This is a genomic window from Curvibacter gracilis ATCC BAA-807 (assembly GCF_000518645.1).
Taxonomy (GTDB): Bacteria; Pseudomonadota; Gammaproteobacteria; order Burkholderiales; family Burkholderiaceae_C; genus Curvibacter; species Curvibacter gracilis.
Genome location: NZ_JADZ01000006.1, coordinates 228424 through 340563 on the forward strand (window position 1 = coordinate 228424; position 112140 = coordinate 340563).

102 protein-coding genes (2 of these 102 cut by a window edge) are annotated in these 112140 nt (G+C 68.3%); 57 read left to right on the forward strand and 45 right to left on the reverse strand.

The genetic code is table 11. The annotated features are described in order from the left end of the window. Both L880_RS0105690 and L880_RS0105695 read left to right on the forward strand, forming a co-directional pair. Window positions 1–710: the 3' portion of a hypothetical protein gene (locus L880_RS0105690; RefSeq protein ID WP_043328613.1), read on the forward strand. The gene continues 148 nt to the left of window position 1, outside the view; only the last 710 of its 858 coding nucleotides appear in the window; its start codon lies off the left edge, out of view; its stop codon occupies window positions 708–710. Next, window positions 707–3064, forward strand: coding sequence for an ATP-dependent DNA helicase (locus L880_RS0105695; protein ID WP_157462627.1), 2358 nt, complete (start codon window positions 707–709; stop codon window positions 3062–3064). The genes L880_RS0105690 and L880_RS0105695 overlap by 4 nt, the downstream gene beginning before the upstream one ends. Window positions 3065–3122: 58 nt before the next feature. Here the strand turns inward: L880_RS0105695 and L880_RS0105700 are convergent, their stop codons facing one another. Both L880_RS0105700 and L880_RS0105705 read right to left on the reverse strand, forming a co-directional pair. After that, entirely contained in the window at window positions 3123–3554 is a 432-nt protein-coding gene (locus L880_RS0105700; protein WP_027474857.1) for a type II toxin-antitoxin system VapC family toxin, read from the reverse strand. Beyond that, window positions 3551–3838 (reverse strand): type II toxin-antitoxin system Phd/YefM family antitoxin, encoded by a 288-nt coding sequence (locus L880_RS0105705; protein ID WP_027474858.1) that lies wholly within the window; start codon window positions 3836–3838, stop codon window positions 3551–3553. The genes L880_RS0105700 and L880_RS0105705 overlap by 4 nt, the downstream gene beginning before the upstream one ends. 116 nt (window positions 3839–3954) lie before the next feature. Here L880_RS0105705 and L880_RS0105710 point away from each other — a divergent pair, with 116 nt between their 5' ends. Beyond that, the gene (locus tag L880_RS0105710) at window positions 3955–5532 is read left to right on the forward strand and encodes a bifunctional aminoglycoside phosphotransferase/ATP-binding protein (protein WP_027474859.1); all 1578 of its coding nucleotides are present in this window, start codon (window positions 3955–3957) and stop codon (window positions 5530–5532) included. 30 nt (window positions 5533–5562) lie between these two features. After that, a complete protein-coding gene (locus L880_RS0105715) occupies window positions 5563–5955 on the forward strand; it encodes a hypothetical protein (protein ID WP_051443090.1) in 393 nt (130 codons plus the stop codon). Between the two features lie 30 nt (window positions 5956–5985). Here L880_RS0105715 and L880_RS0105720 read toward each other — a convergent pair whose 3' ends face one another. Continuing rightward, a complete protein-coding gene (locus tag L880_RS0105720) occupies window positions 5986–7284 on the reverse strand; it encodes an MATE family efflux transporter (RefSeq protein WP_043328717.1) in 1299 nt (432 codons plus the stop codon). 313 nt (window positions 7285–7597) lie between these two features. On the opposite strand from L880_RS0105720, the gene L880_RS0105725 reads away from it, so the two are divergent. From L880_RS0105725 to L880_RS0105745, 5 genes are all read left to right on the forward strand, one after another. Then, the gene (locus L880_RS0105725; RefSeq protein ID WP_027474862.1) at window positions 7598–9148 is read left to right on the forward strand and encodes an RNB domain-containing ribonuclease; all 1551 of its coding nucleotides are present in this window, start codon (window positions 7598–7600) and stop codon (window positions 9146–9148) included. Between the two features lie 52 nt (window positions 9149–9200). Continuing rightward, window positions 9201–9557: a zinc ribbon domain-containing protein YjdM gene (locus tag L880_RS0105730; protein WP_019573733.1), complete on the forward strand. Its 357-nt coding sequence runs from the start codon at window positions 9201–9203 to the stop codon at window positions 9555–9557. Between the two features lie 26 nt (window positions 9558–9583). Then, the gene (locus L880_RS0105735; protein ID WP_027474863.1) at window positions 9584–10696 is read left to right on the forward strand and encodes a 3-deoxy-7-phosphoheptulonate synthase; all 1113 of its coding nucleotides are present in this window, start codon (window positions 9584–9586) and stop codon (window positions 10694–10696) included. A 135-nt stretch (window positions 10697–10831) separates the two neighbouring features. Next, window positions 10832–12307 carry a sensor domain-containing diguanylate cyclase gene (locus L880_RS0105740; RefSeq protein ID WP_027474864.1) on the forward strand — a complete coding sequence of 492 codons (1476 nt, stop codon included), beginning with the start codon at window positions 10832–10834 and terminating at the stop codon, window positions 12305–12307. 110 nt (window positions 12308–12417) lie between these two features. Continuing rightward, window positions 12418–13038: a 3'-5' exonuclease gene (locus L880_RS0105745; protein WP_019573730.1), complete on the forward strand. Its 621-nt coding sequence runs from the start codon at window positions 12418–12420 to the stop codon at window positions 13036–13038. Between the two features lie 24 nt (window positions 13039–13062). On the opposite strand, the gene L880_RS0105750 is transcribed toward L880_RS0105745, so the two are convergent. The 3 genes from L880_RS0105750 to L880_RS0105760 form a co-directional block, all read right to left on the reverse strand. Then, a complete protein-coding gene (locus tag L880_RS0105750; protein ID WP_027474865.1) occupies window positions 13063–14043 on the reverse strand; it encodes a Bug family tripartite tricarboxylate transporter substrate binding protein in 981 nt (326 codons plus the stop codon). Window positions 14044–14143: 100 nt separating this feature from the next. Beyond that, window positions 14144–14881 carry an SDR family NAD(P)-dependent oxidoreductase gene (locus tag L880_RS0105755; protein ID WP_027474866.1) on the reverse strand — a complete coding sequence of 246 codons (738 nt, stop codon included), beginning with the start codon at window positions 14879–14881 and terminating at the stop codon, window positions 14144–14146. A gap of 13 nt (window positions 14882–14894) precedes the next feature. Further along, window positions 14895–15740, reverse strand: a complete 846-nt coding sequence (locus tag L880_RS0105760; protein ID WP_027474867.1) for an ureidoglycolate lyase — start codon at window positions 15738–15740, stop codon at window positions 14895–14897. 92 nt (window positions 15741–15832) lie between these two features. Here L880_RS0105760 and L880_RS0105765 point away from each other — a divergent pair, with 92 nt between their 5' ends. The 3 genes from L880_RS0105765 to L880_RS0105775 all read left to right on the forward strand — a co-directional run bounded on the left by L880_RS0105765 (window position 15833) and on the right by L880_RS0105775 (window position 18648). Beyond that, complete coding sequence (locus L880_RS0105765) at window positions 15833–16792, forward strand: LysR family transcriptional regulator (protein WP_027474868.1); 960 nt, start codon at window positions 15833–15835, stop codon at window positions 16790–16792. A 66-nt stretch (window positions 16793–16858) separates the two neighbouring features. Beyond that, window positions 16859–17440: an NnrU family protein gene (locus tag L880_RS0105770; protein ID WP_027474869.1), complete on the forward strand. Its 582-nt coding sequence runs from the start codon at window positions 16859–16861 to the stop codon at window positions 17438–17440. An 11-nt stretch (window positions 17441–17451) separates the two neighbouring features. After that, a complete protein-coding gene (locus L880_RS0105775; protein WP_027474870.1) occupies window positions 17452–18648 on the forward strand; it encodes an MFS transporter in 1197 nt (398 codons plus the stop codon). Window positions 18649–18682: 34 nt separating this feature from the next. On the opposite strand, the gene L880_RS31715 is transcribed toward L880_RS0105775, so the two are convergent. Further along, on the reverse strand, window positions 18683–19237 hold the full coding sequence (locus L880_RS31715; RefSeq protein ID WP_157462629.1) for a hypothetical protein: 555 nt from the start codon (window positions 19235–19237) through the stop codon (window positions 18683–18685). Window positions 19238–19736: 499 nt separating this feature from the next. Here L880_RS31715 and leuA point away from each other — a divergent pair, with 499 nt between their 5' ends. The 4 genes from leuA (at window position 19737) to L880_RS31725 (ending at window position 24465) form a co-directional block, all read left to right on the forward strand. Beyond that, window positions 19737–21434, forward strand: a complete 1698-nt coding sequence (gene leuA / locus L880_RS0105785) for a 2-isopropylmalate synthase (RefSeq protein WP_043328616.1) — start codon at window positions 19737–19739, stop codon at window positions 21432–21434. Continuing rightward, window positions 21431–21931: a GNAT family N-acetyltransferase gene (locus tag L880_RS34245; protein ID WP_051443093.1), complete on the forward strand. Its 501-nt coding sequence runs from the start codon at window positions 21431–21433 to the stop codon at window positions 21929–21931. The genes leuA and L880_RS34245 overlap by 4 nt, the downstream gene beginning before the upstream one ends. Before the next feature lie 112 nt (window positions 21932–22043). Beyond that, entirely contained in the window at window positions 22044–22928 is an 885-nt protein-coding gene (locus L880_RS0105795) for an HDOD domain-containing protein (RefSeq protein ID WP_027474872.1), read from the forward strand. Between the two features lie 193 nt (window positions 22929–23121). Next, window positions 23122–24465 carry an MATE family efflux transporter gene (locus L880_RS31725; protein WP_043328619.1) on the forward strand — a complete coding sequence of 448 codons (1344 nt, stop codon included), beginning with the start codon at window positions 23122–23124 and terminating at the stop codon, window positions 24463–24465. 21 nt (window positions 24466–24486) lie between these two features. On the opposite strand, the gene L880_RS0105805 is transcribed toward L880_RS31725, so the two are convergent. Beyond that, window positions 24487–25164, reverse strand: coding sequence for a GntR family transcriptional regulator (locus tag L880_RS0105805; protein ID WP_027474873.1), 678 nt, complete (start codon window positions 25162–25164; stop codon window positions 24487–24489). Window positions 25165–25281: 117 nt separating this feature from the next. Between L880_RS0105805 and L880_RS0105810 the strand changes: the two genes are divergently transcribed. From L880_RS0105810 to L880_RS0105820, 3 genes are read left to right on the forward strand one after another with little or no spacing between them, the layout of a single operon-like run. Beyond that, complete coding sequence (locus L880_RS0105810) at window positions 25282–26979, forward strand: thiamine pyrophosphate-binding protein (RefSeq protein ID WP_027474874.1); 1698 nt, start codon at window positions 25282–25284, stop codon at window positions 26977–26979. Window positions 26980–27017: 38 nt separating this feature from the next. Then, window positions 27018–27998: a tripartite tricarboxylate transporter substrate binding protein gene (locus L880_RS0105815; protein WP_027474875.1), complete on the forward strand. Its 981-nt coding sequence runs from the start codon at window positions 27018–27020 to the stop codon at window positions 27996–27998. A 14-nt stretch (window positions 27999–28012) separates the two neighbouring features. Continuing rightward, window positions 28013–28837 (forward strand): VOC family protein, encoded by an 825-nt coding sequence (locus tag L880_RS0105820; protein WP_027474876.1) that lies wholly within the window; start codon window positions 28013–28015, stop codon window positions 28835–28837. A 112-nt stretch (window positions 28838–28949) separates the two neighbouring features. Here the strand turns inward: L880_RS0105820 and infA are convergent, their stop codons facing one another. Together infA and L880_RS0105830 are read right to left on the reverse strand one after the other, a co-directional pair. Next, a complete protein-coding gene (infA, locus tag L880_RS0105825; RefSeq protein WP_019573714.1) occupies window positions 28950–29204 on the reverse strand; it encodes a translation initiation factor IF-1 in 255 nt (84 codons plus the stop codon). 15 nt (window positions 29205–29219) lie between these two features. Further along, window positions 29220–29483 carry a DUF6566 family protein gene (locus tag L880_RS0105830; RefSeq protein ID WP_245614971.1) on the reverse strand — a complete coding sequence of 88 codons (264 nt, stop codon included), beginning with the start codon at window positions 29481–29483 and terminating at the stop codon, window positions 29220–29222. Between the two features lie 547 nt (window positions 29484–30030). Between L880_RS0105830 and L880_RS31730 the strand changes: the two genes are divergently transcribed. Beyond that, window positions 30031–34476, forward strand: a complete 4446-nt coding sequence (locus tag L880_RS31730) for an EAL domain-containing protein (RefSeq protein WP_051443094.1) — start codon at window positions 30031–30033, stop codon at window positions 34474–34476. Between the two features lie 47 nt (window positions 34477–34523). Here the strand turns inward: L880_RS31730 and L880_RS34250 are convergent, their stop codons facing one another. Continuing rightward, window positions 34524–37169 (reverse strand): sensor domain-containing phosphodiesterase, encoded by a 2646-nt coding sequence (locus L880_RS34250; RefSeq protein ID WP_169737725.1) that lies wholly within the window; start codon window positions 37167–37169, stop codon window positions 34524–34526. 1282 nt (window positions 37170–38451) lie between these two features. Further along, window positions 38452–38973: a Spy/CpxP family protein refolding chaperone gene (locus tag L880_RS31740; protein ID WP_051443096.1), complete on the reverse strand. Its 522-nt coding sequence runs from the start codon at window positions 38971–38973 to the stop codon at window positions 38452–38454. A 195-nt stretch (window positions 38974–39168) separates the two neighbouring features. Between L880_RS31740 and L880_RS0105850 the strand changes: the two genes are divergently transcribed. After that, the gene (locus L880_RS0105850) at window positions 39169–40149 is read left to right on the forward strand and encodes a recombination-associated protein RdgC (protein ID WP_027474878.1); all 981 of its coding nucleotides are present in this window, start codon (window positions 39169–39171) and stop codon (window positions 40147–40149) included. 25 nt (window positions 40150–40174) lie between these two features. After that, the gene (locus L880_RS0105855) at window positions 40175–41425 is read left to right on the forward strand and encodes a nucleoside recognition domain-containing protein (protein WP_019573708.1); all 1251 of its coding nucleotides are present in this window, start codon (window positions 40175–40177) and stop codon (window positions 41423–41425) included. A 27-nt stretch (window positions 41426–41452) separates the two neighbouring features. On the opposite strand, the gene L880_RS0105860 is transcribed toward L880_RS0105855, so the two are convergent. The 3 genes from L880_RS0105860 to L880_RS0105870 all read right to left on the reverse strand — a co-directional run bounded on the left by L880_RS0105860 (window position 41453) and on the right by L880_RS0105870 (window position 42363). Beyond that, on the reverse strand, window positions 41453–41647 hold the full coding sequence (locus L880_RS0105860) for a YgaP family membrane protein (RefSeq protein ID WP_019573707.1): 195 nt from the start codon (window positions 41645–41647) through the stop codon (window positions 41453–41455). A gap of 69 nt (window positions 41648–41716) precedes the next feature. Then, window positions 41717–42169: a Cu(I)-responsive transcriptional regulator gene (cueR, locus tag L880_RS31745; RefSeq protein WP_051443097.1), complete on the reverse strand. Its 453-nt coding sequence runs from the start codon at window positions 42167–42169 to the stop codon at window positions 41717–41719. Then, a complete protein-coding gene (locus L880_RS0105870) occupies window positions 42166–42363 on the reverse strand; it encodes a heavy-metal-associated domain-containing protein (RefSeq protein WP_027474879.1) in 198 nt (65 codons plus the stop codon). Before L880_RS0105870 ends, cueR begins: the two co-directional genes overlap by 4 nt. Window positions 42364–42508: 145 nt before the next feature. Between L880_RS0105870 and L880_RS0105875 the strand changes: the two genes are divergently transcribed. Together L880_RS0105875 and L880_RS0105880 are read left to right on the forward strand one after the other, a co-directional pair. Beyond that, window positions 42509–44743: a heavy metal translocating P-type ATPase gene (locus tag L880_RS0105875; RefSeq protein WP_027474880.1), complete on the forward strand. Its 2235-nt coding sequence runs from the start codon at window positions 42509–42511 to the stop codon at window positions 44741–44743. A 133-nt stretch (window positions 44744–44876) separates the two neighbouring features. Then, window positions 44877–46532, forward strand: a complete 1656-nt coding sequence (locus tag L880_RS0105880) for a methyl-accepting chemotaxis protein (RefSeq protein ID WP_027474881.1) — start codon at window positions 44877–44879, stop codon at window positions 46530–46532. Window positions 46533–46572: 40 nt separating this feature from the next. Here the strand turns inward: L880_RS0105880 and L880_RS0105885 are convergent, their stop codons facing one another. The 6 genes from L880_RS0105885 to L880_RS0105910 are packed head-to-tail and all read right to left on the reverse strand — an operon-like array spanning window position 46573 to window position 54566. Continuing rightward, complete coding sequence (locus L880_RS0105885) at window positions 46573–47811, reverse strand: beta-ketoacyl-[acyl-carrier-protein] synthase family protein (protein WP_027474882.1); 1239 nt, start codon at window positions 47809–47811, stop codon at window positions 46573–46575. Beyond that, complete coding sequence (locus tag L880_RS0105890) at window positions 47808–48077, reverse strand: acyl carrier protein (RefSeq protein ID WP_027474883.1); 270 nt, start codon at window positions 48075–48077, stop codon at window positions 47808–47810. The genes L880_RS0105885 and L880_RS0105890 overlap by 4 nt, the downstream gene beginning before the upstream one ends. Before the next feature lie 24 nt (window positions 48078–48101). Beyond that, window positions 48102–48920 carry an alpha/beta hydrolase gene (locus L880_RS0105895; protein WP_027474884.1) on the reverse strand — a complete coding sequence of 273 codons (819 nt, stop codon included), beginning with the start codon at window positions 48918–48920 and terminating at the stop codon, window positions 48102–48104. A 5-nt stretch (window positions 48921–48925) separates the two neighbouring features. Further along, entirely contained in the window at window positions 48926–52009 is a 3084-nt protein-coding gene (locus L880_RS0105900) for an efflux RND transporter permease subunit (RefSeq protein WP_027474885.1), read from the reverse strand. Then, window positions 52006–53238 (reverse strand): efflux RND transporter periplasmic adaptor subunit, encoded by a 1233-nt coding sequence (locus L880_RS0105905; RefSeq protein ID WP_027474886.1) that lies wholly within the window; start codon window positions 53236–53238, stop codon window positions 52006–52008. The genes L880_RS0105900 and L880_RS0105905 overlap by 4 nt, the downstream gene beginning before the upstream one ends. A 47-nt stretch (window positions 53239–53285) precedes the next feature. Then, window positions 53286–54566 (reverse strand): TolC family protein, encoded by a 1281-nt coding sequence (locus L880_RS0105910; RefSeq protein WP_019573697.1) that lies wholly within the window; start codon window positions 54564–54566, stop codon window positions 53286–53288. Between the two features lie 207 nt (window positions 54567–54773). On the opposite strand from L880_RS0105910, the gene L880_RS0105915 reads away from it, so the two are divergent. The 3 genes from L880_RS0105915 to L880_RS0105925 all read left to right on the forward strand — a co-directional run bounded on the left by L880_RS0105915 (window position 54774) and on the right by L880_RS0105925 (window position 57556). Continuing rightward, entirely contained in the window at window positions 54774–55478 is a 705-nt protein-coding gene (locus tag L880_RS0105915; RefSeq protein ID WP_027474888.1) for a response regulator transcription factor, read from the forward strand. Next, the gene (locus L880_RS0105920; RefSeq protein WP_027474889.1) at window positions 55475–56905 is read left to right on the forward strand and encodes a sensor histidine kinase; all 1431 of its coding nucleotides are present in this window, start codon (window positions 55475–55477) and stop codon (window positions 56903–56905) included. The genes L880_RS0105915 and L880_RS0105920 overlap by 4 nt, the downstream gene beginning before the upstream one ends. A gap of 72 nt (window positions 56906–56977) precedes the next feature. Further along, window positions 56978–57556 carry a hemerythrin domain-containing protein gene (locus tag L880_RS0105925; protein WP_027474890.1) on the forward strand — a complete coding sequence of 193 codons (579 nt, stop codon included), beginning with the start codon at window positions 56978–56980 and terminating at the stop codon, window positions 57554–57556. A 25-nt stretch (window positions 57557–57581) separates the two neighbouring features. Here L880_RS0105925 and L880_RS0105930 read toward each other — a convergent pair whose 3' ends face one another. The 7 genes from L880_RS0105930 to L880_RS0105960 are packed head-to-tail and all read right to left on the reverse strand — an operon-like array spanning window position 57582 to window position 66910. Further along, window positions 57582–58922: a TolC family protein gene (locus tag L880_RS0105930; protein WP_027474891.1), complete on the reverse strand. Its 1341-nt coding sequence runs from the start codon at window positions 58920–58922 to the stop codon at window positions 57582–57584. Continuing rightward, the gene (locus L880_RS0105935; protein ID WP_019573692.1) at window positions 58919–59224 is read right to left on the reverse strand and encodes a DUF3240 family protein; all 306 of its coding nucleotides are present in this window, start codon (window positions 59222–59224) and stop codon (window positions 58919–58921) included. The genes L880_RS0105930 and L880_RS0105935 overlap by 4 nt, the downstream gene beginning before the upstream one ends. Window positions 59225–59268: 44 nt before the next feature. Continuing rightward, complete coding sequence (locus L880_RS0105940) at window positions 59269–62364, reverse strand: efflux RND transporter permease subunit (RefSeq protein ID WP_027474893.1); 3096 nt, start codon at window positions 62362–62364, stop codon at window positions 59269–59271. Beyond that, window positions 62364–63563, reverse strand: coding sequence for an efflux RND transporter periplasmic adaptor subunit (locus tag L880_RS0105945; protein ID WP_245614973.1), 1200 nt, complete (start codon window positions 63561–63563; stop codon window positions 62364–62366). Before L880_RS0105945 ends, L880_RS0105940 begins: the two co-directional genes overlap by 1 nt. 50 nt (window positions 63564–63613) lie before the next feature. Then, on the reverse strand, window positions 63614–65068 hold the full coding sequence (locus L880_RS31750) for a sensor histidine kinase (protein ID WP_051443099.1): 1455 nt from the start codon (window positions 65066–65068) through the stop codon (window positions 63614–63616). Between the two features lie 13 nt (window positions 65069–65081). After that, window positions 65082–65756 carry a response regulator gene (locus L880_RS0105955; RefSeq protein ID WP_027474895.1) on the reverse strand — a complete coding sequence of 225 codons (675 nt, stop codon included), beginning with the start codon at window positions 65754–65756 and terminating at the stop codon, window positions 65082–65084. 56 nt (window positions 65757–65812) lie between these two features. After that, a complete protein-coding gene (locus L880_RS0105960; RefSeq protein WP_027474896.1) occupies window positions 65813–66910 on the reverse strand; it encodes an alkene reductase in 1098 nt (365 codons plus the stop codon). Window positions 66911–67126: 216 nt separating this feature from the next. On the opposite strand from L880_RS0105960, the gene L880_RS0105965 reads away from it, so the two are divergent. The 3 genes from L880_RS0105965 (at window position 67127) to L880_RS34255 (ending at window position 73376) form a co-directional block, all read left to right on the forward strand. Further along, entirely contained in the window at window positions 67127–68338 is a 1212-nt protein-coding gene (locus L880_RS0105965) for a YbfB/YjiJ family MFS transporter (protein ID WP_043328626.1), read from the forward strand. A 142-nt stretch (window positions 68339–68480) separates the two neighbouring features. Next, window positions 68481–69650 carry a response regulator gene (locus L880_RS0105970; RefSeq protein ID WP_027474898.1) on the forward strand — a complete coding sequence of 390 codons (1170 nt, stop codon included), beginning with the start codon at window positions 68481–68483 and terminating at the stop codon, window positions 69648–69650. Between the two features lie 3 nt (window positions 69651–69653). Next, window positions 69654–73376, forward strand: a complete 3723-nt coding sequence (locus tag L880_RS34255) for a PAS domain-containing hybrid sensor histidine kinase/response regulator (RefSeq protein WP_051443100.1) — start codon at window positions 69654–69656, stop codon at window positions 73374–73376. 19 nt (window positions 73377–73395) lie between these two features. Here L880_RS34255 and L880_RS34845 read toward each other — a convergent pair whose 3' ends face one another. Further along, a complete protein-coding gene (locus L880_RS34845; protein WP_245614975.1) occupies window positions 73396–73680 on the reverse strand; it encodes a YkgJ family cysteine cluster protein in 285 nt (94 codons plus the stop codon). A 217-nt stretch (window positions 73681–73897) separates the two neighbouring features. Between L880_RS34845 and mnmG the strand changes: the two genes are divergently transcribed. From mnmG to L880_RS0106035, 11 genes are all read left to right on the forward strand, one after another. After that, the gene (gene mnmG, locus L880_RS0105985; protein ID WP_027474900.1) at window positions 73898–75895 is read left to right on the forward strand and encodes a tRNA uridine-5-carboxymethylaminomethyl(34) synthesis enzyme MnmG; all 1998 of its coding nucleotides are present in this window, start codon (window positions 73898–73900) and stop codon (window positions 75893–75895) included. Continuing rightward, window positions 75892–76548 carry a 16S rRNA (guanine(527)-N(7))-methyltransferase RsmG gene (gene rsmG / locus L880_RS0105990; RefSeq protein WP_027474901.1) on the forward strand — a complete coding sequence of 219 codons (657 nt, stop codon included), beginning with the start codon at window positions 75892–75894 and terminating at the stop codon, window positions 76546–76548. The genes mnmG and rsmG overlap by 4 nt, the downstream gene beginning before the upstream one ends. Window positions 76549–76632: 84 nt before the next feature. Further along, window positions 76633–77247 (forward strand): LysE family transporter, encoded by a 615-nt coding sequence (locus L880_RS0105995; RefSeq protein ID WP_027474902.1) that lies wholly within the window; start codon window positions 76633–76635, stop codon window positions 77245–77247. 27 nt (window positions 77248–77274) lie between these two features. Further along, window positions 77275–78045, forward strand: coding sequence for a ParA family protein (locus L880_RS0106000; RefSeq protein ID WP_027474903.1), 771 nt, complete (start codon window positions 77275–77277; stop codon window positions 78043–78045). 17 nt (window positions 78046–78062) lie between these two features. Further along, window positions 78063–78614, forward strand: coding sequence for an RBBP9/YdeN family alpha/beta hydrolase (locus L880_RS0106005; protein ID WP_027474904.1), 552 nt, complete (start codon window positions 78063–78065; stop codon window positions 78612–78614). Window positions 78615–78654: 40 nt separating this feature from the next. Then, complete coding sequence (locus L880_RS0106010; RefSeq protein WP_027474905.1) at window positions 78655–79596, forward strand: ParB/RepB/Spo0J family partition protein; 942 nt, start codon at window positions 78655–78657, stop codon at window positions 79594–79596. Between the two features lie 4 nt (window positions 79597–79600). Next, window positions 79601–80356 carry a class I SAM-dependent methyltransferase gene (locus tag L880_RS0106015; RefSeq protein WP_051443101.1) on the forward strand — a complete coding sequence of 252 codons (756 nt, stop codon included), beginning with the start codon at window positions 79601–79603 and terminating at the stop codon, window positions 80354–80356. Between the two features lie 92 nt (window positions 80357–80448). Further along, window positions 80449–81537 carry an alginate lyase family protein gene (locus L880_RS34260; protein WP_051443102.1) on the forward strand — a complete coding sequence of 363 codons (1089 nt, stop codon included), beginning with the start codon at window positions 80449–80451 and terminating at the stop codon, window positions 81535–81537. Between the two features lie 242 nt (window positions 81538–81779). Continuing rightward, entirely contained in the window at window positions 81780–82076 is a 297-nt protein-coding gene (locus L880_RS0106025; RefSeq protein WP_027474907.1) for a hypothetical protein, read from the forward strand. A 186-nt stretch (window positions 82077–82262) separates the two neighbouring features. Next, window positions 82263–82643 carry a type II toxin-antitoxin system RelE/ParE family toxin gene (locus L880_RS0106030; protein ID WP_273421040.1) on the forward strand — a complete coding sequence of 127 codons (381 nt, stop codon included), beginning with the start codon at window positions 82263–82265 and terminating at the stop codon, window positions 82641–82643. After that, window positions 82624–82953: a helix-turn-helix domain-containing transcriptional regulator gene (locus L880_RS0106035; RefSeq protein WP_027474909.1), complete on the forward strand. Its 330-nt coding sequence runs from the start codon at window positions 82624–82626 to the stop codon at window positions 82951–82953. The genes L880_RS0106030 and L880_RS0106035 overlap by 20 nt, the downstream gene beginning before the upstream one ends. Before the next feature lie 16 nt (window positions 82954–82969). Here the strand turns inward: L880_RS0106035 and L880_RS0106040 are convergent, their stop codons facing one another. Next, the gene (locus L880_RS0106040; RefSeq protein WP_027474910.1) at window positions 82970–84394 is read right to left on the reverse strand and encodes an FAD-binding oxidoreductase; all 1425 of its coding nucleotides are present in this window, start codon (window positions 84392–84394) and stop codon (window positions 82970–82972) included. Between the two features lie 205 nt (window positions 84395–84599). On the opposite strand from L880_RS0106040, the gene L880_RS0106045 reads away from it, so the two are divergent. Together L880_RS0106045 and L880_RS0106050 are read left to right on the forward strand one after the other, a co-directional pair. Beyond that, complete coding sequence (locus tag L880_RS0106045) at window positions 84600–85160, forward strand: cob(I)yrinic acid a,c-diamide adenosyltransferase (protein ID WP_027474911.1); 561 nt, start codon at window positions 84600–84602, stop codon at window positions 85158–85160. 14 nt (window positions 85161–85174) lie between these two features. Then, window positions 85175–86074 (forward strand): LysR substrate-binding domain-containing protein, encoded by a 900-nt coding sequence (locus L880_RS0106050; RefSeq protein ID WP_027474912.1) that lies wholly within the window; start codon window positions 85175–85177, stop codon window positions 86072–86074. 20 nt (window positions 86075–86094) lie between these two features. Here L880_RS0106050 and L880_RS0106055 read toward each other — a convergent pair whose 3' ends face one another. Next, window positions 86095–86505, reverse strand: coding sequence for an META domain-containing protein (locus L880_RS0106055; protein WP_084461058.1), 411 nt, complete (start codon window positions 86503–86505; stop codon window positions 86095–86097). Window positions 86506–86573: 68 nt separating this feature from the next. Next, a complete protein-coding gene (locus L880_RS0106060; protein ID WP_027474914.1) occupies window positions 86574–87791 on the reverse strand; it encodes a D-amino acid dehydrogenase in 1218 nt (405 codons plus the stop codon). 278 nt (window positions 87792–88069) lie between these two features. On the opposite strand from L880_RS0106060, the gene L880_RS0106065 reads away from it, so the two are divergent. Together L880_RS0106065 and L880_RS31765 are read left to right on the forward strand one after the other, a co-directional pair. After that, window positions 88070–88948, forward strand: coding sequence for an amino acid ABC transporter substrate-binding protein (locus L880_RS0106065; protein WP_043328631.1), 879 nt, complete (start codon window positions 88070–88072; stop codon window positions 88946–88948). A gap of 2 nt (window positions 88949–88950) precedes the next feature. Beyond that, window positions 88951–89760 carry an aspartate/glutamate racemase family protein gene (locus L880_RS31765; protein ID WP_051443104.1) on the forward strand — a complete coding sequence of 270 codons (810 nt, stop codon included), beginning with the start codon at window positions 88951–88953 and terminating at the stop codon, window positions 89758–89760. Here L880_RS31765 and L880_RS0106075 read toward each other — a convergent pair. Then, on the reverse strand, window positions 89748–90695 hold the full coding sequence (locus L880_RS0106075; protein WP_027474916.1) for a CysB family HTH-type transcriptional regulator: 948 nt from the start codon (window positions 90693–90695) through the stop codon (window positions 89748–89750). The genes L880_RS31765 and L880_RS0106075 overlap by 13 nt on opposite strands. Before the next feature lie 209 nt (window positions 90696–90904). Here L880_RS0106075 and L880_RS0106080 point away from each other — a divergent pair, with 209 nt between their 5' ends. Then, entirely contained in the window at window positions 90905–92059 is a 1155-nt protein-coding gene (locus tag L880_RS0106080; protein ID WP_027474917.1) for an ABC transporter substrate-binding protein, read from the forward strand. Window positions 92060–92094: 35 nt separating this feature from the next. Here L880_RS0106080 and L880_RS0106085 read toward each other — a convergent pair whose 3' ends face one another. Both L880_RS0106085 and L880_RS0106090 read right to left on the reverse strand, forming a co-directional pair. Next, window positions 92095–92655 carry a superoxide dismutase family protein gene (locus L880_RS0106085; RefSeq protein ID WP_051443105.1) on the reverse strand — a complete coding sequence of 187 codons (561 nt, stop codon included), beginning with the start codon at window positions 92653–92655 and terminating at the stop codon, window positions 92095–92097. Window positions 92656–92770: 115 nt separating this feature from the next. Further along, window positions 92771–94060 carry a solute carrier family 23 protein gene (locus L880_RS0106090; protein ID WP_027474919.1) on the reverse strand — a complete coding sequence of 430 codons (1290 nt, stop codon included), beginning with the start codon at window positions 94058–94060 and terminating at the stop codon, window positions 92771–92773. A gap of 210 nt (window positions 94061–94270) precedes the next feature. Here L880_RS0106090 and L880_RS0106095 point away from each other — a divergent pair, with 210 nt between their 5' ends. Continuing rightward, a complete protein-coding gene (locus tag L880_RS0106095) occupies window positions 94271–95137 on the forward strand; it encodes an HDOD domain-containing protein (RefSeq protein WP_019573661.1) in 867 nt (288 codons plus the stop codon). Window positions 95138–95140: 3 nt separating this feature from the next. On the opposite strand, the gene L880_RS0106100 is transcribed toward L880_RS0106095, so the two are convergent. After that, complete coding sequence (locus L880_RS0106100; RefSeq protein ID WP_051443106.1) at window positions 95141–96205, reverse strand: Rpn family recombination-promoting nuclease/putative transposase; 1065 nt, start codon at window positions 96203–96205, stop codon at window positions 95141–95143. 138 nt (window positions 96206–96343) lie between these two features. Between L880_RS0106100 and L880_RS0106105 the strand changes: the two genes are divergently transcribed. Further along, a complete protein-coding gene (locus tag L880_RS0106105) occupies window positions 96344–98473 on the forward strand; it encodes an acetoacetate--CoA ligase (protein WP_027474922.1) in 2130 nt (709 codons plus the stop codon). A 23-nt stretch (window positions 98474–98496) separates the two neighbouring features. Here the strand turns inward: L880_RS0106105 and L880_RS0106110 are convergent, their stop codons facing one another. After that, window positions 98497–99387, reverse strand: coding sequence for a DMT family transporter (locus L880_RS0106110; protein WP_027474923.1), 891 nt, complete (start codon window positions 99385–99387; stop codon window positions 98497–98499). A gap of 130 nt (window positions 99388–99517) precedes the next feature. Here L880_RS0106110 and minC point away from each other — a divergent pair, with 130 nt between their 5' ends. From minC to minE, 3 genes are read left to right on the forward strand one after another with little or no spacing between them, the layout of a single operon-like run. Further along, a complete protein-coding gene (gene minC / locus L880_RS0106115; RefSeq protein ID WP_027474924.1) occupies window positions 99518–100261 on the forward strand; it encodes a septum site-determining protein MinC in 744 nt (247 codons plus the stop codon). A 49-nt stretch (window positions 100262–100310) separates the two neighbouring features. Beyond that, window positions 100311–101126 carry a septum site-determining protein MinD gene (minD, locus tag L880_RS0106120; protein ID WP_019573656.1) on the forward strand — a complete coding sequence of 272 codons (816 nt, stop codon included), beginning with the start codon at window positions 100311–100313 and terminating at the stop codon, window positions 101124–101126. Window positions 101127–101129: 3 nt separating this feature from the next. Beyond that, complete coding sequence (gene minE / locus L880_RS0106125) at window positions 101130–101390, forward strand: cell division topological specificity factor MinE (protein ID WP_019573655.1); 261 nt, start codon at window positions 101130–101132, stop codon at window positions 101388–101390. Window positions 101391–101394: 4 nt separating this feature from the next. Here minE and L880_RS0106130 read toward each other — a convergent pair whose 3' ends face one another. After that, window positions 101395–101916 carry a flavin reductase family protein gene (locus tag L880_RS0106130; protein ID WP_027474925.1) on the reverse strand — a complete coding sequence of 174 codons (522 nt, stop codon included), beginning with the start codon at window positions 101914–101916 and terminating at the stop codon, window positions 101395–101397. A 137-nt stretch (window positions 101917–102053) separates the two neighbouring features. On the opposite strand from L880_RS0106130, the gene L880_RS0106135 reads away from it, so the two are divergent. Together L880_RS0106135 and L880_RS0106140 are read left to right on the forward strand one after the other, a co-directional pair. Then, complete coding sequence (locus L880_RS0106135; RefSeq protein WP_027474926.1) at window positions 102054–102830, forward strand: alpha/beta fold hydrolase; 777 nt, start codon at window positions 102054–102056, stop codon at window positions 102828–102830. 9 nt (window positions 102831–102839) lie between these two features. Next, window positions 102840–103874, forward strand: coding sequence for a M14 family zinc carboxypeptidase (locus L880_RS0106140; protein WP_245614977.1), 1035 nt, complete (start codon window positions 102840–102842; stop codon window positions 103872–103874). 9 nt (window positions 103875–103883) lie between these two features. On the opposite strand, the gene L880_RS0106145 is transcribed toward L880_RS0106140, so the two are convergent. Further along, window positions 103884–104678, reverse strand: a complete 795-nt coding sequence (locus tag L880_RS0106145) for a phosphatase PAP2 family protein (RefSeq protein ID WP_027474928.1) — start codon at window positions 104676–104678, stop codon at window positions 103884–103886. Window positions 104679–104773: 95 nt separating this feature from the next. Between L880_RS0106145 and L880_RS0106150 the strand changes: the two genes are divergently transcribed. Then, entirely contained in the window at window positions 104774–105523 is a 750-nt protein-coding gene (locus tag L880_RS0106150) for a YdcF family protein (protein WP_043328754.1), read from the forward strand. A gap of 8 nt (window positions 105524–105531) precedes the next feature. Here L880_RS0106150 and L880_RS0106155 read toward each other — a convergent pair whose 3' ends face one another. Together L880_RS0106155 and L880_RS0106160 are read right to left on the reverse strand one after the other, a co-directional pair. Next, window positions 105532–106089, reverse strand: a complete 558-nt coding sequence (locus tag L880_RS0106155) for a flavodoxin family protein (protein WP_027474930.1) — start codon at window positions 106087–106089, stop codon at window positions 105532–105534. 59 nt (window positions 106090–106148) lie between these two features. After that, the gene (locus L880_RS0106160) at window positions 106149–107504 is read right to left on the reverse strand and encodes a D-amino acid dehydrogenase (protein WP_027474931.1); all 1356 of its coding nucleotides are present in this window, start codon (window positions 107502–107504) and stop codon (window positions 106149–106151) included. Window positions 107505–107618: 114 nt separating this feature from the next. Between L880_RS0106160 and L880_RS0106165 the strand changes: the two genes are divergently transcribed. Both L880_RS0106165 and L880_RS0106170 read left to right on the forward strand, forming a co-directional pair. Next, the gene (locus tag L880_RS0106165) at window positions 107619–108527 is read left to right on the forward strand and encodes a LysR family transcriptional regulator ArgP (RefSeq protein WP_027474932.1); all 909 of its coding nucleotides are present in this window, start codon (window positions 107619–107621) and stop codon (window positions 108525–108527) included. 132 nt (window positions 108528–108659) lie between these two features. Next, window positions 108660–109295 carry a TetR/AcrR family transcriptional regulator gene (locus L880_RS0106170; protein WP_027474933.1) on the forward strand — a complete coding sequence of 212 codons (636 nt, stop codon included), beginning with the start codon at window positions 108660–108662 and terminating at the stop codon, window positions 109293–109295. 47 nt (window positions 109296–109342) lie between these two features. Here the strand turns inward: L880_RS0106170 and L880_RS0106175 are convergent, their stop codons facing one another. Both L880_RS0106175 and L880_RS0106180 read right to left on the reverse strand, forming a co-directional pair. Beyond that, window positions 109343–109765, reverse strand: coding sequence for a universal stress protein (locus tag L880_RS0106175; protein WP_027474934.1), 423 nt, complete (start codon window positions 109763–109765; stop codon window positions 109343–109345). 63 nt (window positions 109766–109828) lie between these two features. Beyond that, window positions 109829–110671, reverse strand: coding sequence for a metallophosphoesterase (locus L880_RS0106180; RefSeq protein WP_027474935.1), 843 nt, complete (start codon window positions 110669–110671; stop codon window positions 109829–109831). A 144-nt stretch (window positions 110672–110815) separates the two neighbouring features. Between L880_RS0106180 and L880_RS31770 the strand changes: the two genes are divergently transcribed. Beyond that, complete coding sequence (locus L880_RS31770) at window positions 110816–111022, forward strand: hypothetical protein (RefSeq protein ID WP_043328635.1); 207 nt, start codon at window positions 110816–110818, stop codon at window positions 111020–111022. A 32-nt stretch (window positions 111023–111054) separates the two neighbouring features. Here the strand turns inward: L880_RS31770 and L880_RS0106190 are convergent, their stop codons facing one another. Next, window positions 111055–112059, reverse strand: coding sequence for a Bug family tripartite tricarboxylate transporter substrate binding protein (locus L880_RS0106190; RefSeq protein WP_425389170.1), 1005 nt, complete (start codon window positions 112057–112059; stop codon window positions 111055–111057). Between the two features lie 69 nt (window positions 112060–112128). Further along, a protein-coding gene (locus tag L880_RS0106195) for a LysR family transcriptional regulator (protein WP_027474937.1) crosses the window boundary here: on the reverse strand, window positions 112129–112140 show its final stretch. Its footprint extends 948 nt past the window's final position; 12 of the gene's 960 nt are visible here — the last part of the coding sequence; the start codon falls outside the window, past its right edge — the gene reads right to left on this strand; it ends in the stop codon at window positions 112129–112131.

Here is a 112140-nt window from a genome sequence, read left to right on the forward strand (position 1 = left end):
GCCTGCGCCTGACCGAGGCCGGCATCCAGACCCTGGCGCAGGCACGCCAGCGCAGCCTGCGGGCCTTGAGCGCACACGACCGCCTGGCACAGCGCTTTGCCGAGCACCTGATGGCCACCGGCCGCATCGTGTGGCGCGAGCTCTCGCTGCGCGCCGCCATCGACCCGCCCGGCCAGCCCCCGGACCCGGAGCAGCCACAGGCCCAACCCGACACGGAACCCGCCCCTGCGGCGGCCACCACCGCCCTGCCATCGCTCTGGCCTGACGAGGCCCCGCCCGCACCGGCCCCGGTGCCGCATGTGTGGCGCATGGCCCGGCCTGACCTGTTTTCGGTGCGCAACACCTCGGTCGAGGCCTACCTGCAGCCCATGGTGCATGAGATCAAGTTCAGCCGTGCCGACCTGCTGTCCGACCTGCGCCACAGCGCCAAACGCCAGGCCTACCAATGGCTGAGCGAAGCCTGCTACTACGTGTTTCCGGCCGGGGTGGCACGGCCCAATGAGATCCCCGAGCACCTGGGCATCTGGGTGCTGCACGGCAACCTGGCCGACGGCCAGTTCGAGATGCTGCGCGCGGCCCGCCACACGCGCTGCACGCTGCCCTTTCCGGTGTGGCTGGCGCTGTCCAAGGCCACCCCGCTGCGCCGCGAGGGCGACGAATTGCAGACCCGCCTGGGCGAAGACCCGAGCCAGAGCCAGGAACTGGTGTGAACGCCGACACGGCCCCGGTGCAGCCCCAGGCAAAGGCACAAGCCGAGGCAGAAACGCCCGTGGTCTACACCGTGGCCGTGCGCGAGCTGTGCGAGTTCACCGCCAAGCAAGGCGACCTCGACCTGCGCTTCACCCCCGCCCCCAGCGCGCTGGAAGGCATGGCCGGCCACGCCCTGGTGGCGCGCCGGCGTGGCCCGGACTACCAGGCCGAACTCAGCCTCAGCGGCGTGTACCAGGGGCAGCTGCGGGTGCGCGGCCGCGCCGATGGTTTTGCTGCCGACGCAGGCCGGCTCGACGAGGTCAAGACCCACAAGGGCTCGCTGGAGCGGCAAAACCCCGCCCAGCGCGCCTTGCACTGGGCGCAAGCCCTGGTCTACGGCTGGCTGCTGTGCCAGCAGCAGGGCCGGGACCAGCTCGAACTGGCCCTGGTCTACCTGGACGTGGGCACCGAGCAGGAGACCGTGTTCACCCGGCACTGCAGCGCGGCTGAGTTGCAGGCCCATTTCGAGACCCAGTGCGCCCGCTTTCTGGCCTGGGCCCAGGCGCAACAGGCCCATCGCCGGGCCCGCGACGCGGCCCTGCTGGCCCTGGTCTTTCCGCACCCTGACTTCCGCACCGGCCAGCGCCCCCTGGCCGAGGCAGTGTACAAGGCCGCGCGCAGCGGGCGCTGCCTGCTGGCGCAGGCGCCCACCGGCATCGGCAAGACGGTGGGCACGCTGTTCCCGCTGCTCAAGGCCGCGCCCGGCCAGCAGCTCGACAAGCTGTTCTTCCTGAGCGCCAAGACCTCGGGCCGGCCACTGGCCCTGGCGGCGCTGCGGCGCCTGGGCGGCCCCTCGGGCTGGCCGCTGCGGGTGCTCGAGCTGGTGGCCCGCGACAAGGCCTGCGAACACCCCGACCGCGCCTGCCATGGCGAGTCATGCCCACTGGCCCAGGGCTTCTACGACCGCCTGCCCGCGGCGCGCAGCGCCGCTCTGAGCGGCAGCACCGACCCCGACGGCAGCGCCCCACTCGACCAGGCCCGGCTTCGGGCCGTGGCCCTGCAGCACCAGGTCTGCCCCTACTACCTGGGCCAGGAACTGGCGCGCTGGGCCGATGTGGTGGTGGGCGACTACCACCACTACTTCGATGGCGGGGGGCTGCTGCACGGACTGACCCAGGCCAACGACTGGCGCGTGGCCCTGCTGGTGGACGAGGCCCACAACCTGCTGGAGCGCGCCCGCAGCATGTACAGCGTGGCGCTGCGCCCCGAGCACCTGGCCCGGGCGCGCCAGAGCCCCACCGCCCAGCAGTCGCAGCCCGTGCGCCAGGCCCTGGCCCGGGTGGGCCGCGCCTGGGTGGCCCACGACAAGGCCCAGGGCCCGCACTACCAGGTGCACGAGCACTTTCCGCCCAAGCTGCTGGCCGCCCTGCAGCAAGCCCTCAGCACCCTGGCCGAGCACCAGGCCGAACACCCCACCGACAACGACCCGGCCCTGCTCGACTTCCAGTTCGAAACCCTGCAACTGGGCCGCCTGCTGGAGCAGTTCGGCCCGCATTCGATGGTGGATGTGAGCCCTGGCCCGGCCACCGCCCCGGTCCCCGGGCAATCGCTGCTGTGCCTGCGCAACCTGGTGCCCGCGCACTTTCTGCGCGCCCGTTTCGCCAGCGCCCACAGCTGCACCCTGTTCTCGGCCACGCTGCAGCCCATGCACTACCACGCCGACCTGCTGGGCCTGCCCGACGACACGGCCTGCATCGAGGTCGAGTCGCCCTTCCAGGCGGCCCAGTTGCAGGTGCACACCGCGCACGACCTGTCCACCCGTTTCCAGCACCGCGCCCAATCGCTGGACCCGCTGGTGGACCGGATGGCCGCGCAGTACCAGGCCCGGCCTGGCAACTACCTGGCCTTTTTCAGCAGCCATGACTACCTGCAGCAGGCCGCGGCGCGCCTGGCCCAACGCCACCCCGAGCTGCCTTGCTGGAGCCAGTCGCGCGGCATGAGCGAAGCCGAGCAACAGGGCTTTCTGGCGCGCTTCCGGGACGAGGGCCAGGGCATCGGTTTCGCGGTGCTGGGCGGGGCCTTTGCCGAGGGCATCGACCTGCCGGGCCGGCGCCTGATCGGCGCCTTTGTGGCCACCCTGGGCCTGCCCCAGCTCAACCCGGTCAACGAAGAGATCCGCCGCCGGCTGCAGGCCCAGTTCGGCGCCGGCTACGACTACACCTACCTCTACCCCGGCCTGCAGAAAGTGGTGCAGGCCGCCGGGCGGGTGATCCGCGGCCCCGGCGACGAGGGCGTGATCCACCTGCTGGACGACCGCTTTGCCCGGCCCGAGGTGCGCCGCCTGCTGCCGGCCTGGTGGGGACTCAAGGACTGAGGCCGCCGGGGCCGCATTGGGCCGCAAGGAGGTACGGCCCAGCGAAACAATCCAGGGGCTAGAGTTCTCCCTCCCAGGGATTCAGAAAGGGCACCTTGGCATGCCGGAACTCGGAGACATCTCGGGTGACGACCGTGAGCCCGTGTTGGGCTGCAGTGGCTGCAATGATGAGATCGGGCTGAGAGAAGGTGTGCCCAGCTTTACGACCTGCTTCCACAAAAAGCCGCCAGGTGAGCATCACCTCTTCTGACACAGGCAACACACGGCGCTCGAACATGGGTCGCACCTTGTGCGTCAGCCAGTTCATCAGTTCTGCGCGGCGACCGGCCTCTGCGAGCAGCTCAATGCCAAAGCGGATTTCCGCCAGCGTCACGGTGCTGATGTAAAGCGACTCCAAGGGCTGGGCGGCCACGAAAGCCAGAACACGCGCATCAGGACGCGGCCTGCGCAGCTCGGAGATGACGTTGGTGTCCAGCAGGTAGTCCGTCACAGCAGCACATCCCTGACCGGCATGGCCTCACGCGGGACATCGAGGTCCATGTCACGGTAGGGTGAGGACTGGATGGCCTCGATCAAGTGGCTCCCCGTCAGTTGCCCACTCAGACGACGAAAATCTGCGGCGGTGATGACCACCACCTCGTCCCGGCCATGCACGGTGACGTGCTGTGGTCCCTCGCTGTGCACGCGGCGCACCAGCTCACTGAAACGGGCCTTCGCGTCCTGCAGCATCCAACGGCCAGGCGGCGCAGCGTTTTCTGATGTTGTCTTGCTCATAGGCACCTCGACTTTTGGTCAGCCTGACCAGAATAGCAGCCAGTGCTGGATGGATCAATGGGATGCCCATGCCCGCCTGAGGCGGCTCAACGCTCGGTGCGGCACACTCGGGCCCCATGAACTCCAGCCCCCACAGCCACTCCAGCCCCCCCGGCGCGGACGCCGTGCTGATCCATGCCCTGCAAGCCCTGTTGCAAGCCCCATCACAGGCCAGCACGGGCCAGCCCGTGCGCCTGATCGAGACCCACATCTCCTGGGTGCTGCTGGCCGGCGAGCAGGCCTACAAACTCAAGAAGCCGGTGCGGCTGCCCTTTGTGGACTTCAGCACGCTGGCGCTGCGCCGGCATTTCTGCGACGAAGAACAGCGCCTGAACCAGCGCCTGGCGCCGCAGCTGTACCGGGGCGTGCAGGCCATCACCGGCACCCCCGAAGCCCCGCTGCTGGGAGGCCAGGGCCCCGCCATCGAGTACGCGGTGTGCATGCGCCGCTTCGCCCCGGGGGCCCTGCTCAGCGAGCGGCTGGCCGCCGGGGTGCTGGGTGCCGAAGAGCTGCAGGGGCTGGCGCAGCGTGTGGGCCAGTTCCATCAGCAGGCGGCCGTGGCCCAGCCCGGGCAGGGCTGGGGCCAGCCACAGCAGATCGAGCAGGCCGCCCTGAAGGTGCTGGCGCAACTGCAGGCCGCCCTGGGCGAGGCCCCCGTGGCAGCGCTGCGGCGATGGATGCAGGCACAAGTGCTGGTGCTGGCGCCGGTCTGGCAGACCCGGCTGGAACAGGGCTGGGTGCGCGAAGGCCATGGCGACCTGCACCTGAACAACTGCGTGCTGACCGAGGAGGGCGCCACCGGCTTCGACTGCATCGAGTTCGATCCGGCCCTGCGCTGGATCGATGTGATGAGCGACCTGGGCTTTCTGACCATGGACCTGCACGCCCATGGCCGCCCCGACCTGGCGGCGGGCGTGCTGGACCATTACCTGCAACAGACCGGCGACTGTGGCGGCCTGGCCGTGCTGCGCTTCTACGAGGTCTACCGCGCCCTGGTGCGCGCCCTGGTGGCCACGCTGAGCCCGCCCCAGCCGGGCGCCACCGACTACCTGGCCTGCGCACACGCCCTGAGCCTGGGCCCACCCGGCGGGCCGCGCCTGCTGATCACGCTGGGCCTGTCGGGCTCGGGCAAATCCACGGTGGCCGCCCAGTTGCTGCAAGCCACCGGGGCGGTGCGCCTGCGCTCGGATGTGGAGCGCAAGCGCCTGTTCGGCCTGCAGGCGCTGCAGCGCTCCGAGGCCCTGGGCCTGTCGCTGTACACGCCCGAGGCCACGCGCCGCACCTTTGACCGCCTGCATGAGCAGGCCGCCACGGCCCTGCGGGCGGGTTGGCCGGTGGTGGTGGATGCCGCCTTTTTGCGGCGCGGCGAGCGCGACCGCTTCCAGGCCCTGGCCCGGTCGCTGGGCCTGCCTTTCGGCGTGCTGCACTGCCACTGCGACCCGGCCTTGATGCGCTCGCGCATCGAGGCCCGCCAGGCCCGCGGCGACGATGCCTCGGAGGCCACGCCCGAGGTGCTGCAAAGCCAGCTCAAAGGCCCCGGTGGGCCCGAAGCCGACGAACTGCCCTGGGTGCTGTCGGTGGACACCACCGAGCCCCTGGGCCCGGCCGACATCGCCGCCCTGGCGCGCCGCTGGCTGGAGCAGCACGGCCCCTGACACCCCAGCCTCCCAGGCGAGAATGCCGCCATGGAATTCCTGTTCGAGTTGCTGTTTGAACTGTTCGGCGAGGTCTTGCTGCAGGTGCTGGGCGAGCTGCTGGCCGAATGGGGCCTGCACCTGACACGCCCCGCCGAGCGACGCCGCCCGCCGCACCCCCTGTTCACCCTGCTGGGCTATGCCTTGCTGGGCCTGGCGGTCGGCGCCCTGAGCCTGCTGTGGCTGCCGCACTCACTGTTGCCGGGCAAGGGCCTGCGCCTGGCCAACCTGGTGCTGTCGCCCTTGCTGTCGGGCGCGGTGCTGGCCTGGATCGGCCACTGGCGTGCCCAACACGGCTCGCCGGTGCCGGTGCGCAACCGCTTCATGCAGGGGCTGGTGTTCGCCTTTGCCATGGCGGCGGTGCGCTATGGGGCCACGCTGTGAGGCTTTGACGTCTGCGAGGCCCAGGGGCTGTCACACCAGCTTGCGGATCGGACGGCGCCGCCATACCAGCCGGTAGTACAGGCTTTGCAGCAGCAGCATGGCGATGAAGGCCACCGGGTAGGCCACCCACACGCCTTCGACACCGATGTGGCGGCTCATCAGCACGGCCACCGGCACCTCGACCCCCAGGATGCAGAAGATCGAGATGGCCGTGGGCACCAGCACCGACCCGCTGGCCCGCATCACGCCGGACAGCACGCTGGCCATGCCGAAGATCACGCTGCTCCACAGCATGATGTGCAACAGGTTCTGGGCCAGCTCCAGCACCGGGGCGCTGGTGATGAAGAACCCGATCACGGCACGCGAGAACAGGTAGGCCACGGTGACCAGGGCCCCGGTGAGCACCAGATTCATCAGGAGCCCGGTGCGCGCGATGTCGCCCAGGCGCTCGCTGCGCCCGGCGCCAATCGCCTGGGCACCCAGGATGGAGGCGGTGATGGCGATCGAGATGGCCGGGAACTGCACATAGGCCACGATCTGGTTCACCGCACCGTAGGCCGCCGTGGCGTCGGAGCCAAAGCCATTGACCAGGGACAGCAGGGCCAGCTCGGCCAGCGAGATGACGATCATCTGCAGCCCTGTGGGCACGCCGATGCGCAGCACCGTGGCCAGCAGCCGGGGCTCGATGCGCAGGTGGCGCAGCAAGGCGGCATCGGGCGCCAGCGGGTGCAGGCGCCGGCGCAGGTGCCAGCCCAGCCACAGCAGCGCACAGGCGGTGGACAGCACCGAGGCCAGGGCGCCACTGGCCACGCCCATGCGCGGCAGGCCCGCCCAGCCCAGGATGAAGGCCGGCGTGAACACCAGGCCCAGCACGGTGGACAGCACCAGGGCCTTGAGGGGCGTGACGGTGTCGCTGACACCGCGCAGCATGGCGGTGGACAGCAGGAACAGGAACATCAAGGGCATGTTGAGCAGCACGATGCGCGCATAGGCCGTGGCCTCGTCCAGGATGTTGGCCGGCGTGCCCAGGGCCCGCATCAGCGCCGGGGTGAAGCTGCCCCCCAGCAGCGCCACGGCCAGGCCCAGCAACAAGGCCACGCACAGTGCCGTGCCGGCCACGGCCTTGACCCGCCCCGTGTCGCGGGCGCCCCAGGCCTGCCCGATCAGCACCGACGAGCCCGCACCCAGACCGATGATGAAGGACACACAGAAAAAGGCCACCGGAAAGAAGCCCGACACCGCCGCCATGGCCTGCACGCCCAGGATCTGGCCGATGTAGATGTTGTTGATGGTGCCCGACAGCGCCTGCAGGATGTTGCTCAGCAACATGGGCCCGAGAAAGCCCAGGAACACCTGCCAAAGGGGTTTGGCGGGGCCCGGTGCCGGCGCGCCAGGGTGGCGCGGCGTCGCGGCATGGGGGGAGGGGGCGGAGGCGCTGCGGTGTACGGTCATGTGCGGTCAGTTCAGGGACGGCAGCCGGGATGGGCACCGCTTGAAGCGCAAAACTCTAACAGCCCGGGGCTGTGCGGCCCTGTCGCCCCTCGCACAGCCTGGCCACGACCCAGGACATCCGCCCGGCATGGCTTGCTGCAAAATGAGCCTTCTCCCTTTTTGCCCGGGCCTGCCCCGGCCACCGTGCCCCATGTCTGCTCCCTCCGCCCACCGGCCCGGCCGTTACGCCGACCTGCAACGCATCGCCACCGCCAGCATGACCGAACGGGGCCTGCAGCCCGAGTTCTCAGCCGCCGTGCAGCGCCAGGTCGAGGCGATCCGGCAGACCCCGGCGGTGCCCGAGGAGGCCCTGCCCGATCTGCGCGCCTTGCTGTGGTGTTCGATCGACAACGACGATTCGCGTGACCTGGACCAGCTCACCGTGGCCGAGGCCCTGCCCGACGGCGCCACCCGCGTGTGGGTGGCGATTGCCGATGTCGACAGCCTGGTGCCCAAGGGCTCGGCCATCGACGAGCACGCCTGCTTCAACACCACCTCGGTCTACACCTCGGCGCGGGTTTTCACGATGCTGCCCGAGGCGCTGAGCTATGACCTGACCTCGCTGAACCCCGCAGTGGACCGCCTGGCCGTGGTGACCGAGATGGTGATCCATGCCGACGCCAGCCTGCACAGCGTGCGCCTGTACCGTGCCCGGGTGCACAACCAGGCCCAACTGGCCTACGACGCGGTGGCCGCCTGGCTGGAGGGGCAGGGCCCGCTGCCCGAAGCCGCAGCCCGGGTGAGCGGCATGGAGCAGCAACTGCGCCTGCAGGACCAGGTGGCCCAGACCCTGCGCCGCGCCCGCCATGCCCAGGGCTCGCTGGCGCTGGAGACCTTCCAGCCCCGGGCCGTGTTCGACGCGGGGCAACTGGTGGGCATCGAACAACAGGTGCAGAACCGGGCCCGCCAGTTGATCGAAGAGCTGATGATCGCCACCAACACCTGCACGGCCCACTTTCTGGCGCGCCACAGCGGGCGCTCGCTGCGCCGGGTGGTGCGTTCGCCCGAACGCTGGATGCGCATCATGGAAGTGGCAGCCCAGTACGGCGAGACCTTGCCGGGCAGCCCCGACTCGCGCGCGCTCGAGGCCTTTCTGGCGCGGCGCCACACGGCCGACCCGCTGCGCTTCCCGGACCTGTCGCTGGTCATCGTGAAGCTGATGGGCTCGGGCGAGTATGTGGTGGAGCAGGCGGGCCAGCGCCCGCTGGGCCACTTCGGGCTGGCGCTGCGCGACTACACCCACTCCACCGCGCCGAACCGCCGCTTTCCGGACCTGATCACCCAGCGCATGGTGAAAGCCGCCCTGGCCCATCAACCCATGCCCTACAGCGACGCCGAACTGCAGGACCTGGCCCAGCACTGCACGCGGCAGGAAGACGCCTCGCGCAAGGTGGAGCGCAAGCTGCGCAAGTGCGAGGCCGCGCTGTACCTGGAGCGCTTTGTGGGCCAGTCGTTCGACGCGCTGGTGACCGGCACCGAGGCCTCGGCCACCTGGGTTCGGCTGCTGTCGCCGCCGGTGGAGGGGCGCCTGATCGGGCGGCTGCCCCCGCTGCGCGTGGGCCAGCTGCTGCGGGTGGAGCTCAAACACACCGATGTGGAGCGCGGTTTCATCGACTTTGCGCTGCAGGAACCCGAGCATGGCGCCACGGCCGATGCCCGGCCCCAAGCCAGGCCTCACGCCAGGCCCCGCCCCGCGCATTGAGGCCGGGGGCCTAAACTATCGGGCTTTCATTGCTTCCCCGGACTGCCCCACCATGAGTACCACCCCGCCCGCCTGCCCCCAATGCGGGCTTGAAAACACCTACGCCGACGGCGACCAGTTCATCTGCCCCGATTGCGCCTTCGAGTGGCCGGCCCAGGCCGAAGCCAGCGACGAAGACCAGCCTGCGGGCGACGGCGTGATCCGTGACGCCAACGGCCAGCCCCTGGCCGACGGCGACGCCGTGCTGCTGATCAAGGACCTGAAGGTCAAGGGCAGCTCCACCGTGCTGAAGAAGGGCACCAAGGTCAAGAGCATCCGCCTGGTGCACGACAACGGCGACCACGATGTGGACTGCAAGACCGACCAGGGCCAGTTCATGCTGAAGTCGGTCTTCCTCAAGAAGGCCTGAGCCCCCAACCCCAAACTGCCTCCACCATGACTGCCCACGTTCGCGCCTCGGCCGCCTCGCCCGACCACACCCACGACACCACCCGCATCGACGACACCCGCATCCGCGCGGTGCGTCCGCTGATCACGCCCGCCCTGCTGCAGGAGTGGCTGCCCACGCCGGCCTCAGCCCAGGCCCTGGTGGAGCACAGCCGCAGCGCCATCTCGCGCGTGCTGCACGGTGCGGACGATCGCCTGGTGGTGGTGGTGGGCCCGTGCTCCATCCACGACCATGCGCAGGCCATGGAATACGCACGCCAGCTCAAGCAGCAGGCCGATGCGCTGGCCGCCGAGCTGCTGATCGTGATGCGGGTGTACTTCGAGAAGCCCCGCACCACCGTGGGCTGGAAGGGCTACATCAACGACCCGCACCTGGACGGCAGCTTCGCCATCAACGAAGGGCTGGAGCTGGCGCGCCAGCTGCTGCTCGACGTGCTGGCACTGGGCCTGCCGGTGGGCACCGAGTTCCTCGACCTGCTGAGCCCGCAGTTCATCAGCGACCTGGTGAGCTGGGGCGCGATCGGGGCGCGCACCACCGAGAGCCAGAGCCACCGCCAGTTGGCCAGCGGCCTGAGCTGCCCGGTGGGCTTCAAGAACGGCACCGATGGCGGGCTGAAGGTGGCGGCCGATGCCATCCAGGCCGCCCAGGCCTCGCACGCCTTCATGGGCATGACCAAGATGGGCCAGTCGGCCATCTTCGAGACCCGCGGCAACCAGGACTGCCATGTGATCCTGCGTGGCGGCAAGCAGCCCAACTACAGCGCCGCCGATGTGGACGCGGCCTGCGCCCTGCTCAAGGCGGCCGGCCTGCGCGAGCAGGTGATGATCGATGTGTCGCACGCCAACAGCAGCAAGCAGCACCGCCGCCAGATCGAGGTGGCCGCCGACGTGGCGCGCCAGATCGCCGCCGGTGACGCACGCATCACCGGCCTGATGATCGAAAGCCACCTGGAAGAAGGCCGCCAGGACATCGTGCCCGGCCAGCCGCTGCAGCACGGTGTGTCGGTGACCGACGCCTGCATCAGCATGGCCCAGACCCTGCCGGTGCTGCAAGGCCTGGCCGAGGCCGTTCGAGCACGCCGCGCCCGCGCCACCCAGTGAGCCCATGGCGGGGGCAGGGGAAGGGCTCGGGGAGGGGCATGAGGCAACGGCCCCTGCCCCCCTTCTTCACAAGGCTCCGCTAAACTGCCAGCACCCCATTTTCCGAGGGCGCCACCCGCGTCCGACCCCACTGAGATGAGCCAGCCGACCCCCACCGCCGCCGCGACCGATTTCGAGAGCATCTTCGAGCTGGCCCCGGTCTCCCTGTGGCTGGAGGATTTCAGCGAGCTCAAGCGCTTCTTCGAGCGCCTGCGCAGCCAGGGCGTGCAGGACCTGGCGGCGCACCTGGCCCAACACCCCGAGCAGGTGGCCGAAGGTGCGGCCAGCATCCGGGTGCTGCGGGTGAACGCCAAGACTCTGAGCCTGTTCGGCGCCAGCGATGCGGGCCACCTGCTGGCCAACCTGGGCCAGGTGTTCCGCGACGACATGTTCCCGCAGGTGGTGGCCGAGTGGTCGCAGCTGTGGAACGGCCAGCATGAGTTCGTCAACCAGACCGTCAACTACACGCTCGACGGGCGCCGCCTCGACGTGCTGGTGCGGGCCCGCATCCTGCAGGGGCACGAGGCCGATTGGGACCGCGTGATGGTGTCGCTGGAAGACGTGACCGACACCACCCGCAACCTGCAGCGCCTGGCCAACAGCGAGCAGTACGCACGCGATCTGTTCGAGCACTCGCCGGTGTCGCTGTGGGTGGAAGACTTCAGCGCCGTCAAACAGCTGCTGGACGAGGCGCGGCGCCAAGGCATCACCGACTTCCCCACCTTCATCCGGGTGCACCCCGAGTTCGTGACCCGCTGCATGCAGGAGATCCGGGTGGTGGATGTGAACCAGCTCACGCTGGGCATGTTCGGGGCCCAAACGAAGGGCGAACTGCTGAGCCGGCTGGACCAGCTGTTCCGCGGCGAGATGGTGGATTCCTTCTCCGACCAGCTGATCGACCTGTGGCAGAACAAGCTGGTGCAGCACCGTGAGGTGACCAACTACACGCTCAACGGCGACAAGCTGCACATCCACATGCAGTTCTCGGTGCTGGAAGGCCATGAGAAAGACTGGAGCCTGGTGCTGGTGTCACTGGTGGACATCACCGCCCGCAAGAAGGCCGAGGCCTACCTGGAGTACCTGGGCAAGCACGATGTGCTGACCCGGCTGCGCAACCGCGCCTTCTATGCCGACGAGCTCAATCGCCTGGCCCGCCGCGGGCCCTGGCCGGTCAGCGTGCTGATCGTCGACCTCAACGGGCTCAAGCGCGTCAACGACGAGGAGGGCCACGCCGCGGGCGACGCCATGCTGCGCCGCGCCGGCGAGGTGCTGGGCAAGGCGGTGGATTCACCGGCCTGTGCGGCGCGCATCGGTGGCGACGAATTTGCCCTGCTGCTGCCGGCCTCCGACGCGCGCGCCGCTGTGGCCGTGCAGGAGCGCATCCAGTCGCTGCTCGAGATGAACAACCAGTTCTACCCGGGCCAGCCGCTGACCCTGTCGATGGGCAGCGCCACCTGCCAGGACGGCGAGTCGCTCGATGCCGCCGTGTCGCGGGCCGACCAGGCCATGTACGCGGCCAAGGCCCGCTACTACCAAAGCCAGGACTTGAATAGAAGAACAGGCCCGACCTGAACCACTTTCGGAGGCCCGCATGCCGCCAAGGCCCGCAGACACCAGGTCGATGGCTGCTGGCTCAACAGCCCGCCCTTGCGGCAGCTTCCCAACCCCTTGTCTCACGCCCCATGTCCACCATTGCCGTCATCGACTTCGAAACCACGGGCGTCTCGCCGGAACAGGGCGCGCGTGCCACCGAGGTGGCCATCGTGCTGCTGGAGCAGGGGCGGGTGGTGGACCGTTTTCAGAGCCTGATGAATGCGGGGGTGCGCATCCCGTCCTTCATCACCCAGCTCACCGGCATCACCAACGCCATGGTGGCCGCGGCACCGCCGGCCGAGCAGGTGATGGGCGAGGCCAGCCGCTTTGTGGGCGAGGCGCCCATGGTGGCGCACAACGCGGCCTTTGACCGCAAGTTCTGGGTGGCCGAACTGGACCGCGCCGGCCTGAGCGCACCGCAGCCCTATGCCTGCACGGTGCTGCTGTCGCGCCGCCTGATCCCGCAGGCGCCCAGCCACAAGCTGGGCTCGCTGATCTCCTTCCTGGGCCTGCCGCCGGCCGGCCGGGCCCACCGGGCGCTGGCCGATGCCGAGATGGCCGCCTCGCTGCTGGCCCACCTGCAGCAGCAACTGCAAGAGCGCTGGCAACTGCAGGCCGACCACGCCTTGCTGAGCAGCCTGCAGCGCTGCAGCAAGGCCGCCGTGCCGGGCTGGCTGGCCCAGCAGCGCGAGCGCCACGCCGCCGTTTGAGGCTCTCAGATCGGGTCCAGGCCCTCAGGCCTTGGGAATGTTGAGCTTGGGCACCAGGTCTTTGTAGAAGGCCCGGTCCTTGTCGATGGCCGCCTGGAAGCTGGGCCCGTCGGCATAGGCCCAGCCCAGGTTGGCCTTGAGCAGGGCGTCGCGGAACACGGCGTCGTCGGCGGCCTTGCGGGCCACCTCGGCCCAGAGATCGGCCAGTTCCTGGGGCAGGGCCTTGGGCGCCCCCAGGCCGCGCCAGACCTGCACCGACAGATCCACCCCGCGCTCCTTGAGGGTGGGCACTTTCTCGAACAGGGCCGAGCCCACGCGCTGCTCGGCCATCACGGCCAGGGTGCGCATCTTGCCGGCCAGCACATGCTGGGCCACCTCACCCGGGCTGACGGTGAGCGCATCCACATGCCCGCCCAGCAAGGCCACGGCGGCCGGGGCCGCACCCAGAAAGGGCACGTGGTTGAAGCTGATGCCGGTCTTGTCGCCGAGCGCGGCCGCCGCCATGTGCCAGATCGAACCCACACCGGCGTTGCCGATGGCGATCGGGTCCTTGCGCCGGCGCGCGTCGGCCAGGAACTCGTCCACCGTCTGCCAGGGCGCATCGGCGCGCACGGTGATGGCCGAGGGGTCGGCGTTCAGGCGGGCGATGGGGCGCAGGTCGGAGGCGGTGTGCTTGGTGATGCCGAGGTTGGGGATGATGGTGAGCTCGCAGATGATGATGCCCAGCTTGTAGCCGTCGGGCTTGGCATTGATGAGCTCGGCCGTGCCGATGGCCCCGCTGGCCCCGGGCTTGTTGGTCACCACCATGGGCTGTTGCGGCAGGTACTTCTTGACCGCTTCGGCAAAGGCACGGCCCACCAGATCGGTGCCGCCACCGGCCGCCACGGGCACGATCAGCTCGATGGGGTGCGAGGGGTAGTCGCTGGCAGCGCGGGCCGGCGAGAAGGGCGCGGCAATGCCCAAGGCACAGGTGGCGGCCAGAAAGCGGCGGCGGGGGATGGTCATGGTGTTGTCTCCTGTTGTCATGGCTGGAATCAGCGGGTGCACGTGAGCCGGGGCAGGGGGTGCTGCCCCTGGCGGGATCGGGCCCAGGCCCGGTCCCGACTCAGTAGGTGGCGCGGCCGCCCGACAGATCGAACACCGCGCCGGTGGTGAACGAGTTCTCGGCGGTCAGCAGCCAGGCCACCATGGCGGCGATCTCGTCCACCTCGACGAAGCGGCCGCGCGGGATCTTGGACAGCATGTAGTCGATGTGCTGCTGCGACATCTGCTCGAAGATGCGGGTGCGCGCCGCCGCCGGGGTGATGGCATTGACCGCGATGTTGAACTGTGCGGTCTCCTTGCCCAGGCTCTTGGTGAGGGCGATCACGCCGGCCTTGGAGGCACTGTAGGCCGCCGCATTGGGGTTGCCCTCCTTGCCCGCGATCGAGGCGATGTTGACGATGCGCCCGTAGTTGCGCCGGATCATGCCCGCCACCACCGCCCGGTTGACATGGAAAGCGCCATTGAGGTTGACGTCGAGCACGCGCAGCCACTCGGCCGTGGGGTAGTCGACCACCGGGGCATTGGCCCCGGCGATGCCGGCGCTGTGCACAAGCAGGGCCACGGGGCCGCAGTGGGCCTCGGTGTCGTGCAGGGCGGCCTCGACCTGGGCCGGGTCGGTGATGTCGGCCTGCACCCGGTGCACGGGCACAGAGGCCTGCGCGGCCAGCGCCGCCGCATCGGCATCCCACAGGCTGACGCGCGCGCCGCCAGCCAGCAGGCGCTGGGCCACGGCCAGGCCGATGCCCTGGGCCCCGCCGGTGATGACGGCGGTGCGGCCTTCAAAGTCGTATTGGGTCATGGTGTCAGGTCCTTCAGGCGGCGACGGTGCGTTGTTGCTGTTCACCCAAGCCTTCGATGCCCAGGCGCAGGGTCTGGCCGGGGCGCAGGTAGACGGGCTCGGGCTTGCAGCCCATGCCCACGCCGGGCGGGGTGCCGGTCGAGATCACATCGCCGGGGTGCAGGGTCATGAAGCGGCTCAGGTAGGCCACCAGCTGGGGCACCTTGAAGACCATGGTGCGGGTGTTGCCGTCCTGGTAGCGCTTACCGTCCACTTCCAGCCAGAGATGCAGGGCATGCGGGTCTGGCACCTCGTCGGCCGTGACCAGCCAAGGGCCGGTGGGGCCGAAGGTGTCGCAGCCCTTGCCCTTGTCCCAGGTGCCGCCGCGCTCCAGCTGGTAGCTGCGCTCGGACACATCGTTGACCACGCAGTAGCCGGCCACGTGATCCATGGCTTCGGCCTCTTCGACGTAGCTGGCCACGCGCCCGATGACCACACCCAGCTCGACCTCCCAATCGGTCTTCAGCGATCCGCGCGGGATGCGCACATCGTCGTTCGGGCCCACCACGGCCGAGGTCCACTTGTTGAACACCACGGGTTCGCTGGGCACGGCCATGCCCGATTCGGCGGCGTGGTCGGCGTAGTTCAGCCCGATGCAGATGAACTTGCCGATGCGCCCCACGCAAGGGCCCAGGCGGGGCGTGCCGGCCACCATGGGCAGGCTGGCGGAGTCGATGGCGCGCAGGCGGTCGAGGGTGTGCGGGTCGAGGGTGCTGCCCTCGATGTCGGCCACATGGGCCGACAGATCCCTGAGTTGGCCGGCCGCATCCAGCAGGCCAGGTTTCTCCTGGCCCGGGGGGCCGTAGCGAAGCAGTTTCATGCCTTGTCTCCTTGTGCTGCGGGATTCTGGGAGGCCACCGCCATGCTGCATAGTGAGAGCTTTTGATCTGGCAATAACCTTTTGGAATCCCCATGGTCCCCAGCCTCACCTCGATCACCTCGCGCCTGCGCTTTCGCCAACTGACCCTGCTGGTGGCGCTGGACGAAGCGGGCTCGCTGCACCGCGCGGCCGACCGTCTGGGCATGACGCAGCCGGGCCTGACCAAGGCCTTGCGCGAGATCGAATCGACCTTCGGCATGGCCTTGTTCGAGCGCTCGCCCAAGGGGGTGCTGGCCAATGAACTGGGGCGCTGCATCATCCGTTACGCCCGGGTGATCGCCTCCGACCTGGGCCACCTGCGCGAAGAGATCGACGGGGTGCTGCGGGGCAGCGGCGGGCGGGTGGCCGTGGGCACCATCACCGGGGCGCTGCACTCGGTGCTGATCGGCGCCCTGGCCCAGTTGCGCGAGACGCAGCCGGCCTTGTCGATCGAGGTGCGCGAGGGCATCAGCAGCGAACTGCTGAACCAGCTCAACGAAGGCCGGTTGGACCTGGCCATCTGCCGCACCACGGTGGCCAAGCAGGCCGATCAATTCGACTACGAGGCCTTGCAGGATGAGAGCGTGGCGGTGGCCGTGGGGCCGGGCCACGCCCTGGCCAAGGCCCGGCGCGTGACGCTGGCGCAGCTGGCCTCGTGCCGCTGGATTCTCTACCCCGGCAACATGCCCTTGCGCACCCTGCTGGAGCGCGAGTTCCGCGAGGCAGGCCTGGACCTGCCGCCCTACCCGATCGAGACGGCGTCGTCGCTGGCCACCATGCTGATGCTCAAGCAGGACCCGACCCTGGTGGCCCTGATGGCCGAGGGCACCATGGCCTTCTGCGAGGAGCACCGGATCGCGCGGCGCCTGCCGCTGGCGATCCGCTCGCGCCATGAGGCCTACGGCATCGTCACCCGCCGCGGGGCCCGACTGTCACCGGCCGCCAGCCTGCTGGTGCAGTGCCTGCGGGACGCGGCCAACCCGGGCGGGGGCCTCGGTCTTGTGCACACCTGACATGCAAGGCGGCCACAAGGCACCCATAATCAAGCCGGCGCCTGGGTGGCGTGAGGAGGTGAATCCATGACATGGCTGTTGCTGGGCTTGATCTTGTTCCTGGGCGTGCATTCGGTGCGCATCGTGGCCGAAGGCTGGCGCACCCACACCCGCGAGCGCCTGGGTGAGGGCGCCTGGAAAGGCCTGTACTCGCTGCTGTCGCTGCTGGGTTTTGCCCTGATCGTGTGGGGCTATGGCCAGGCGCGGCAGAACCCCGTGGTGCTGTGGGTGCCACCGGTGGCCACGCGCCATGTGGCGGCCTTGCTGATGCTGATCTCCTTCGTGCTGCTGGCCGCGGCCTATGTACCGCACAACGGCTTCAAGTCGCGGCTGCACCACCCCATGGTGCTGTCCGTGAAGGTGTGGGCGCTGGCGCATCTGCTGGCCAATGGCAACCTGGCCGACCTGCTGCTGTTCGGCGGCTTTCTGGCCTGGGCGGTGCTGGATTTCCGCAGCGCCCGGCAACGCGATCGGGCCCAGGGCACGGTCTACCCGGCGGCGCACAGCGGCAGCACGGCCATGACGGTGCTGGCCGGCCTGCTGGCCTGGGCCGCCTTTGCCTTCTGGGGCCACCAGTGGCTGATCGGCGTGTCGCCACTGGGCATCTGACGCGGCAGACCATGAGCGCGACACCGACATCGTCAGACACTGGCCTGCGCCACATCCCGGCCGGCATCTGGACCCTGGGCTTCGTGAGCCTGTTGATGGACATTTCGTCGGAGATGATTCACAGCCTGCTGCCCATGTTCATGGTGGGCACACTGGGCATGGGCATGGCCACGGTGGGGCTGATCGAGGGGCTGGCCGAGGCCACGGCACTGATCGTGAAAGTGTTCTCGGGCGTGCTCAGCGACTACTGGGGCCGGCGCAAATCGCTGGCCGTGCTGGGCTACAGCCTGGGCGCCTTGAGCAAGCCGCTGTTCGCCCTCACCGGCGGCGCCAGCCTGATCGTGACGGCCCGCCTGCTGGACCGCGTGGGCAAGGGCATCCGCGGGGCTCCGCGCGATGCGCTGGTGGCCGACATTGCACCACCCCACCTGCGCGGCGCCGCCTTCGGCCTGCGCCAGTCGCTCGACACCGTGGGGGCCTTTGCCGGACCGCTGATCGCAGCCGGCCTGATGTTGCTGTGGGCGAATGATTTCCGCGCCGTGTTCTGGGTAGCCACGGTGCCGGCCTGGCTGGCCGTGGCCTTGCTGGTGCTGGGCCTGAAGGAGCCTGCGCGGCCCGCGGGCGCCCCGCGTGAGAACCCGATCCAGCGCGCCAAGCTGCGCCGGCTGCCCACAGCCTACTGGTGGGTAGTTTCTTTGGGCGCGCTGTTCACGCTGGCCCGTTTCAGCGAGGCATTTCTGGTGCTGCGGGCCCAGCAAAGCGGCATCGCGATGGCCCTGGTGCCGCTGGTGATGGTGGCCATGAATGCGGTCTATTCGCTGCTGGCCTACCCCTTCGGCAAGCTGTCCGACCGCGTCGGGCACCGCGGCCTGCTGGCCGCCGGGGTGCTGGTTTTGCTGCTGGCCGATGTGTTGCTGGCCACCGAGACCGGGCCCGCCGGCCTGTTGGCCGGCGTGGCGCTGTGGGGCGTGCACATGGCCCTGACGCAGGGCCTGCTGGCCGCCATGGTGGCCGACACCGCACCAGCAGACCTGCGGGGCACGGCCTTCGGCTTCTTCAACCTGGTCAGTGGCCTGGCCATGCTGCTGGCCAGCACCGTGGCCGGCCTGCTGTGGGACAGCCAGGGCCCGGCGACCACTTTTGTGGCGGGCGCCGTGTTCTGCGGCCTGTCACTGCTGGCCTTGATGCTGCCGCAAGGCCGGCGCTGAAAAGGGCGTCGAACCGGCCAATCAGCCCCAACACTCAGCCCCAGCACTCGGGCAGCGCCTGCAGGCGCTGCCAGCACAGGGCGCGCCAGGCCGGGCTGCCGTAGGCCTGCACCAGGTCAGGGCCCACGCCCGAAGACAGGTGCTGCAGACTCAGGCCGAGCTCGCGCAGGTAGGGCTCTTCGACCACCACGAACTGGCGCCGGTAGGGCAGCAACACGCGCTGCGGCCCGGGCTGGCGCAGCAATTCACGGGCACGGCCGAGGTCGGCAAACCAGTGGTTGAGCAAGCGGTCACAGGCCTTGGCATGCCAGAAGGCACCCAGGTCGTCACCCGGCTGGGCATGGCCTCCCAGCACACGGCGCGCCTGATCCCAATCGGTGAAGCCCAGGCTGCGCGCCACCAGGGTGAGGCAGTGGCCGAGGCGCCATTCGGCCGGGTCATTCTGCCGGTGCCCGCCCAGGCGGGCACGCTCCAGCAATCGGGTGTCACCCGCGCGCAATGCCTTGAGGCCGAGGCGGGCACGCACCTTGAGTTCGGCCACCAGGGCCTGAGGGGGGGTAGGGGTGAAAGGAACAGAATTTGGATTCATGAGCAGCTCTTGTTTCGTGTGTTCAACCCTCCCGCTGGGGTCAGACGAAATCAAAAAAAGCTGTCCAGAGACTGAGCTTGCCGGGCGCCGGCCGGGTGTGGAAAACCGGGCCGGGCTCGCAGGGGTGAGAGCCTCTTTTGCGGGCGGGCGCCCCCTGGCACCCTAGCGAAAAGTATAGCGCGACCTGGTCACCCCTATCGCGGCGATAGGCGCGGGTCACAGACTGGCCGAAAAAAGCTGTGATAGCATTTCGCCCATGCAACGCCAGCAAACCACCACCCTGAAGCTAAGCCTAGTGCTCGGCCGGGGTCTGCTCGCGTTCGTGTCCTGAGCTTCGCGCTCTTCCAAGACTTCCCCCTGACCCCGGCCCACGAACCAGCCTTTGCCTTGCGCAAAGGGCTGCAGGGGATGTCGTCGATTTTTCTTTTCTCTTTTTGTTTTCGACCCCTGCGGCCCTGCCCGGAAACCCCGGCGCCGCAAGCTGTTCGTGGAGCCCGACATGATTGCCAACCCGTCTGCCAAATACGCCCCCTTCGCCCCGATCGCGCTCGCTGATCGCCAGTGGCCCTCGCGCACCATCACCCAGGCCCCCTTGTGGTTGTCCACCGACTTGCGCGATGGCAACCAGGCCTTGTTCGAGCCGATGAATGCCGAGCGCAAGATGAGTCTGTTCAAGGAACTCGTGCGCATCGGCTTCAAGCAGATCGAGGTGGGTTTCCCGGCGGCCTCGCAGACCGACTTCGACTTTGTGCGCAAACTCATCGAAGAAAGGCTGATCCCCGATGACGTGACCATCATGGTCATGACCCAATCGCGTGAAGAATTGATTGCCCGCACGGTGGAGGCCGTGAAGGGCGCCCCGCGCGCCATCGTGCACCTGTACAACGCCACCGCACCGGCCTGGCGCCGCATCGTGTTCGGCATGAGCGTGCAGCAGGTGATGGGCTTGATCGCCCACCATGTGGGCTACCTCAAGCAGCTCACCGATGCCCAGCCCGACACCCGCTGGACCTTGCAGTACTCGCCCGAAACTTTCAGCGCCACCGAGCTCGAGGTGTCGCTTGAAGCCTGCCACACCGCCATCAACACCTGGGGTGCCGGCCCGGGCCGCGAAGTGATCATCAACCTGCCCACCACGGTGGAGAACGCCACGGCCAACGTGTTTGCCGACCAGATCGAATGGATGCACCGCCACCTGGTGCCGCGTGAACACATCGTGTTGTCGGTGCACCCGCACAACGACCGCGGCACGGGTGTGGCAGCCGCCGAGTTCGCGATGATGGCAGGTGCCGATCGCGTGGAAGGCTGCCTGTTCGGCAATGGCGAGCGCTGCGGCAATGTGGACATCGTGACCCTGGCGCTCAACCTCTACACGCAGGGCGTGCACCCCCAGCTCGATTTTTCGGACATCAACGCCGTGGCCCGCGTGGCCGAAGAGTGCACCTCGATCCCGGTGCACCCGCGCCACCCCTATGCCGGGGACCTGGTCTTCACCGCGTTCTCGGGCTCGCACCAGGACGCGATCAAGAAGGGCTTTGCCGCCCAGGACCCGAACGGCTTGTGGGAAGTGCCCTACCTGCCGATCGACCCGGCCGACCTCGGCCGCACCTATGACAGCGTGATCCGGGTGAACAGCCAGTCGGGCAAAGGGGGCATCGCCTTCTTGCTGGAGCGTGAGCGCGGCGTGGTGATGCCGCGCCGCATGCAGGTTGAGTTCAGTGCCGTGGTGCAACGCCAGACCGATGCCAGCGAGACCGAAATCAATGGCGAAGACATCTGGGCCTTGTTCCGTCAAACCTACCTGCGCGGCAGCAGCACCGGCAGCGATGCCATCCAGTACCACGGCCACACCCTGGACGGCAGCGGACAGGGCATCGAACTGGACTTGAGCATCCAGGGCGTGCGTCAGCGCCTGTCGGGCCAGGGCAATGGGCCGATCGCCGCCACCGTGGACGCCTTGGGCCTGCCGATGCGGGTGGACAGCTATGAAGAACGCGCCACCGGCAGCGGCGCCGATGCCCAGGCCCTGGCGATTGTGGAAGCCGCCCTCGAAGGCGTGGCCGGCAGCGGCTTTGGCGTGGGCATGAGCCACAACATCGTCACCGCCTCGATCCAGGCCGTGATCAGCGTGGCCAACCGCTTGCAGGAACGTCGCCCGGCGCGTGAAGGCGAAGGCTGTGCCGAGGTGCAGGCATGAGCGCGCGTGAACCGCAGCACACCCTGGCCTGGCCGATCCGGCCGGCCGGCCCGGGTGACACCGATGCCATCCAGGCCCTGATGGTGGCGGCCACCATCCGTTCGATCTGGCCCACCCTGGACGCGGAAGCACGTGACCCGGTGCTGGCCAGCTACGCCCGCGCCGGCCTGCGCCAGCGCCTGGGCGATGGGCAGCATCATTTCTGGGTGGCGCTGGACGCCGAAGGTGGCGACCCCTGCGGCGTGATCGCCCTGCACGGGCCGCGCAAGCTGCAGTACCTGTTCGTGCGCCCACGCTGGCAGCGCAGCGGCGTGGGCCGCGCCCTGTGGCAGGTGGCGCGCGAGCACGCGCTCAAGCTGCAGGCCGACCCGGCGCCCTTCACGGTGAACGCCTCGCTCAACGCGGTGCCGGCCTATGAAAAGCTGGGCTTTGTGGCCGATGGGGCCGCGCAAGAAGAGGGCGGCTGGCGCTGGCAGCCCATGCTGGCGCAGGGCTGAGGGCATGAGCAAGCTCCGGGCACGGGGTGCCAGGGAAAGCACGGTCCCACGAAGACCTTGACCAGAGGCAGTCACAAAATGACACTAGCTGACCTTCCCTCCCGATGCCCCGATGGACACCTCCGACCCCCATGCCAGTGATGCTGCAGCCACCCCTGTGTTCCTGAAGTGGCCCCTGCGCGACTTGCGAACCTGGGTGCGGCATTTCATGCGCGCCGAGATCCCGGTGCTGGCCAGCACGGCACAGGCCCTGGAGGAACTGCGGGCCCGCGAGGACGACATCGGCCCCGGCGACCTGGGGCCGGTGCTTCGCGCCGACCCGCTGATGACGGTGAAGTTCATGGCCCATGTGGCCACGCTGCGCCGCGATGAAGACGACACCGAGACCGAAAGCATCACCAGCGCACTGGTGATGACGGGCATCACACCGTTCTTCAACCGATTCGGCCCGCAGCCCACGGTGGAGGATCGCCTGCGCGAACAGCCCGAGGCTCTCGAGGCCTTGTACGAGGTGCTGCAACGCAGCGAGCGCGCCGCCCATTTCGCCATGGCCTTTGCGGTGCACCGCAGTGACACCGACATCGACATGATCCACGAGGCTGCCTTTTTGCACGACTTTGCCGAGCTGCTGATGTGGTGCCATGCCCCCGACCTGATGCTGCAGGTGCGCCAGGCCCAGCAACGCGACCCAGGCCTGCGCAGTGTGCTGGCGCAGCGCAGCCTGCTCAATGTCGAGCTTGACGACCTGCGCCAGGCGCTGCTGCGCCTGTGGCACCTGCCCCGGTTGCTGATCCGCATCAGCGACGGCAAGCACGCCGACCACCCCAGTGTGCAGAACGTGGTGCTGGCCTCGCGGCTGGCCCGCCACACCATGAAGGGTTGGGACAACCCGGCCCTGGGCAGCGATGTGGAGGAGCTGTCCAAGCTGCTCAACGCGAGCCCGCGCGTGACGCTGGCCTTTTTGCACAAGGTCGACTCGGCCAGCGCGCCGGGCTGATTCTCACGTCTCCTGATGCCCTCGGATCCGGCCCGATCGGGCCGGTGTCTTGCCTGCGCCAGCAGGAAATGGACAACTCACCCATAATAGATGCATATACATCTATCAAGGCCAACCTGGGTTGGCTCACCGAGACACCATGCACCCCCCACACGCCACGGCCCAAGCGCCAGCGCCAGCAGCCTCCCCTGCCATGGACCCCCGCACCCGTCTGCTGCTGGAAGGGCCGATCGCGCCGACCTTGCTGCGCCTGGCCGCCCCCAATGTGATCGTGATGGTGGCCCAGGCCGCCGCCGGCCTGATCGAGACCTGGTTTGTGGGTCGATTGGGCACCGACGCGCTGGCCGGCATGGCCCTGGTGTTTCCGGTGGTGATGCTGATGCAGATGATGTCGGCCGGCGCCATGGGCGGCGGCATTGCCTCGGCCATTGCGCGGGCGCTGGGCGCCCACCGGCGCCACGATGCCCACGCGCTGGTGTTCCATGCGCTGGTGCTGTCGGGCCTGTTCGGGCTGGCTTTCACGGCAGCGGCGCTGCTGGGCGGTGAGCACCTGTACGCGGCCATGGGCGGGCGGGGCGGCTCGCTGCAGGCCGCTCTGGTGTATTCGAACTGGGTGTTTGCCGGGGCGGTGCTGGTGTGGCTGTTCAACTCGCTGGCCTCGGTGATCCGGGGCACGGGCAACATGGCCTTGCCGGCGCAGGTGATCAGCGTGGGCACCCTGCTGCTGCTGCCGGTTTCACCGCTGCTGATCTTCGGCTGGGGCCCGGTGCCGGCCATGGGCATTGCCGGTGGGGCCCTGGCCCTGCTGCTGTATTACGCCGGCGGTTCAGTGGCACTGGGCCTGTGGTTGCTGTCGCCACGCAGCCTGCTGCGCCCCACCTGGGCCGATGCCGGGCTGCGCTGGCCGCTGTTTCGCGATATCCTGCGCGTGGGCCTGGCCGGTGCGGTGTCCACGGTGGCCACCAATGTGGCGATTGCCATCGCCACCGGGCTGGCCGGGCGCTTCGGGCCCGAGGCCATTGCCGGCTATGGCACGGCCTCGCGGCTCGAGTACCTGCTGGTGCCGCTGGTGTTTGGCTTCGGGGGCCCGTTGGTGGCCATGGTGGGCACCGCGGTCGGGGCGGGCCGGCGTGAACGGGCCTTGCGCGCCACCTGGATCGGGGCGGCCATGGCGGTGCTGCTGTGCGAACTGATCGGGCTGGCGGCAGCGGCTTTTCCCCACGCCTGGCTGTCGCTGTTCGACAGCGATGCCGGCATGCAGGCGGTGGGCGCGCAATACCTGCGCATCGTGGGCCCGGTGTACGGTTTGTTCGGCCTGGGGCTGATCCTGTACTTTGCCTCGCAGGGGGCAGGGCGCCTGCTGTGGCCGGTGCTGGGCAACATCGCGCGGCTGGTGATTGCCGCGCTGGGGGGCTGGCTGGCCTGGCGGGCGGGCTGGGGTCTGGCCGGGGTGTTTGCAGCCCAGGCCTTGGCGCTGGCAGCCTATGGCGGCATCAACGCCGCAGCCATCGCCAAAGGGGTGTGGTTCAGCGATTGAGCCCCTGGCACCGACCTGGCGTCAGGCGGCTTCGAGCCGGGCCAGCGTCAGGCGGATGGCCTCGGCGATCTGGTCGCGGCGCAGCACGATGTGATCGCTCAAGTGCTGCTCGGCGGCGCTGGCATCGCGTCGCCGCAGGGCCTCCAGAATGGCCTGATGCTCTTGCTGTGTCGAATCACGGCCCACGTGTTCCATGTCGATCCAACGCAGAAAGCGAATGCGGTCGTTCAGGCTGGCCAACATGCGCTGCAATTCTGCATTGCCGGACATGGCCGCCAAACGCCGGTGAAAGGCCTCATCCAGGGCCACCAGTTCGGCCATCGGCGTGTCGACAGACACCGCGCGGCTGTGGTTCAGAAAAGTCTGAGCCTCATCGAGTTGCTCAGGTGTGCCGCGCAGCAAGGCCAGGCGCAGGCATTCGCGCTCCACCGCCACCCGGGCCTCGTACAGGTCCAGCGTCTCCTGCACATCGAGTGGGCGCCGCATGAAACCCCGGGAGCAGGGCTGCAGAAAGCCCTCGGTCACCAAGCGGTTGAGGGCCTCGCGCACGGGGGTGCGGCTGACGCCCAGGCGGGCGGCCAGTTCGATCTCGCTCAGGCGCTCGCCCGGCTTGAGCTGGCAGCTGATGGCCATCTCACGCAAGGTGTTGAACACGCCGCTGCCGCGTTCACGCCGGATCGAGGAAATGGGGGCTTTCATGGGTCTGGATTGTGCCTCTGGACGCTGCACCCGATTTAAGTATACTTAAATTGCGACTCGCCTTTCGAGGCCGACCCGCTGCTGGCAGCAGCCCCACTTTCACGCAATGGATGGTTCATGAGCTCTTCTTTCAACGGTGCCGACGGCCTGGTGCGCATGCTGCAACTCAATGGTGTGAAGCACATCTTCGGCCTATGCGGCGACACCAGCCTGCCTTTCTACGATGCGTTGGCCCGGCTGGACCATGGCATCGACCACATCCTGACGCGCGATGAACGCAGCGCCGGCTACATGGCCGATGGCTATGCCCGGGTGACCGGCAAGGTGGGGGTGTGCGAAGGCCCGAGCGGTGGCGGTGCCACCTACCTGTTGCCGGGCCTGGTGGAGGCCAATGAATCCTCGGTGCCGGTGCTGGGCATCACCTCCGATGTGTCGGTGGGCGCGCGCGGCAAGTTTCCGCTGACCGAGCTGGACCAGCAGGCGCTGTACAAGCCGCTGACCAAATGGAACACCACCATCGACCGGGTGGACCAGATCCCCGGCGCGGTGCGCAGCGCCTTCCGGGCCATGACCACGGGCCGCCCCGGGGCGGCCCACATCGCCTTGCCCTACGACGTGCAAAAACACGCCCTGGACCCGGCCGAGGTGTGGGCCCAGCCCGGGCACGACCGCGTGCCGGCCTACCGCAGTGCGCCCGATCCGGCGGCGGTCGAGCAGGCGGCCGAGCGCCTGGTGGCCGCCCGCTCGCCCGTGATCATCTGCGGCGGCGGGGTGGTGATTGCCGGCGCCAGCGAGGCCCTGGCCGAGTTGGCCACCGCCCTCAACGCTCCGGTGTGCACCACCGTCAGCGGCCAGGGCAGCCTGGCCGACACCCACCCCTTGAATGCCGGGGTGGTGGGCACCAACGGGGGCGTGGCTGCCACCCGCGCGGTGGTGGCGCAGGCCGACCTGGTGCTGTTCGTGGCCTGCCGCGCCGGCTCGACCACCACCGAGCACTGGCAGATGCCGCCGCGCAGCGTCACCATCGTGCACCTGGATGTGGACCCCATGACCATCGCCACCAACTACCGCACCGACGTGGCCCTGGTAGGCGATGCCTTGCTGGGCCTGCAGGCCTTGGCGGCGGCCGTGGCGCAGCGGGCTGACCAGAGGCCGGCCGACGCGGCCGATGGCCGAGCCCTGGCAGCACGCGCGCGGGCCGAGAAGCAGGCCTTCTTCGCCCCGCTGGCCGCCTCGCTCGACCGCCCGATCAAGCCTGAGCGCGTGGTCGATCTGCTGAACCGCCTGCTGCCGGCCCGCGCCATCGTGGTAGCCGATCCGGGCACGCCTTGTCCTTACTTCTCGGCCTACTTCAATGCCCCCCAGGCGGGGCGACATTTCATCACCAACCGGGCGCACGGCGCGCTGGGTTTTTCGATGTCGGCCGGTGTCGGTGCGGCCTTCGGCCAGCCCGATTCGGTGGTGGTGTCGGTGATGGGCGACGGCAGCTTCGGCTTCACCTGTGGAGAACTGGAAACCATCGTGCGCCGCAACGTGCCACTGAAGATGATCGTGTTTTCGAACTCGGTGTACGGCTGGATCAAGGCCAGCCAGAAGACCGGCTACGAGCAGCGCTATTTTTCGGTCGACTTCAACCGCACCCAGCACGCCCGCGTGGCCGAAGCCTTCGGTGTGAAAGCCTGGCGGGTGGAAGACCCCTCGGAGCTCGAAGCCGCGCTCAAGGCCGCCCTGATGCACGATGGGCCCGCGCTGGTCGACGTGATCTCGCAGGAATTGCAGGACACTGCCGTACCCGTCAGCCAGTGGATGGGTTGACCCCCCACCCACCTCAGCCCCAACCCAGGAGTCTGCCCATGTCCGATCTCCCCCTGCACCGCCGCCACGCCCTGAGCCTGCTGGGCGCAGCCGCCTTGGGGCTGCCCTCGGTGGCCCGCGCCGACAGCGACACCCCGCTCAAGCTGGTGATCACCTTTCCACCCGGGGGCAGCACCGACATCGCGGCGCGCATTCTGCAGCCGCGCCTGTCTGAAAAGCTCGGCCGCCCCGTGGTGATCGAAAACCGCCCCGGTGCCGCCAGCCAGGTGGCCACACAGTACGTGGCCAAGTCCGCCCCCGATGGCAACACCTTGCTGGTGAGCTTCGACACCCACGCCATCAACCCGATCGCCAAACCCCGCCTGCCCTACGACACCTTCAAGGATTTCACCGGGGTCTCGCTGGCGCTGCGTTTTCCGCTGGTGATTGCGGCCGCGGCCTCGGTGCCGGCACGTGATCTGCGCGGTTTCATCGAGGCGGCGCGCAAGGCGCCCGGGAAGTTCAGCTATGCCTCCACCGGCCTGGGCTCGATGAACCACCTGGTGATGGAAGACCTCAAGCGGCGCGCCGGCATCTTCGTCTTGCATGTGCCCTTCGGCGGGGGTGGCCCGGCCGTGCAGGCCGTGCTCGGTGATGTGACCAGCCTGACCCTGCTGAGCTATGCCGCACTGCGCAGCCAGATTGCGGCGGGCAAACTCAAGGCGCTGGCCGTGACCGGCGCGCGCCGCCTGCCGGAGTTGCCCGAGGTGCCCACCGTGGCCGAATCGGGCTACCCCGGCTTCGAGGCCTATTCGTGGATCGGCATTTTTGCACCCTCAGGCACGGCCGCGGCCACGGTGCGCCAGCTGACCGAGGCTTTTCAGGCCACACTCAACAGCCCGGACATCCACCAGAAACTCAGCCAGGCGGGCTTTGAGGTGATGGCCACCGACGGCCCCGCACTGGAGCGCCACCTGAAAGACGAATACGAGCGCTGGGGCCTGTTCGTGCGCCAGACCCACCTCAAACTGGACGATTAGAAAGAGATGCTTTCGTGACCCTGCCACTCGACCACATCGTCATTGCCGTGCAGCAGCTCGACCGGGCCATTGCCGACTACCGGGCACTGGGCTTTCAGGTTTTGATCGGCGGCCGGCACAATGGACGCACCTCGCACAACGCGCTGGTGGTGTTCCAGGACGGCAGCTACCTCGAACTGATCGCCTGGGAGGGCCCGGCGCCGCAGGAGCGCTGGTACACCACCCTGCAAAGTGCCGGCGAGGGCCTGGTCGACTTCGCCCTTCTGCCCGGTGACACCACCGAGGTGCTGAACGCAGCGCGCTCGCGCGGACTGCTCAGCCTGGAGGGCCCTTTCGATGGCGCCCGCCTGCGCCCCGACGGCGCCCAACTGCGCTGGCAGACGGCCCGCCATGCCAGCCCCGACCTGCCCTTCTTGTGCGGTGACATCAGCCCGCGGGCGCTGCGGGTGTCCGAGTCACCCGCCGATCGCCTGCACCCCAATGGCGCCTTGGGCGTGGCCAGGCTGGACATTGCCGTGCTGGATCTGCCCACGTCACTGGCGCGCTACCAGGCCCTGCTGGGCCCCGATCTGGCAGCCGGCCCGGTGCTGCTGCGCGAAGGCGTGCAGCAAATCAGCCTGACTTTGGGCAGCACCGAACTGCGCCTGCTGAGCCCAGCCTCGGAGCAGGCCGACGGTGCACAGGCCCAGGCGCTGAAACACCGCCTGGCCACCCGCGGCGAAGGCCCCTGCGCTCTGGTGTTGCGCAGTGATCTGACGACGGCCCGCCATGCCGAAGGCCCGGATGAGTTCAGCCACGGCGTGGCCCTGAGCTGGGCATCCCACGACGCACAGCCCTGAAAACACGAAACCCCACGCCAGGTGGGGTTTGCAGCCAGGCCCGCACACAAGGCGGGCTGGCAGTTCAATCGCTGAACAAGCCGGGCTGAATCAACTCAGCCGGGGGCAAGGATCAACGCGGACGGCGCGGCACCATCGGGCCACGGCCTTCGATGTGGCGGAACTTGATGCGGCCCTTGCTCAGGTCATAGGGCGACAGTTCCAGCGACACCTTGTCGCCAGCCAGGATGCGGATGTGGTTCTTGCGCATCTTGCCGGCCGAATAGGCAATCAGTTCGTGACCGTTGTCCAGCGTGACACGGAAACGCGTGTCAGGCAGCACTTCGTTCACAACACCCATCATTTCAATCAGCTCTTCCTTGGCCATGGTGCTTTCCTTTAATTACGGTGTCAGGAGTTGAGGGCGCGCAAGGTCGCGTACCCATTGGATGCCCTGTTCGATGGCATAGCCCGAAGCAGCGGCACGTGTCGAAAACTGGGGGGTGAAACGCATCACCCGGTCGGTACTGGCGCTGCCACGGCCACTGGCAATGGAGACCTGGGAGGCAAAAGCGCCGTCTTCCAGTTCGCGGGCGCAGGCAGCAATTCGGTATTTGCCCATCTGGATGGGGTCTGAAGCAGTTGTTGGATTCGAGTTGAAAATCATCAAGGGGTTGAAAAGACCTGGGTCAGGAGGCGACCACACGGTCCCGGACAAAAAATACTGGCAGCCCCAAATGCCTAGGGAGCCCGTCCTGAACAACCAGAGAACCCGGCCACAACTGGCGCGAACCCGGCAACGCGCCAGCAGTGGCTGCGTCAACAGAAGGGGAAAGCCGCTGGCACTGTGAATGTGCTGACGGACACGCCACAAGCAGGGCTGGACCAACAACCCCCTCTGCCGGGGGTGGGCACACCACTCAACCAGTGAGCAGGCGCAGTCGGTCGCCAAGGGCGATCCCGCAATGTAACACACTCGCCCCAAAAACGCTGCTGCTGGATTCCGTTGCAAAAATGTCAGTGCTGTGTCGAGCCCCAATTGACGGCCCCGCCGCCATCTGAAACCATTCGACACAATTTCCTTGCTTCACTTTTTCGCAAGGGCTGTGAGTTGTCCGTTTGAGCGCCTTCATTGATTTCTCCCTTTCGCCTGGGCAGCCGGCCCCGCCGACCGGTCTCCAGTGCCATCTTCGATGTGCCGTTCGGGCACTGTCATGAGCGCGGACACCCGCCCGAGCACCGCGCCGTCGAATCTTCCCCTGCCTGACCTGGCCGCTGGTCCCCACTTTGATCGTCTGGTTCGCCTGGCTGCCACCTTGTGCGGCACCCGTCAGGCCTGGGTGACGGTGTGGCATGGCGCAGGCCCGGTGGTGGTGGCCGGCATCGGGGTGGCCTTGGGGCCCATGCCCTGGACCCTGGCCTTGGACACGGCGTGGGAAAACGCTGTAGCCACCACCATCCCCCCGTTCAACCCCCAACAAGATCCGGCCTGGGCCGATCATCCCTGGGTTCAGGGGCCGCCGGGGCTGTGCTTTCTGGCCGGGATGGTGCTGCGCAGCCGCGACGGCGAACGCCTGGGCATGCTGTGTGTCGGTGATCCGCAGCCCCACGAGCTGGATGCCGAACAATGCGAAGCCCTGGACGCCCTGGCCTCGCAAGCCCTGCTGCTGCTGGAGTTCGGGCGCCAGCAATCGCGCTGGAACGATGCCGAAACCCAGAACCGCCAGGCCCGCCAATGGCACCAGCTTCAGATCCAGGCCCAGCGCATTGCCGGGCAGGTGGCCGAAGTGGGAGGCTGGATCCTGACGCTGCCGGATCGGCAGTTCGTCTGGTCACCCGAAGTGGCCCACATCCATGGCATGAGCCCCGAAACCACCGTCACCGCAGAGCAGGCTTTCGGCTTCTACCTGCCCGACGATCAGTTGCGACTGGATGCGGCCTTCCGGGCCTGTGTGCGCGATGGCACCCGCTTCGAACTGGAGCTGATGCTGCGCCGCATCGACGGCCAGCCCATCTGGGTGCGCCTGATCGGCGAAGCGGTGCGCAATGAGCAGGGTGTGACCGAGGCAGTGCAGGGGGCATTGGAGAACATCGACGCGCGCAAACGCGAGGTCGAAACCCGCCTGGCCATCGTGCGCATGCAGCAGGAAATCGCCAACGCCGAGCTCGACCTGGACGGTGTGCTCGAGTTGATGGCCCTGCGTGCCGCCGAGCTGACCGGCGCGGAAGGCAGCTCGGTCGAGCTGGTGGAAGCCCAGGATTGCATCTGCCGGGCCTGTGCCGGCACCCTGAGTGCCTATGTGGGACGACGCATCGGGCTGCACGACACGCTGGCAGGCCAGGTGCTGCAACACAACACCACCGTGCGCTGCCAGGACACCGAGCAAGACCCGCGCATCCAGGTCGCCCTGGCCCGGGCGCTGGGGGTGCGCTCCTTGATCGTGGCGCCGCTCAAGGCGGGCGATCAGATGCTGGGCGTGATCCGGGTGGTGTCGGGCCGACCCGGGGCCTTCAGCCTGCGCGATGAAACCCATCTGCAGATCCTGGTGCTGACCCTGGGCGGTGTCATCCAGCGCCAACGTCTGGGCGCCAAATTGCAGGCCTCGGAGGCCCAGTACCGATTGCTGTTCGACCTGAACCCGCAACCCATGTGGGTGCACAGCATCGGTGACATGCGCATGCTGGCCGCCAACAAGGCCATGGTGGCGCACTATGGCTACAGCCATGAAGAACTGCGCCACATGAAGGCGCCCGAATTCTGGGTGGACGACAACGAGACCACACGCCTGGAGCGGCTGGCCTCGATCCAGCGCGGGGACGTGCAGATCAACACGCCGCGCTGCCACCGCCGGCGCGACGGCTCGCTGATGGATGTGGAGGTGACGGCCAACACCATCACCTTCGATGGCGAAGCCGCCCGGCTGGTGATTGCCACCGACGTGACCGAAAGACAACGTGCTGCGCGCGACCAGCAACGCCTGAGCCGGGCCCAGCTGACCCTGAGTGCCTGCAACGAAGCCCTGGTGCGCGCCAGCACCGAGCTGGGTCTGCTGGAAGACGTGACCCGCACCCTGGTCGAGGTCGGCGGCTACCGCCTGGCCTGGGTGGCTTACATCGGTCTGGATGAGACCCAGCCGGACATCCGGGCCGTGTCCCGCTACGGGCAGGGCAGCGATTTCCTGGACGGGCTGAACCAGGCCGATGCCCCGCAGAGCCCCATGGCCCTGACTTTGCAGGATGGCCGTCTGCGCATCGTGGAAGACTTTCAGCAAAGCCCCGACTGGCCAGCCTGGGGGCCCGCGGCCAGGCACCACGGCCTGCGCGGTCTGCTCTGCCTGCCGCTGCGCGTCGGCGCTCGCCGCCTGGGGCTGCTGACACTGCACTCGGACGAGCCTTGCCGAATCAGCCATGGCGAAGAGCAATTGCTCCAGTCCCTGTCCAACGATCTGGCCTTTGGCATTAGCAATCTGCGGGCCCAGGAAGAACAGAACCGGTTGCAACACGCCGTGCTGAAGCTGGCCACGGCGGTATCGGCCAGCACGGGCACCGAGTTCTTCGGCCAACTGGCCCGCAACATGGCCGAAGCGCTGGATGCCCAGGCCGGCTTCGTGGCCCGATTGCTGCCGGCCACGCCGGGTGCCCCGGCGCGCATGCGCCTGATCGCGGCCCAGGTGGCAGGCCAGGCGATTGCCCAGGCCGACTACCTGCTGGCTGGCACACCCTGTGAACAAGTGCTGAAAGACGGCATGGGCCTGGTGCGCAAGGACCTGGCCTGTGTCTATCCCGGGATGGCGGGGCAGGCCCCGGCGGTGGCCTACGTGGGCCGGCGCCTGGACAATGCGGTCGGTGAAGCGGTGGGCCTGGTGTTCGCCCTGTTCGAGCGGCCCCTGGCCCAGACCGGCTTTCTGGTCTCGGCCCTGCACATCTTTGCGGCACGGGCCGGGGCCGAACTGGCCCGGCTGGCCGCCGACAGCCAGATCCGCGATCAGGCCTCGCTGCTGGACAAGGCCCAGGATGCCATCATCGTGCGCCGCATCGGTGGCGGGCTGAGCTATTGGAACAAGGGCGCCGAGCGCCTGTACGGCTTCACCGCCGCCCAGGCGCTGGACCCGGCGATCGGCCTGCGCATCGAGCGCGAGCACCTGCACTTCGATCTCGATCCCGCGCAGGTGTTGCAAGACGGCGAATGGAGCGGCGAGATCGACCAGCAGCGCCAGGATGGCACGCTGCTCACCGTGGAAAGCCGCTGGACCCTGGTGCACGATGCCTTTGGCACGCCCGAAGCCATCCTGTCGATCAACACCGACGTGACGGCCCGCAAGCTGGCCGAACAGCAGATCCAGCGCCTGGCCTTCTTCGACGCCCTGACCGAGCTGCCCAACCGGCAGCTGCTGATGGACCGGCTGCAGCACGCCCTGGCCAGCAGCACGCGCACGGGTGCCGGGGGCGCCTTGCTGTTCATCGACCTGGACAACTTCAAGACCCTCAACGACACGCTGGGCCACGATCAGGGTGACGAGTTGCTGCGCCAGGTGGCGCGACGCCTGAGCGCCTGCGTGCGCGAATCGGACACGGTGGCCCGTCTGGGCGGCGACGAGTTCGTGGTGATGCTGGAAAACCTCGGGCGCGGCCACGCCGAAGTGATCGAACACGCCAGCCGCATCGGAGGCAAGGTGCTGGCCACCATGGCAGCGCCCTTCCTGCTGGCGGGCCAGCAGCATGAAAGCAGTTGCAGCATCGGCGTGGCCCCGTTCATGGATGGCAACAGCGGCATCAGCGAGCTGCTCAAGCAGGCCGACCTGGCCATGTACCAGGCCAAGACGGCGGGGCGCAATACCCTGCGCTTCTTCGACCCGGCGATGCAGGCCGAAGTCAGTGCCCGCGCCGCGCTGGAAGCCGCGCTGCGCCAGGCGCTGGCCCGCGGCGAGCTGATGCTGCACTACCAGCCACAGACCGAACAGGGCCGCCACGTCAGCGGGGTGGAGGCCCTGGTGCGCTGGCGCCACCCGGTGCGCGGCATGGTGTCGCCGGCCGAGTTCATTCCGCTGGCCGAAGACACCGGGCTGATCATCCCGATCGGGCGCTGGGTGCTGGACACCGCCTGCAGCCTGCTGGCCCGTTGGGCCGGGCAGGCCGAGACCGAGGCCCTGAGCGTGGCCGTGAACGTCAGCTCACGCCAGTTCAAGCACCCTGATTTCGTGCAGCATGTGATCAGTGCGCTGCAAGCCCATGGTGCCCGACCGGATCGGCTCAAGCTGGAGTTGACCGAAAGCCTGCTGGTGGACGACATGGACGCCATCATCGAACGCATGGGTCAGTTGAAAAACCTGGGGGTGGGCTTCTCGCTGGACGACTTCGGCACCGGTTATTCCAGCCTCAGCTACCTCAAGCGCCTGCCGCTGGACCAGCTGAAAATCGACCAGTCCTTTGTGCGTGATGTGCTCACCGACCCCAACGACGCGGCCATCGTGCGCACCATCATCAACCTGGGCCGCAGCCTGGGGCTGGCGGTGATCGCAGAAGGCGTGGAGTCGCGTGATCAGCAGGATTTTCTGGCCCGCCACGATTGCCATGCCTTCCAGGGCTATGCCTTCGGCAAGCCCATGGCCGATCAGGAACTGAGCCTGTTCCTGAGCCAGACCCCGCGCCAGATGCACTGATGCACTGATGCACTGAAATCTTCGGCCCTGGCGGGCAGAGCCCCAGCTCAGGCCTGGGTTTGGCCGCGCGTGCAGCTGGCCAGCCAGGGCAACAAGGGGGTGGGGCGCGCAAAGTGATAGCCCTGCAGGCCCTCGCAACCGTGGGCAAACAGGAAGGCCACCTGGCGCTCGTTCTCCACCCCTTCGGCAATCACCTGCAGGCGGAACTGGCGCGCCATCAGCAACACCGAGCGCACGATGGCGATGTCACCTTCGTCATCCGGGATGCCGTCGATGAAGCTGCGATCGATCTTGATCTCATGGATGGGCAGGCGCTTGAGGTAGCCCAGGCTGGAAAACCCGGTGCCGAAATCATCGATCGAGAAGCGGATGCCCAACGCAATCAGCTCATCCATCTGGGACTGCACGCTGTCCGAACGCTCCAGCAACAGGCCCTCGGTGATCTCGAAGATCAGGCGATGGGCCGGCGCACCGCTGCGTTGCAGCAAAGCGCGCACGCGCTCCACGAAGTCGGGCTGACGGAACTGGCGTGGGCTCACATTCACCGACAGCGGAAACTCCAGTCCGGCAGCCTGCAGTTGCAGCAAGGCCTGTGCAGCCTGCTCCAGCACCCATTCGCCCAAAGGCACGATCAGGCCTGAGGTCTCGGCTACCGGGATGAACTCCACCGGTGACACGGCCCCCCGCACCGGATGCTGCCAGCGGATCAGCAACTCGGCGCCGATCACCACCTGCCCGGTGCTGAACTGGGGTTGTACATGCAGCGACAGTTGCTGGCCCTGCAGAGCGTGTTTGAGGTCTTCCTCGATCAGAAACCGCTTTTCGATCTCGGTCTGCATGCCGGGCTCGAACAAGGCCACGCGGTTGGCCCCTGTGGCCTTGGCGTGGTTCATCGCGGCATCGGCCTGGCGCAGCACGTCTTCGGCGTCTGGATAGACCCCCTGGTCCAGCTGGGGGCACACCGTGACACCCAGGCTGGCCGTCACGCTGAAACTCTGATCTCCCAGCGGCAAGGGCTGCAACAGGGCCACACGCAGCTGCTCGGCCACGGCCTGGGCCTGCTGCCAGGGCGCCAGCTCGGCCGAACGGGGCAGTTGTGGCAGCAGCACCACGAATTCATCGGCCCCCAGGCGGGCCAGGATGGCGTCCGGGCCGACGGATTCGGTCAACCGGCGCGCCACGCTGCGCAGCAACACATCCCCCTGACCATGGCCGCGGGCATGGTTGAGGCGCTTGAAGCCGTCCAGATCGACATGGATGACGGCGCCAGAGCCTTCGGGCGGGCAGGTTTGCAGCCACTCGAACAGCTTGGCCACCATCAAGGCCCGGTTGGGCAGGCTGGTCAGCGGGTCGTAGTAGGCGCGCCGGAAGTTGTCCTCATCGGTCAGCTTGCGTTCGGTGATGTCGGTGTGGGTGCCGATCATGCGCAGCGGCCGGCCGTGGGCATCTCGCGCCACCACCAGACCGCGGCTGAGGATCCATTTCCATTGCCCATCGTGGCACCGCGCCCGGTGCTCGCTGCGAAACAAAGGGGCCACGCCATCGAAATGCTGCTGACGGGCCTCCTGATGGGCCGGCAAGTCCTCCGGGTGCACCCAGGCATCGGGATCGGCCCCTGGCAACTCTTGCGTCTCGCCGTAGCCATACAAAGCCCGGTACTGAGACGAGAAATAGTGTTCGTTGCTTTCGATGTTCCAGTCCCAGACCCCGGCGGCCGAGCCCTCGAGCGCGAATTTCCAGCGCGCCTCGGCCTCGCGCAGTTCCTGCTCGGCGCGACGGCGGTCTGAGATGCGGATGAACAAGCCGTGCCAGAGCACCGAACCGTCAGGCTCCATGGTCGGTCGGGATTGGCCCTGGAACCACTCCAGCCGGCCGTCAGGCAGGTGGCTGCGGAACTCCATGGACCAGGGGCTGAGGGACTGCTCGCAGGCCCGCACCGATTGCCTCATCGCTTCGCGGTCATCGGCATGCAGCTGCTCAAAAAACGGGGCCGCGCTGGCATTCAAGGCCTCGGGCGACAAGCCGAACAGGTCCTGGAACGCCTGGCTGGCAAAAGGAAACGAGCCCACACCGGGTGAAGACAGGCGAAATTGGTAAATGGCCGTCGGCATCCAACGCGCCAGCTGGTTCAACTGTTGTTCACAGGCCGCCCATTGGCGCTCCTTGTTGTCCAGTCGCAGCTTTGTGGCGGCCAATTCGATCTGGTGGCGACGCAGTTCCAGGCGGGCCATCACCAGATCGGCCAACAGACGCAGCTGGACCCGGTCGGATTCCTGCCAGCGGCGCGGCGACGCGTCCAAGGCACACAGGCTGCCCAGCAGATGCCCCTCGTCGTTGATCAGCGGGACACCGGCGTAGGCCCGGATCTGCGGCCCGTCCAGCACCAGAGGATGCTGGGCAAAACGGGGATCGATGCTGGCGTCGTCCACCGTCAGCATCTGGCCTGTGGACAACATGTGGCCGCAAAACGATTGTTCCAGCGGCAGCTGGTCCAGCGAAAAGCCCACCCGCGACTTGAACCACCAACGCGGTGCATCCATGAAGCCCACCAGGGCGATGGACACGCCCAGCAAACGGGTGGCGAGCTGGGTCAGTTCGTCAAACGGCGCCTCGGCTGCGGTGTCCAGCACTTGGTAGCGCTGCAGGCTCAGCCTGCGGGCCTGTTCCTGCCCAGGTGTTCCCATCCCGTTCATGCTGGAGCGCAGTCGGTCCACCGGGCTCGGCTGGAATCGCGCCTCGTGGGTGTCGAGGTGTGAAACCGCAGCCCGTCCAGGCGGCATCCATCGAACCCATCAGCGTGTGGAACAGAAAAAAGCATCAAAAAAGGTCAGGACAAACAGGTTTTGCCAGGGCACAGACCCGACAGCGAACCGTGATTCTGGCGACAAAAACGCGTTCAAAGCGTCAAAACGGGCAATTTTTACATTCCAGTCCGAACAAATCTGCCTGAAATCACTTGTGATTCGCATTTCAATCATTTTTCACGACGACAAGTTGTTCCTGACTTCTTCTTTGTATTCAATATATTGAAATAGTAGTAGTAGTAAGGAGCGACCCTGTCTGTGGATAAGTTGCTTTTTTCTATTATTTCCAAAGACTTGGACATGCTTGAAGGATGTGCGCAGCCCTGCGTTCGAGTTGTTCCACTTTCATCAACAACTTGGCGCTGACGCGCCAGCCTGTGGACAAGCACAGGCTTGTTCCGGATTTATCCCCAAACTTGTCCCAGGCGGATGCTCCTTGGAGTGCATCGGCGGGCTTGATCAATAAAACAACAGTCTTTGGCGAACGTGACGCGCCACAGGGCTTTTTGAGGGGCTGCAGTGGCTTGCCCCCTGTCAAAAACGATTTTGGAGCACCGACTTTGCGTGAACGGTGACCCGCAGTCGACCCGACGGCCCGGTCAGGTCGGCGCAAAACGAGTTGGGAGCACGGTGTTTGCCACGCCTGTTCGGCCGGAACCGGTCTGATCCACAGGGGTGGACACCGATCAGCCTGGAATTCACGGTTCATCACGCCGCTTGAAGACTTTCAAGCGGCTGTTTTCGGCCATGCGTTCACCCTGTCCCAGACACACCCGATCCAGGACAAGGCGCTCAGTCCTGTCCCGAAGAGATGTTCCTGACTTCTTCTTTGTATTTAATATATTTGAATAGTAGTAGTAGTAAGCAAGACCACTTTCTGTGGACAAGTCACTTTTCACTATTCAAATCAATCACTTGGACAGCTCAAAACGCTGTGGGGCGGGGCCCTTGAAGTCCGGGCTCGGCCGGGGACAACTGGGATCGTCAAGCGCGCCCTGTGGATAAACCCCGAGTTGTTCCTGCGCTATCCCCAGAGTTTTCCGAGGCGTTTTCAGGGGGGTGCTTTTCATAATGCAAAAAAACAAACCCCCCAGGACCTTTCGGTGCTGGGGGGTAGGGCGTGATCAATCTTGGGAGGTTCTGGAGTTCTGCGTCTGGCGGCCTTCCTTTCTCAGGCGGGGTGATGCGGGTGGTGCATGCCGTGCTCGGGTCCGGCGCGGTGATCCATCAGGCGCTGGGTTTCGGCATCGAACACTTTTTGCTGCTCGGCATCGAGTGCTGCATAAAACGCCTTGGTGGCCTGGTGGCGCTGGCTCATGTTTTGGGCGTGCTGCTGCTGCAGCGTCTCCAGTCGGTCCAGGCGCTCGGGGGTGCTGAGCCGGGCCAGTTCGGCCCGGTCCGGTCGGCTGGGTGGGGTGGCCGGCGGTTTGACGGCGCTGGTGAAGGCCGTCCAGGCGGCTTCCTGATCAGCCCGCAATTTCAACCGGGCCTTGAGTTCGGCACTGTGGCGTTCGAATCGGGCCAGTCGGCGGGCCGGGTCGGGCCGATGGTGGCCGGAGTCGCTGAACTGCAGGCCGTGTTGCGCAGGCGGGGGGGTCGCCCCGTCCGGGGTGGGGGCCGCCTGGGCCAGGCCGATGCAGGCCGTGGCGACCAGCAGGTAGGCAGACCACCCGATCTTGGTCAGTGATTTCATGGCTTTCCTTTCAGGGGAGCTGGCGTGCCGGGGGCACATCAACAGGGTTCCCAGTCTGCAGGTGCGCTGTTTCGCGACCATGAGCGGGCGGTGAGACTAAGTAAAGCAGCAGGCCCCCGCCAGCCCTCACAATGGAGGGGTGGGGACCTGTCGAAATTCACAGTTCCTGGATGGCTTTTGAAGCAAGGGATTTCAGTGTTCAAGAATTTGATTGTTTACCGCCTGGGCGAAGGCTGGACGGCCTCGATGGAACAGGTGGAAGCCGCGCTCGACAAGGCGCGCTATGTGGAATGTGGTGCCAGCCAGGAAAAGGCGGTCGGCTGGGTCGAGCCGCGTGGCGAAGCCCATGGGCCGCTGCTGGAGTCGGTGGGCGGGCAGTGGATCCTGAAGTTCATGATCGAGGTGAAAAGCGTGCCCGGCTCGGTGCTCAATCGCAAGGCCAAGGAACGCGCCCAGCAGATCGAGCAGACCACCGGCCGCAAGCCCGGCAAGAAGGAAACCAAGGAGCTCAAGGAAGAGATCAAGCTCAGCCTGCTGCCGATGGCCTTTTCCAAGCAGGGCTCGGTGCTGGTCTGGATCGATCAGGCGGCACGCCTGCTGATGATCGAGGCCGGCAGCCAGGGCCGGGCCGACGAGGTGGTGACCGCGCTGGTCAAATCGCTCGACGGTTTTGCCGTGGCCTTGCTCGACACGCAGATCAGCCCGGTGAGCGCCATGGCCGAGTGGCTGACCACCCAGGAGCCGCCGGCCGGTTTTGCCATCGAGCAGGAGTGCGAGCTCAAGGCGGCCGACGAATCCAAGTCGGTGGTGCGCTATGCACGCCACCCGCTCGACAACGACGAGGTCAAGCAGCACATCGCCCAGGGCAAGCTGCCCACCCGACTGGCCCTGAGCTGGGACGACCGGGTGTCCTTCATGCTGACCGAGGGCATGCAGATCAAGAAGATCAGCTTCCAGGATGTGGTGTTCGAGGGCAAGTCGGCCGACGACGGTGGTTTTGATGCCGATGTGGCCATCGCCACCGGTGAACTGGTGCAGATGCTGCCCGACCTGATCAATGCGCTGGGCGGCGAGGCTCAGCGACCCAGTCTGGCCCCGGCAGAGGCTCCGCCCGCGCCGGCCGCATCTTCGTCCGCCGCGAGCGCTGCGGACGAAGACGATTCGCCTCCTTTTTAAGCACCGCGAGCGCTGATCCCTCGCCATGGCCTTGAACATCGTCTGGGTGGGCCTGTTCGGGGCGGCTTTTGCGGCCGCGCTGTGGCGCTGGCTGGTGGGCGGTGATGCGGCCGCCTTTCCGGGCCTGCTCGGGGCGATGTTCGATTCGGCCCGCTCGGGTTTTGAGCTGTCGCTGGGTCTGGCCGGCATCATGACCCTGTGGCTGGGGTTGATGCGGGTGGGCGAGCGGGCTGGCATGGTGGCCAGCCTGGCGCGCCTGGCCAGCCCGGTGCTGCGGCGCCTGTTTCCCGATGTGCCGGCAGGGCATGCTGCGCAGGGGGCGATGACGCTCAACCTGTCGGCCAATCTGCTCGGGCTGGACAACGCCGCCACCCCGCTGGGCCTGAAGGCCATGCGTGAGTTGCAGACGCTCAACCCGCAGCCCGAGGTGGCCAGCCACGCGCAGGTGATGTTTGTGGTGCTCAACACCGCCGGTCTGACGCTGATCCCCAGCTCGGTGATCGCGATCCGTCAGAGCGTGGCGCTGAAGCAGGGCCTGTCGTCCTTCAATGCGGCCGACATTTTTCTGCCCACCCTGGTGGTCACGCTCACGTCCTTGCTGGCCGGTGTGCTGGCGGTGGCGGTGGCCCAGCGCATGGCCTGGTGGCGCCCCCGTTTCTGGCTGACCGGGCTGGCCCTGGTGGCAGGCCTGCTGGCCGGGGTGGCGGGGCTGGCCAGCCTGCCGGCCGAGCAGGCTTCGCGCCTCACGGGCGCGGTGGGCGCTTTTCTGATTGTGGCGCTGGTGATGCTGTTTCTCGGCGTGGGCAGCTGGCGCCGGGTGCCGGTGTACGAGGCCTTCATCGACGGCGCCCGCGAAGGTTTTGGCGTGGCCGTGCAGATCGTGCCCTACCTGGTGGCCATGCTGGTGGCGGTGGGCGCATTCCGCGCCGCGGGCTGCATGGACGCCTTGATGGCCTGGTTGGGCCAGGGCGTGGCCGCCTTGGGTTGGGACACGGCTTTTCTGCCGGCCCTGCCGGTGGGGCTGATGAAGGTGCTGTCAGGCGCCGGCGCGCGCGGCCTGATGGTCGACGTGCTGCAGACCCATGGTGTGGATTCCTTTGTCGGCCGGCTGGCCGCCATCATCCAGGGCTCGACCGAAACCACCTTCTATGTGCTGGCCGTGTATTTCGGCAGCGTGGGCATCCGCCACACCCGGCATGCGCTGGTGTGTGCGCTGGTGGCCGACGCGGTGGGCCTGCTGGCGGCCATCGGTGTGGCCTACGCGCTGTGGCGCTGATTGGCGCTGATTGGCGCTGATTGGTGCTCAGTTCTTGCGCAGGCTGCAGGTGTTCCAGCCCAGCAACTGATACGGCGGGCACCAGCCCAGCAGGCCGGTGGCCAGAGGCACGGCGCCGATCCAGCCCCACAGCCCCACGGTACCCGTGGCCGCCAGGGCCACCAGCACTGCGCCCACGGCGATGCGCAGGATGCGGTCGATGCCGCCCACGTTCTTGGTCATGAATTGCTCCAGATGGGTTGTCGAAGTCTGGATTGGATACCCCATGGGGTATCTTGGGCATGATCTGTGTCAATGGCCGGCCGGTGGGCATGGCTTGGTGCAGGGTTGGGGTTCGGCCTCGTGCAGACCGGCCAGGTCGTCCAGGATCGGACATTCGGGGCGTTCGTCACCCGAGCAGCACTGCAGCAGTTGTTGCAGCGAGCGTTGCATGGCCTGCATGGCCGCGATGCGGCGCGACAGATCGTCCACATGCTGCTGGGCAATGCGCTTGACGCTGGCGCTGGTGCGTTCCTGGTTGCCCCACAGGCTGAGCAGTTCAGCGATCTCGGTCATCGAAAAGCCCAGCTCGCGGCTGCGCCGGATGAAACGCAGCCGGTGCACATCGGCCTGAGCATAGAGACGGTAGCCGCTGTCGGTGCGTTGCACGCCCCCGAGCAGGCCCAGCGATTCGTAGTGCCGCACCATCTTGGCCGACACGCCGGCCAGGCGGGCCGCTTCGCCGATCTGCACGGGGGCGCTCATGCGGCGACGCTGTAGCCTTCTTCGGCGATCGCCGCCGCCAGTGGCTCGCGCGGCTTGTCGCTTTGCACGGTGACCTGGCCGCTCGTGCGGTCGATCTGCACCTGGGCCTGGGGGTCGAGTGCCTTGACGGCCTGGGTGACGGCGCGTTCGCAGTGGCCGCAGGTCATGCCCTGCACTTGAAAATGATGTTCCATGAGCTTCTCCTGAATCGGTCTGAAGGCAGACCGTGATGGTGATGATCAAGCTTGCCACGGTGGGAAGGTCAAGCCTGGCTCCGCATTGTGGCGCTTGAATTTTTTCATTGACCTTGCCACGGTGGGAGGCTTTAGGCTTGCCGCCATGAATCCCCAATCCTCTCCTGATGCATCACCCCGGCTTGAGCCGGCCCCGATCGAAATCAGCACCCTGGACATCGGCATTGGCGGCATGACCTGCGCCTCGTGTGTGGGCCGGGTCGAGCGGGCCCTGCGCAAGGTGCCCGGCGTGCAGCAGGCCACGGTGAACCTGGCCACCGAGTCGGCCCGGGTGCGGGTGCAGGCCAGCCCTCAGGCAGAAGCCCTGTTGCGCCGCTCGGTGCGGGACGCCGGTTACGAGCCCCGGGTGGCCGGGCAGGAAGACCCGGCCGAGCTGTCTCCCTGGGCGGGTTTCGGGCCGGTGGCCTTCGGCCTGCTGCTGTCACTGCCCCTGGTGGTGCCCATGCTGGGGGATCTGGCGGGTCGGCACTGGATGTTGCCGGCCTGGTGGCAATGGCTGCTGGCCACGCCGGTGCAGTTCGGCCTGGGCGCGCGTTTTTACAAGGCGGGTTGGCATGCTCTGAAAGCGGGCTCGGGCAACATGGATCTGCTGGTGTCGCTGGGCACTTCGGCGGGCTATGGCTTGTCGATCTGGCTGTGGCTGAGCACGCCGCCCGATCAGATGCCGCATTTGTATTTCGAGGCCTCGGCCGTGGTGATCACGCTGGTGCTGCTGGGCAAATGGCTGGAGGCGCGCGCCAAGCGCCAGACCACCTCGGCCATCCGCGCCCTGCATGCGCTGCGCCCCGAGCAGGCCCACCTGCTCACGGCCGAAGGCGAGGTGGACGTGCCCTTGGCCGAGGTGCTGGTGGGCGACCGGCTGGTGGTGCGCCCGGGCGAACGTCTGCCGGTGGATGGTCGGGTGCTGGAGGGCGAGTCGCAGGTGGATGAATCCATGCTCACGGGCGAGCCCCTGCCGGTGCCCAAGGCGCTGGGGGCTGCCCTGACCGGGGGCTCGATCAATGGCGAAGGCCGGGTGCTGATGCAGGTGACGGCCGTGGGCCAGGAGACGGTGCTGGCGGCCATCATCCGCCTGGTCGAGGACGCCCAGGCCGGCAAGCCCCCGATCCAGCGCCTGGCCGACCAGGTCTCGGCGGTGTTCGTGCCGGTGGTGCTGGGCCTGGCCCTGATCACGCTGGTGGCCTGGTGGTGGCAGGGCGGCGCCTTGGAGCCGGCGCTGATCCACGCGGTGGCGGTGTTGGTGATCGCCTGCCCCTGTGCGCTGGGCCTGGCCACGCCGGCGGCCATCATGGCCGGCACCGGGGTGGCGGCACGCCACGGCATCCTGATCAAGGATGCCCAGGCGCTGGAACTGGCGCGCCGCGTGGACACCGTGGTGTTTGACAAGACCGGCACCTTGACCGTGGGGCAGCCGCGCCTGCTGGCGTTCGAGCCGGCGCCCGGCCAGGATCCGGCGCCCCTGTTGCTGGCGGCGGCCAGCCTGCAGGCCGGCAGCGAGCACCCTTTGGCCCGGGCGGTGCTGGCCGAGGCGCAAGTGCGTGGCCTGGTCTTGCTGGCAGCGACGTCGGTGCAGGCTGTTCCGGGTCGGGGCAGCCAGGGTGAGGTCGCTGGCCAGACCTGGCTGCTGGGCAGCCTGCGCTGGATGGGAGAGCTGGGCCTGAACCCCGGCTGGTTGCCCGCAGCGCAGGCCGCACTGCAGGCCCAGGGGGCCACCGTGTCGGTGCTGATGCGGCGCGGCTCGGAGGGTGGGCTGGAGGCCTGTGCTCTGTTGGGCTTTGCCGACGAACCCAAGCCGGGTGCAGCCCAGGCCCTGGCGGGGCTGCGCGCTCGGGGCCTGCGCATCCTGATGCTGTCGGGCGACAACCGGGCCGCCGCATTGGCCATGGGCGAGCGCCTGGGCCTGAGCCCGGCCGAGGTGGTGGCCGAGGTCCTGCCGGCCGACAAGGCGGCACACATCCGCGATCTGAAGCAGGCCGGCGCCACGGTGCTGATGGTGGGCGATGGTGTCAACGACGCCCCGGCCCTGGCGGCAGCCGATGTGGGCATGGCCATGGGCACCGGCACCGATGTGGCCATGCACGCCGCCGGCATCACCCTGATGCGCGGCGATGTGGCCCTGGTGGGTCAGGCGCTGGAGGTGTCACGGCGCACGGTGGCCAAGATCTGGCAGGACCTGTTCTGGGCCTTTGCCTACAACGTGGCCGGCCTGCCCCTGGCGGCACTGGGGTATTTGAGCCCGGTGGTGGCGGGCGCTGCCATGGCGCTGAGTTCGGTCAGCGTGATGACCAATGCCTTGCTGCTCAAGCGCTGGAAACCCTGAAGTCGCTTGGGTTGTTTTGGACCTGTTTCAGTCGTAAAAGTCTGGCAAACTGGGGAATTCTTCACACGTTGCGCACTGTCCAGATTCCACGGGCGAGGCCTGTCATTTCTGAGTGCCACCCGGAGGTTCTTGTATGAATGTCTTTGCGCTGATGCGCTTGTTCACCATCCGCTTCCGGATGATCGGCGCCATTGCGGTGGTCTTGGGGCTTTTGAGCCTGTTGGGTGGGGCCGGCATGCTGGGCATGTTCCGCATCCAGGCCATGAGTGAGGATTTCATGACCCACTCCTACGCCTCGATGGGCAACCTGGCGGAGCTGCGTGCGGAGCTGGGGCAGACCCGCCGCTTCGAAAAGGACATGATCATCCAGTACGAGAAGCCCGAACAGGTGAAGCAGCTGCGGGCCAAATGGCTGGAGTCGCTGGGCCGGGCCGATCAGATGGTCAAGCGCATGGCCAGCAGTGAAACCATGGGCAACAAGCCCGAATTGGAAACCGTGGGCCAGAAGCTGGTGGCCTACCGGGATCAGTTTGCCTCGGTGGCCAATCAGCTCGAATCGGGCGGCTACGAGTCGGCGACCACGGCCAACCGCATGAGTGCCCGCTCGGTGGCCCAGTACGAGGAAGCCGAGAAGGCGGTGGCCGCCATCGAGAAGAGCCTGACCGCCCAGGTCAACGAAGCCGTGGCCGATCAGGCCCGTGTGTCCAAGCAGACCCAGCTGCTGTTTGTTGCCGCCGTGGTGATCACGGTGATCGTGGTCGTGCCGCTCACTCTGCTGAACATGCACTCGATCTGCCGTCCGCTGGAAGTAGCCCGCCAGGCCGCGCAGGCGATTGCCGGCGGTGATCTGTCGCGCCGCATCGAGTCCGAGGGCAAGGACGAGGTGACGGATCTGCTCAATGCCCTGGCCGACATGCAGGCCGGGCTCGGGGCCATGGTGTCGCAGGTGCGCGATGCCAGCGAAAGCATTGCCACCGCCAGCCATGAAATCGCCTCGGGCAACCAGGACCTGTCGGGCCGCACCGAGCAGACGGCCTCGAACGTGCAGGCCACGGTGTCGTCCATCAGCAACCTGACGGGCAATGTGCAGCAGACCGCCTCGTCGGCCCAGTTGGCCAACCAGCTCTCGGGCTCGGCCTCCACCGCGGCGGTGCGGGGCGGCTCGGTGGTGCGCCAGGCCATCAGCAGCATGCATGAGATCTCGGCCTCCAGCCGCAAGATCAACGACATCATCGGCCTGATCGACACCATCGCCTTCCAGACCAACATCCTGGCCCTGAACGCGGCGGTTGAAGCGGCGCGCGCCGGTGAGCAGGGGCGTGGTTTTGCCGTGGTGGCCAGCGAGGTGCGCGGCCTGGCCCAGCGCTCGGCCGAGGCGGCCAGCGAAATCAAGGGCCTGATCAAGAACAGCGTCAGTGCGGTCGATGGCGGCGTGAAGCTGGTCGAAGATGCGGGCTCGGCCATGGACGAGATCGTCTCCGGCGTGCAGCGCGTGAGCGACATCATCGGCGAGATCACGGCTGCGGCCTCCGAACAATCCACCGGCATCGGCGATGTGAACCAGTCGGTGAACCAGATCGACCAGATGACCCAGCAGAACGCGGCCCTGGTTGAGCAGTCGGCCGCCGCGGCCGAATCGCTGCGGGAGCAGGCCGACCGCCTGGCCAGCGTGGTGCGCCAGTTCCGTCTCAGCGATCAGCACGCCAGCGCGCAAGGCACCCGCCGTGGCGGCGCCCAGGGTGGCTATCTGGGCTCGTCGGCAGGCGAGCCCCACCTGCTGGGCATGTGAGCCCGGCCTGATCCAGCCCGGCGCCGGGCTGGATCGCGCTTCAGACCCGGCTGGCGATCAGCACCGCATTGGTGCCGCCAAAGGCGAAGGAATTCGACATCGCGTGGCGCAGCCCCGGCACGGCGCGCGCCGCACCCTGGACCAGGTCCAGCGCGAAGGCCGGATCGGCCTGACTGAGGTGGGCGGTGGGCGGCACCTGGCCGCTGGCCAAGGCCTGCAGGGCCACCACCAGTTCCATGGCGCCCCCGGCCCCCAGCAGATGCCCGTGGATGGCCTTGGTCGAACTGACCGCCACCCCACGCTCCCCGAACACGGTTTGCAGCGATTCGGCCTCGGCACGGTCGCCCGCCTGGGTGGCGGTGCCATGGGCATTCACGTAGCCGATGTCCTGCGGCTGCAGGCAGGCGTCCCGCAGGGCGGCCTGCATGGCGCGCACCTGGCCGGCCGCATCGGGCTGGCTGATGTGGCGGGCATCGCTGTTGGTGGCGTAGCCCGACAGGCACAGCGTGTGCTGCGCCCCCCGGGCCTGGGCGTGCGCCGGGCTTTCCAGCACCAGGGCGGCCGCGCCTTCGCCCATGGCGAAACCGTGCCGATCGGCCGAGAAAGGCCGGCAGGCCGAGGCCGCCAGGCTGCCTTCAGGGCCGGTCGGGGCCATCACCCGCATGGCCTGCCAGCTGGCCAGCACGCCGGGGCTCAACATCGATTCATGCCCGCCCACCACCGCCACATCGATCCAGCCACCGCGCAGGGCGCGCAGGGCTTCGCCGATGGCCACGGCCGACGAGGCACAGGCACAGGCGTAGGTCAGCGAGGGGCCGCGGATGCCCAGCTGCAGGCTGATCTCGGCCACCGCGGCATTGGGCATGGTGCTCAGCACGGTGGTGGGGCGCAGGCGTTTGTGTTCGGCGTACAGGGTGTGGCAACTGGCGTCGAAGCTGTGCGCCCCGGCCATGCCGCTGCCCCAGTACAGGCCCACGCGCTCGGCATCCAGCGTGGCCATGTCCAGCCCGCTGGCGGCCCAGGCCGCCATGGCAGCCGTCAGGGCCATCGAGGTGCCGCGGTCGGCCGGCACCCGTGAGGGGGTGCGCACAGCGGCGTCATTGAAATCACAGCGCGCCAGGGGCAGCACCACCGGGTCGATGCCCGGCAGGTCGAGCGGCCAGGGGCCGACCGCCGATTCACCGGCCATCACCTTGGCCTGGAAGGCTTCCAGGGTGTGGCCCAGGGGGCTGATCAGGCCCAGGCCGGCCACGCCGATGGGGGCTGCCGTGCTGCTCATGCGCCGGCGGGTTTGGGGCTGGCGGCCAGGTGTTCGCGGATGACGCCGGCCAGGTGCTGCAGCGTGATGCCGCCCTGGCGCGGGTCCAGGCGTTCTTCGGGAATGCGCAGTTGGAACGCATCTTCGATCGCGAAGACGAATTCCATCAGGGCCAGCGAGTCCAGGCCCAGGTCCTCGAGGGCCGCTTCGGGTTTCACCCGCTCGGCTTCGATGTGGAACTTGTCCACCAGGATCTGGGCAATGGTCTGGTCGATATCGGGAGTCATGTTGGAGGCGGCTGGCAGCTCAGATCAGGGGCACGGGGGGCTCGCGGTCAGCGAGCGCACGAAATCGACGGTTTCGCGAACAACTTGCTGACGATCGTTGTCAATGCTGATCATGTGGAAGCTGTTTCTAACAGTAACCGTCTTGAGAGAGACAGGCGCGGATGATAGACCAACTGCCAGCAAACGCAGATTATCCGGGCTGGCGACCTCGTCTTCTTCGGCGTGCAAGGCCAGGATCTGGGGACAGACGACCTGGCCCAGACGGCGGCGCAGGCGGCGCAGCAGCCGGTCGTTTTCGCGCAGGTAGCTCACGCCCAGGGTGGCACTGCCGGCGCGGGACACCCGCCGGTTTTCCAGCTCGCGTGCGATCCAGGCCCGGATGCGCTCGTTCTTGACCCCATACGGGGGTTGCTCCCGGTACTGCCACAAGCGGCCGAGCGGGGTGTACAGCGCCAAGGGCAGCAGAAAATGCCAGGGCGGGATGCCCCAGCCGTCATAGCGCAGGGTGGTGGACATCAGCACCAGGCCGTCCACCGGGGTGGCCGGGTCCATGGCGGCGCTCAGGGCCAGGCCGGCCCCGGCCGAGATCCCGACCAGCACCACGCGCTGGTGGTTCTGGCGCAGTTGGCGCACGCAGTCATGCACGGCGCCGATCCAGTGCTCAAAGCGCTGGGCCGGGGCCTCGGGGTGGTCGGCATCGAAGGAGTAGCCCGCGATCTGCAAGGGCACCACGGTGCAACCGATCTGGCGCAGTGGGCCGTTGACGCTCAGCAACTCGTCGGGTGTGCTGCACAGGCCGTGCAGCAACACCACGGCCGTGCTGGGCTGGGCAGCCTGGGTCATGGGCTTCAGGATGCACCTTCACTGCTCTTGACGTTCTTGGCCCGCGAGAACCACGACACATACAGCGAGGGCAACACCACCAGGGTGAGCAGCGTGGCCGTGACCAGGCCGCCGATGACCACGATGGCCAGCGGGCGCTGGGTCTCGGAGCCGATCTCACGCGACAGCGCCATGGGCAGCAGACCCAGCGCGGCCAGCATGGCCGTCATCAGCACGGTGCGCAGGCGCTGCATCGAGCCTATGCGCGCGGCCTCATACACCGTGTGGCCGGCCTTGCGCAATTGCTGGAACACCGAAAGCATCACCACCCCGTTGAGCACGGCCTGGCCGCTCAAGGCGATGAAGCCGATGGCGGCCGACACCGACAGCGGGATGCCGAAGATCCACAGCGCCACAAAGCCCCCCACCAGGGCCAGGGGCACGTTGAGCAGGATCAGCGAGGCCATCTTGAAGGACTTGAAGGCATCGAACAGCAGCACGAAGATCAGCAGCAGCGAGATCGGCACCACCACGGACAGGCGCTTCATGGCCCGTTCCTGGTTCTCGAACTCGCCCGACCAGTTCACCACATAGCCGGCCGGGATGTCGATCTTCGCCACCCGGGCCTTCATGTCGGCCACCACCGAGCCCATGTCGCGGTCCTTGATGAAGATGCCGATGGCGGTGGTGCGCCGGCCGGCTTCACGGGCGATGTTCATCGCGCCGCTGGTTTCGGTGATGTGCGTCACCGCGCCCAGCTGCACATAGCCGCCGTCGGCCGTGGGGATGGGGGTGCGTTCGAGCTTGGCCACCAGGCGGTCTTCGGCCGGCAGGCGCACGGCCACGGCAAATTTGCGCTCGCCTTCCCACAGGCTGGTGGCGGCCTTGCCGGCCAGCGCCGCTTCGATCACGTCCTGGATGTCGCCCACATTGAGGCCGTAGCGGGCGGCCCGGTCGCGGTCGATGTCGATCAGCAGCTGGGGCACCTGGCCGTCGCGGTCGATCTCGGCGCGCGACACGCCCTGCACCTGCTTGACCTCGCGCGTGATGGCTTCGGTGATGCGGCGCATCTCGGCCAGGTCGTCACCGGCGAGCTTGATCACGATCTGGCCCTTGATCTGGGAGATCGACTCCAGCACGTTGTCGCGGATCGGTTGCGAGAAGGCCGGGTCGATGCTGGGGATGGCCGACAGCGCGTGGTCCATCTCGTCGATGATCTTGTCGCGCGTCATGCCCGCACGCCATTCGTGCTCGGGTTTCACGTCGACAAAGATCTCGGCCATGCTGATGGTCTTGGGGTCGGTGCCGTCTTCGGGCTGGCCGGCCTTGGACACGGTGGTGCGCACCTCGGGCACGGTCAGCAAGGCCTTGCGCGCCATGCGCAGGATGCGGGCGGCCTCTTCGGTCGACACATTGGGCGACAGCGCGAAGTTGATCCAGGTCGTGCCCTCGTTCAACTCAGGCAGGAACTCCGAGCCCAGGCGCGAAGCCACCACGCCCGACATGGCAAAGGCCGCGACGGCAATGCCCAGCACCTTGCGGCGGTGGTTCAGGGCCCAGCCCAGCACGGGTTCATAAAGGCTCTTGGCGGCGGTCACCACGCGGTTGTCGTGGTGCGGCAGCTTGCGGCGCAGCATCCAGTAGGCCAGCAGCGGCACCAGGGTGAGCGAGAACACCAGCGAGCCGATCAGGGCCGTGGTCACCGACAGGGCCATGGGCTGGAAGATGCGGCCTTCATGGCGTTGCAGCGCAAAGATGGGGATGTGCGCCGCAATGATGATCAGCATCGAGAACAGCGTGGGCCGGCCCACTTCGTTGGCCGCGTCGATGATGGTCTGCTTGCGCTCCGAATCGGGCATGTCCTCGCGGTTCTGTGACAGCCGGTGCAGGATGTTCTCGATCACGATCACCGCGCCGTCCACGATGATGCCGAAGTCCATGGCGCCCAGGCTCAGCAGGTTGGCCGGTACGCCCATGATCTTCAGGCCCATGAAGGTGGCCAGCAGGGCCAGCGGGATCACCACCACCACGGCCAGGCTGGCGCGCAGGTTGGACAGGAAGACGTAGAGCACCAGGGACACCAGCACCGCCCCTTCGACCAGGTTGCGGAACACCGTGGTGAGGGTCTTGTCCATCAGCCAGGTGCGGTCATAGAAGGGCTCGATCTTCACGCCCGGGGGCAGGCCGCGCTCATTGAGTTCGGCGATCTTGTCCTTCACGCCCTTGAGCACCACGCTCGGGTTCTCGCCCTTGCGCATGATCACGATGCCGGTCACCACGTCGTCGTCCAGGTCCTGGCCGACCACGCCCAGGCGCGGCACGGCGCCGATCTTCACCTGCGCGATGTCGCGGATCAGGATCGGGGTGCCGTTGCGCGCGGCCACCACGATGCGGCCGATGTCTTCCGACGACTTGAGCAGGCCCAGGCCGCGGATGGTGTACTGCTGGGCCCCCTGGGCCACATAGCTGCCGCCGGCGTTCGAGTTGCCGCGCCCCAGGGCGTCGAGCAGGTTCTGGAAGTTGAGGCGGTAGGCGCGCAGCTTGTCCAGGTCGGGTTGCACCTCGTACTGCTTGATCGAGCCGCCCATGGCCACCACATCGGCCACGCCGGGCACCTGGCGCAGCGCGCGCTCGGCCACCCAGTCTTCCAGGGTGCGCAGGTCGGTGGTGCTCAGCCCGTCACCGCGCAGGCGGTAGCGCATGATTTCACCCACCGGGGTGGCGTTGGGCGCGATCTCGGCCTCGACCCCGGCCGGCAGGTCCACCCCGCGCAGGCGCTCACTGACCTGCTGGCGCACCAGGTTCACATCGGCCTTGTCGTCGTAGGTGACGACCATGAAGCTCAGCCCGAACTGGGTGTGCGAGAAGACACGGATCGAATTCGGCAGGCCCGACAGGGCCACCTCGATCGGCAGCGTGACCTGCTTTTCCACCTCTTCGGCGGCGCGCCCGGGGAACAGCGTGATCACCGTGACCTGGGTGTCGGTGACATCGGGGAAGGCCTCGACCGACAGGTTCTTGAACGCAATCACCCCGGCCAGGGCAAACAGCAGTGTGCCCAGGACGATGAACAGCGGCTGGTAGAGCGCGTACTGGATCAGGCGTCTCATTGGGAATTCCCTTTGCCGGTGCTCTCTTTGCCTTCAGCGGCGTGGGTGCTCTTCTGGCTGTCGCTGCGGCCGATGGAATCCTCCTGGGCCACATGGAACTGGCGCGCCAGCAGCAGGGCGTTGTCGGACACCACCAGCTCACCGGCCTGCAGGCCCTTGCTCACCACCACCTCCTTCGGCCCCTGGTGCACCAGGGTGACATCACGCGGCTCGAACACCCCGGGCTGGGTCTGCACGAACACCGCGTGGTGGGTGCCGTTGAGGGTGATGGCGGCGGCCGGCACGACCACGCCGCTGCTGAAGGTCTGGTGCACCCGGGCGGTGGCCAGCATCTCGGCTTTCAGGCGCCGGTCGGCATTGGCCACCAGGCCGCGCACCTTGATCGTGCGGGTGTTGGGGTCGATGAAGTCGGAGGCCGCCAGCACCTTGCCCTGGAACAGCGCGCCGGGGTAGGCCGCCACTTCCAGCTCGAAGCCGGCACCGGGCTTGAGGATGCCGGTGTCGACCTCGCGGGCATCGATCTGCACCCACAGCGAGGCCGGGTCGCTGACCACGAACAGGGCCGGCACACCGGGGCCGGACTGGTCGGGGCGCAGTTCCTGGCCGGGGTTGAGGTTGCGCTCCACCACCACACCGGCGATGCCGCTGCTCAGGCTGAGCTGCTGGTTGACCTGGGCCGAGCCGCCATACAAGGCGGTGCGGGCCTGGGCGCGGGCCACTTCGGCCTGGGCGCGGGCGGCGTCGGCCTCGCTTTGCTCCAGGTCCTTGCGCGCGATGATGCCGGCGGCAAACAGCTCGCGCTGGCGCTGCACGGCCTGGTTCATCAGGCGGGCATCGACCTGGGCACGGGCGGTGTCGGCCTGGGCCTGGCCGAAATCGGGCGAAGCCAGGTGGGCCAGGGCCGAGCCGGGCTGCACACGCTGGCCCACATCGGCGTCGATGCGGGTGACCCGGCCGGCAAAGGCGGGGTAGATGCGCTGGGTGCGTTCCTCATTCCAGACCAGGCGCGCCGGCAGCTCGACCGTGATGTCCTGGGCCGCCCGGGCTGCCTGGGTGGGCAGCAGGGCCAGTTGGGGGTGGCCGGCCGGGAAACGCAACTGCTGGCCCTGCACGATGGGGGTGGCGGGTTGCGGAGCGGGATTGGGCGCGGGGGCAGGGCCGCAGGCTGACAGCAGTGCGCTGGCCAGGACGGCGAGGGTGCAGAGGCGATGGAGTGGGAGCTTGCGCATGGGATGGGCAGAAGTGAGGTGGGGCGCCGCAGGGGGTGCCGTGTGAATCAGGGGGTGGCCAGCAGGCGCTGGGGTTGGGTGCGCAACAGCCACAGGCCTTGGGCACGGGCATGGTCGGCGCGCGCGCTGACGGCTTCGATCAGGGTGGCGCGCAAGGTGCGCCGGGCGTCCAGCAGGTCGACCAGGGGGATGGCGCCTTTGCTGTAGGCCAGTTCGGCGCCGGCCGCCACCTGGCGCGCGCGCGGCAGGATCTCGGTCTCGTAGCTGCGGGCCTGGGCCAGGGTGCCCAGCAGGCTTTGCTGCAGGCTTTGCAGCTCCAGCAGGGCGTTCAGCCGCACGCGCTCGAGCTGGGTGCGGGCCTGGTTCAGCCCGGCCAGGGCGCGGGCGATCTCGCCCTGGTAGGCGTAATGGGTTTGCAGCGGCATCTGCAGGCGCAGCTCCAGCAGGCGGGTCGAGGTGCCGGGGTAGTGGTCCAGCGAGGCACCCACGGTGATGTCGCTGCGGGTCAGGGCCTGGGCATTGTCGAGCGCGGCCTGGGCTGCGTCCACGCGGGCCTGGGCGGCGCGCACGTCGGCACGGGCATCGACCACGGCGCCCAGATCGGTGCCCGTGTCCGGCGGGGTCAGGGCGGGCCAGTCCTGCGCCACCTCCAGCGGGCTGGCCGGGCTGCGGCCCAGCACCTGGCTCAGGGCGGCACTGGCACGCTGGCGCTCCAGCTCGGCCAGGCGCACATCGCCCTGGGCGCGTTGGGCCTCGATCTCGGTGCGGGCCGCGTCCTGGGCCGCCAGGTCGCCGGCGCGCACGCGCTGGGCCGCGGTGGCGGCCAACTGGCTGGCGCTCTGGCTGATGGCGCGCACCTCGGCCAGCCGTTCCTGGGCTGCCAGCAGGTCGTAAAAGCCGGCCAGGCCGGCCTGCAGTTGCAGCACCTGGGTGTCGTCCACATCGGCCTGGGCCGCGTCGGCCGCGCGCTGGGCCGACAGGGTGCGCAAGGCCCGCTTGTTGCCGCGCTCCCAGGTCCAGTCCACGCCCAGGCTCTTGTCGATGCGCTTTTCATTGAGGACGCTGCCCCGGCCCAGGCCGTGCTGCAGGTCCATCTGGCTGGCCTTGGTGGTCAGCACCGGCAGCGGTGCGTGGTCGGCGCTCACGATGTCGGCGCGTGCCGCCGCCGCCAGCTCGTTGGAGAACTGCACGTCGAGGTTGTTGCGGGCGCCCTGCAGCACCTGCTCCAGGCGCAGCACGGAGGGGGTGGCGGTGGCTGTCTGGGCCAGCGCGGCCGAGACGCAGGCGCAGGCCAGCGTCACGGCCATGGAAATCTGTCGGATGCTCATCGTTTCAGCTTATGCCTCATGGTCCCTGACCTCTACCTGACCAGAACCTGACTTTTTGGGTGTTTTCCCCAGTTTCACAACGACGTGCGGCCTGCGCGGCCCGGAAACCTGGGGGGCGGTGCTTTCCCCGGTCGCCAGATGTCCGGCACGCAGGCAAGGCGGGCGAATCGGGGTAGGCTTGCATCCTGCCATTCAGGAATGACAAGCATGCGAATTCTGGTGATTGAAGACGACGCCGTGCTCAGGGACGTGATGGTGCGCAGCCTGAGCGAGGCCGGCCACCGGGTGGATGAGGCCGCCACGCTGGGGGAGGCCGACCACTTCTGGCGCATCCAGCCCTTTGATGCGGTGCTGCTCGATCTGAACCTGCCAGTTGCGGCGGCGGCGGCTGGTGGGCCGGCGGGCCAGGCCATGGGCAGCGGTTTGAGCCTGCTGCGGGCGGCCCGCGCCCGGGGCGACCAGGTGCCGGTGCTGGTGCTGACGGCCCGCGACCGCACCGAGGAGCGCATCGCCGGCCTGGACGCCGGGGCCGACGACTACCTGGGCAAGCCCTTTGACCTGGCCGAGGTCGAGGCCCGGCTGCGCGCCCTGGTGCGGCGCAGCCAGGGCACGCAGGACATCACCACCGTGGGCACCCTGACGCTGGACCGCAAGGCCCGCCGCCTGAGCCTGCAGGGCGACTGGTTCGAGCTGCCTGCGCGCGAGTTCGAGGTGCTGTGGGAGCTGATGACGCCGCCCGGCCGCGTGGTCAGCAAGCGCACGCTGGCCGACAAGCTCTCGGGCTTTGACCAGGCCCTGGCCGACAACGCCCTGGAGGCCTTCATCTCGCGTCTGCGCAAAAAGCTGGCCGGCAGCGGCGCCAGCATCCGCACCCTGCGTGGTCTGGGCTACCTGCTGGAGGCCGAGGCATGATGGGCAGCGCCGGGGCGGCGGCCCTGGCCCTGCCTTCGCTGCGCTCGCGGCTGCTGCGCCACGTGCTGCTGCCGCTGGGCCTGACCTGGCTGGCCGGGGCGGTGGTGTCGATCTCGGTGGCACGCCACTTCACCCAGGCGGCCTACGACCGTTCGTTGCTCGACGATGCCTACTCGGTGGCCAGCAATGTGCGCGCCAACGATGCCGGGCTGGAGCTGATGCTGTCCTCGCGCGAGGTGCGGGCGGTGCTGTTCGACCAGGTCGAGAGCGTGTACTTTGCGGTGCGCCGCCCCGACGGCAGCCTGTTGGCCGGGCATTCGGGGCTCAACATGCCGCCCATCTCGGATACCGACGAAGCCGTGTACGGCTTTGCCGACATCTACTACCAGGGCAAGCCGCTGCGCGCGGTGCGCCTGCGCCGCTCCGAGCCGCTGGCCTTCGAGGTCATCATGGCCCAGACCACACAGAGCCGCAGCGCGCTGCTGCGCAACCTGCTGCTGTATTCGGTGATTCCTGAGGTGTTGCTGCTGGTGCTGCTGGCGGCCTGGCTGGGGCGTGCCATCCGCGCCGAGCTGCAACCCCTGGCCCGCCTGCAGCAGGCGCTGGGCCAGCGCAATGCCCAGGACCTGACGCCGCTGCAGGTGCAGGCCAATACCCGGGATGTGCACCTGCTGGAAGACTCCCTCAATGCCCTGCTGGCCCGGGTGGCGCGCGGGGTGCAGGCGCAGCGCGAATTTGCCGGCAATGTGGCGCACGAGCTGCGCACCCCGTTGGCCGGCATCCGTGCCCTGGCCGAGTACGGCCTGGCCCAGCGCGAACCCGAGGCCTGGCGCATGCAGCTGCAGCGCATCGTGGGCAGCGAGGCCCGCGCCAGCCACCTGGTCGATCAATTGCTGGCCCTGGCCCTGGCGGACGAGGCGCGCACCCAGATGCAGGCCGTGCCGGTGTCCCTGGATGAACTGGTGCGCGACGCGGTGCTGCGCTTGCTGCCGCGTGCCGATGCCGCCGGCATCGACCTGGGTGGGCGCGGGCTGGACGAGCCGCAGCGCGTGATGGGCCACCCCACGCTGCTGGAGGGCATTCTCAACAACCTGCTGGACAACGCGCTGCGCTACGGTCGGCCCGCCTCGGGCGAGGGCGGCAGCATCACGGTCGAGTTGCAGCGCCTGGCCGACGGGGTGCACCTGTCGGTGATCGACAACGGCCCCGGCATCCCGGGGGCCGAGCGCGAGCGCATCCTGCAGCGCTGGGTGCAGGGCGAGGAGCGCGAGTGGATGGGCGAGGGCGTGGGCCTGGGCATGGCCATCGTGTCGCGCTATGCCCAGTTGCTGGGCGCCCGCTTCGAGCTGGGCCGGGGCCCCGACGGCCAAGGCCTGAAGGCCGGCATCGTGCTGCCGCCGGAACTGGTGATCGAGCCCGGCACTTGATCTGGGTCAGGGACTTGTGCGGGGCCGCATGGCACCCTCGTCCTCTTCACACAGACACCCCCGGGGCACGCCATGGCACAAGAATGCATCAAGGTCATCCAGGAAGAACACACGGCGCTGGCGGCCATGCTGCGCTCCATGCTGATGATGTTGGACCGGGGCCCGGGCGACGAGCCCGAGAGCTTCTTCGACGTCATGCGGGCCATGCTGTTCTACATCGACGAATTTCCCGAGCGCCTGCACCACCCCAAGGAGTCGGACCTGCTGTTCCCGCGCGTGGCGCGGCATTCCCCGCATGTGATGACGGTGGTGGAACAGCTGGAGCGTGACCACATGAAGGGCGAGACCGCGGTGCGCGAACTGCAGCACCTGCTGCTGGCCTGGGAGCTGATGGGCGATGGCCGCCGCAAGCGCTTCGAAGACGAGCTGCGCCGCTACATCGACTTCTACCTGGACCACATGCGGCTCGAAGAGACCGTGATCATTCCGGAAGCCCGCAAGGTGCTCGACGAGGGCGACTGGAAGGCGCTGGACGAGGCCTTCCTGAGCAACGCCGACCCGCTGGTCAACCCCAGCCTGCGCGACCCCGCCTACGACCGGCTGTTCACGCGCATCGTGATGCGCGCGCCCAGCCCGGTGGGGCTGGGCTGAGCGCGTTCCGCCTCGGCACAGCTTCTCAATCGCCGTGCCCGGGCGGCGTCCACATCTGGTGGGCGTCCAGCAGCAGCCGGCTCTGGCTTTCCAGGATGTCCAGGCGGGCCGCATCGGCGTTCAGCCGGGCCTCCAGCGCCAGGCGACGCGCCTGCAGGGCTTCGCCCAGGGGCAGTTCGCCCAGGCTGTAGGCCCGCCCGGCCAGGCGGGCGCTCTGGTCCATGCCTTGCCAGGCAGTCTGCAGGGCTTGCCAGCTGCTTTCACCCTCCGCCGCGTTGATGGCCACGCGCCAGGCTTCCGAGCTCACGCGCTGGCGCACCTCGTCCACCTTCTGGCGGGCCATCTCGGCCTGGGCCAGGGCGGTCTGCTCGTCGGCCCGGCGCCCGGCGCCGCCCCAGGGCACTGAAACATACACCCCCAGCACCTGCTCCTGGCCGCCGCGCTCGCGTGCGGCGCGCACGCCCAGCACCGGGTCGCCCTGCCGGTCCAGGCCGGCCCGGCGGGCCACCAGTTCGGCGTGGCGCGCCTGGGCTTCGGCCAGTTCCAGCTCGTGGTTGTCGGCCAGCACACGCTCGACCCAGTGCTGGGCGGTGTCGGCCAGCCCGGCGGGCGCGGGCAGGTCCTCCGAGACGGCCGTCAACAAAGGCTGGACATCGGGGTAGCGCAGCAGCAGGTCGGCCTGCAGGGCGCGCAGCCGGGTGCCCGATTGCTGGGCAGCGGCCTGGGCACGGCCCACGTCGGCATCGGCCTGCAGCAGTTCCAGCCGGGCCGCCTCGCCGGCCTGCAGACGCCGCTGCGCCACCGAGCGCTGCTGCTCGGCCAGGGCCACCTGCTCGCGCAGGGTCTGCAGGGTGCGGGCCTCGCGCAGCGCGTCGAACCAGGCCTTGAGCAGGGCGCGGGCCGACTCGTGCCAGGTGTCTTCAAAGTTCAGCATGCCGACTTCGGCTTCGTTGCGGCCCAGGGCCTGGTCGGCCTCGAGCTTGGCGGGCAGGCGCAGGCCGCGTTCCACGGCCAGTTCGCTTTCGCGGTAGCGCGGCCCGGGCATTTCACGGCGTTGCTGCACGCCGGCCTTGAAGGTCCATTCGTGCGGGCCGGCGTTCAGGCGGGCCTGGCGCCCGGCGGCGGCATCGACATTGGCGCGTGCCACCTGCACCGTGGGTTGGCGCAGCAGCATGGCGCGCACGCGCTCCTCGGGTGGCAGCACCTTGTGCAAGCGGCCGGCCCAGGGCAGGGCCACCCGCTCCAGCGTGGCGGCCGGGTCGGTGTGGGCCGGGCCGGGCGGCGTGTCGGCCCAGGCCTGCAGGTTCAGTGCGGTCCACAGGGCCAGCACCAGCAGGCGTGGCGGGCTGATGTGAGGGCGTGTCATGCCAGCCTCCCATGCTGCAACAGGGGTGCGCTCCACCAGCTGATGTCGGGGTGCGGCACGCTGGCCTGCAAGGCCTGGATCAGGGCCGGCACCGTGCGCTCGGCCAGCACGGTCAGCACCAGGGTGCGCCGGGCCCGGCCCTGCACCTGCTCCATGGCACTGGGCAGGGCGACGCCGGCACCCAGGCTGTGGCCTTGCAGCACGGTGTAGGGGCCGGGGTGTTCGGGCAGGGCCTGCAGGGCGTCGAGCAGGGTCTCTTCCAGGGCCTGGGGCAGTGACAGCGTCAGCAGGCACAGTGGCACGGAAGAGGGTGCTGTCAACAATGGGGCAGAAAGGGTTTCAGGGCTCATGCGAGGGCCTGGCGCGAAGGCCGGTGAAAGTGACGGTACAGCAACGGCAGCAGGAACAGGGTCAGCACGGTGGCGCTGAACAGCCCGCCCATGACCACGATGGCCAGCGGGCGCTGGATCTCCGAGCCCGGGCCGGTGGCCAGCAGCAGGGGCACCAGGCCCAGGGCGGTGATGCTGGCGGTCATGAGCACGGGGCGCAGGCGGCGCAGGCAACCCTGGCGCACCACCTCGTCGATCGGCAGGTGGCGCTCGGCGAGCTGGTTGAAGCAGGTCACCAGCACCAGGCCGTTGAGCACGGCAATGCCCATCAGCGCGATGAAGCCCACCGAGGCCGGCACCGAAAGATACTCACCGGTAGCCCCCAGGGCATACACCCCACCCACCAGAGCGAAGGGGATGTTGGCAAACACCAGCAGGGCCTGGCGCAGCTGGCCCAGGGTGGCGAACAGCACCAGCAGGATCAGGGCCAGGGCCACCGGCACCACCACGCTCAGGCGGGCCGCCGCGCGTTGCTGGTTCTCGAACTGCCCACCCCAGGCCAGCAGGTAGCCGGGCGGCAGCTTGACCTCACGGGCCACCGCGGCTTTGGCTTCGTCCACAAAGCCCACCAGATCGCGGTCGCGCACATTGGCGCGCACCACCGACATGCGCATGGATTTTTCGCGGTCGATCTTCACCGGGCCGTCCACCACGCGGATGTCGGCCACCTGGCTCAAGGGCACCGAGGCGCCATCGGGCAGGGGCAGGCGCAACTGGGAGAACTGCTCGGGGGCCATGCGCAGCGCATCGCTGCCACGGATCATCAGCGGCACGCGCCGGATGCCCTGCACCACGGTGCCGCTGCGCCGGCCTTCCAGCAGGGCCCGCAGATCGTTCTGCACCTGCTCGACGGACAGGCCCAGGCGGCCCACGGCGGCCCGGTCGATGGCCACGCTGAGGTACTGCACGCCCTCGTTCTGCGCGGTGATCACGTCTTCGCTGCCGGGCACGCCCTGCACCACCTGCACGATCTGCGTGGCCAGGCGGGCCAGCTCCTGCGGGTCGGGGCCGAACACCTTGATGGCCAGGTCGCCCCGCACACCCGAGAGCATTTCGGAGGTGCGCATCTCGATGGGCTGGGTGAAGCTGAGGTTGATGCCGGGCACCGGGGCCACGGCTTCGCGCAGCGCGTCGATCAACGCATCCTTGCTGGCAAAGCGCCAGGTGTCGCGCGGCTTGAGCACCAGGAAGGTGTCGGTGTCGTTGAAGCCCATGGGGTCCAGCCCCAGTTCATCAGCGCCCACCCGGGCCACGATGCCCGAGACTTCGGGCACGGTCTTCAGGATGCGGCGCTGCAGCTCCAGGTCGGTGGCGCTGGAGGCATCGAGCGAGATCGAAGGCAGCTTTTCGACCTGCAGGATCACGTCGCCCTCATCGAGCGAGGGCATGAACGATTTGCCCAGCAGCGGAAACACCGCCAGCGCGCCGGCCAGGGCCAGCACCGAGCCCAGCACCACGCTCTTGCCGTGGCCCAGGGCCCAGTCGAGCAGCGGGGTGTAGAGCGCCTCCAGCCGGCGCACCAGCCAGGGCGCCTGGTGCAGCTTGTGCCCGGGCTGGGGCAGGCGCAAAAGCCACGAGGCCAGCGCCGGGATCACGGTCAGCGACAGCAGCAAGGAGGCGCCGAGCGCGAACACGATGGTCAGCGCCACCGGGCTGAACAGCTTGCCCTCCAGGCCCTGCAGTGTGAGCAGGGGCAGGAACACGATCATGATGATGGCCACGCCGGCACCCACGGGCTGGGCCACCTCGACGGTGGCGCGGTACACGTGGTAGCGGTTGGGCAGGGCCAGGGCCGGGCCGTGCAGGCTGCTCTGGCGCGCCTCGATGTTCTCCACCACCACCACCGCCGCATCGACCAGCATGCCGATGGCGATCGCCAGGCCGCCCAGCGACATCAGGTTGGCCGACAGGCCCCACTGCTGCATCAGCACAAAGGTGGCCAGCGCCGACAGCGGCAGGATCAGCGCCACCACCAGGGCGGCGCGCAGGTTGCCCAGGAACAGCAGCAGCAACACCCCCACCAGCACGATGGCCTCGCCCAGCGCCTTGGTGACGGTGCCCACGGCGCGGTCGACCAGTTGGCCGCGGTCGTAGAAGGGCACGATGCTGATGCCCGGGGGCAGGGTGGGGCCCAGGGCGTCGAGGGTGGCGCGCACCTCGCGCACCAGCTGGCGCGCGTTGGCGCCACGCAGGCCCAGCACCAGGCCTTGCACGGTCTCGCCGCTGCCGTTGCGGGTCACGGCGCCATAGCGTGCCAGCTCGCCCAGGCGCACCGTGGCCAGGTCGCCCACGCGCACCGACTGGCCGTCGCGCGCAGTGATGGCGATGGCGCGCACATCGTCCAGGTTGCGGATGCTGCCCTCGCTGCGCACCAGCAAGGACTCTTCGCCGGCCTGCAGGCGGCCGGCGCCGTCGTTGCGGTTGTTGCCCTCGAGGGCGGTCTGCAGCTGGCTCAGTGCGATGTGGCGGGCCGCCAGGGCCGCCATGTCGGGCACCACCTCGAAGGTCTGCACCATGCCGCCCAGCGAGTTGACGTCGGCCACGCCGTTGATGCCGCGCAGGCGCGGGCGGATCAGGGTGTCGAGCACGATGCGGCGCTCGGCCAGGCTGGCCTCGCCCTCCAGGGTGAACATGAACATCTCGCCCAGCGGGGTGGTGATGGGGGCCAGCCCGCCGCCGATGCCGGGGGGCAGTTCACCCATCACGCCGTTGAGCCGTTCGCTGACCTGTTGGCGCGCCCAGTAGATGTCGGTGCCGTCGGCAAAGTCGAGCGTGATGTCGGCGATGGCGTACTTGCTGCTGGAGCGCAGCATGACTTGTTTGGGGATGCCCAGCAGCTCTTGTTCGAGCGGGGCGACGATGCGCGACTCGACCTCGGCCGGGGTCATGCCGGGGGCTTTCAGGATGATCTTGACCTGGGTGCTCGACACATCGGGAAAGGCGTCGATGGGCAGGTCGCGCAGGGCCAGCAGGCCGGCGCCGATCAGGCCCAGGGTCAGCACCAGGGTGAACAGGCGCTGCGACAGCGCCAGGGCAATCAGACGGGCCAGCATCATTGGGCCTTGGTCGGGGTGGTGGGGGCGCTGGGTGGGCTGGATGAGGCAGGGGCTTGTGCAGGCGCGCCTTCCAGGCCCAGCCCCTGCCACAGGCCCTTGAGGGCCGCAGTGCCTTGCACCACCACCTCGTCACCGGCCTTCAAGCCGCTGAGCACGGTGATCTGCGTGCCGCCGGCGGCACCGGTGCGCACGGCCACGGGTTCGTAGCCCTGGGCGCGTTTCACGAACACATGGGGCTGGCCCTCGTGCTGCACCAGGGCGGCGGTGGGCACGCTGATGGCGCCGCTGGCGGGCAGGGTGGCGCCCGCGTGCAGTTGCACGAACTGGTTCACGCGCAGGCAGTTCTCGCTGCCGCTGAAATCGGCGCGCAGCAGGGCCGCCTGGCTGGCGCTGCTGACCTGGGGCGTGATGGCCGCCAGGCGTGCCGGGGTCTTGCAGCCGTCGACCTTCAGGGTGTCACCCACTTTCAGCCAGGCCAGTTGCTGCTGGCTGGCCTGCACCTCGATGCTGAGCAGGCCGGCGCGTGCCAGCCTGGCCACCGGCATGCCGGCGTCCAGGCGCTGGCCCGGGGTGGCCGAGAGCTCCAGCACCGTGCCGCTGGCCGGGGCCACCAGGGTGAGGCTGGCGTCGAGTGCCGGGTGCTTGAGTTGCTGGGCCGACACTCCGGCCAGGCGCAGGGCCTGGCTGCGCTCGTCCAGCGTCACCTGCGCCATGCGGGCCTGGCCGCGGGTTTCGCGCAGGCGTTGCTCGGCAATGATGCCCTCGGCAAACAGCTGCTCGTCGCGTTGCAGGCGCTCACGCGCCAGCTGGGCCTGGGTGTCGGCCTGCAGCCAGTCGCGCTGCCATTCGACCAGTTGCGGGCTGAGCAGGCGGGCCACGGGCGTGCCGGCGCGCACGCTCTGGCCGGGGTTGACCAGCACGGCCTGCACCACGCCGGCCACCGGGGCACTGACCAGGTCGGTGGCCTGGCTGGGCAGCATCACCGTGCCTTGCAACACCAGGTTGGCACCGGTGTTGGCGGCGCTGGCGGTCTGGGCGACCTGGGTGCGCAGGTGGGCGGCCTCGGCCTGGGCCGGGCTGAGCTTGAGCAGTTCGGCCGCCTGGGAGGGCACCCAGGCCAGCAGGGCCAGGGTGAGGCCGGCAAGCACGGGTTGCCACAGAGGCCGTGGGCGCAGGGAGAAGGGGCGGAGTTTCATGGGCATATTCTGGAGCGAGGCTCCGAGCCTAGGGCCCGCACCTTAATGTTTCATGAATGGGCGGGCAGCAACTCCAGCGTCACGCACAGCCCCGGGTGGCTCGGGTCGGTGCACTCCGGTGCGGGCGACTGCAGGTTCAGGCGGCCGCCCTGGCGTTCGATGATGGCGCTGACGATGGACAGGCCCAGGCCGTAGCCGGGTTGCGGGGTGTTGCGTGGCGGCGGGCCTTCGGCTGGGGCTGAGCTTGTGGTTGCGGCTTGCGCCTGCTGGTGGTGGCGCTGCAGCAGGTCGGCCTGGCGTTCGGGCGGGATGCCGGGGCCGCAGTCGCTCACGCTGAGCCGGGCCGGCAGCTGCACGCCCAGCACGATGGGGCCTTGGGGGGCGTGGCGGGCCGCGTTTTCGAGCAGGTTGCGCAAGGCGATGGCCAGGGCGTCGAAGTCGCCCAGGGCCTCGGGCTCACCGTGCTCGGGCAGTTGCAGTTGCAGCCGGTTGAGCAGGGCCGGGTCGGCCCAGAACTCTTGCGCCACGGCGGCGGCCAGGCGGGTCAGCGGCACGCGCTCGCGCGCCAGGGCGGCGCCTGATTCGGCACGCGACATCTGCAGCAGCTTCTCGGTGCGCCGGCTCAATTGGGCCAGCGAGTCCAGCGCGTGCTGCAGTTCGCGCTGCACCACTTCGGTGGGTTGCTGCCCCAGCAGGGCCTGCACGCCTTGCAGGCGCAGGCGGGTGGTGGCCAGCGGGGTGCGCAGCTCATGGGCGGCGTTGGCGGCCAGGGCGCGCTCGGTGTCCAGGGCGCCAGAGAGGCGCTGCAGCAGGTGGTTGCTGCGCTCGGTGATCACGGTCAGCTCGGCCGGCAGGCCGGCGCTGGACAAGGGGCTCAGGTTGCGGTCGCTGCGTTCGCGGATCTGGTCGGCCAGCGCGCCCACGCTGGCCAGCTCGCGCTGCGTGATGTGGCGGATCAGCAGGGCCAGAAAGGGCAGCAGGCCCAGCAGGGGCAGCAGCAGCGACAGCACGATGTCGATCTGGGTGTGCTGGCGGTGCTGCAGCGCGTCGGCCACATGGATGCGGGCCTGGCGGGTGGGGTGGGTCAGGCTGAAGACGCGCCAGGCGCCTTGCTCCGAAAAACCGTAGCGCACCTCGGGCGCCAGCACCTCGGTGGGGGCGTCGGCCGAGCGCAGCAGCAGCCGGCCCTCGGGGCTGGTGATCTGGTAGATCAGGTGGTGCGGTGCCAGGTGCAGCGGAAAGCTGCCCGAGCGCGGCGGCGGGGCCTCGCCCAGCACCGGGCTGGCACCGTGCTCCTCCATCTCGTGGCTGACCAGGTCGAGCAGGCGCCAGGCGCTTTCGCTGAGGGCGCTGTCGTACACGTCGTTGACTTCGGTGCGCACATACCAGGTGGTGCCCAGCGCGGTCATCAGCCACAGCGCGCAGACCCACAGCACCAGGCTGCGGCTGAGGCGGGCCGACAGGCTGGCAGGTGGGCGGTCGGGTGGGCGGGCCGGGGTGGGCATGGGCGTCAGAACCTCAGACCCCGGCGTCGCCGGCCAGGCGGTAGCCCAGGCCGCGCAGGGTCTGGATGCGTTCGCGCCCGATCTTGCGGCGCAGGTTGCTGATGAACACCTCCAGGGTGTTGCTGTCGGTGTCGTCGTCGAAGCCGTACAGGGCGTCGAGCAGGCTTTCGCGGCTGTGGATGCGTTCGGGACGGCTGGCCATCACGCGCAGCAGCGCCCATTCCTTGGCCGTGAGCTCCACCGCCTGGCCGTTGACGCGCACCCGGTCGCGCGCCAGGTCCACGCTCAGGCTGCCCAGGGTGAGCGTGGCACCCTGGCCGCTGGCGCCGCCGCGGCGGCGCTCCACCGCACGCAGCCGGGCCAGCAGTTCTTCGGGATCGAAGGGTTTGACCAGGTAGTCGTCGGCCCCGGCGTCCAGGCCCCGGATGCGGTCGGTGATCTGGTCGCGCGCCGTCAGCACGATGACGCTGCTGTCGGGGTGCTGGCGCTGCAACAGGGGCAGCAGGCCGAGCCCGTCGCCGTCGGGCAGGTGCAGGTCCAGCAGCACCGCCCCCCAGTGCGCGGCCGGCAGGGTGGCGCGGGCCTGGGCCAGCGTGCCGGCGGTGTCGACCACAAAGCCCTTGGCGCGCAAGAAGCTGGCCAGGGCCTCGCTCAGCTGGGGGTCGTCTTCGATCAGCAGGATTCTCATGGGGCGCTTGGTGGCTCTCGCGGGGAGCCCGATGTTACGCCCTGAGCACCCCGCGCTCAGAGCGTGGGGTAGTCGAGGTAGCCGGCCTCGCCACCGCCGTAATAGGTGGCGCGGTTGCCTTCGTTGAAGGGGCCGTTGCGGCGCAGGCGCTCCACCAGATCGGGGTTGGCAATGAAGGGGCGGCCAAAGGCCACGATGTCGGCGCCCGCCGCCACGGCCGCATCGGCCAGCTCACGGGTGTAGCCGTTGTTCACCATCCAGGCACCCTGGCCGCCAGCCTGGCGGTAGGCGGCCTTGGCGGCGGCGTAGTCGAAGGGGCGATCGGGCAGGGTGCGGGCCCCGCCGGTGGCGCCCTCGATCACGTGCACATAGGCCAGGCCGAAGGGGGCCAGCTGGCGCAGCACGTACTCGAACAGGGGCTGTGGATCGGCATCGATCACGTCGTTGGCGGGGGTGACCGGCGAGAGGCGGATGCCGGTCCTGTCGCCACCGATCTCGGCGCTGATGGCGGCCACCACCTCCAGCAGCAGGCGGGCGCGGTTCTCGATGCTGCCGCCGTAGGCGTCGCTGCGCTGGTTGCTGCCGGTCTTGAGGAACTGGTCGATCAGGTAGCCGTTGGCGGCATGGATCTCGACCCCGTCAAAGCCGGCGGTGATGGCGGCGCGGGCGGCGCGCCGGTAGTCTTCGACGATGCCGGGCAGCTCGCTCAGTTCAAGGGCGCGCGGGGTGGAGGTCTCGACAAAGCCGGGCACGCCGTCCTTGATCAGCACGGTCTTTGTGTTGGCGCGGATGGCCGAGGGGGCCACCGGCGCGGCGTTGCCGGGCTGCAGGTCGGTGTGCGAGACCCGGCCCACATGCCACAGCTGCACCACGATCCGGCCGCCCTGGGCGTGCACGGCGGCGGTGACCTTCTTCCAGCCCTCGATCTGGTCGTCGCCATACAGGCCGGGCACGTCGGCATAGCCCTGGCCCTGGTGGCTGATGGCGGTGGCCTCGGTGATCAGCAGCCCGGCGCTGGCGCGCTGGGCGTAGTAGGTGGCGGTGATGGCCGCCGGCACGGCGCCGGGGGCGCGGTTGCGCGTGAGCGGCGCCATGGCGATGCGGTTGGCGAGTTTCAGGCTGCCGGCCTGGACGGGTTCGAACAGAGAGCTCATGGGGTTCCTGAAAAAGGGCGGTGATGGGGTCGCAAGCGACGGTGGCACAGCGTAGCGCGCCGGCAATGGGCTTGCTTGCGCAAGATCATGCGTTTTATGCCAGAGCCGTCGCGGGCATGGGGCGGGCCGGCGTCGCCCTCGCGACCCGGTGCGCTCCCTGCAGTGAGCTGCCGGCGCGCTTACAGTGGCGTCATAACAAGTACGGAGACAACACCCATGCCGCGTTCCACCCTGGGCGCCTCTGCGGCCCTGCCCGCCACCTTGCTGGCCCTGGCGCTGTCGCTGGGGGCGGCGGTCTCGCTGGGCATCACCCGCTTTGCCTATGGCCTGCTGCTGCCCACCATGCGCGAGGACCTGGGCTGGTCGTATGCGCTGGCCGGCGCCATGAACACCGCCAATGCCCTGGGCTACCTGCTGGGGGCGCTGGCCACGCCCTGGCTGCTGCGCCGCCAGGGGCCCGAGCGGGTGCTGCTGGGCGGGGCGGTGCTGGCCAGCCTGTTCATGGCCTGCAGCGGGTTTTTCACCGAAGCCGCGCCCTTGCTGATGCAGCGCCTGCTGGCCGGCGCGGCCAGCGCCCTGGTGTTCATCGCGGGCGGCCTGATGGCGGCGCGCCTGGGGGCCTTGCAGCCCGGGCGCTCAGGCTGGTTGCTGGGTCTGTACTACGGCGGCACGGGCTGGGGCATTGCGCTGTCGGCTTGGGCTGTGCCCGAGGCCTTGCAGCAGGCCGTGCACGAGGCCCATGCCTGGCGCTGGGCCTGGTGGGCGCTGGCGGCGGTCAGCCTGCTGGCCAGTGCGGCGCTGTGGTGGCCGGCGCGCCGCCTGGCGGCCTTGCTGCCGCCGGCCACGGTGGGGGCCACAGGGCGGGGCTTTGATCCGCGCCCGCTGTGGCCGGCCTTGGCGGGCTACACCGCCTTTGGCGTGGGCTACATCGGCTACATGACCTTTGTGGTGGCCCTGTTGCGCGAGCAGGGCGTGGCGCCCGAACGCATCACCCTGTTCTATGCCTTGCTGGGGGCGGCGGTGCTGGCCTCGGCCCGCTTGTGGGCCGGTTTGCTGGAGCGCGCGCGCGGGGGCGGGGCGCTGGCCTTTCTGAATGGCTTGCTGGGGCTGGCGGCGCTGCTGCCGGCGCTGAGCAACTGGTGGCCGGCCTTGCTGCTGTCGGGGCTGATGTTTGGCGGGGTGTTTCTGTCGGTGGTGGCCTCGACCACCGCCCTGGTGCGCCACAACCTGCCGGCCTCGCGCTGGGCGGCCGGCATCAGTGCCTTCACCATCGTGTTTGCGGCGGGGCAGATCGTGGGGCCGACGGCGGTGGGCTGGATTGCCGACGGCCCTGGCGGGCTGGTGCGGGGCCTGGTGTTCTCGGCGCTGGCGCTGTGGGTGGGGGCCTTGCTGGCCTGGCGGCAGCGCCCTTTGAGCACGTCGCCTTAGCGGAGCTTGGCCGGAGTTTTGCCGGGATCGGCCAGACCGGCGCAAGTCTTGGAAGCCTGAAGGGCCTAGGTGAATACAGGCTATTCAGACTATATGCACACGCCCATAATGGATCGAAAACATCCGTCAGGGGGAAGCTTCCATGAGTGCGCGCGAACCGTGCGACACCCGTCCGGTGGTGCTCGTCGTCGATGATTTGCCGGACAACCTCACCGTGCTGGGTGAGCTCTTGCAGACGCTTTACCGCGTGCGGGTGGCGAACTCGGGACCGGCGGCCTTGCGTCTGGCGGCCTCCTCACCCAGGCCCGACCTGATTCTTCTGGACGTGATGATGCCGGGCATGGATGGGCTGGAGGTGCTGCGCCGGCTGCAGGCCGACCCACAGACCCGCGACATCCCGGTGCTGTTCGTGACCGCCATGGACGACACCGCCGACGAGGCCCAGGGCCTGTCCCTGGGGGCGCTGGACTACATCACCAAGCCCTTGCGCCCGCCCGTGGTGATGGCCCGCGTGAAGACCCAGCTGGAGCTCAAGCGCGCCCGGGATCTGCTCAGCGATCGCAATGTGAGCCTGGAGGCCGAGGTGGCCCGGCGCATGGCCGAGAACCAGCGCATCCAGCACATCAGCATCCACGCGCTGGCGCGGCTGGCCGAGACGCGCGACCCCGAGACCGGCAACCACCTGCTGCGCACCCAGGGCTATGTGCGCCTGCTGGCCACGCACCTGGCACGGCACCCGCGCTTTGTGGCCGAGCTGGACGCCGACAGCATCGAGCGCATCGCCAAGTCGGCGCCGCTGCACGACATCGGCAAGGTGGGTATTCCGGACCATGTGCTGCTCAAGCCGGGCAAGCTCACGCCCGAGGAGTGGCAGCTCATGAAGACCCATGCGCTGCTGGGTGCCCAGGCGATCGAGCGGGCCGAGCAGGACCTGGTGGACGAGGGCGGCCCGCCCATCGACTTTCTGGCCTGCGCCAAGCAGATTGCCCGCCACCACCACGAGCGCTGGGACGGCAGCGGCTACCCCGACGGGCTGGCCGGCGACGCCATCCCGGTGGCGGCGCGCCTGATGGCCTTGGCCGATGTGTTCGATGCCCTGATTTCGCGCCGGGTGTACAAGCCGCCGTTCGCCTTCGAGGTGGCGCGCGACATGATCCTGGCCGAGGCCGGGCGCCATTTCGACCCTGATGTGGCGGCCGCCTTTGCCGCGCGTTTTGCCGAGTTCTGCGCCGTGGCCGAGCGCCATGCCGACACCGAGGACGCCGTGGCCGCCAAGTACCTGGCCCTGGGTGGGGTTCTGTCGGAGGAGTGAAGCATGACGATCACGGCCGCCTCCGCCCGCTACCCTGTTCCCCGGCGGATTTTGCTGGCCGGCCTGGCTGTCGTGTTGATCTGCCTGCTGCTGGCGGGCCTGCACCGGCATCAGCAGCAACGCCTGGCGGCCGCGCAGCAGCAGATGCAGGCCCTGGCCCAGGCCGGAGAGGACCTGCACCAGGGCTTTCTGCACCTGATGCTGGCCCATGATCCGGCGTCTGCCTGGCAGCGCTCGCGGGGTGAGGCCCTGCTGGCACAGGCCCTGAGCGCCTACACCGCAGCGGCCGTCGGGCCCGTGCTGGAGCGGGCCGGGGTGCTTGAACTGCCGCGCGATCTGGCGGAGTTCCGTCGCCAGTTGCTGGCCTTGAACGGTGTGCCGGCTGATCCGCAGCAGGCCACGGCCCTGCGCCTGATGCTGCACCAGCTCGATGTCGGCGTGGCGGCGGTGAACCAGCAGTTGCAACAGGACAGCGAGGCTTTGTCGCAACGCCTGAACCGGGCCTTTGAGGCCGGTCTGCTGGCCGCCTTGCTGCTTTTGCTGGGGGCCTGCGTGCTCATCCACCGGGCCGAGCGGGCGCGCAGCGGGCTGTTGCAGCGCCTGCACGACAGTGAATTGGTGCACCGCATCATGGTGTCGTCGCTGACCGAAGGGGTGATGGTGTTCGCACCCGACGGCCGCATCCGCACCTGCAACCCCTCGGCCGAGCGCATCCTGGGCCTGTCGCTGCAGGACATGCAGCAGCGCTTTCCAAACCCGAAAGACTGGCAGGCCCGCGACGAAGGCGGAAACATCCTGGCCCCTGAGGACCTGCCCCTGGCTCGGGTGCTGCGCGATGGGCAGGCGGTGCACCAGTGCCTGACCGGGCACCCCGATGTGCAGGGGGCGATGCGGTGGCTCAACGTCAATGCCGAGCCCCTGCGCGACCCGGCCACCCAGGCCCTGCAAGGGGTGTTGGTTTCGTTCACCGATGTGACCGAAAGCCGGGCCGCGGCGGCCGAACTGGTGCGCCACCGCGAGCACCTGGAGGTGCTGGTTGAGGCCCGCACCCGGGCCCTGGAGCAGGCGGTGCAGGCCCGCCTGGCCAGTGAGACCCGGGCCCAGATCGTGACCGACAACCAGCCTGCGCTGGTGGCCTACTGGGACCGCAGCCTGCGTTTGCGCTTTGCCAACCAGGCCTACCTGGACTGGTTCGGCCAGCAGGCCGACCAGGTGCTGGGCCGCACGGTGACCGAGGTGCTGGGCGAGGCCTTCTACCAGCGGCAGCGGCCCTTCATCGAGCGGATTTTGCAAGGTGAAACGCTGAACGATGACTACGACATGCCGGGGCAGGCCGGGCGCTCGGCCCATTTCCTGGTCAAGCGCCTGCCCGACTGGCAGGACGGGGTGGTGCAGGGCTATTACTTTTTTGCCACCAACGTGCAGGCCCTGAAAGACGCCGAAGCGCGCCAGCGCGAGTTGAATGTCGGCCTGCGCGAGGCCGAGCAGTTGCTGCGCCTGGTGGCCGACAACATCCCGGGCCGCGTGGCCTACTGGGGGCGCGATCTGCGCTGCCGCTTTGTCAACAAGGGCTACCTCGACTGGTTCGGCCTGCGTGAGGAGCAGGTGACAGGCCGCAGCATGGAAGAGATTTTCGGCCCGGCCCGCCTGCAGGCTTTCAACCGCCAGGTGTTTGGCGCATTGGCCGGTGAGCCGCAGCGTTTTGAGCGCGAGGAGCTCAGTGCCAGCGGCGTGCATGCCGTGACCCAGCTGCACTACACGCCCGACTGGCGCGAGGGTGAGGTGCGCGGCTTTTTTGTGCTGGCCACCGACATCACCCGCGCCAAGCAGGCCGAGCAGCGCCTGCTGGAGCTCAACGAAGAGCTGGGGCTGGCGCGCGATCGGGCCGAGTCGGCGGCCCGGGCCAAGGGGGCCTTTCTGGCCAACATGAGCCATGAGATCCGCACCCCGATGAACGCCATCATGGGCCTGACCTACCTGCTGCGGCGCGACCTGAGCGACCCCTCGGCCCGTGAGCGACTGAGCAAGATCGACGATGCGGCGCGCCACCTGCTGAGCCTGATCAACGACATCCTGGACCTGTCCAAGATCGAGGCCGGCAAGCTGAGCCTGGAATCGATCGACTTCGCTCTCGACACCATGCTGGCGCGCACCTGTGCCCTGGTGATGGAGACGGCGCGTGAGAAGGGCCTGGAGCTGGTGCTGGACACCGACCACCTGCCCCGCACCCTGCGCGGTGACCCGACCCGCCTGTCGCAGGCCCTGCTGAACCTGCTGAGCAATGCGGTGAAGTTCACCGAGCGGGGCTCGGTGCTGCTGCGCGCCCGGCTGCAGCCCGGTGCGCCGGCCGGTGCGTTGCGGGTGCGCTTCGAGGTGCGGGACACCGGCATCGGGATCCCGGCCGACCGCCTGCCCCACATGTTCAGCGCCTTCGAGCAGGCCGATGCCTCGACCACGCGGCGTTTTGGCGGTACCGGCCTGGGGCTGGCCATCACGCGCCATCTGGTGCAGCTGATGGGGGGGGAGGCCGGGGTGGAGAGTGTGCCGGGGCAGGGCAGCTGCTTCTGGGTGACGGTGTTGCTGCAGGAGGCCGAGAACCCCGTGAGCATCCCTTCGGTGCAGCCGCTGGCCGGTTTGCGTGCCTTGCTGGTGGACGACCTGCCCGAGGCGCGCGAGGCGCTGGCCGACATGCTGAGCCAGTTGGGACTGCGCACCGATGTGGCCGACTCGGGCCAGCGGGCGCTGGCCCGGGTGGCCCAGGCCGAGCAGGCCGGCGACCCCTACACCCTGGTGCTGCTCGACTGGTTGATGCCCGGCCTGAATGGCCTGGACACGGTGCGGGCCCTGCGTGCGGCCCACCCCGCAGGGCAGGGGCCGGCCTGCCTGCTGGTCAGCGCCAGCGTCGATGCCCACCTGCGGTCCGAAGCGGCTGCCTTGGGGGTGCCCGTGGTGCTGGAAAAGCCGGTGTCCTACTCCTCGCTGCTGGACTGCCTGCTGCTGCTGGTCAGCCGGGTGCGTGAGGCGGTGCAGGCCCTTCCCGAGCAGTGGGTGGCCGGGCAGGGGCCGGAGCATCGGTTTGCCGGCGCGCGTGTTCTGCTGGTGGAGGACAACCCGATCAACCGCGATGTGGCCTGCGAGCTGCTGAGTTCGGTCGGCCTGCGGGTGAGCTGTGCCGATTCGGGCCTGAGCGCGCTGGATCAGGTGCGCGCCGGGCTGCCGACCTTGCCCGACCTGGTGCTGATGGACCTGCAGATGCCGGGCATGGATGGTCTGGAGGCCACCCGGCAGCTGCGGGCCCTGCCGGGCTGTGCCGGCCTGCCCATCGTGGCGATGACGGCCAATGCCTTTGCCGAGGTGCGTGCGAACTGCCTGGCCGCGGGCATGAACGACTTTGTGGCCAAGCCGGTGGACCCACCGGCACTGTATGCCGCACTGACCCGCTGGCTGCCTCTCGCACAGGCCGCGGTGGATCCGGTGCAAGAGCCGCCTCCGCTCGGGGAGGCGATGCCGCTGGCACCACCGATGGCCCCTGCAGCCCTTGATGCGCTGGAGCTGACCCTGGCGGAGGCGGGCTTTGAAGCCCACGAGCTGCTGCGCCCCCTGTTGCCGGTGCTGGCCCAGGTCTCGGCCGAATTGGCCGGGCGCCTGGAGCTGAGCGTGCGGCGCTACGAGCACGATGCGGCACTGGTTCTGCTGAGGGAGTTGCGCCAGCGCCTGGGGGCTTGATCGGCCGGTGAGGGGCGATTCAGGGGCTGCCGGGCCGGGTCAGCGCTTCGAGTTCGGCCAGGCCTTGCAGGGCCGCTTCGCGGCTGTCGCGACACATGTCGTGGCTGGGTTGCAACTGGCCGCACACGGCAGGGCGGTCGGGGTGACCGAAGATCTGGCAGCGCTGCTGCGCGTCGAGCTGGATGCAGGGCACACCGGCGGGCTTGCCCTGGGGCATGCCCGGGATGGGGCTGGAGATGGACGGGGCGGTGCAGCAGGCGCCGCAGCCGGGGCGGCATTGCGCTGGGGGAGGGCTTGGTTTCACGTGAAACACGGGCTGATTCATGGGCGACATTGTGAGGGCTGAGCGCCTGGGGCCAGGGCCACAGGCCCTGGTCTTTGGCCACGGCAGGTGCGTGGGCAGGGCGTGCCCGTTAAAATCTCGCCTCCCGGGGCGTTGGCCCCCCGGCCTGGCGCCCACGGCGCCGGTTTCTTGTTTGGCCACCTCTGTCTGCGGCTTCAACAGGGCCGATTTCACCACCATGCTTTACCCACAAGAATTCGACGTCATCGTCGTTGGCGGCGGTCATGCCGGCACCGAGGCCGCCCTGGCCGCGGCCCGCATGGGCTGCAAGACCTTGCTGCTCTCGCACAACATCGAAACCCTGGGGCAGATGAGTTGCAACCCCTCGATCGGGGGCATCGGCAAGGGCCACCTGGTGAAAGAGGTGGACGCCCTGGGCGGTGCCATGGGCATCGCCACCGACGAGTCGGGCATCCAGTTCCGCATCCTCAACAGCTCCAAGGGGCCGGCCGTGCGCGCCACCCGGGCCCAGGCCGATCGCATTCTGTACAAGGCGGCGATCCGGCACCGGCTGGAGAACCAGCCCAATCTGTGGCTGTTCCAGCAGGCGGTGGACGACCTGATGGTGGAGGGCGACCGCGTGGTGGGCGCCGTCACCCAGGTGGGCATCCGCTTTCGCTCGCGCACGGTGGTGCTCACGGCAGGCACCTTCCTGGACGGCAAGATCCACGTCGGCCTGAACAACTACTCGGCCGGCCGGGCGGGCGACCCGCCGGCGGTCACGCTGTCGGCGCGCCTCAAGGAACTGAAGCTGCCCCAGGGCCGCCTCAAGACCGGCACGCCGCCGCGCATCGATGGGCGCAGCATCGACTTCTCCAAGTGCACCGAGCAGCCCGGTGACGGCATGCCCGGCGGCTTGCCGGGGGCCATCCCGGTGTTCAGCTTCATGGGTTCGGTGGCCATGCACCCGCAGCAGATGCCCTGCTGGATCACCCACACCAACGAGCGCACGCACGAGATCATCCGCAGCGGCTTTGACCGCAGCCCCATGTTCACCGGCAAGATCGAGGGCGTGGGCCCGCGCTACTGCCCCAGCGTGGAAGACAAGATCAACCGCTTTGCCGACAAGGACAGCCACCAGATCTTTCTGGAGCCCGAGGGCCTCAGCACCCACGAGTACTACCCCAACGGCATCAGCACCAGCCTGCCCTTCGACATCCAGTACGAGCTGGTGCGCAGCATGGTGGGGCTGGAGAACGCCCACATCCTGCGCCCGGGCTATGCCATCGAGTACGACTACTTCGACCCCCGGGCGCTGAAGAGCAGCTTTGAGACCCGCCAGATCGGTGGCCTGTTCTTTGCCGGCCAGATCAATGGCACGACCGGCTACGAAGAGGCCGCGGCCCAGGGCCTGTTCGCCGGCATCAATGCCGCGCTGCAATGCCGTGGCGACGAGCCCTGGCTGCCGCGCCGCGACGAGGCCTACCTGGGTGTGCTGGTGGACGACCTGATCACCAAGGGCGTGACCGAGCCCTACCGCATGTTCACCAGCCGGGCCGAGTTCCGCCTGCAACTGCGTGAAGACAATGCCGACATGCGCCTGACCGAAGCCGGCCGGCGCATGGGTCTGGTGGACGACGTCCGCTGGGCCGCCTTCAGCCGCAAGCTGGAAGCTGTTTCACGTGAAACAGAGCGCCTGCGTGGCACCTGGGTGAATCCGCGCAATCTGCCGGCGGCCGAGTCCGAGCGGGTGCTGGGCAAGGCCATCGAGCACGAATACAACCTGGCCGACCTGCTGCGCCGCCCCGATGTGAGCTATGCCGCCCTGATGTCGCTGGACGGCGGCAAGTACCTGCCGGTGGCCACGGAGGCCCAGCCTGTGGTGGTGTCGCGCGAAGCCCTGGGCGAGTTGTACGAGCCGGTGGTGGAGCAGATCGAAATCACGGCCAAGTACTCGGGCTACATCGACCGCCAGCGCGACGAGGTGCAGCGCGCGGCCCATTACGAGAACCTCAAGCTGCCACCCGATTTCGACTACATGCAGGTGGGGGCGCTGTCGATCGAGGTGCGCCAGAAGCTCAACAAGCACCGGCCCGAGACCCTGGGCCTGGCTTCGCGCATTTCGGGGGTGACCCCCGCGGCCATCTCGCTGCTGATGATCCACCTGAAGAAGGGCGGCTTCCGGGGCTTTGCCAACGAGGCCACCCGTGCCGAAGAAACGGTGGTGGCCCCATGAGCGCACGCGCCTTTGAAGCCGAACTGCGGGTCGGCCTGCAAGCCCTGGGCCTGGCTCTGAACGATCAGCAGGTGGGTCGCCTGCTCGACTACATGGCGCTGATCCAGAAGTGGAACAAGGTCTACAACCTGACCTCGGTGCGCGATCCGGCCGAGATGCTGACCCACCACCTGCTCGACAGCCTGGCGGCGGTGCCGCCGCTGCGGCGCCACCTGGCCAGCCTGGGGGAGGGCGTGGCCCGCAAGTTGCTGGACGTGGGTTCGGGCGGCGGCCTGCCCGGGGTGGTGTTTGCCATCTGCTGCCCTGAGCTGTCGGTCAGCTGCGTGGACACGGTGGCCAAGAAGGCAGCTTTTGTGCAGCAGGTGGCGGCCGAGCTGCGGCTGGGCAATCTGCGCGGTGTGCATGCCCGGGTCGAGAACCTGAGCGGCCCCTTCGACGTGGTCAGCTGCCGGGCCTTTGCCTCGCTGCCTGATTTTGTGAACTGGTCACAGGCGGCGCTGGGCGAGGGCAGTGTCTGGCTGGCCATGAAGGCCAAGCACCCGGTGGATGAGCTGGCGGCCCTGCCGGCCACGGTGCAGGTGTTTCACGTGGAACAGCTGGTCGTGCCGGGTTTGGAGGCCGAACGTTGCATCATCTGGATGAAGCTGGCCTGATCTGAGGGTGTCAACACGTTCTGACATCCGGGCGGGCAGGGCGCTCGCGTAAACTCGGCCGCTCAGTTGGTGAAGGAGTGACTCATGTTCGGTGTGGCAGATTACGGCGCTTTCGTGGCAGCCATCGTCCTGTTCCTGGCGATTCCGGGGCCGGGCAACCTGGCCCTGATCACCTCCACCGGCAAGGGTGGTCTGCGTGGCGGCATGGCCGCCACCCTGGGCGTGATCGCGGGTGACCAGGTGCTGATGTGGCTGGCCGTGGCCGGCGTGGCCGCCTTGCTGTCCGCCTGGCCGCCGGCTTTCCATGCCGTGCAGTGGTTGGGGGCGGCTTACCTGGCCTGGCTGGGTTTTCGCATGCTCACGGCCAAGCCCGGATCGGCCCCGGTGCTGAACATCCGGCCGCGCCAGTATTTTCAACAGGCGGCCGCCATCACCTTGCTCAACCCCAAGGCCATCGTGTTCTACATGGCTTTCTTTCCGCTGTTTGTCGACCCGGTGCACCACCAGGGCCTGCTGACCTTTGGCGTCATGGCGGCCACCATCGCGGCCCTGACCCTGGCCTATGGCGTGATCGTGGTGCTGCTGACGCACTTTCTGGCCGAACGCCTGCGCGCCAACCCCGTCATCGCGCGTGGGCTGGAAAAGCTGGCCGGCGTGTTCCTGATCGGCTTTGGCCTGAAGCTGGCCCTTTCCAAATAACCCAGACCCCATAACAAGAACGAATTCATGGCCAAGATTTTTTGCGTCGCCAATCAAAAAGGGGGGGTCGGCAAGACCACCTCCACCGTCAACCTGGCTGCCGGCCTGGCCAAGATCGGCCAGCGCGTGCTGATGGTCGACCTGGACCCGCAGGGCAATGCCACCATGGGCTCGGGCGTGGACAAGCGCCAGCTCGAATTCACGGTGTACGACGTGCTGATCGAATCGGCCTCGGTGGCCGAGGCCAAGGTGCATTCCGCAACCTGCGGCTACGACGTGTTGGGCGCCAACCGCGAGCTGGCCGGTGCCGAGGTCGAGCTGGTGCAGCTGGAGCGGCGTGAAAAGCGCCTCAAGACTGCGCTGGCCGCGGTCGATGCCGATTACGACTTCATGCTGATCGACTGCCCGCCCTCGCTGTCGATGCTGACCCTGAACGGCCTGTGTGCCGCCCATGGGGTGATCGTGCCCATGCAGTGCGAGTACTTTGCGCTGGAGGGGCTGACCGACCTGGTCAACACCATCAAGCAGGTGCATGCCAACCTCAACAAGGATCTGCAGATCATCGGCCTGCTGCGTGTGATGTTCGACCCGCGCATCACGCTGCAGCAGCAGGTGAGCGAGCAGCTCAAGGGCCACTTTGCCGACAAGGTGTTCAACACCGTGATCCCGCGCAATGTGCGCCTGGCCGAGGCCCCCAGCTACGGCTTGCCGGGTGTGGTGTTCGACCCGCAGGCCAAGGGCAGCCAGGCCTTCGTCGAGTTTGCCGAAGAAATGGTGCAGCGCATCAAAACCATGTGAGCCCCCGGAGGCATTCGATGATTCAGGCTTCAGATGTTCTTCTGCTGCCGGGCTGGCAGAACAGCGGCCCTGGCCACTGGCAGACCCTGTGGGAGCAGCAGCACGGTTTTGTGCGGGTGGAGCAGCACGACTGGATGCGCCCGTTGCGCGGCGACTGGAATGCCCGCCTCGAAGAGGTGCTGCTGGCCCAGAGCGCGCCGGTGGTCCTGGTGGCGCACAGCCTGGGTTGTGCGCTGGTGGCGGCCTGGGCCGCGCACTCGCGCAACACGGGCCGGGTGCGCGGCGCGCTGCTGGTGGCCCCGCCCGAGCTGGAGCGCGACGATCTGCGCGTGATGCTGCCCGGCTGGGCCCCGATGGCGCGCCAGCGCCTGCCCTTTGCCAGCGTGCTGGTGGCCAGCAGCGACGACCCCTATGCCAGCCTGGCGCATGCCCAGGGCCTGGCCCAGGCCTGGGGCAGCCGCTTGGTGGACGCCGGCCCGCGCGGGCACCTGAACGCCGAATCGGGCCTGGGCGACTGGCCCGAGGGGCTGGCCTTGCTGCAATCTCTGCAATCTCCTCGGGCGCTTTGACGGGCCCTGCAATCCAAGTTCCAAGAAAGATCTGACCAAGATGGCGACCAAGAAACCCAAGGGCCTGGGCCGTGGACTCGAAGCCCTGCTGGGCCCCAAGGTGGACGAAGCCGCCGCAGACGGCAGCGCCCCCGTGGCCAACAGCGGCCAGCCCGCCACCCTGCTGCTGGACCAGCTGGTGCCCGGCGTCTACCAGCCGCGCACGCGCATGGACGAGGGCGCGCTGTACGAGCTGGCCGAAAGCATCAAGGCCCAGGGCATCATGCAGCCCATCCTGGTGCGCCGCCTGCACGCCGGCCCGAACGACGGCAAGTACGAAATCATTGCCGGCGAGCGCCGCTTCCGCGCCTCGCGCCTGGCCGGCCTGGACAGCGTGCCGGTGCTGATCCGCGAGGTGCCCGACGAGGCCGCCGCGGCCATGGCGCTGATCGAGAACATCCAGCGCGAAGACCTCAACCCGCTCGAAGAAGCCCAGGGCCTGCAGCGCCTGGTGAAGGAGTTCGGCCTGACCCACGAGCAGGCCGCCCAGGCGGTGGGCCGCTCGCGCAGCGCGGCCTCCAACCTGCTGCGCCTGCTGAACCTGGCCGAGCCGGTGCAGACCATGCTGATGGCGGGCGACCTGGACATGGGCCATGCGCGCTCGCTGCTGTCGCTGGACCGCGCCACCCAGATCACTGCCGCCAACCAGATCGTGGCCAAGAAGCTGTCGGTGCGCGAGTCCGAGGGCCTGGTCAAGAAGATCGGCGCCGAGTTCAGCCTGACCTCGCCCAAGCCCGCCAAGAAAGACAAGTCGCGCGACCTCAAGCGGGTGGAAGAAGAACTCTCCGACCTGCTGACCGCCACCGTGGAGGTGCGCGTGAAAAAGCGCGTCAAGCGCGCCGGCCGCACCGAGGAAATGGGCGAGCTGGCCATCCAGTTCGGCTCGCTGGAAGAACTCAACGGCCTGATCGACCGCCTGCGCGGCAGCACCTCGGGCGCTTGATGCGATGAGCCGCCCTGTGCCCGGCCACCGCCCGGCCGCCCGTCTGCGCCTGCCCTGGCCCCTGCCGGCCCTGCTGGTGTGGGCGGCGGCCTGGGGCCTGTTTGCCGTGCTGGCACAGGCCGGGGTGGACCTGCTGGTGGCCCTGGGCTGTGCCGCGGCCCTGGGGGCCCTGGGCAGCGTGCTGGGGCCCAACTGGTGGCGCCGCTTCATGATCGCGCTGGGCTTTCCCTTGTCACTGCTGGTGTCGGGGGCCATCACCCTGCCGGGCTGGGTGTGGCTGCTGCCGCTGGGCCTGGTGCTGCTGGTCTACCCGATCAATGCCTGGCGCGATGCGCCGATCTTCCCCACCCCCCGGGCCGCCTTGCTGGGCCTGCCCCAGGCAATCGCCTTGCCTGCCGGTGCCGCGGTGCTGGACGCCGGCTGTGGCCTGGGCGACGGCCTGCGGGCCCTGCGCCGGGCCTGGCCCGAGGCGGCGCTGCATGGCCTGGAGTGGAGCTGGCCCCTGCGCCTGCTGTGCGCCTTGCGCTGCCCCTGGGCCCAGGTGCGGCGCGGCGACATCTGGCGCGAATCCTGGGCGCCGTACCAGCTGGTGTATGTGTTCCAGCGCCCCGAGAGCATGGCGCGGGCCCTCGCCAAGGCCCAGGCCGAGATGGCCCCGGGCAGCTGGCTGGTGAGCCTGGAGTTCGAGGTGCTGGGCCAGCCCCACCAGGCCCGGCTGATGGCGCCCGATGGGCGTCCGGTCTGGATCTACCGGGTCTGAAGCGGGTTCTGATCCGGCTTTCGGCCGGGCCCTGAGCGGCCTATCATGGGGCGCAGGCCATCTGCCAGCCACCCGCGCCAGGAGCGCCCACCATGAACATCGCCAGCCGCCTTCCAAGCCGCCACCGCCGGGCCCTGCTGGCCTGCGTGATCGGCGGGCTACCTACCCGCGCGCTGTGGGCCCAGGAGCGCTCTGACCAGGCCCCGCCGCCCGCGCTGTGGTGGCCCCCGGAGCGGCACTGGCAACGGCTGCGCGAGCGCGCCCCGCAGTCGCCCGAGGTGCAGGCCGTCATGAAGGCCCAGTACCAGTTGCTGGCGCGCGGCTGGAGCCAGCCCCCGCACGCCTTGGCCCACCTGCCTGCCGAGCCACACTGGCAGGGCGAGGCACCGCCACGCCGTGTGGCCGACAGCCTGGGCGAGTTCGAACAGCTGCAGGCCCTGGCCTTTCTGTACACGCTCAACGGCCAGGCGGCCTACCGGGAGCGCGCACTGGAGCTGCTGCGCCCCTGGGCGCGCAGCCTGGGCCCGGTGGCCCAGCCTCTGGCCCTGCGCTGGCTCGAGCCCGCCATGTGGGCCTACCGCCTGTTGCGCCCCCACCTGGGCGCGCCGGATCGGGCCCGCCTGGATGCCTGGTGGCAGGCCCATGCCCTGGCCCAGCAGGGCGACCGGCAGCTGGACCGGCCCGACGCCCTCGACCGCCGCAACAGCCACCGCCTGTGCAGCATCGGCCTGATCGGCTGGGCCCTGGGCGATGCCACCCTGGTCGAATCGGCCCGACGCGGCTTGCAACAGCAGCTGATGGACGCGTTGTTGCCCACGGGCGAGAGCCTGGACTACCGCCAGAGCGGCCGCCTCGCCGACCAGGTGGACGCCTTGCGCCCCCTGCTCACGCTGGCCCTGGCGCTGCGTGAAAGTGGCGACGACCTGTACCACTGGGGCACCCCGGCCGGCGCCTCGATGGCGCGCAGCGTGGCCTGGCTGCTGGCCCGCACGCAGAACCCCAGCCGGTACCCGGAGCTGCGCGGCCAGACGGTGGAGGCGGCTCAGCTGCAGCCACTGCAGGCCCTGATCGAGGCCTGGCAACCCGGCCTCACCCCGCTCGGCATGGGGTCCGGGCGCCAGCACAGCCCGGCCGGTGTGCGGCTGCGCCTGCTGCTCAACAACCTGCCTGAAGAGCGCTAAGCCCGGGAGCGCTGAGCGCGGGGCTTGCCAGCCGGGGCAGGCAAAGTTCCGCCTTGATTGTTTCTAAATATGGAATAGCCATTTGCTCATGACGATGTTTTATTGTTGGTGTTAACCCTATAAAGTTCATCCCATCGATGAGCCAGACACCTCTGCAAAGACTCACCGAGCTGGACAAGACGGCGCCCCTCAAGGCCTCCGCCCTGCCCGGAAGTCCATCCACTTTGAAAGGAAACATCATCATGAACCGCCAACTGATCGCCTCCGCCCTGATTGCCGCCTCTGCCTTCGTGGCCGCCGCACCCAGCTTTGCCGAAGGCCTGGCCGAATACAACCAGCGCGCCGACGTGGTGTCGCAATACAGCCGCGCCGAAGTGAAGACCCAGGCCGTGGCCGCCGCCCGCCATGCCGCCGACGTGGACACCAACTCGCAGGTGCTGCCGGCCGTGAAGTCCGCCATCACCCGCCAGGAAGTGCGCCAGGCGGCCGCCGCCGCCAACCGCGCCGGCCTGCTGCCGCACGGCGAACTGACCTACTGATCCACGCGTTCAGTTCAGCTGCCCTGAATCGCCAGGGCGCACAAAAACCCCGCCCGGCGCGAGCCAGGCGGGGTTTTTTCATGGCGCTCCGATCAGGTTGGGAGGGCCTGATGTCCCGATGGATGCACTCGACCCGCTGCATGGCAAAAACGAGGATCAACAGACCCCGTCCAGCCGAGGTGCTCTGTGTCTGTTGATCAAAATTCGTTCATAAACGAGAATTTGCCCCGATCCATTGCGCACTACCTCACAGCAGGGAGCCACCGCGATCTGTACCTGGAGTGGCTGCGTGGAATGCGCGATGTCCGGGCCAAAGTGGCTGTCATTCGACGGGTGGGCCAGTTGGAGCGGGGCCTCTTCGGCGACCACAAGTTTTGTCGTGACGGCGTCTGGGAGTTGCGGGTGGATGTGGGGCAAGGCTACCGGATCTACTACGCACGGCCTGGATCGATGGTTTTGTTGCTGGGTGGTGGCACCAAGCGAAGCCAGCCGGCCGACATCGAAAGAGCCGTCACGGCGTGGACGGATTGGCAACGGAGAACAGATGATGAAAAACAGACCCCATGACGATGCCATGGTCGAGTTGTACCGGTCCGATCCGGCCCTGGCCCTGGAGGTCATCAACAGCATCCTGGAAGATGGCGATCAAGCAGAGCTGTTGGTGGTGCTGCGTCAACTCGCCCAGGCCTTGGGCGGGGTGTCCGCGCTGGCGCAACAGGCCCGGCTGAACCCCACCCAGCTTTACCGCACCCTGTCGCCCAGTGGCAACCCGGCGCTCAGCAGCTTGCTGGTCATCCTGAAAGCACTGGGCTTGCGGCTGGCGGTGCAGCCGCTGGCATCAAGCCCTTCGCTGGATGCCAACGCCGAGCCGGCGTGAGGCCTGCGGCGTTTTTTCAAAGCGCGAAGATCTTGCCCGGGTTCAGGATGTTCTTGGGGTCGAGGGCGCGTTTGATGGTGCGCATCATGTCGACCGCGCCGGCGCCGGTTTCGTCGAGCAGAAAGCCCATCTTGTGCAGGCCCACACCGTGCTCGCCGGTGCAGGTGCCGCCCAGTTGCAGCGCCCGGGTGACGAGCTTGTGGTTCAGTTCTTCGGCCTTGGCGCGTTCGTCGGCGTCATCGGGGTTGATCAGGTAGCCAAAGTGGAAGTTGCCGTCGCCCACGTGGCCCACCAGGAAGTAGGGGATGCCGCTGGCGTCGGTCTCGGTCACCGAGTCGAGCAGGCAGTCGGCCAGGCGGCTGATGGGCACGCAGGTGTCGGTGGAGATGGCCTTGCAGCCCGGGCGTGACTGCACGGCGGCAAAGTAGGCGTTGTGCCGGGCCGTCCACAGGCGGGTGCGTTCCTCGGGGGTGCTGGCCCATTCGAAGGCGTTGCCGCCGAACTCGCTGGCGATCTCCTGCACGGTTTCAGCCTGTTCTTTGACGCTGGTGGGTGAGCCGTGGAACTCCATCAGCAGCATGGGTTCTTCGCGCAGGCTGAGCTTGGAGTACTGGTTGACCATGCGCACGGTGTTGTGGTCGATCAGCTCGACGCGGGCAATCGGCACGCCCAGCTGGATGGTCTGGATGGTGGTGCGCACCGCCGCTTCGATGCTCGGGAAAGAGCAGATGGCGGCCGACACGGCTTCGGGCAGGGGGTACAGGCGCACGGTGATCTCGGTGATCACGCCCAGCGTGCCTTCGCTGCCCACCATCAGCCGGGTCAGGTCGTAGCCGGCGCTGCTCTTCTTGGCGCGGGTGCCGGTGCGGATCACCTCGCCGCTGGCGGTGACGACCTCCAGGGCCAGCACGTTTTCACGCATGGTGCCGTAGCGCACGGCGTTGGTGCCGCTGGCGCGGGTGGCGGTCATGCCGCCGATGGTGGCGTCGGCGCCCGGGTCGATGGGGAAGAACAGGCCGGTGGACTTGATCTCTTCGTTGAGCTGCTTGCGGGTGATGCCGGGCTGCACGGTCACGGTCAGGTCTTCGGCGTTCACGCTGAGCACCTGGTTCATGCGGCTGACATCCAGGCTGATGCCGCCTTGCACGGCCAGCAGGTGGCCTTCGAGCGAGGAGCCCACGCCAAACGGAATCACCGGCACCTCGAACTGGCTGGCCAGGCGCACGGCATCGGCCACGTCGGCGGTGCTCTGGGCGAACACCACGGCGGCCGGCGGCGGCACCTGGAACGAGGACTCGTCGCGGCCGTGCTGCTCACGCACCACCAGGGCGGTGCTGCATTGCTCGCCGAAGCGGGCCTTGAGGGCATCGATCAGGGCGGCGGGCACATCGCGTTGCTGCACTTCGGGCAGCAGGTGCAAGGGGGCTGTGGGGGCGTTCATGGTGTCTCCAGTACGGCGTGAAAGAGGGGGCCGGGTCAGGCCAGCCTGCCATTCTAGGAGTGTGGGCGGCTTCCTGCCGAGGCCAGGGGTTGACGGCCCGGCGCAGCGGCAAGGCAGGGCGATCTCGCGCAAAATCGGGGGCCCGACAGCCGGTCGAGGCCCCCCTTTTTCATCCCCCTTTTCCAATGTTTGCAAGGACCCCCGCATGGCCAACCGCCTGACCCAGATCGCCACCCGAACCGGAGACAACGGCACCACCGGCCTGGGCGACAACACCCGGGTGTCCAAGAACAGCCTGCGCGTGCACGCCATGGGCGATGTGGACGAGCTCAACTCGCACATCGGCCTGCTGCTCAGCGAGGACCTGCCCGAGGCGGTGCGCGAGCTGCTGACCGACATCCAGCACCAGCTGTTCAACCTGGGGGGCGAGCTGTCGATCCCGGGCTTCGAGCTGCTCAAGACCGAGGCGGTGCTGCAACTGGACCAGGCGCTGGAGCGCTTCAATGCCGAGCTGCCGCGCCTGCAGGAGTTCATCCTGCCCGCCGGCCGGCGCAGCGCCGCCCAGGCCCATGTGTGCCGCACCGTGGCGCGCCGCGCCGAACGTGCCGTGGTGGCCCTGGGCAATGAAGAGGCGCTCAAGGACACGCCGCGCCAGTACCTGAACCGCTTGTCTGACCTGATGTTCGTGCTGGCCCGGGTGCTCAACCGGGTCGATGGTGGCGACGACGTCTACTGGAAGAGCGAGCGCCTGCAGCGCGGCAGCTGAGGCGGGATCCCCCCATGCGCCTGCGCCACATCGAGGTCTTCAACGCCATCATGCTGACCGGCAGCGTGAGCGCGGCGGCCCGGCTGATCAACATCACCCAGCCCGCCGTCAGCCGCACCCTGCAGCACGCCGAGATCCAGCTGGGCTTTGCGCTGTTCCAGCGCGCCAAGGGCCGGCTCACCCCGACCACCGAGGCGCTGACGCTGTTTCCGCACATCGAGCGCCTGTTTGCCCAGCTCGACGAGGTGCAGCGCCTGGCCACCAGCCTGCGTGGCGGCCAGGTGGCGGGCGAGCTGCGCATCGTCTCGGTGCTGGCGCTGAGCTACGACATCCTGCCGCGGGCGCTGGCCCGCTTCAAGAAGAAGCACCCCGACATCGTGGTCAGTGTCGAGGCCCTGCATTCGCCCCAGATCGCCTCCAGCCTGATGCTGCAGGAGGCCGATGTGGGCTTTGTCTTCAGCACGCTCAGCCACCCCTCGCTGACGCACGAGCCCCTGGCCGAATGCGCCATGGTGTGCGTGGTGCCCAAGGGGCTGCTGCCGGCGCGCAAGCTGCGCCAGGGGCAGCTCAGCCTGGCCGATCTGGTGGACGTGCCGGTGATCAACCTCGATGCCCGCGACCCGGTGGGCACGCGCCTGAGCCAGGCCTGTCGCGAGGCCGGCGTGGGCCTGAATTCGTACGTCACCGTGCAGACCTACCACGCGGCGCTGGCCATGGCCCACCACGGCCTGGGCGTGGCCCTGGTGGACGCCTGCACCGCCGTGTCGGCCGACCGCAGCAAGGTCGAGGTGCTGGCGCTGGAGCCCGCCATCCACGTGCCGGTGCAGGCGCTGCGCCTGGCCGACAAGCCCGGCTCGGTGCTGGTGCGCGCCATCACCGAGGAGATGCAGCAGGCGATCCGGCAGGCCTTGTGAGCTCGGATCGCTGAGGCGCCTCAGCGGGCGGGCTGCAAGCTCTGCAGCACCTGGCCCTGGGCATCCAGCAGCAGCAGCCGACCCCCTTCGAGCCGGGCCGAGCGCGTGGCCTCCAGGCTGGCCAGGAAGGAGCCCTCCTGCTCGCCGCCCGGGGTCAGGCACATCATGCGGGTGGCCGCCAGCGGGCCCAGGCGCAGCTGGCCACCGTCGATGTGCCAGCGCCCGCTGAACCGGTTGCAACCGCCAAAGCCGCTGGCCTGGCCGTTGGCCTCCAGGCGCAGCTGGGTGGGTGGCTGGCCCTCGCCCTGCCAGCGGGTGTCGTTCAGATCGGGCAGGGCAGGGGCTTGGGCACAGGCGCCCAGCAGCGTGACCAGGGCCGCCCCTGCCAACAGGGCACGGAGATGGGATCGAAGAGAAGAAGGCTGGGCCATGGGCACCTCGCAAAGCGCGTGAAAGCACGCTCAAACGCGCATTCTGGCACCGCCGACGGGGTCAGGCGTCAGGCGCGCAGGGCGTCGCTCAGTTGGCGCGCGGTGCCAAAAGCCAGCGTGAAGCCCAGGGCGCCGTGGCCCGTGTTCATCCACAGGTTGTCGGGGCCCTGGGGCAGGCGCCCGACGATCGGCAGACCGGTCGGTGTGGCAGGTCGCAGGCCACACCAGGCCTGCACCTCGCTGAAGTCTTTGACGCCGGGAAACACTTGGGCGGTGGATTGGCACAGGCTGTTGATGCGGTCGGGCGGGATGTCACGCCCGTAGCCCACCAGCTCCACCATGCCGGCCACGCGCAAGCGCTCGCCCAGGCGGGCAAACACCACCTTGCGGGCGCTGTCGGTCACGCTGACCCGGGGGGCGCGGCCCGGCTCGGTGCCCACCGGCAGGGTGATGCTGTAGCCCTTGAGCGGGTAGACCGGCAGTGGCAGGCCCAGCGGGCGGCACAGCGCCACGCTGTCGGCGCCCAGGGCCAGCACAAAGTGGTCGGCCTGCACCGGCCCTCGGGCCGTGTGGGCGGCCTGCACACGGCCACCGGCCACTTCGAGCCGGGTCACCGCTCGGCCATAGAGGCGTTCTGCACCGCGCTGCGCCAGGGCCTGGTCCAGCGCCTGGCACACCTTGAGGCAGTCGGCCGCGCTCTCGCTGGGGGTGTAGACCGCGCCAGCCATGGCCGGCTGATAACTGGCCAGCGCGGGCTCCAGGGCCACGCATTCGGCGGGCGACACCAGGCGCTGGGGGGCGCCACCCAGGCGGGCCTGCAGCTCGATCTGCCGCGCCGCGCCCTGCAGGCCGGCCTCGGTGGGGTAGAGCACCAGCTTGCCCGGGGTGCTGTGGTCGCAGTCGGGCCGCAGGTCGCTCAGCATCTGCTCAAAACCTTCGCGGCTGCGTGCGGCCAGGCCCAGCAGGGTGGCGGTGCTGTGCTCCGAGCGCACCCGGTTGCAGGCCGCCATGAAGCTCAGCCCCCAGGCCCATTGGTGCAGATCGGCCTGCAGTCGGAACTTCAGCGGTGAGTCGGCGGCCAGCAGCAGCTTGGGCAACTGGCCCCAGATCGAGGGGTCTGCCAGGGGTTGCACGTATGAGTAGCTGAGCTGGGCCCCGTTGCCGCCGCTGGCGCCCTGGCCGACGGCTTCGGCCGCGTCGAGCAGGGTCACCTGGTGGCCTTCTTGCTGAAGTGAATAGGCGGCGGCCAGCCCGGTGATGCCGGCGCCGAGCACACAGATGTGCATGAGCGATCCTTTTTTTGGCTTTGAAACTGCTGCCAATGTAGGGCGCGCAGGGCGAAGGCGCTCATGCCAATCGAGGGCTGGGCCATGCAAGCCGGTTATGGGATGGCGCGCTCACACGGGCTTGGGGCTTTCCCCCTGCAGCGGCCAGCCCATTACCTTTTGTAATGCCCGTGCCGTGAAAAGGAATTACCGCGCAGGGCCCGGGCCTTCCTACACTGGGCTTTCGACGTTCACCCCCTCATCCACCCATCACACCCTCAAGAGGTCTGCGCATGAAAATGATCCCCCTGCTGCTCACCGCGGCCACCCTGGCCACTGGCTCTGCCCTGGTGCAGGCCGATACCCTGGAGAAGATCGCGGCCTCGGGCAAGATCACGCTGGCCTACCGGGAATCGTCGGTGCCCTTCAGCTACCTGGACGGCCCCTCCAAGCCCATCGGCTTTGCGGTGGACATGTCCAATGCCGTGGCTGATGCGGTGCGCAAGCAACTCAAGAAGCCCGATCTGCAGATCGAGTGGCAGCCGGTGACCTCGCAGAACCGCATCCCCTTGATCATGAATGGCACGGTCGACCTGGAGTGCGGTTCGACCACCAACAACACGGCGCGCGGCAAGGACGTGGCCTTTGCGATCAACCACTTCTACACCGGCACCCGGCTGCTGGTGAAAAAGGGCTCGGGCATCAAGGACTACGCCGATCTGGCGGGCAAGAACGTGGCCACCACCACCGGCACCACCAACCTGCAGGTGTTGCGCAAGTACAGCACCGAGAAGAACCTGAACTTCAACATGCTGTTCGGCAAGGACCACGCCGACTCCTTCTTGCTGGTGGAATCGGGCCGGGCCCTGGCCTTCGGCATGGACGACATCCTGTTGTTCGGCCTCAAGGCCAATGCCAAGAACCCCGACGAGTTCGAGGTGGTGGGCGAGTCGCTGCAGGTCGAGCCCTATGCCTGCATGCTGCGCAAGGACGATGCCGGCTTCAAGCACCTGGTCGACGGCGTGATCGGCGGCCTGATGAAGAGCGGTGAGTTCGAGAAGCTCTACACCAAGTGGTTCATGCAGCCCATCCCGCCGCGCGGTGTGCCCCTGGGCCTGCCCATGAGCCCGCAGCTCAAGGACAACCTGAAGGCCCTGAGCGACAAGCCTGCCGTCTGATCATGGGCCCTGCATCGCTCTCCCCATCGCTCTCCCCATCGCTGTCTGCGCCGCAGGTGGTCGGCATCCTGGGCGGCATGGGGCCGGCGGCAGGGGCCGATTTTGTGCGCCTGTTTGTCGAGGCCTGCTCGCGCCAGCTGCAGGCCCTGGGCCGGGGTGTGCAGGACCAGGCCTTCCCGGAGCACTGGCTGGCCCAGGTGCCGGTGCCGGACCGCACCGGCGCCTTGCTCAACCGCGACAGCGGTGCCCACCAGCCGCTGGAGCCCATGCTGCAGGCGCTGGGGCGGCTGGCCGCCCTGGGTGCGCGCAGCGTGGCCATGGCCTGCAACACGGCGCATGCCTGGCATGGGCGGCTGCAGGAGCGTTTTCCGCAGCTGGAGCTGCTGCATGTGGCCCAGGAGGTGGCGCAGGCCCTGCAGGCCCAGGGGGCGCGCCAGGCCATCCTGCTGGCCACCGAAGGCACTTACCGCAGCGGCCTGTATGAGCAGGCCCTGGGGCAGGCGGGCATTGCGCTGATCCTGCCCGATGCAGCCCAGCGCGAGCGCCTGATGCAGGGCATCTACCAGGGTGTCAAGCAGGGCGACCGGGTGTTGGCGCAGACCTGTTTTGCCGAGGTGGCCGCGGCCCTGCTGGAGCGGCACGGCGCGCAGCCGGTGCTGATGGCCTGCACCGAGATCCCGCTGGCCTTGCCCGGGGCGCCCGAAGTGGCGGGGGCCACCCTGATCGACCCGGCCCAGGTGCTGGCGCAGGCGCTGGCCGGTCGGGCGTATGGGGTGCCTGGCGTGTCCGGCCTGGCGCTTCAGATTTCGTAGTCGGCGCTGCCGCCCGATTCGTCCTGCAGGGCCTTCTCCACGATGGCTCGGTTCAGCGTGGGGGCAAAGGACTCGATGAAGGCATACACATAGCCGCGCAGGTAGCTGCCGCGGCGCACGGCCAGGCGGGTCAGGTTGATACCGAACAGGTGGCCGGCGTCGATGGCGCGCAAGCCGGTGTCGCGCTCGGCCTCGTAGGCGATCGAGGCCACGATGCCGGCCCCCATGCCCAGCTCCACATAGGTCTTGATCACGTCGGCGTCCATGGCGCTGAGCACGATGTGCGGGTCGAGCTTGCGCTGGGTGAAGGCTTCGTCGATGTGGGTGCGGCCGGTGAAGCCGTTGTCGTAGGTGATCAAGGGCCAGGCGGCCAGGCGCTCCAGGGTCAGCGGCGCGTCCAGCAGCGGGTGGCCCGGCGGCACCAGCACCGAGTGTGTCCAGCGGTAGCAGGGCAGGGCGACCAGGGCCTCGTACTGGGCCAGGGCCTCGGTGGCGATGCCCACATCGGCCTCGCCCGACAGCAGCATCTCGGCCACCTGGCGCGGCGAGCCCTGGTGCAGGTTGAGCTTGACGTTGGGGAACTGCTGGCGGAACTCCTGCACCGCGGCCGGCAAGGCGTAGCGGGCCTGCGAGTGGGTGGCGGCGATCGAGAGCTGGCCGTTTTGCTGGGCCACGAATTCCTGGCCGGCTTTGCGCAGGTTGGCGCTGTCGAGCAGGATGCGCTCGATGATGGGCAGCACGTGCTGGCCCGGGTCGGTCAGGCCGGTCAGGCGCTTGCCGGCGCGCACGAACAGCTCGATCCCCAGCTCTTCTTCCAACTCGCGGATCTGCCGGCTCACACCGGGCTGCGAGGTGTGCAAGGCATTGGCCACCTCGGTGAGGTTGAAGCCGCAGCGCACGGTTTCGCGAACGGAGCGCAGTTGCTGGAAGTTCATTTTTTGAAGGGCTGGGGGGCTTTTAAATAAGGAAAAGTAATTATTGAAGCGTTTGATACAACATCCAAATACATAAAAGTGACATGCATATGGGGTTTTCAGGGCTCTGTCACAGGGCGTGCACAGCACAGATTGGGGGGCATCCCCAATGCCGGTGAGCGGCCCTGAATGGCAGACTGGAGGTTTAGCCCGAACCCATGAGCCCTGGTATGCCCCAACGCCGTCAATTTCTGTCTCTTGCTCCCCGGCTGCTGGCCGCCGCCGCAGCGCCGGCCCTGATCGGCCTGGCGCGGGCGCAGGAGGGGGTGTCCGGCCGCAGCGTGGTGATCGGCTCGTCGGCGGCGCTGTCGGGCCCGCTGGCGGCCCTGGGCCAGGACCTCAAGCTGGGCATCGACGCGGCCATGGGCCAGATCAATGCCCGTGGCGGTGTGCAGGGGCGCAGCCTGCAGCTGCAGATGGTGGACGACGCCTACCAGCCCAACCGCACCCTGGACAACGTGCGCAAGATGGCCGGCGAGGGCGGTGTGCTGGCCTTGCTGTCCTGCGTGGGCACGCCCAACAACACCGCCATCCTGCCGGTGATCGAGGAAAACAGCCTCCCGTATGTGGCGCCCCTGACCGGGGCCAGTTCGCTGCGCAAGGGCAGCAGCCGCAACCTCTTCCATGTGCGCGCCAGCTACACCGATGAAACCCAGCGCCTGATCCAGCGCCTGGGCTCGATGGGGCTCAACGGCCTGGCCATCGTCTACCTGGACAACGGCTTCGGGCGCGAGGTGCTGGGCGATGCCCTCAAGGCCATGGAGGGGCAGGGCATGAAGGCCGTGGCCCAGGTGGCCTTGGACACCGGCGGCAAGAACCTGGCCGAGGTGGTGAACCAGGTGCTGGCGGCCAAGCCCAGCGCGGTGTTCATGGCCACGGCCGGCGCCGTGTCGCAGGCCTTGGTGATGGGCTTGCGCAAGCCTTCGCCGTCCATGCCGGTGGTCGGCCTCAGCGTCGCGCTGAGCAACGAGGGCGTGAAGGCGCTCGGCTCTCTGGGCAGTGGGGTGGCGCTGACCATGGTGTTTCCGGATCCGAACCGGGCCAAGATCCAGCTGGTGCGTGACTACCAGGCGGCCATGCGGGCCCTGGGCCAGACCGAGTTCTCGCCCGGCAGCCTGGAGGGCTACATCAACACCCGGGTGCTGGCCGAAGGCCTGGACCGCGCCGGCAAGGACGTCAACCGGGCCCGCCTGCGCAGCGCGCTGGCCGGCGTGCGCGGGCTGGATCTGGGGGGCTTTGTGGTCGACTTCGGCAATGCGCCCTATGTGGGCTCGCACTATGTCGAGCTGGGGGTGTTGGGGGCTTCGGGCCGTTTCGTGGGCTGAAGCCCCTCCCCCAAGTGATGGGGCCTGGGCCGGGCTCAGCCGGCCTGGATGACGGCACAGGCCACGCGCGGGCCGGAATTGCCGGTGGGCTGGGTGGTGTAGTCGTCGGGGTCGCGGTGCACGATCAGGCCTTTGCCGACGATGCTTTGCGGGCCGGCCACCAGGGTGATGCCCCGGCTTTCGAAGTCGACCCGGGCCACGCCCTGGGCGTCGGCCTTGAGCACGGGCAGGTCACCCACATGGTGGGCGCTGGCGTCATGCCGGCCATGGGCGCTGCCGCCGGGGTTGAAGTGGCCGCCGGTGCTCATGCCGTCGCCGCTGCTGCAGTCGCCTTTTTCGTGCACATGAAAGCCGTGTTCGGCATTCGGCTTGAGGCCGCTGATCTGGCCGCTCACGCGCACCACATCGCCACTCTGGCTGAAGCTCAGGCGGCCGCTGACGCTGTTGCCTCGGGTGGGCTGCAGATCGGCCACGGCCCGGGGGCCGGGCGGGGCGCTGGCGCAGCCGGCCAGGGCCAGGGCGACCAAGGCGCTGGCGCCGCACAGGCGGGCAATGCGGGAACGCGGTGTCGGAGCTTGCGGGGCTGTCGGGGTCATGAGAATCCTCCTGAGGTGTGGAGGACCGAGGGTAGCGCAATCTGTGCACCAGAGGGGGCAGAGCGCGCCCTTGAACGCGTTCTCAGGCCCGGCCGGGCAGGCCGGGGGAGGCTCTTCAGGCAGAGCGCCGGTTGAGCAGGGCGTACAGCCCGATGGCGCCGAAGGTCGCGGTGCCGATGCCGCCCAGGCCGAAGTCGCCGAACTTCAGCGTGAAGTCGCCGGTGCCCAGGATCAGGGTCACGGCGGCCACGATCAGGTTCTTGTTGTCGGAGAAGTCGACCTTGTTGTCCACCCAGATCTTGGCGCCAGCCACCGCGATCAGACCGAACACCACGATGGACACCCCGCCCATCACCGGCAGCGGGATGGCCTGGATCACGGCCCCGAACTTGGGGCTGAAGCCCAGCACCACCGCCAGCACGGCGGCGCAGGCGAACACGGCGGTGGAATAGATCTTGGTGGCGGCCATCACGCCGATGTTTTCGGCATAGGTGGTCACGCCGGTGCCGCCGGCGCTGCCCGAGAGCATGGTGGCCACACCGTCGCCGATGAAGGCCCGGCCCATGTAGGCGTCCAGGTTCTTGCCGGTCATGGCGGTCACGGCCTTGATGTGGCCCAGGTTCTCGGCCACCAGGATGATGGCCACCGGGGCGATCAGCAGCATGGCGTTGGCGCTGAACACCGGGCTGGCGAAGCCGGGCAGCCCCAGCCAGGCGGCATTCGCCACACCCGACAGGTCCAGCGCCTTGCCCAGGCCCAGGCCATTGGTCAGCAGCGCATAGATCACGCTGGCCACGATCAGGCCCACCAGGATCAGCAGGCGTTGCAGCATGCCGCGCGTCAGCACGGCCACCAGGCCCACGCAGACAAAGGTCACGGCCTGCATCCAGCTGTCGAAGTTGCTGGCCGCCATGTTCTTGATCGGCACGCTGGCCAGGTTCAGGCCGATCACGGCCACCACCGCGCCGGTGACGACCGGGGGCATCAGGCGTTCGATCCAGCGCGTGCCCACGGCCTGCACCAGCACCCCGATGGCGGTGTAGATGGCGCCACAGGCCACGATGCCGCCCAGCGCCACCGCCATGCCCGCGTTCGGGCCCTTGCCCGCATAGCCCGAGGCGGCGATCACCACCCCGATGAAGGCGAAGCTCGACCCCAGGTAGCTGGGCACCTTGCCGCCGGTGATCAGAAAGAACACCAGCGTTCCGATGCCGCTCATCAGGATGGCGATGTTGGGGTCGAAGCCCATCAGGATCGGCGCCAGCACGGTGGCGCCGAACATGGCGATCACGTGTTGCACCCCCATCAGCGCGGTCTGCCCCCAGGGCAGTCGTTCATCCGGGCCGATCACCCCTCCCTGCTGCAACACCTCGGGGCTGCGCAGCCGCCAGTCGAATAGTCCCATGCTGAAATCCTGTCTGTTTGGTTAGAAACGCGGCGAATGCTAGCAGGGAGACGGGTGGTAAATGGCGGGGGCAGTACGGAGTGTTCGCGCTTTGACAAACGTGATAGGCGTTTGATCCAGCAGCGGTTTTTGTGCTGGTTCTGTTAACAAATTGATACGACAATCGGGGCTCTTGCGCCAACCTGCGACGGGCCACCCGCCCGCCACCTTGTGACCTCCAAGCTGCCCATTCCCGATATCGAAACCGCCCGCCGCAACCCGGCCGTGCGCGACATCCTGATTCCTCCTTGCCCGGAGCTGCTGGTGCGGCTGCAACAGGCCATCGCCCAGCGCGAGCCCGATGTGGAAGAGATTTCCCAGGTGGCCGCAGCCGATGTGGCCATGGCCGCGGCCTTGATCCGCCAGGCCAACAGCCCGCTGCACGGCCTGGCCCAGCCGGTCAACACCGTGGGCATGGCCTTGACGGTGCTGGGGGTGCGCCCCTCGGTGGAGTTGTTGACCGGCTTTCTGGTCAAACATGCCCTGCCCGTGCGTTCGGCGCTGTTGGACCATTTCTGGGAAAGTTCACAGCGCCGGGCCATCGCCTGCGAGCACATCGGGCGCCAGCTCTACAGCCTGGACCCGGGCCTGGGTTACAGCTTCGGCCTGTTCTGCCATGTGGGCATCCCGGTGATGATGCGGGCCGTGCGCGGCTACTCGGGCACCTTGACCGAGGCCCTGGCCCGCAAGGACCGCACCTTCACCCAGACCGAAAACGCCAACCACCGCACCGACCATGCCGTGGTCGGCGCCATCGTGGCACGCACCTGGCGCCTGTCCGACGAGGTGGCCCAGGCCATCTGGCTGCACCATGACTTTGCCTGCCTGGACGATGAACGCTTTCCGGACACCGTGCGCCACCTGGTGGCCATGGGCCTGATGGCTGAGTACCTGGTGGGGCAGCACGAACTGCTCGCACCCTCACGCGAATGGGGTCAGCACGGCGAAGCCTGCCTGGCCCACCTCAACGTCAACCAGGACGAGCTCAACCACTGGATTGATGAGTTGCACCCCGCTTTTGAGGCGGTGCACCTGTAAGCCTCAGCCGGCTGAGTCCTGGGTTGCGAGCAGGGTTTCCAGGGTCGACGCTGTGAACAGCTGATCGGCCCAGTGCTCCAACTGAGGTGAGGATGCCGACTGAAGGCGCTGGCTGGCCCATTCTGGCAGCGGGCCAAAACGCTGCTCCAGCAGCCGCCCCAGAAGTTGGCTGGCGCCTTGAGACAAGCCTTGGGATAAGCCCTGGGACAGACCTTGGGACATCCCGATCGACTGTCCTTTGGCCAGGCCTTTTTCAATCGCTTCGGTGTAGAGGCGCTCCAGGGTTTCTTCCAGCATGGTGGGGCCTTTCAAAAGATCATCGATCTGATCGAGTTCTGCGGCGGCGATGTCCGGCATTTTGCGCCGGATCAGGCGTCGCAGCCAGAGGTTGACGGTTCGGCGCAGTGGTTGATGTTCGGGCGCTTGCAGGGCTTCGCCCACGGCGGCGGCCAAGTGCGCGATGTCGGTTGGGGTGTTGCTGCGCTCCAGTTGAAACAAGGCGCTGGCCACGTTGCGCACACCTGGGGTGGAGGACAGCTGCAGTCGCGCCTCATCGATCAGGTGGTATCGCAGCTGGGGGCGAAACGGCGCCAGACCTGGCAGGCTGGGGGCAAAGCAGTCGGCCACGTTGGTCGGGCTTTTCCAGCTGCGACCCCCGTTGTAAAGCACGATGGGGATCAGGGCAGGCAACTTGCCCTGTTCGAGTTGTCCCTCTTTGATCAGATGTTGGCTCAACAGGCTGACGTAGGCCATCATCCGCACGGCCATCCATTCGTCAGGCTGGCTTTGGAACTCAAGCAACAGGTACACCCAGACCCAATGCGGCCCCACCTTCAGTCGCCACACCATGTCCTCATGCCGCTGTCGGTCGGTGTCGCTCACGTAGCTGGCATTGACGCGCTCCAGGCTGTCGAACTGAGCGGTTTGTGACCAGTCGCCCGGGACGAAGCCGATCAGCAGATCGCGCACCATCTCGGGGTGTGAGAACAAAAGCTTGTAATGGCTGTCGTGGGCGCTGGGCATGGTGGGCCCATGGTGGGGGGCGCTCAATGCTTTGTGGCGCGTCATGGGCTGGAATGCCCGGTCCATTTGATGAGTGGCGTCCTGTCAAACCCGTGACACGCAGGCCGCCAGACCGCGGGACATCCCGGCTGACGGGCGGGCGGGGCCGCTGCTAGTCTTGGGCCACAAGGAGACCGCAAGATCATGACCATGAGCCCCCCGGGCCCGGCCCCGTTCCGCCCGCAGATGACCCTTTACCGCGAGTGGCTGCAGCGTGAGCGCGGCCTGGCCTTTGACAGCTATGACGCCTTGTGGCGCTGGTCGGTGACGGACCTGGATGCCTTCTGGCAAAGCATCTGGGACTATTTCGAGCTGCAGTCGCCCACGCCGCACACGGCGGTGCTGGCGCGCAACACCATGCCGGGCGCGCAGTGGTTTCCGGGGGCCCAGGTCAATTACGTGCAGCAGGTGTTCCGCCATGTGCAGCCGGCCCACCAGGCGGGTTTTGCCGCCTGGATCAGCCGCAACGAGAAGGGCCAGCAGCGCGAGCTCAGCTGGCCCGAGCTGCGCCGCCAGGTGGCGGCCCTGGCCCTGCACCTGCGTGCCCAGGGGGTGCAGCGTGGTGACCGTGTGGCGGCCTACCTGCCCAACATCCCCGAGGCCACCATCGCCTTCCTGGCCACCGCCAGCCTGGGGGCCGTCTGGAGCCTGTGCGCCCCCGACATGGGCACCCATGCGGTGCTCGACCGCTTCAAACAGATCGAACCCAAGGTGCTGATCGCCTGCGACGGCGTCAGCTACGGCGGGCGTGACCATGACCGCCTGCCCGTGGTCGCCGAATTGCGCCAAGCCCTGCCCAGCGTGCAGCACCTGGTGCTGCACGGCAACCTCGACCCGGCGGCCAGCCTGCCTGGGGCCACCCCCTGGGCGCAGGCCCTGCTGGGCGACGACGCTGCCACGGCCGCCTTCGAGCCCGAGTGGCTGCCGTTCGACCACCCGCTGTGGATCGTCTATTCCAGCGGCACCACCGGCCTGCCCAAACCCATCGTGCATGGCCATGGCGGCACGGTGTTGGTGGCCCTGGCCCTGAAGACCCTGCACAACGACATCGGCTGCAGCTACGAGGCCAACTCCTGGGGCGAGCGCTACCACTGGTACAGCTCCACCGGCTGGGTGATGTGGAACGCCCAGGTCAGCGGCCTGCTCAGCGGCACCACCTGCGTCACCTACGACGGCAACCCCGGGGGCAGCCGCGACAAGCCCGACTGGGCCACCTTGTGGCGCTTTGCCGCCGAGACCGGCGTCACCTTCTTCGGCGCCGGCGCGGCCTTCTTTGCCAACTGCATGAAGGCCGGGGTGGATCTGCCCTCGGTGGGCGACCTCAGCGCCGTGCGCGCGCTGGGCACCACGGGCTCACCGCTGTCCGAAGACGTGCAGCGCTGGGGCACGGGTCAATTCCGGCAACTGCGCCAGACCCGGGCGGCGGCCGCCGGCCAGCCCGAGCTGCGAGAGGCCTATGCGCCCGAGGCCGATATCTGGTGGTGCAACATCTCTGGCGGCACCGACTTTGCCGGCGCCTTCATCGGCGGCAACCGCGAGCTGCCCCAGGTGCCCGGCCAGATGCAATGCCGCATGCTGGGCAGTGCGGTGGAGGCCTGGAGCGAGCAGGGCCAGCCCGTGCAGGGCGAGGTCGGCGAGCTGATCTGCAGCCAGCCCATCCCGTCGATGCCGCTGTTCTTCTGGGGTGATGAAGGGGGGCGGCGCTACCTGTCGAGCTACTTCGACATGTACCCCGCCGGTCACGGCCGCCGGCCTGGCGGCGGCGATGCGGGGCCTGAGGCCGGCGGCGTGTGGCGCCACGGCGACTGGCTGCGCATCGGTGCCGACGGCGCTTGCGTGATCTATGGCCGCTCCGACGCCACCATCAACCGCCATGGCTTGCGCATGGGCACCAGCGAGCTCTACAGCGCCGTCGAAGCCCTGCCCGAGGTGCTGGACTCCATGGTGGTCGACCTCGAATACCTGGGCCGCGACAGCTACATGCCCCTGTTTGTGGTGCTGCGCGAGGGCCTCAGCCTCGACGAGGCGATGCGCCAGCGCCTGAACGACGCGGTCAAGGTGGCGCTGTCGCCGCGCTTCGTGCCGGACGAGATCTTCCAGGTGACCGAGATCCCGCGCACCCTCACCGGCAAGAAGCAGGAGCTGCCCATCAAGAAGCTGCTGCTGGGCCAACCCATCGAGAAGGTCATCAACAAGGACGCCATGGCCAACGCGGCCTGCCTGGACTGGTATGTCGACTTTGCCGCCCGCCGCGCGGCAGCCCACCCCGCTTGACGGGGGCTGAGGCAGTCGCCGCTTCAGCGCCGGTTGACCAGCACGATGCCCGTGCTCACCAGGGCCAGGGCGCCGAGCAGGCCGGGCGTCACCGGTTCGCCCAGCCAGCCCGCCCCCACGGCCAAGGCGAACACCGGTGTCAGAAAGACAAAGGCCGACACCTTGGTGGCCGGGTAGTGGCCGAGCACCCACATCCAGGTCAGGTAGCTGGCAAAGGCCCCCACCGCGGCCTGGATGACCACCGAACCGAGGGCGAAGGTGCTGGGCGGCCAGGCCCAATGTTCGCCCAAGGCCCAGGACACCAGCGGCAGCAGGGCCACGGACAGGGCGGTTTGATAGAACAGCTGTTTCTCCGGCCCCACCTGGCCCAGCGGCGTGCTGCGCAGCACCACCGTGGTCAGGCCCCACATCAGGCCGGCCGTCAGCCCGAGCAGATCGCCCTGCCACTGGCCGCCCGGGCCGCCTCCCAGCCGCTCGCCCAGGGCGGCCAAGACCCCGCCAAAGGCCAGCACCAGGCCCGCCCATTGCACCCGGCGCAGGCGCTCGGTGGGCAGAAAACGGGGCAGGATCAGCGCCACCCAGAACGGCGAGGTGTACAGAAACACGGTCAGGCGCGAGGCCGTGGTGTGCTGCAGCCCCACATAGATGCACACGAACTCACCGGCAAACAGCGCCCCGGCCAACAGCCCCCAGCCCAGCGCCCCATCGCGCTGGAACAGCGCCACGCCGCGCCAGCGGCACCAGGCCCACAGCAGGGTGGCCGCCAGCGCAAAGCGCAGCCAGGCCTGGAACACGGGCGCCATCTCCGGCACCGTGGCCTTCACCAGCACTTGCTGGAAGCCCCAGAACAGACAGCAGGCCAGCAACAGGCTCAGGGCCAGGCCGTCGAGGTGGTTTTTGCGCGTGACACTCATTTTTGGATGATAGGACGTGGTCGGTGTGTGAGTGGTCGCCTAGGTGGCGATGTCATTCCCGATCAATTGCCAGTGGCCGGCCTTGTGTCGCGCTGTAAACTTGGCCCATTTTGCGTACCACAAGCCTCCCATGACCGGTGTGACCACGGGCTCTGCCCGCGCCAATTTTGATTTCAAGAGCGCCACCTTGCCCTTGGTGGCCTTGTTGATCAAGACCACCGACGCTGCGGCGCTGGTGGCCGACCTGACACGCCGTCTGAGCGACACGCCTGACTTCTTCTCCAACGACCCGCTGGTGATCGACCTGAGCGCCGTGCGCGACAGCGAGGCCAGCCTCGACTTTCCCGCTCTCATCGCGCTGTTGCGGCGCCATCGCGTGCTGCCGGTGGCCGTGCGCGGCGGCAACCCGGCCCAGACGGCCGCCGCGGTGGCCGCTGGTCTGATCGATGTGCCCGAGGTGGTGCTGCCCCAGCGCCACGAAACACCCCAGGTGGAGGTGCGTGAGGTGGTGCGCGAGGTCAAGGTCGAAGTGCCCGTGGCCGGCCCGGGCACCGTGGTGATCGACAAGCCCCTGCGCTCGGGGCAGCAGGTGTATGCGCGTGGCGCCGACATCGTGGTGCTGGCCCTGGTCAGCAACGGGGCCGAGGTGATTGCCGACGGCAACGTGCACGTCTATGCCCCGCTGCGCGGCAAGGCCATCGCTGGCGCCCGTGGCAACACCGAGGCCCGCATCTTCAGCACCTGCCTGGAGCCCGAGCTGGTCTCCATCGCCGGCATCTACCGCACCACCGAAGTGGCCCTGCCGCCCGAAGTGGCCGGCAAGGCCGCCCAGATTCGCCTGGTGGGCGAAAAGCTGCTCATCGAAGCGCTTTGAGCCCGCCCTCATTCAAGACATTTTTCCAAGAACCAAGGACTCGCAACACATGGCCAAGATCGTCGTCGTGACCTCCGGCAAGGGTGGCGTGGGCAAGACCACCACCAGCGCCAGCTTTGCATCCGGCCTCGCCTTGCGCGGCCACAAGACCGCCGTGATCGACTTTGACGTCGGCCTGCGCAACCTCGACCTGATCATGGGGTGTGAGCGTCGCGTGGTGTATGACCTGATCAACGTGATCCACAACGAGGCCAACCTCAACCAGGCCCTGATCAAGGACAAGCAGTGCGACAACCTGTTCGTGCTGGCCGCCTCGCAGACCCGCGACAAGGATGCCCTGACGCAGGAAGGCGTCGAGCGCGTGCTCAATGAGCTCAGCACCATGGGCTTCGAGTACATCGTGTGCGATTCGCCCGCCGGCATCGAGACCGGTGCTCTGATGGCCATGCATTTTGCCGACGAAGCCCTGCTGGTGACCAACCCCGAGGTGTCCTCGGTGCGCGACTCGGACCGCATCCTGGGCATGCTGGGCTCCAAGACCAAGCGTGCCATCGAAGGCAAGGAGCCCGTCAAGGAGCACCTGCTGATCACGCGCTACAACCCCAGCCGTGTCGAAGACGGCCAGATGCTGTCGCTGGAAGACATCCAGGACATCCTGCGCATCAAGCTGATCGGCGTGATTCCCGAGTCGGAAGCCGTGCTGCAGGCCTCCAACCAGGGCACCCCGGCCATCCATGCCCAGGGCACCGATGTGTCCGAGGCCTACAAAGACGTGGTGGCCCGTTTCCTGGGTGAAGACAAGCCGATGCGCTTCGTCGAGGCGGTCAAGCCCGGTTTCTTCAAGCGCATGTTCGGAGGACGTTGACCCATGTCCTTCCTGTCATTCCTGCTCGGTGAAAAGAAGAAGACCGCCAGTGTGGCCAAGGAACGGCTGCAGATCATCCTGGCCCACGAACGCAGCGGCCGCAGCGCCGCCAGCCCCGACTACCTGCCCGACCTGCAGCGCGAACTCGTGGCCGTGATCTCGAAGTACGTCTCCATCAACGCCGACGACATCAAGGTCCACCTCGAACGCCAGGACAACCTCGAAGTCCTCGAAGTCAAGATCGAACTCCCCGACGCCCGATAAACCGTCACAAGGGGTGTTCTGTATAGAACTTCCCACCGTGGTACAGCAGCGGTGACGCGCCTTCGCGGTGCGCGCACTGCTCCACCTCGCCCACAAAGATCACGTGGTCGCCCTCTTCGTAGCGGCTGCGGTTGAAGCACTCGAAGGTGGCGGCGGCGCCGGCCAGCAAAGGGGCTCCGCCCACGCCTTGCGTGTAGGCCACACCGGCCCAGCGGTCGACCGTCTTCGAGGCGAAGCGCTCGGCCAGGTCCTTCTGGTCGGCGGCCAGCACATTGATCGCATAGTGCGATCCGGTGGCAAACACCCCCATCGAGGCGGCGGCCCGCGCCAGACTCCACAGCACCAGCGGCGGGTCCAGCGAAACCGAGTTGAACGAGTTGGCCGTCAGGCCCACCAGCACCCCGTCGGCAGCGCGCGCGGTCACGATGGTCACGCCTGTGGCGAACATGCCCAGCGAGTTGCGGAACTCGCGGGTGGAGAAACTGGGCGCACGGGCTTGCGCTGGGGCAGATGTGAGGGCGGTCACAGGCGATCAATGGGGTGGGGATGGGCTATTATGGGCCGTTGGCCTCCCGCCTGCCGCAGCCCGCTTTGATGACCGTGCTGGCAGGTGGCCCAGGCTCCTGTGTTCCGCGTCCCACCCCCCGTCCTGTCCGATCCATCATGAACGCTCTCCCCGCCTTCACCACCCTGGGCGCCGGCCCGACCGTTCTGATGCTGCACGATGTGCTGGGCGGGCACCTCACCTTTGCGCCGCAGGTGGAAAGCCTGGCCGCCGCCGGCTACCGCGCCGTGGCCTGGGACATGCCGGGCTATGGCCGCAGCACACCCATCGATCCCTGTTCCTTCAAAGGCCTGGCCCAGAGCTGCATCGACCTGATCGAGGCCCTCAAGGCCGGCAGCGTGGTGCTGGTGGGCCAGGGCGTGGGCGGCATGGTGGCCCAGGAGGTGGTGGCGCGCCGCCCCGAACTGGTCAACCGCCTGATCCTGTGCGCCACGCTGGCCCGGGGCTTTGACGCCTCCGGCGGTACCGAAGGCGAGCCTTTGCCTGAACTCGAGGTCGGCCATGGTCTGAGTCAATGGGCCGAATTCAACCTGCCGCGGCTGGTCGGGCCGGGTGCTTTGCCCGAAGGCGTGCTGCTGGCCAGCCATGCCATGGCCCAGATCAATCCCTCGGCCTACCGCCGCATCAATGCCGAAGCCGCCTATTTCAACCGCCAGGCGGATCTGGAGCGCATCCATGTGCCCACCTTGCTGGTGGCGGGCGAGTTCGATCGGGTGGCGCCCCCCGAGCTCATGAAGCCGATGGCAGACCGCATCGGCCGCAGCTGCACCCTGGCCGTGTTGCGTGGGGCCGGCCACATGCCGCAACTCGAGGCCCCTGAAGACTTCGACACCGCCTTGCTCGGCTTTCTGGCCTTGCCCCGCCTGTTGCATTGAGCGGATCGGATGTTCGAGGTGCGTGAGTTCGAGGTGCGCCAAGCCGGCGCTGCAAATCAGGGGACGTGCGGGCTTCATCCTGGGGCCCGTGTGGCGGCTCTGGCGCTTGGCGGCGCCGCGCTGCTGCTGGGCGCCGGATTCGGTCTGCCCAGCCCCGCCCAGGCGGCCCCCCCCGCCGCTGCACATGCTGCCGCCCACCCCAAGCCTCAGGCCTCTTCACCCGGCCATCCCGCCGCGCCCAAGGCCTCGCCTGGCGCCAACCTGGCCGAGCCTTGCAAGCAGTGGGTGCCCCGATTGCCGGGCCTCACTGCGGCGCAGTGCTCGGCCCTCAAGCTGCAGCCTTCGGGCACCCGCTCGGTGCAGGCGCGCGAACTCTGGATGGGCGACGTCGGGGCGCGCAACGCGCCGGTCAAGGTGCTGGTGCTTGGGGCCATCCATGGCGACGAACTGTCTGCCAGCACGGTGGCCTTGCAGTGGATGGGCCTGGCCCAGGACAACGGGGCCGACGCTCTGTGGCGCTTCGTGCCCATGCTCAACCCCGACGGGGTGATGGCGCAACCGGCCCGTCGCGTCAACGCGCATGGCGTCGACCTGAACCGCAACTTTCCCACCCCGGGCTGGGCCCAGGAGGCCCCGCGTTACTGGGCCCAGCGCACCCGCAAGGACCCGCGCCGCTGGCCCGGCAACAAGCCGCTGTCCGAGCCCGAGAGCCGTTTTGTGCACGACCAGATGACGGCGTTCACGCCCGACCTGATCGTCAGCATCCACGCACCCTATGGCGTGCTCGATTTCGATGGCCCCACCGATCCGCCACGCCGACTGGGCCGGCTGATGCTCGACCCGGTGGGCGTGTTCCCGGGCTCTCTGGGCTATTACGGCGGCATGCACAAGGGCGTGCCGGTGGTCACCATCGAGCTGCCCAATGCACAGCGGGCGCCCCTGCTGGCCGAGACCCGCCAGATGTGGCTGGACCTGCACCGCTGGATGGGCGAACACCTGCCCGCCAGGACGGCCAGCGCGGCCCAGCCCGCGCGCGCGCCCTGATCCGAAGGCTCAGCGGCCTCGGGCCTGTCGCTGGCGCAGCCCCTCTGCCAGACTCAGGCACAGCAGCAGCCACACCGAGCCGCTGGCCAGGCCGGCCAGCACATCGCTGGCGTAGTGCACCTGCAGCAGCACGCGGCTGACGGGTGCCGTCAGCACCAGCGCCCCACAGACCAGCAGCACCGGCCCGTGCCAGCGCCTGGGGCTGTGTTGCAACAGCAGCCAGGCCAGCAGGCCGTAGGTGACCAGCACGCCCGAGGCATGGCCGCTGGGAAAGCTGTAGCCCGTCTCCACCACCACGCCATGCAGGTGCGGTGGGCGCACCCGGGCAAAGCCCTGCTTCAGGCTCCAGTTCAACAAGGTGTTGCCCAGCACCCCCAGCAGCCAGATGCCGGCCTGCAGTCGTTCGCGCCGCCACAGCAGGAGAAGAGTCACCCCGATGGTCAGCACGGTCACCGGGGCCGGGTTGCCCAGCCAGGTGGGCAGGGCAAAGGCCTGCAGTGTGCCCAGGTCCATCTGCTGGCCCAGGGCTTGGGACAGGGCGCTGTCAAAGCGGCTGAGGGGCTGGCCCGGGCCGATCTGGCTGGCCAGTGCGCCAAACAGCGCCAGCGCCGGCAGCGCCCAGACCAGGCGCCGCCAGGGCGCCCCCGCTGCAGTGGCCGGCACATCGGTCTGGGCCGGTTGGCGCATCAGCAGGCCCAGGGCCGCGGTCAGGGTGAGCAGCAGCAGGGCCCAGAGTGTGAGCAGTTGCGGGGCCAGCCAGAGGGCGAGGGATTCGGGGCTGGAGAAGATCGGAGAATCAAACATGGGTCCTGGGCCGCAGCAAGCCGACATGAAAACCCGGAACAATACCCTTTTGTCGGACGCCCATGCCGGGCCCGGCACGCTTTCATCGGACCTCCATGCTGCTGTTGTTTCTCAAGAAATTGCTCACGGCCCTGTTGATGCCGCCTTTCAGTCTGGTCTGGCTGGCCGCCCTGGGGCTGGTGCTGGGGCGGCGTCGGCCACGCCTGGGGCGTTGGGCGGCCGGGCTGGCGCTGCTGGTCCTGGGGGCGCTGTCGTGGCCGCCGGTGGCCGATGCGCTGCTGGGCAGTCTGGAACGCCACCCCCCACTGTCGGCGCAGGCGCTGGCGCAAGCCCAGGCCATCGTGGTCCTGGGCGGCGGCATCTACCCCGGTGCGCCGGAATACGGCGGTGAGGACAGCGTGGCCCGCCCCACCTTGCAGCGCCTGCAGTACGCCGCCACGCTGCAGCGGCGCAGCCAATTGCCCGTGCTGGTGACGGGCGGTGCGCCTGAAGGGGGGCGCCCCGAAGGAGAGGTGATGCAGAACGTGCTGGAGCAGCAGTTTGGCGTGCCGGTGCGCTGGGTGGAGTCAGCTTCGCTGGACACGGCCGGCAATGCCGCCCTGTCGGCCCCGCTGCTGCGCGCCGCCGGCGTGCAGCGCGTGGCCCTGGTCAGCCAGGCCTGGCATCTGCCACGCGCCGTGGCCCTGTTCGAGGCGCAGGGCTTCATGGTGCTGCCGGCACCCACCGGGTTCCGCACCCGGCCGCCCGGCGCGTGGAAGCGGTATTTGCCCAGCGCGGAGGCGCTGCTGGCCAGCCAGACCGCCTTGCACGAGTGGCTGGGCCGGTTGGTGCTGGCCCGGGCCTGAGGCCGGCCTCAGAGGAGAAAGGTGGCTGCCTGGGCCACGGCGGCCGTGTCGGCCTGCACGGCGCCAGGCGCGCCGCCCTTGCCCCACAACTCGCCGCCCCAATTCATGGCCAGGAACTGGGCGCACAGGCGCAGCGAGTCGAACATGGGCTGGGCCTTGGCGCGGTCGCCGCTGGTGCTGATCACGCGCAGGGTCTTGCCGGCCATCTGTTCCTTGAAGCCCAGGCCCGGCACGCGCAGCCAGCCGCTCCAGTGGTCCAGGTAGGTTTTCAGCGGGGCCGGGATGCTGAACCAGTACACCGGGCTCACGAACACGATGTCGGTGGCGGCCAGGGTGGCGTCGAGCAGGGTCTTCAGGTCGCCCTCGGGGGCCGGGTACTGGCCCACGGTGTGGCGCAGGTCCACAAAGGGCGGCAGGTTCATGTGGGCCAGGGCCAGCCAGGTCTGGGTGCTGCCGGCCGGTAGGGCCGCGGCAGCCTGCCGGGCCAGCCATTCGCTGTTGCCCGGGTGACCGGGCTCGCGGCTGGAGGTGGTGAGGAACAGGGTGTGACGTGGGGTGGTGCTCATGGGCCCGGATGATAAAACGTCACCGGGCCGCACCCCTGTCTGCCCCCTGTTCAAGCGCCTCAGGCCAGGGCCGGCTTGGGCGCGCGTGGCGCAGCCGAGCCCAGAAAGCCGAAGCGGTCGGCAATGCGGGGCACCTCGCCGTTGATCAGCTCGGCCAGGGCCTTGCCCGAGCCGGCGCCATGGGTCCAGCCCAGGGTGCCGTGGCCCGCATTGACCCACAGGCCCGGGATCCGGGTCTGGCCGATGAAGGGGATGTTGGTCGGCGTGGCGGGGCGCAGGCCGCACCAGAAGTTGGGCTGGCCGCCTTCGTGCTCCAGGCGGGTGTCGCACACGCCGGGCATCACGGTTTCGATGCGGCGGGCCAGCATCTCGCAGCGGGCGCGGGCCACCGGGCCGTTCAGGTCCAGGTCGTAGCCGCCCACCTCGATGGTGCCGGCCACGCGCAGCTCGTCACCCAGCCGGCTCATGGCCACTTTGAGTTCGTCGTCGATGGCCGACACCCAGGGGGCCGCCTCCGGCTTGAGGATCTTGAAGGTGGCGCTGTAGCCCTTGCCCGGGTAGATGGGCAGGCGCACACCGACCTGGCGCAGCATCGGTGCGGTGTACGAGCCGGTGGCCACCACGATGGCGTCGGCCTTCAGATCACTCACCGGGCCGCTGGTGCGGGACTGCTCGTCCACCGGGGCCACGCGCACGGAGCGGGCCCGGTTGTTCGACACGTCCAGCTGTTGCACGGCATGGCCATACAGAAATTCCACGCCGCGCTGTTCGCACAGGCGGGCCAGCCCCTGGGTGAACAGGCGCGCGTCACCGCTTTCGTCGGTGTCGGTGAAGGTGCCGCCGACGATGCGGTGGGCAAAAGGCTTGAAGGCGGGTTCGATCTTGAGCAGTTCGTCGCGGCTGACCACGCGGCGCGACACGCCGTGGCGGCGCATCAGCTCGGCGGCGGCGCCTGCGGTGTCGAACGAGGCGGCGTCGGTGTAGTAGTGCGCGATGCCCCGCTCCAGGCGGTGGTATTCAATGCCGGTGGCGTTCACGATGTCCTTCAGGGCGGCGTGGCTGTAGGCGCCCAGGGCCACCAGCTGGCTCACGTTGCGCTCGAAGGCCGCGTCATTGCACTGCCCCAGGAAACGCAGACCCCACAGCCACTGCTGCAGGCCCTCGCCCACCGGCCACTGCGGACGGAACAGCAGCGGGGCATCGGGCTTGGTCATCCACTTCAGCACCTTCAACGGTGCCTCGGCGTTGGCCCAGGGTTCGCAGTAGCTGACCGAGATCTGGCCCGCGTTGGCGAAAGTGGTCTCCAGCGACGCCGCAGGCTGGCGCTCGATGACCGTGACTTCGTGACCCCGCTCTCGCAAATGCCAAGCGGTGCTGATGCCGATGATGCCGGCGCCGAGGACGATGATTTTCATGCGTCGCAGTGTGCGACAGGCGGTAGGCGCTTGAAAAGCAAAATTAAACTCTTGGCAGTTTCATCAGTCTTGCTAATATTCGGTCCTGTGCTGACATCTCCTCGCCCCTGTCCCATGAACACCTTTGATCCCCACGCCCTCGAATGCCTGGCGGCCATCGTCGAAGAGGGTGGTTTCGAGCGCGCCGCCCAGCGCCTGAGCATCACCCAATCGGCCGTGTCGCAGCGCCTGCGTGCCCTGGAGGCCCAGGCCGGCACGGTGCTGATCGTGCGCAGCCGCCCCCTCAAGGCCACGCCCGCCGGGCAATTGCTGCTCAAGCACACCAAGCAGATGCGTCTGCTGCGTGTCGATCTGGACCGCGATCTGCGCGAGCTCACCCCAGGCGGCAGCAAGCGCGCCCGCGAGGACGAACGCATCTCGATCGCCATCAATGCCGACAGCATTGCCAGCTGGGCCTTGCCGGCCCTGGACAGCCTGGTGTGCCAGGGGCTGCCGCTGGAAATCATCACCGACGACCAGGACTTCACCGACGAGTGGCTGCGGTCGGGCCAGGTGCTGGGTTGCGTCACGACCCTCAAACAGGCGCTGCGCGGCTGCAAGGTGGTGCCTCTGGGGGCCATGCGCTATGTGGCCGTGGCGGCGCCCGAGTTGGCCCGGCAGCGCCTGCCCGAGGGCCTGACGGCGCACAACTTCCGCGACATTCCCTTTGTCGCCTTCAACCGCAAGGACGACATGCAGACCGAGTTCGTGAGCCAATGCTTCGGGCTCAAGCGCGTCACGCTGAGTCAGCTTTTCGTGCCCAGCTCCGAGGGGCAGTTGCGCGCCGTGCTGGCGGGCTGGGGCGCCAGTGTGGTGCCCGAGTTGCTGGCGCGCGAGCCGCTGGCGCAGGGCTTGCTGGTGAATCTGGTGCCGGCGCACAGCCTGAGCATCCAGCTGTATTGGCATTGCTGGAACCTCGAATCCGAGGTGCTGGACACCCTCAGCACGGCACTCACCAGTGCCGCAGCGAAAGCCCTGGTGTGAGTCTGCGCCCGGCCCGTGAAAGGTCTGTACAAGGCTTGCACGAGAGGGGGCAACCGCCTTTGTACCTGCCGTCAACGCAGGCTTTTTAGGCCATCCAGTCGTGATTCAGCCCGCTTTGTTTAAAATCGAACCGTGAACACCACCACCCCCGCCCGCGTTTCCTTCAAAGCCCAGATGCACCAGGTGCGCGAAGAGGCCATTGTGCAGACCGTCATTCGCCTGCTGGGCGAAAAAGGTTATGACGCCATGACGGTCGACGAAGTCGCCGCCGCGGTGGGCATTGCCAAGGCCAGCCTGTACAAGCACTTCCCAGGCAAAGAGCAGTTGGCCGCCGCCGCCATGGTGCATGTGATCAAGCGGGCGCAGGACTTTCTGCAGATCGTGCCGCCGGAGATCTCACCGGTGGACAAGCTCAAGTCGGTGGTGGGTTGGGCCATGTCGCTGCAACTGGCCGATGAAATGCCCTCGCTGCCCAGCCGCAACTCCACGCTGCGCCAGGTGTTGATGGGCAATGCCGAATACATGAACGGCCTGATCACCCTCAGCGATCAGCTGGGCGCCTGGATCACCGAAGCCCAGGCCCAGAGCCTGATCAACCCCACCTTGCCGCCCCTGGTGGTGCTCTACACCCTGTACGCCCGTGCCTGCGACCCGGTGGTCAGCTTTTTGCGCCAGGGCTCGCAGTACAGCAACGCCCAGATCGTCGATCTGGTGCTGCGCACCTGCTTTGAAGGCCTGGCCACGCCGCCCGAGATCCGCACGGCCTGAGGGCCAAACGGTGGTGGCCGGCCTGCAAAGGCCCGCCACCAGCGGCGTCAGCGCACCAGCAACACCGGCACCTTGCAGTGCGCCAGCACCTGGGTCGAGACCGAGCCCATCACCAGATTGCCCAGCGAGCTGTGGCCATGCGAGCCCATCACCACCAGGTCGAACTTGCCTGCTTCGGCCACCTTGGCAATGACTTCGCCAGCCACGCCCACCTTGCTGATCTGCTGGGGAACGATGCCGTGGCGGGCCAGGAACTTGCTCACCGGGTTCAGCACCTTGGCGGCTTCATCGGCGTAGTACTCATCGACGATCGGCTTGCCCAGGGCCGCACGGGCGCGCGGCGGCAGGGCGGCCTGCACGGTGAGGGCGGTGTATTCCACGGCGCCCGAGATCAGGGCCTCGTGGGTGCTCAGGTAGGCCAGCATCTTCTTGGTGTAGGCGCTGCCGTCGACGGCGAGAAGAATCTTCATGTGATGTGCTCCTTGTTGGTGCTTTCAGCATAGCCCCCGATGGACCGACGGAATTGATCGACATCAAGCCCGTATTGAATCCGCCGACCAGGGCACCTCCACGCAGTGCTGCTGCTGAAAATGCACCTGCTCGTTCTTGCGCGCATACCCCAGCGGATTGGCCACCACCCTGCATCCTTGGCTGACATAGTCGCTGGGGGCATGCAGGTGGCCATGCAACCACAGGCTGGCGTGCGGCAGCAGATCATCCAGGACGTTGCAAAAGCCGGCCGTGCCCGGGGTGAGCCCGTAGCGCGGATCGGCACTCAACAGGCTGGGGGCGAAATGCGTGACGACGACCGTGGGGCCCGCATGGGGCGTGTGCAGGGTGTTGCGCAGCCACTGCTGGCAAAGCAGCGCCTGTTCGCGCACCCCCTCGGCCAGCCAGGGCTCGCCTCGCCGCGTGCTGCCGGTCTTGCGCAGGTAGAAATTGGCCGCCCGGAAGGCCTTGTCGCGCATCTGCAGGGCCCGTGTGGTGGGGGCCTGTGCCTGCAGTGCCAGCGCGTCGAAGTCGCTCCACAAGGTGGTGCCGACAAAGCGCACCCCTTGCAGCACCAGGCTTTCGCGCTCCAGCCAGTGCAGGCCCAGGCGCTCACAGCATTCGCGCAGGCGGGCATGGGCCTGGTCGAAGTCCTGCATGTCGTATTCGTGGTTGCCGGGCACGAAGATCACCGGCACTGGCCAAGAGCCGCCCGCGCCGCGCGGCGAGAACCGGGCCAGCCCGAAGTCGGTGTCGCCGAGCAGGCTGCCGCTCTGGTAGGAGCCGATGTCGCCCGCCAGCACCAGCACGTCGGCCTCGGGGTGGGGCAGGGGGGCGAAGTGGGGGTGCACCTCCAGGTGCAGATCGGACAACAGCTGTACTTTCATGGTGCATGCATTGTCGCGGCAGTGCACCCATGCAGGGCGTGCTCAGGCCTCATGCCGAAGCGGCATGGCTTGGGGCTGTTAAAAATACGGGTTAACCCTTACTCTTGAGACCTGTTCATCACGCGCTCACAAGGCGCCTCTTCCATGTCTCCGTTTCTTGCCCTGATCGCCCGCAGCCTGACCCTGGCCACCCGGGTGGATCCCCTGGTTCCCGCCCGCCGTGCCGACCGTGGCAGTGCCGGCATTGCCAACACCTTGTTTGAATCCGCCGACGCCCGTGCCGGCCATGACCCGCGCCACGCCCATGAGCTGCGCGAGGCCGCCCACGCCTACCTGCGCGTGCTGCGCTGATCGGCGCGCCCAGGCCTTCATCCGAAGCGCCGTCAAAGGCGCGCGCCGGCGGCCTTCACCACCGGGGCCAGCACCCCGACCTGGTCTTTGACATAGGCGGCAAAAGCGGCTGGGGTGCTGGGGCTCACCGTCACGCCCAGTTCCAGCATCTTGCGCTTCACCTCGGGCAGCATCAGCACCTCGTTGCAGGCGCTGTTGAGGCGCGTCACCACCTCGGGTGGCAGGTTGGCCGGCCCGCTCAGACCGAAGAAGTTGTCCAGCACCAGCTTGCGGTAGCCGAACTCGACCACGCTGGGCACCTCGGGCACCAGGGGTGAGCGGTTGGCTGACGTGACGGCGATGGGCACCAGCTGCCCGCTCTTGAAGTAGGGCACATAGGCCGTCAACACGTCGATGCCGATCGGGATCACGCCCGAGATCAGATCGGTCGTCATCGGGGCGCCGCCGCGGTAGGGCACGTGCACCAGGTTCACGCCCATGGCCTTGCGCATCAACTCGCCATAGATGTGGCCGATCGACGCCGGCCCCCCCGATCCGAAATCCAGCCGCCCGCTCTTGCGCGCCACCGACTCCAGGTCGGCGATGGTGCGGATCGGGGCCGCCGTGTTGGCCATCAGCACGCAGGGCGCGGTGCCGATCATGGCAATGTGGGTGAAGCCCTGCACCGGGTCGTAGGGCTGTTTGTCCAGGGCGAAGGGCCCGATCGAGATCGGGGTCGAGTTCGACAGCATCAGCGTGTAGCCATCGGGGGCGGCCTGCTGCACCACCTGCCCACCCACGCTGCCGCCCGCCCCCGGGCGGTTGTCCACCACCACGGCCTGGCCCAGCTTGCGGGCCAACTGCTCGGCCACCACGCGGGCCACGATATCGCTGGCCCCGCCGGCCGGAAACGTCACCACGATGCGGATCGGTTTGTCGGGCCAGGAGGCCCAGGCCGGCAGGCTCAAGGCACTGGCGCCCAGTGCGGCCGCAAAGCGGCGCCGACTCATCGGGTGCGGGTTCTTGCGGGGGCTGGGATGGGCATGGGGTTCCGTCATGGCGTCTCCTGAAAGCGGGCACCAAGCAAATTCAATGCCTCGCCGTAGGCGGCAGGTTCACGGACAGCCTCAGGCGGCCCC

Excerpts from the sequence above, each read along its gene's own strand:
- L880_RS0106135 (WP_027474926.1), top strand. The coding sequence starts at position 102,054 with ATGAACGCTCTCCCCGCCTTCACCACCCTGGGCGCCGGCCCGACCGTT.
- L880_RS31770 (WP_043328635.1), top strand. The coding sequence starts at position 110,816 with ATGTCTCCGTTTCTTGCCCTGATCGCCCGCAGCCTGACCCTGGCCACC.
- L880_RS0105760 (WP_027474867.1), bottom strand. The coding sequence starts at position 15,740 with ATGAAACTGCTTCGCTACGGCCCCCCGGGCCAGGAGAAACCTGGCCTG.
- L880_RS0106140 (WP_245614977.1), top strand. The coding sequence starts at position 102,840 with ATGTTCGAGGTGCGTGAGTTCGAGGTGCGCCAAGCCGGCGCTGCAAAT.
- L880_RS0105710 (WP_027474859.1), top strand. The coding sequence starts at position 3,955 with ATGAACTCCAGCCCCCACAGCCACTCCAGCCCCCCCGGCGCGGACGCC.
- L880_RS0105740 (WP_027474864.1), top strand. The coding sequence starts at position 10,832 with ATGAGCCAGCCGACCCCCACCGCCGCCGCGACCGATTTCGAGAGCATC.
- L880_RS31725 (WP_043328619.1), top strand. The coding sequence starts at position 23,122 with ATGGACCCCCGCACCCGTCTGCTGCTGGAAGGGCCGATCGCGCCGACC.
- L880_RS0105745 (WP_019573730.1), top strand. The coding sequence starts at position 12,418 with ATGTCCACCATTGCCGTCATCGACTTCGAAACCACGGGCGTCTCGCCG.
- L880_RS0105775 (WP_027474870.1), top strand. The coding sequence starts at position 17,452 with ATGAGCGCGACACCGACATCGTCAGACACTGGCCTGCGCCACATCCCG.
- infA (WP_019573714.1), bottom strand. The coding sequence starts at position 29,204 with ATGGCCAAGGAAGAGCTGATTGAAATGATGGGTGTTGTGAACGAAGTG.
- L880_RS0105705 (WP_027474858.1), bottom strand. The coding sequence starts at position 3,838 with ATGAGCAAGACAACATCAGAAAACGCTGCGCCGCCTGGCCGTTGGATG.
- L880_RS0106045 (WP_027474911.1), top strand. The coding sequence starts at position 84,600 with ATGGCCAACCGCCTGACCCAGATCGCCACCCGAACCGGAGACAACGGC.
- L880_RS0105725 (WP_027474862.1), top strand. The coding sequence starts at position 7,598 with ATGTCTGCTCCCTCCGCCCACCGGCCCGGCCGTTACGCCGACCTGCAA.
- L880_RS31765 (WP_051443104.1), top strand. The coding sequence starts at position 88,951 with ATGGGCCCTGCATCGCTCTCCCCATCGCTCTCCCCATCGCTGTCTGCG.
- leuA (WP_043328616.1), top strand. The coding sequence starts at position 19,737 with ATGATTGCCAACCCGTCTGCCAAATACGCCCCCTTCGCCCCGATCGCG.
- L880_RS0106165 (WP_027474932.1), top strand. The coding sequence starts at position 107,619 with ATGAACACCTTTGATCCCCACGCCCTCGAATGCCTGGCGGCCATCGTC.
- L880_RS0105750 (WP_027474865.1), bottom strand. The coding sequence starts at position 14,043 with ATGACCATCCCCCGCCGCCGCTTTCTGGCCGCCACCTGTGCCTTGGGC.
- L880_RS0105900 (WP_027474885.1), bottom strand. The coding sequence starts at position 52,009 with ATGAGACGCCTGATCCAGTACGCGCTCTACCAGCCGCTGTTCATCGTC.
- L880_RS0105855 (WP_019573708.1), top strand. The coding sequence starts at position 40,175 with ATGGCCTTGAACATCGTCTGGGTGGGCCTGTTCGGGGCGGCTTTTGCG.
- L880_RS0105955 (WP_027474895.1), bottom strand. The coding sequence starts at position 65,756 with ATGAGAATCCTGCTGATCGAAGACGACCCCCAGCTGAGCGAGGCCCTG.
- mnmG (WP_027474900.1), top strand. The coding sequence starts at position 73,898 with ATGCTTTACCCACAAGAATTCGACGTCATCGTCGTTGGCGGCGGTCAT.
- L880_RS0105920 (WP_027474889.1), top strand. The coding sequence starts at position 55,475 with ATGATGGGCAGCGCCGGGGCGGCGGCCCTGGCCCTGCCTTCGCTGCGC.
- rsmG (WP_027474901.1), top strand. The coding sequence starts at position 75,892 with ATGAGCGCACGCGCCTTTGAAGCCGAACTGCGGGTCGGCCTGCAAGCC.
- L880_RS0106065 (WP_043328631.1), top strand. The coding sequence starts at position 88,070 with ATGATCCCCCTGCTGCTCACCGCGGCCACCCTGGCCACTGGCTCTGCC.
- L880_RS0105895 (WP_027474884.1), bottom strand. The coding sequence starts at position 48,920 with ATGACCCAGGCTGCCCAGCCCAGCACGGCCGTGGTGTTGCTGCACGGC.
- minD (WP_019573656.1), top strand. The coding sequence starts at position 100,311 with ATGGCCAAGATCGTCGTCGTGACCTCCGGCAAGGGTGGCGTGGGCAAG.
- L880_RS0106080 (WP_027474917.1), top strand. The coding sequence starts at position 90,905 with ATGCCCCAACGCCGTCAATTTCTGTCTCTTGCTCCCCGGCTGCTGGCC.
- L880_RS0106090 (WP_027474919.1), bottom strand. The coding sequence starts at position 94,060 with ATGGGACTATTCGACTGGCGGCTGCGCAGCCCCGAGGTGTTGCAGCAG.
- L880_RS0105960 (WP_027474896.1), bottom strand. The coding sequence starts at position 66,910 with ATGAGCTCTCTGTTCGAACCCGTCCAGGCCGGCAGCCTGAAACTCGCC.
- L880_RS0106110 (WP_027474923.1), bottom strand. The coding sequence starts at position 99,387 with ATGAGTGTCACGCGCAAAAACCACCTCGACGGCCTGGCCCTGAGCCTG.
- L880_RS0105930 (WP_027474891.1), bottom strand. The coding sequence starts at position 58,922 with ATGACACGCCCTCACATCAGCCCGCCACGCCTGCTGGTGCTGGCCCTG.
- L880_RS0106085 (WP_051443105.1), bottom strand. The coding sequence starts at position 92,655 with ATGACCCCGACAGCCCCGCAAGCTCCGACACCGCGTTCCCGCATTGCC.
- L880_RS31740 (WP_051443096.1), bottom strand. The coding sequence starts at position 38,973 with ATGAAATCACTGACCAAGATCGGGTGGTCTGCCTACCTGCTGGTCGCC.
- L880_RS0105720 (WP_043328717.1), bottom strand. The coding sequence starts at position 7,284 with ATGTTGCTGAGCAACATCCTGCAGGCGCTGTCGGGCACCATCAACAAC.
- L880_RS0105770 (WP_027474869.1), top strand. The coding sequence starts at position 16,859 with ATGACATGGCTGTTGCTGGGCTTGATCTTGTTCCTGGGCGTGCATTCG.
- L880_RS34245 (WP_051443093.1), top strand. The coding sequence starts at position 21,431 with ATGAGCGCGCGTGAACCGCAGCACACCCTGGCCTGGCCGATCCGGCCG.
- L880_RS0106105 (WP_027474922.1), top strand. The coding sequence starts at position 96,344 with ATGACCATGAGCCCCCCGGGCCCGGCCCCGTTCCGCCCGCAGATGACC.
- L880_RS0105880 (WP_027474881.1), top strand. The coding sequence starts at position 44,877 with ATGAATGTCTTTGCGCTGATGCGCTTGTTCACCATCCGCTTCCGGATG.
- L880_RS0105870 (WP_027474879.1), bottom strand. The coding sequence starts at position 42,363 with ATGGAACATCATTTTCAAGTGCAGGGCATGACCTGCGGCCACTGCGAA.
- L880_RS0106160 (WP_027474931.1), bottom strand. The coding sequence starts at position 107,504 with ATGAAAATCATCGTCCTCGGCGCCGGCATCATCGGCATCAGCACCGCT.
- L880_RS0106015 (WP_051443101.1), top strand. The coding sequence starts at position 79,601 with ATGAGCCGCCCTGTGCCCGGCCACCGCCCGGCCGCCCGTCTGCGCCTG.
- L880_RS0105795 (WP_027474872.1), top strand. The coding sequence starts at position 22,044 with ATGGACACCTCCGACCCCCATGCCAGTGATGCTGCAGCCACCCCTGTG.
- L880_RS0106055 (WP_084461058.1), bottom strand. The coding sequence starts at position 86,505 with ATGGCCCAGCCTTCTTCTCTTCGATCCCATCTCCGTGCCCTGTTGGCA.
- L880_RS0105890 (WP_027474883.1), bottom strand. The coding sequence starts at position 48,077 with ATGACTCCCGATATCGACCAGACCATTGCCCAGATCCTGGTGGACAAG.
- L880_RS0106025 (WP_027474907.1), top strand. The coding sequence starts at position 81,780 with ATGAACCGCCAACTGATCGCCTCCGCCCTGATTGCCGCCTCTGCCTTC.
- L880_RS0106145 (WP_027474928.1), bottom strand. The coding sequence starts at position 104,678 with ATGTTTGATTCTCCGATCTTCTCCAGCCCCGAATCCCTCGCCCTCTGG.
- L880_RS0105970 (WP_027474898.1), top strand. The coding sequence starts at position 68,481 with ATGAGTGCGCGCGAACCGTGCGACACCCGTCCGGTGGTGCTCGTCGTC.
- L880_RS0106005 (WP_027474904.1), top strand. The coding sequence starts at position 78,063 with ATGATTCAGGCTTCAGATGTTCTTCTGCTGCCGGGCTGGCAGAACAGC.
- L880_RS34260 (WP_051443102.1), top strand. The coding sequence starts at position 80,449 with ATGAACATCGCCAGCCGCCTTCCAAGCCGCCACCGCCGGGCCCTGCTG.
- L880_RS31730 (WP_051443094.1), top strand. The coding sequence starts at position 30,031 with ATGAGCGCGGACACCCGCCCGAGCACCGCGCCGTCGAATCTTCCCCTG.
- L880_RS0106180 (WP_027474935.1), bottom strand. The coding sequence starts at position 110,671 with ATGAAAGTACAGCTGTTGTCCGATCTGCACCTGGAGGTGCACCCCCAC.
- L880_RS0105995 (WP_027474902.1), top strand. The coding sequence starts at position 76,633 with ATGTTCGGTGTGGCAGATTACGGCGCTTTCGTGGCAGCCATCGTCCTG.
- L880_RS0105765 (WP_027474868.1), top strand. The coding sequence starts at position 15,833 with ATGGTCCCCAGCCTCACCTCGATCACCTCGCGCCTGCGCTTTCGCCAA.
- L880_RS0106100 (WP_051443106.1), bottom strand. The coding sequence starts at position 96,205 with ATGACGCGCCACAAAGCATTGAGCGCCCCCCACCATGGGCCCACCATG.
- L880_RS31750 (WP_051443099.1), bottom strand. The coding sequence starts at position 65,068 with ATGCCCACCCCGGCCCGCCCACCCGACCGCCCACCTGCCAGCCTGTCG.
- L880_RS0105905 (WP_027474886.1), bottom strand. The coding sequence starts at position 53,238 with ATGCGCAAGCTCCCACTCCATCGCCTCTGCACCCTCGCCGTCCTGGCC.
- L880_RS0105755 (WP_027474866.1), bottom strand. The coding sequence starts at position 14,881 with ATGACCCAATACGACTTTGAAGGCCGCACCGCCGTCATCACCGGCGGG.
- L880_RS0105730 (WP_019573733.1), top strand. The coding sequence starts at position 9,201 with ATGAGTACCACCCCGCCCGCCTGCCCCCAATGCGGGCTTGAAAACACC.
- L880_RS0106150 (WP_043328754.1), top strand. The coding sequence starts at position 104,774 with ATGCTGCTGTTGTTTCTCAAGAAATTGCTCACGGCCCTGTTGATGCCG.
- L880_RS0105875 (WP_027474880.1), top strand. The coding sequence starts at position 42,509 with ATGAATCCCCAATCCTCTCCTGATGCATCACCCCGGCTTGAGCCGGCC.
- L880_RS0106175 (WP_027474934.1), bottom strand. The coding sequence starts at position 109,765 with ATGAAGATTCTTCTCGCCGTCGACGGCAGCGCCTACACCAAGAAGATG.
- L880_RS0106035 (WP_027474909.1), top strand. The coding sequence starts at position 82,624 with ATGAAAAACAGACCCCATGACGATGCCATGGTCGAGTTGTACCGGTCC.
- L880_RS0105925 (WP_027474890.1), top strand. The coding sequence starts at position 56,978 with ATGGCACAAGAATGCATCAAGGTCATCCAGGAAGAACACACGGCGCTG.
- L880_RS0105915 (WP_027474888.1), top strand. The coding sequence starts at position 54,774 with ATGCGAATTCTGGTGATTGAAGACGACGCCGTGCTCAGGGACGTGATG.
- L880_RS0105805 (WP_027474873.1), bottom strand. The coding sequence starts at position 25,164 with ATGAAAGCCCCCATTTCCTCGATCCGGCGTGAACGCGGCAGCGGCGTG.
- L880_RS0105945 (WP_245614973.1), bottom strand. The coding sequence starts at position 63,563 with ATGAAACTCCGCCCCTTCTCCCTGCGCCCACGGCCTCTGTGGCAACCC.
- L880_RS0105810 (WP_027474874.1), top strand. The coding sequence starts at position 25,282 with ATGAGCTCTTCTTTCAACGGTGCCGACGGCCTGGTGCGCATGCTGCAA.
- L880_RS0106040 (WP_027474910.1), bottom strand. The coding sequence starts at position 84,394 with ATGAACGCCCCCACAGCCCCCTTGCACCTGCTGCCCGAAGTGCAGCAA.
- L880_RS0106155 (WP_027474930.1), bottom strand. The coding sequence starts at position 106,089 with ATGAGCACCACCCCACGTCACACCCTGTTCCTCACCACCTCCAGCCGC.
- minC (WP_027474924.1), top strand. The coding sequence starts at position 99,518 with ATGACCGGTGTGACCACGGGCTCTGCCCGCGCCAATTTTGATTTCAAG.
- L880_RS0106190 (WP_425389170.1), bottom strand. The coding sequence starts at position 112,059 with ATGACGGAACCCCATGCCCATCCCAGCCCCCGCAAGAACCCGCACCCG.
- minE (WP_019573655.1), top strand. The coding sequence starts at position 101,130 with ATGTCCTTCCTGTCATTCCTGCTCGGTGAAAAGAAGAAGACCGCCAGT.
- L880_RS0105860 (WP_019573707.1), bottom strand. The coding sequence starts at position 41,647 with ATGACCAAGAACGTGGGCGGCATCGACCGCATCCTGCGCATCGCCGTG.
- L880_RS0105815 (WP_027474875.1), top strand. The coding sequence starts at position 27,018 with ATGTCCGATCTCCCCCTGCACCGCCGCCACGCCCTGAGCCTGCTGGGC.
- L880_RS0105965 (WP_043328626.1), top strand. The coding sequence starts at position 67,127 with ATGCCGCGTTCCACCCTGGGCGCCTCTGCGGCCCTGCCCGCCACCTTG.
- L880_RS0106050 (WP_027474912.1), top strand. The coding sequence starts at position 85,175 with ATGCGCCTGCGCCACATCGAGGTCTTCAACGCCATCATGCTGACCGGC.
- L880_RS0105735 (WP_027474863.1), top strand. The coding sequence starts at position 9,584 with ATGACTGCCCACGTTCGCGCCTCGGCCGCCTCGCCCGACCACACCCAC.
- cueR (WP_051443097.1), bottom strand. The coding sequence starts at position 42,169 with ATGAGCGCCCCCGTGCAGATCGGCGAAGCGGCCCGCCTGGCCGGCGTG.
- L880_RS0105910 (WP_019573697.1), bottom strand. The coding sequence starts at position 54,566 with ATGAGCATCCGACAGATTTCCATGGCCGTGACGCTGGCCTGCGCCTGC.
- L880_RS0105885 (WP_027474882.1), bottom strand. The coding sequence starts at position 47,811 with ATGAGCAGCACGGCAGCCCCCATCGGCGTGGCCGGCCTGGGCCTGATC.
- L880_RS0106075 (WP_027474916.1), bottom strand. The coding sequence starts at position 90,695 with ATGAACTTCCAGCAACTGCGCTCCGTTCGCGAAACCGTGCGCTGCGGC.
- L880_RS0106060 (WP_027474914.1), bottom strand. The coding sequence starts at position 87,791 with ATGCACATCTGTGTGCTCGGCGCCGGCATCACCGGGCTGGCCGCCGCC.
- L880_RS34255 (WP_051443100.1), top strand. The coding sequence starts at position 69,654 with ATGACGATCACGGCCGCCTCCGCCCGCTACCCTGTTCCCCGGCGGATT.
- L880_RS34250 (WP_169737725.1), bottom strand. The coding sequence starts at position 37,169 with ATGAACGGGATGGGAACACCTGGGCAGGAACAGGCCCGCAGGCTGAGC.
- L880_RS0105940 (WP_027474893.1), bottom strand. The coding sequence starts at position 62,364 with ATGCTGGCCCGTCTGATTGCCCTGGCGCTGTCGCAGCGCCTGTTCACC.
- L880_RS0105715 (WP_051443090.1), top strand. The coding sequence starts at position 5,563 with ATGGAATTCCTGTTCGAGTTGCTGTTTGAACTGTTCGGCGAGGTCTTG.
- L880_RS31715 (WP_157462629.1), bottom strand. The coding sequence starts at position 19,237 with ATGAATCCAAATTCTGTTCCTTTCACCCCTACCCCCCCTCAGGCCCTG.
- L880_RS0106010 (WP_027474905.1), top strand. The coding sequence starts at position 78,655 with ATGGCGACCAAGAAACCCAAGGGCCTGGGCCGTGGACTCGAAGCCCTG.
- L880_RS0106000 (WP_027474903.1), top strand. The coding sequence starts at position 77,275 with ATGGCCAAGATTTTTTGCGTCGCCAATCAAAAAGGGGGGGTCGGCAAG.
- L880_RS0105830 (WP_245614971.1), bottom strand. The coding sequence starts at position 29,483 with ATGATTTTCAACTCGAATCCAACAACTGCTTCAGACCCCATCCAGATG.